110 protein-coding genes, 1 tRNA gene and 3 pseudogenes (2 of these 114 only partly in view) are annotated in these 113689 nt (G+C 60.8%); 73 read left to right on the top strand and 41 right to left on the bottom strand.

All coding sequences use genetic code 11. From position 1 onward, the window contains the following. The 4 genes from MESOP_RS27485 to MESOP_RS27470 form a co-directional block, all read left to right on the top strand. A protein-coding gene (locus tag MESOP_RS27485) for a CBS domain-containing protein (protein WP_013896609.1) crosses the window boundary here: on the top strand, positions 1-371 show its 3' portion. The gene continues 67 nt to the left of window position 1, outside the view; 371 of the gene's 438 nt are visible here — the last part of the coding sequence; its start codon lies off the left edge, out of view; it ends in the stop codon at positions 369-371. Between the two features lie 206 nt (positions 372-577). Continuing rightward, positions 578-1312, top strand: a complete 735-nt coding sequence (locus MESOP_RS27480) for a sensor histidine kinase (protein ID WP_013896608.1) — start codon at positions 578-580, stop codon at positions 1310-1312. Between the two features lie 51 nt (positions 1313-1363). Beyond that, positions 1364-1645, top strand: a complete 282-nt coding sequence (locus MESOP_RS27475) for a GNAT family N-acetyltransferase (RefSeq protein WP_013896607.1) — start codon at positions 1364-1366, stop codon at positions 1643-1645. Positions 1646-1688: 43 nt separating this feature from the next. Then, positions 1689-2120 (top strand): DUF1810 domain-containing protein, encoded by a 432-nt coding sequence (locus MESOP_RS27470; protein WP_013896606.1) that lies wholly within the window; start codon positions 1689-1691, stop codon positions 2118-2120. Positions 2121-2161: 41 nt separating this feature from the next. Here MESOP_RS27470 and MESOP_RS27465 read toward each other — a convergent pair whose 3' ends face one another. From MESOP_RS27465 to petA, 4 genes are all read right to left on the bottom strand, one after another. Further along, positions 2162-3079 (bottom strand): pirin family protein, encoded by a 918-nt coding sequence (locus tag MESOP_RS27465; RefSeq protein ID WP_013896605.1) that lies wholly within the window; start codon positions 3077-3079, stop codon positions 2162-2164. Next, the gene (locus MESOP_RS27460; RefSeq protein ID WP_013896604.1) at positions 3076-4644 is read right to left on the bottom strand and encodes a mechanosensitive ion channel family protein; all 1569 of its coding nucleotides are present in this window, start codon (positions 4642-4644) and stop codon (positions 3076-3078) included. The genes MESOP_RS27465 and MESOP_RS27460 overlap by 4 nt, the downstream gene beginning before the upstream one ends. Positions 4645-4748: 104 nt before the next feature. Further along, positions 4749-6098 carry a cytochrome b gene (locus tag MESOP_RS27455; RefSeq protein ID WP_013896603.1) on the bottom strand — a complete coding sequence of 450 codons (1350 nt, stop codon included), beginning with the start codon at positions 6096-6098 and terminating at the stop codon, positions 4749-4751. A 15-nt stretch (positions 6099-6113) separates the two neighbouring features. Beyond that, positions 6114-6590: a ubiquinol-cytochrome c reductase iron-sulfur subunit gene (gene petA / locus MESOP_RS27450; protein ID WP_013896602.1), complete on the bottom strand. Its 477-nt coding sequence runs from the start codon at positions 6588-6590 to the stop codon at positions 6114-6116. A gap of 462 nt (positions 6591-7052) precedes the next feature. Here petA and MESOP_RS27445 point away from each other — a divergent pair, with 462 nt between their 5' ends. The 4 genes and pseudogenes from MESOP_RS27445 to MESOP_RS27435 all read left to right on the top strand — a co-directional run bounded on the left by MESOP_RS27445 (position 7053) and on the right by MESOP_RS27435 (position 10197). Then, on the top strand, positions 7053-7637 hold the full coding sequence (locus MESOP_RS27445; RefSeq protein ID WP_013896601.1) for a glutathione binding-like protein: 585 nt from the start codon (positions 7053-7055) through the stop codon (positions 7635-7637). Positions 7638-7700: 63 nt separating this feature from the next. Continuing rightward, entirely contained in the window at positions 7701-7961 is a 261-nt protein-coding gene (locus MESOP_RS35315) for a hypothetical protein (protein WP_013896600.1), read from the top strand. A gap of 64 nt (positions 7962-8025) precedes the next feature. Continuing rightward, positions 8026-9087: an alpha/beta fold hydrolase gene (locus tag MESOP_RS27440; RefSeq protein WP_013896599.1), complete on the top strand. Its 1062-nt coding sequence runs from the start codon at positions 8026-8028 to the stop codon at positions 9085-9087. A 142-nt stretch (positions 9088-9229) separates the two neighbouring features. Beyond that, positions 9230-10197: pseudogene (locus tag MESOP_RS27435) on the top strand (Dyp-type peroxidase). A gap of 400 nt (positions 10198-10597) precedes the next feature. On the opposite strand, the gene MESOP_RS27430 reads toward MESOP_RS27435, so the two are convergent. Then, positions 10598-11371, bottom strand: a complete 774-nt coding sequence (locus tag MESOP_RS27430) for an oxidoreductase (protein ID WP_245265135.1) — start codon at positions 11369-11371, stop codon at positions 10598-10600. Here MESOP_RS27430 and MESOP_RS36310 point away from each other — a divergent pair. Together MESOP_RS36310 and MESOP_RS27425 are read left to right on the top strand one after the other, a co-directional pair. Beyond that, the gene (locus MESOP_RS36310) at positions 11334-11504 is read left to right on the top strand and encodes a hypothetical protein (RefSeq protein WP_245265140.1); all 171 of its coding nucleotides are present in this window, start codon (positions 11334-11336) and stop codon (positions 11502-11504) included. The genes MESOP_RS27430 and MESOP_RS36310 overlap by 38 nt on opposite strands. A gap of 31 nt (positions 11505-11535) precedes the next feature. Beyond that, entirely contained in the window at positions 11536-12435 is a 900-nt protein-coding gene (locus tag MESOP_RS27425) for an AraC family transcriptional regulator (RefSeq protein ID WP_013896597.1), read from the top strand. On the opposite strand, the pseudogene MESOP_RS34135 reads toward MESOP_RS27425, so the two are convergent. From MESOP_RS34135 to MESOP_RS27360, 13 genes and pseudogenes are all read right to left on the bottom strand, one after another. Continuing rightward, a pseudogene (locus tag MESOP_RS34135) lies at positions 12330-12756 on the bottom strand (SRPBCC family protein); the annotation flags it as partial. The gene MESOP_RS27425 and the pseudogene MESOP_RS34135 overlap by 106 nt on opposite strands. 20 nt (positions 12757-12776) lie before the next feature. After that, the gene (locus MESOP_RS27415) at positions 12777-13532 is read right to left on the bottom strand and encodes an HAD-IA family hydrolase (protein WP_013896596.1); all 756 of its coding nucleotides are present in this window, start codon (positions 13530-13532) and stop codon (positions 12777-12779) included. A 14-nt stretch (positions 13533-13546) separates the two neighbouring features. Continuing rightward, a complete protein-coding gene (gene gph / locus MESOP_RS27410; protein ID WP_013896595.1) occupies positions 13547-14233 on the bottom strand; it encodes a phosphoglycolate phosphatase in 687 nt (228 codons plus the stop codon). A 10-nt stretch (positions 14234-14243) separates the two neighbouring features. Beyond that, positions 14244-14915 carry a ribulose-phosphate 3-epimerase gene (gene rpe, locus MESOP_RS27405; RefSeq protein WP_013896594.1) on the bottom strand — a complete coding sequence of 224 codons (672 nt, stop codon included), beginning with the start codon at positions 14913-14915 and terminating at the stop codon, positions 14244-14246. Further along, positions 14912-15835 (bottom strand): CbbX protein, encoded by a 924-nt coding sequence (gene cbbX / locus MESOP_RS27400; RefSeq protein WP_013896593.1) that lies wholly within the window; start codon positions 15833-15835, stop codon positions 14912-14914. Before cbbX ends, rpe begins: the two co-directional genes overlap by 4 nt. Positions 15836-15854: 19 nt before the next feature. Then, complete coding sequence (locus MESOP_RS27395; protein ID WP_013896592.1) at positions 15855-16244, bottom strand: ribulose bisphosphate carboxylase small subunit; 390 nt, start codon at positions 16242-16244, stop codon at positions 15855-15857. Positions 16245-16256: 12 nt separating this feature from the next. Next, positions 16257-17720 carry a form I ribulose bisphosphate carboxylase large subunit gene (locus MESOP_RS27390; RefSeq protein ID WP_013896591.1) on the bottom strand — a complete coding sequence of 488 codons (1464 nt, stop codon included), beginning with the start codon at positions 17718-17720 and terminating at the stop codon, positions 16257-16259. 28 nt (positions 17721-17748) lie between these two features. Continuing rightward, entirely contained in the window at positions 17749-18828 is a 1080-nt protein-coding gene (fba, locus tag MESOP_RS27385; protein WP_013896590.1) for a class II fructose-bisphosphate aldolase, read from the bottom strand. A 1-nt stretch (position 18829) separates the two neighbouring features. Beyond that, on the bottom strand, positions 18830-20047 hold the full coding sequence (locus MESOP_RS27380; RefSeq protein ID WP_013896589.1) for a phosphoglycerate kinase: 1218 nt from the start codon (positions 20045-20047) through the stop codon (positions 18830-18832). Further along, positions 20044-21051 carry a type I glyceraldehyde-3-phosphate dehydrogenase gene (gene gap / locus MESOP_RS27375; RefSeq protein ID WP_041165047.1) on the bottom strand — a complete coding sequence of 336 codons (1008 nt, stop codon included), beginning with the start codon at positions 21049-21051 and terminating at the stop codon, positions 20044-20046. The genes MESOP_RS27380 and gap overlap by 4 nt, the downstream gene beginning before the upstream one ends. 4 nt (positions 21052-21055) lie before the next feature. Further along, the gene (gene tkt / locus MESOP_RS27370) at positions 21056-23068 is read right to left on the bottom strand and encodes a transketolase (RefSeq protein WP_013896587.1); all 2013 of its coding nucleotides are present in this window, start codon (positions 23066-23068) and stop codon (positions 21056-21058) included. Between the two features lie 10 nt (positions 23069-23078). Then, positions 23079-23951 carry a phosphoribulokinase gene (locus tag MESOP_RS27365; RefSeq protein WP_013896586.1) on the bottom strand — a complete coding sequence of 291 codons (873 nt, stop codon included), beginning with the start codon at positions 23949-23951 and terminating at the stop codon, positions 23079-23081. A gap of 15 nt (positions 23952-23966) precedes the next feature. Further along, the gene (locus MESOP_RS27360; RefSeq protein ID WP_013896585.1) at positions 23967-25010 is read right to left on the bottom strand and encodes a class 1 fructose-bisphosphatase; all 1044 of its coding nucleotides are present in this window, start codon (positions 25008-25010) and stop codon (positions 23967-23969) included. A 117-nt stretch (positions 25011-25127) separates the two neighbouring features. On the opposite strand from MESOP_RS27360, the gene MESOP_RS27355 reads away from it, so the two are divergent. The 22 genes from MESOP_RS27355 to MESOP_RS27255 all read left to right on the top strand — a co-directional run bounded on the left by MESOP_RS27355 (position 25128) and on the right by MESOP_RS27255 (position 44303). After that, entirely contained in the window at positions 25128-26063 is a 936-nt protein-coding gene (locus tag MESOP_RS27355; protein ID WP_013896584.1) for a LysR family transcriptional regulator, read from the top strand. Positions 26064-26177: 114 nt separating this feature from the next. Beyond that, positions 26178-27635 (top strand): sigma-54 dependent transcriptional regulator, encoded by a 1458-nt coding sequence (locus tag MESOP_RS27350; RefSeq protein ID WP_013896583.1) that lies wholly within the window; start codon positions 26178-26180, stop codon positions 27633-27635. A gap of 163 nt (positions 27636-27798) precedes the next feature. After that, entirely contained in the window at positions 27799-28041 is a 243-nt protein-coding gene (locus MESOP_RS34130; protein WP_013896582.1) for a hypothetical protein, read from the top strand. A 229-nt stretch (positions 28042-28270) separates the two neighbouring features. Then, positions 28271-29233 carry an NADH-quinone oxidoreductase subunit B family protein gene (locus MESOP_RS27345; RefSeq protein ID WP_013896581.1) on the top strand — a complete coding sequence of 321 codons (963 nt, stop codon included), beginning with the start codon at positions 28271-28273 and terminating at the stop codon, positions 29231-29233. 46 nt (positions 29234-29279) lie between these two features. After that, entirely contained in the window at positions 29280-30878 is a 1599-nt protein-coding gene (locus MESOP_RS27340; protein ID WP_013896580.1) for a nickel-dependent hydrogenase large subunit, read from the top strand. 93 nt (positions 30879-30971) lie between these two features. Next, positions 30972-31286, top strand: coding sequence for a hypothetical protein (locus MESOP_RS27335; RefSeq protein ID WP_013896579.1), 315 nt, complete (start codon positions 30972-30974; stop codon positions 31284-31286). A gap of 41 nt (positions 31287-31327) precedes the next feature. Continuing rightward, a complete protein-coding gene (locus MESOP_RS27330; protein WP_013896578.1) occupies positions 31328-31648 on the top strand; it encodes a hypothetical protein in 321 nt (106 codons plus the stop codon). A gap of 10 nt (positions 31649-31658) precedes the next feature. After that, complete coding sequence (locus MESOP_RS27325) at positions 31659-32135, top strand: hydrogenase maturation protease (protein WP_013896577.1); 477 nt, start codon at positions 31659-31661, stop codon at positions 32133-32135. Then, the gene (locus MESOP_RS27320; protein WP_013896576.1) at positions 32132-32452 is read left to right on the top strand and encodes a hypothetical protein; all 321 of its coding nucleotides are present in this window, start codon (positions 32132-32134) and stop codon (positions 32450-32452) included. The genes MESOP_RS27325 and MESOP_RS27320 overlap by 4 nt, the downstream gene beginning before the upstream one ends. Before the next feature lie 99 nt (positions 32453-32551). Next, positions 32552-33574: a hypothetical protein gene (locus MESOP_RS27315; RefSeq protein ID WP_013896575.1), complete on the top strand. Its 1023-nt coding sequence runs from the start codon at positions 32552-32554 to the stop codon at positions 33572-33574. Between the two features lie 23 nt (positions 33575-33597). Next, complete coding sequence (locus tag MESOP_RS27310) at positions 33598-33810, top strand: hypothetical protein (RefSeq protein ID WP_013896574.1); 213 nt, start codon at positions 33598-33600, stop codon at positions 33808-33810. Between the two features lie 10 nt (positions 33811-33820). Further along, positions 33821-34045 carry a hypothetical protein gene (locus MESOP_RS27305; RefSeq protein WP_013896573.1) on the top strand — a complete coding sequence of 75 codons (225 nt, stop codon included), beginning with the start codon at positions 33821-33823 and terminating at the stop codon, positions 34043-34045. Next, positions 34002-34919 (top strand): NifU family protein, encoded by a 918-nt coding sequence (locus tag MESOP_RS27300; RefSeq protein ID WP_245265134.1) that lies wholly within the window; start codon positions 34002-34004, stop codon positions 34917-34919. The genes MESOP_RS27305 and MESOP_RS27300 overlap by 44 nt, the downstream gene beginning before the upstream one ends. Next, complete coding sequence (locus MESOP_RS27295) at positions 34916-36106, top strand: NHL repeat-containing protein (RefSeq protein ID WP_013896571.1); 1191 nt, start codon at positions 34916-34918, stop codon at positions 36104-36106. Before MESOP_RS27300 ends, MESOP_RS27295 begins: the two co-directional genes overlap by 4 nt. Then, on the top strand, positions 36103-38526 hold the full coding sequence (gene hypF / locus MESOP_RS27290) for a carbamoyltransferase HypF (protein ID WP_013896570.1): 2424 nt from the start codon (positions 36103-36105) through the stop codon (positions 38524-38526). The genes MESOP_RS27295 and hypF overlap by 4 nt, the downstream gene beginning before the upstream one ends. 2 nt (positions 38527-38528) lie before the next feature. Then, on the top strand, positions 38529-38810 hold the full coding sequence (locus MESOP_RS27285) for a HypC/HybG/HupF family hydrogenase formation chaperone (RefSeq protein ID WP_013896569.1): 282 nt from the start codon (positions 38529-38531) through the stop codon (positions 38808-38810). A 12-nt stretch (positions 38811-38822) separates the two neighbouring features. Next, on the top strand, positions 38823-39515 hold the full coding sequence (locus tag MESOP_RS27280; RefSeq protein WP_013896568.1) for a D-sedoheptulose-7-phosphate isomerase: 693 nt from the start codon (positions 38823-38825) through the stop codon (positions 39513-39515). Then, complete coding sequence (gene hypD, locus MESOP_RS27275) at positions 39512-40669, top strand: hydrogenase formation protein HypD (protein ID WP_013896567.1); 1158 nt, start codon at positions 39512-39514, stop codon at positions 40667-40669. The genes MESOP_RS27280 and hypD overlap by 4 nt, the downstream gene beginning before the upstream one ends. Further along, positions 40666-41733 (top strand): hydrogenase expression/formation protein HypE, encoded by a 1068-nt coding sequence (hypE, locus tag MESOP_RS27270; protein ID WP_013896566.1) that lies wholly within the window; start codon positions 40666-40668, stop codon positions 41731-41733. The genes hypD and hypE overlap by 4 nt, the downstream gene beginning before the upstream one ends. 9 nt (positions 41734-41742) lie before the next feature. Further along, entirely contained in the window at positions 41743-42081 is a 339-nt protein-coding gene (locus MESOP_RS27265) for a hydrogenase maturation nickel metallochaperone HypA/HybF (protein ID WP_013896565.1), read from the top strand. Further along, positions 42081-43130, top strand: a complete 1050-nt coding sequence (gene hypB / locus MESOP_RS36815) for a hydrogenase nickel incorporation protein HypB (protein WP_013896564.1) — start codon at positions 42081-42083, stop codon at positions 43128-43130. Before MESOP_RS27265 ends, hypB begins: the two co-directional genes overlap by 1 nt. A 99-nt stretch (positions 43131-43229) precedes the next feature. Beyond that, the gene (locus MESOP_RS27255; protein ID WP_041165038.1) at positions 43230-44303 is read left to right on the top strand and encodes a HoxN/HupN/NixA family nickel/cobalt transporter; all 1074 of its coding nucleotides are present in this window, start codon (positions 43230-43232) and stop codon (positions 44301-44303) included. A 265-nt stretch (positions 44304-44568) separates the two neighbouring features. On the opposite strand, the gene MESOP_RS27250 is transcribed toward MESOP_RS27255, so the two are convergent. Genes MESOP_RS27250 through MESOP_RS27240 form a run of 3 tightly spaced genes read right to left on the bottom strand, consistent with a single transcriptional unit; the run spans position 44569 to position 45719 of the window. Then, the gene (locus MESOP_RS27250; RefSeq protein ID WP_013896562.1) at positions 44569-45183 is read right to left on the bottom strand and encodes an FMN-binding negative transcriptional regulator; all 615 of its coding nucleotides are present in this window, start codon (positions 45181-45183) and stop codon (positions 44569-44571) included. Next, positions 45143-45391 (bottom strand): conjugal transfer protein TraD, encoded by a 249-nt coding sequence (locus tag MESOP_RS27245; protein WP_013896561.1) that lies wholly within the window; start codon positions 45389-45391, stop codon positions 45143-45145. The genes MESOP_RS27250 and MESOP_RS27245 overlap by 41 nt, the downstream gene beginning before the upstream one ends. 1 nt (position 45392) lies before the next feature. Further along, positions 45393-45719, bottom strand: a complete 327-nt coding sequence (locus tag MESOP_RS27240; RefSeq protein ID WP_013896560.1) for a conjugal transfer protein TraD — start codon at positions 45717-45719, stop codon at positions 45393-45395. Positions 45720-45891: 172 nt separating this feature from the next. Here MESOP_RS27240 and traA point away from each other — a divergent pair, with 172 nt between their 5' ends. Both traA and MESOP_RS27230 read left to right on the top strand, forming a co-directional pair. Further along, positions 45892-48939, top strand: coding sequence for a Ti-type conjugative transfer relaxase TraA (gene traA, locus MESOP_RS27235; protein WP_013896559.1), 3048 nt, complete (start codon positions 45892-45894; stop codon positions 48937-48939). A gap of 129 nt (positions 48940-49068) precedes the next feature. Continuing rightward, complete coding sequence (locus MESOP_RS27230) at positions 49069-49284, top strand: helix-turn-helix transcriptional regulator (protein WP_013896558.1); 216 nt, start codon at positions 49069-49071, stop codon at positions 49282-49284. A 1556-nt stretch (positions 49285-50840) separates the two neighbouring features. Here the strand turns inward: MESOP_RS27230 and MESOP_RS27220 are convergent. After that, complete coding sequence (locus MESOP_RS27220) at positions 50841-52523, bottom strand: cytochrome P450 (RefSeq protein WP_013896556.1); 1683 nt, start codon at positions 52521-52523, stop codon at positions 50841-50843. A 1052-nt stretch (positions 52524-53575) separates the two neighbouring features. On the opposite strand from MESOP_RS27220, the gene MESOP_RS27215 reads away from it, so the two are divergent. From MESOP_RS27215 to MESOP_RS27200, 4 genes are all read left to right on the top strand, one after another. Continuing rightward, positions 53576-54844 (top strand): molybdopterin molybdotransferase MoeA, encoded by a 1269-nt coding sequence (locus tag MESOP_RS27215; protein ID WP_013896555.1) that lies wholly within the window; start codon positions 53576-53578, stop codon positions 54842-54844. 409 nt (positions 54845-55253) lie between these two features. After that, the gene (locus MESOP_RS36620; RefSeq protein ID WP_013896554.1) at positions 55254-55853 is read left to right on the top strand and encodes a cold-shock protein; all 600 of its coding nucleotides are present in this window, start codon (positions 55254-55256) and stop codon (positions 55851-55853) included. A gap of 75 nt (positions 55854-55928) precedes the next feature. After that, positions 55929-57299, top strand: coding sequence for an AAA family ATPase (locus MESOP_RS27205; protein WP_013896553.1), 1371 nt, complete (start codon positions 55929-55931; stop codon positions 57297-57299). Further along, positions 57296-58081: an HNH endonuclease family protein gene (locus tag MESOP_RS27200; protein ID WP_013896552.1), complete on the top strand. Its 786-nt coding sequence runs from the start codon at positions 57296-57298 to the stop codon at positions 58079-58081. Before MESOP_RS27205 ends, MESOP_RS27200 begins: the two co-directional genes overlap by 4 nt. Positions 58082-58095: 14 nt before the next feature. On the opposite strand, the gene MESOP_RS27195 is transcribed toward MESOP_RS27200, so the two are convergent. The 7 genes from MESOP_RS27195 to MESOP_RS27170 form a co-directional block, all read right to left on the bottom strand. After that, positions 58096-58743 (bottom strand): aKG-HExxH-type peptide beta-hydroxylase, encoded by a 648-nt coding sequence (locus tag MESOP_RS27195; RefSeq protein WP_150111233.1) that lies wholly within the window; start codon positions 58741-58743, stop codon positions 58096-58098. 184 nt (positions 58744-58927) lie between these two features. Beyond that, positions 58928-59533 carry a cyclophane-containing peptide 2OG-Fe(II) oxygenase YhhC gene (gene yhhC / locus MESOP_RS27190; protein ID WP_013896550.1) on the bottom strand — a complete coding sequence of 202 codons (606 nt, stop codon included), beginning with the start codon at positions 59531-59533 and terminating at the stop codon, positions 58928-58930. Positions 59534-59540: 7 nt separating this feature from the next. Beyond that, on the bottom strand, positions 59541-59711 hold the full coding sequence (gene yhhA / locus MESOP_RS35855; protein WP_013896549.1) for a YhhA family cyclophane-containing RiPP: 171 nt from the start codon (positions 59709-59711) through the stop codon (positions 59541-59543). An 11-nt stretch (positions 59712-59722) separates the two neighbouring features. Beyond that, positions 59723-60871 carry a cyclophane-forming radical SAM/SPASM peptide maturase YhhB gene (gene yhhB / locus MESOP_RS27185; RefSeq protein WP_013896548.1) on the bottom strand — a complete coding sequence of 383 codons (1149 nt, stop codon included), beginning with the start codon at positions 60869-60871 and terminating at the stop codon, positions 59723-59725. Beyond that, positions 60868-61044, bottom strand: a complete 177-nt coding sequence (gene yhhA / locus MESOP_RS35850) for a YhhA family cyclophane-containing RiPP (RefSeq protein WP_013896547.1) — start codon at positions 61042-61044, stop codon at positions 60868-60870. Before yhhA (MESOP_RS35850) ends, yhhB begins: the two co-directional genes overlap by 4 nt. 631 nt (positions 61045-61675) lie before the next feature. Continuing rightward, entirely contained in the window at positions 61676-61867 is a 192-nt protein-coding gene (locus tag MESOP_RS27175; protein WP_041164362.1) for a hypothetical protein, read from the bottom strand. Further along, positions 61867-62052, bottom strand: coding sequence for an H-NS family nucleoid-associated regulatory protein (locus MESOP_RS27170; protein ID WP_041164361.1), 186 nt, complete (start codon positions 62050-62052; stop codon positions 61867-61869). Before MESOP_RS27170 ends, MESOP_RS27175 begins: the two co-directional genes overlap by 1 nt. A 622-nt stretch (positions 62053-62674) precedes the next feature. Here MESOP_RS27170 and MESOP_RS35305 point away from each other — a divergent pair. The 8 genes from MESOP_RS35305 (at position 62675) to MESOP_RS27135 (ending at position 70767) form a co-directional block, all read left to right on the top strand. Further along, positions 62675-62974, top strand: coding sequence for a hypothetical protein (locus MESOP_RS35305; protein ID WP_013896546.1), 300 nt, complete (start codon positions 62675-62677; stop codon positions 62972-62974). A 32-nt stretch (positions 62975-63006) separates the two neighbouring features. Then, the gene (locus MESOP_RS27165) at positions 63007-63780 is read left to right on the top strand and encodes a hypothetical protein (protein WP_013896545.1); all 774 of its coding nucleotides are present in this window, start codon (positions 63007-63009) and stop codon (positions 63778-63780) included. 288 nt (positions 63781-64068) lie between these two features. Continuing rightward, entirely contained in the window at positions 64069-65244 is a 1176-nt protein-coding gene (locus MESOP_RS27160; protein WP_013896544.1) for a DUF2235 domain-containing protein, read from the top strand. 375 nt (positions 65245-65619) lie between these two features. After that, positions 65620-66948, top strand: coding sequence for an AAA family ATPase (locus MESOP_RS27155; protein WP_013896543.1), 1329 nt, complete (start codon positions 65620-65622; stop codon positions 66946-66948). Beyond that, positions 66949-67848, top strand: coding sequence for a hypothetical protein (locus MESOP_RS27150; RefSeq protein ID WP_013896542.1), 900 nt, complete (start codon positions 66949-66951; stop codon positions 67846-67848). A 611-nt stretch (positions 67849-68459) separates the two neighbouring features. Next, positions 68460-69365: an abortive infection family protein gene (locus tag MESOP_RS36050; protein WP_013896541.1), complete on the top strand. Its 906-nt coding sequence runs from the start codon at positions 68460-68462 to the stop codon at positions 69363-69365. Next, complete coding sequence (locus MESOP_RS27140) at positions 69362-70198, top strand: hypothetical protein (RefSeq protein WP_041164358.1); 837 nt, start codon at positions 69362-69364, stop codon at positions 70196-70198. The genes MESOP_RS36050 and MESOP_RS27140 overlap by 4 nt, the downstream gene beginning before the upstream one ends. Beyond that, positions 70180-70767, top strand: coding sequence for a Shedu immune nuclease family protein (locus MESOP_RS27135; protein WP_049802399.1), 588 nt, complete (start codon positions 70180-70182; stop codon positions 70765-70767). The genes MESOP_RS27140 and MESOP_RS27135 overlap by 19 nt, the downstream gene beginning before the upstream one ends. A gap of 332 nt (positions 70768-71099) precedes the next feature. Here the strand turns inward: MESOP_RS27135 and MESOP_RS34120 are convergent, their stop codons facing one another. After that, positions 71100-71336, bottom strand: coding sequence for a helix-turn-helix transcriptional regulator (locus MESOP_RS34120; protein ID WP_041164356.1), 237 nt, complete (start codon positions 71334-71336; stop codon positions 71100-71102). A 136-nt stretch (positions 71337-71472) separates the two neighbouring features. Between MESOP_RS34120 and MESOP_RS34115 the strand changes: the two genes are divergently transcribed. The 3 genes and pseudogenes from MESOP_RS34115 to MESOP_RS36810 form a co-directional block, all read left to right on the top strand. Continuing rightward, entirely contained in the window at positions 71473-72063 is a 591-nt protein-coding gene (locus tag MESOP_RS34115; RefSeq protein ID WP_013896539.1) for a hypothetical protein, read from the top strand. A 92-nt stretch (positions 72064-72155) separates the two neighbouring features. Then, positions 72156-72386, top strand: coding sequence for a hypothetical protein (locus MESOP_RS27120; protein ID WP_167313576.1), 231 nt, complete (start codon positions 72156-72158; stop codon positions 72384-72386). 44 nt (positions 72387-72430) lie between these two features. Next, positions 72431-73429: pseudogene (locus tag MESOP_RS36810) on the top strand (recombinase family protein); the annotation flags it as partial. A gap of 576 nt (positions 73430-74005) precedes the next feature. Here MESOP_RS36810 and MESOP_RS27095 read toward each other — a convergent pair. After that, positions 74006-74080 (bottom strand) — tRNA-Gln (locus tag MESOP_RS27095). A gap of 117 nt (positions 74081-74197) precedes the next feature. Next, entirely contained in the window at positions 74198-74542 is a 345-nt protein-coding gene (locus tag MESOP_RS27090; RefSeq protein WP_013896537.1) for a VOC family protein, read from the bottom strand. Positions 74543-74767: 225 nt separating this feature from the next. Between MESOP_RS27090 and ppdK the strand changes: the two genes are divergently transcribed. From ppdK to MESOP_RS27075, 4 genes are all read left to right on the top strand, one after another. Further along, entirely contained in the window at positions 74768-77446 is a 2679-nt protein-coding gene (gene ppdK / locus MESOP_RS27085) for a pyruvate, phosphate dikinase (protein WP_013896536.1), read from the top strand. A gap of 128 nt (positions 77447-77574) precedes the next feature. Further along, a complete protein-coding gene (locus tag MESOP_RS27080) occupies positions 77575-78678 on the top strand; it encodes a glycosyltransferase family 9 protein (protein ID WP_013896535.1) in 1104 nt (367 codons plus the stop codon). Continuing rightward, entirely contained in the window at positions 78678-78821 is a 144-nt protein-coding gene (locus tag MESOP_RS35845; protein ID WP_013896534.1) for a hypothetical protein, read from the top strand. The genes MESOP_RS27080 and MESOP_RS35845 overlap by 1 nt, the downstream gene beginning before the upstream one ends. Positions 78822-78853: 32 nt before the next feature. Further along, a complete protein-coding gene (locus MESOP_RS27075) occupies positions 78854-79594 on the top strand; it encodes a polysaccharide deacetylase family protein (RefSeq protein WP_013896533.1) in 741 nt (246 codons plus the stop codon). 76 nt (positions 79595-79670) lie between these two features. Here the strand turns inward: MESOP_RS27075 and MESOP_RS27070 are convergent, their stop codons facing one another. Continuing rightward, positions 79671-80060, bottom strand: a complete 390-nt coding sequence (locus tag MESOP_RS27070; RefSeq protein ID WP_013896532.1) for a DUF427 domain-containing protein — start codon at positions 80058-80060, stop codon at positions 79671-79673. A 131-nt stretch (positions 80061-80191) separates the two neighbouring features. Beyond that, positions 80192-80548, bottom strand: a complete 357-nt coding sequence (locus tag MESOP_RS27065; protein ID WP_013896531.1) for a hypothetical protein — start codon at positions 80546-80548, stop codon at positions 80192-80194. 322 nt (positions 80549-80870) lie between these two features. Here MESOP_RS27065 and MESOP_RS27060 point away from each other — a divergent pair, with 322 nt between their 5' ends. Continuing rightward, positions 80871-82499, top strand: coding sequence for a fatty-acid--CoA ligase (locus MESOP_RS27060; protein WP_013896530.1), 1629 nt, complete (start codon positions 80871-80873; stop codon positions 82497-82499). 81 nt (positions 82500-82580) lie between these two features. After that, the gene (locus tag MESOP_RS27055) at positions 82581-83366 is read left to right on the top strand and encodes a DUF1499 domain-containing protein (protein WP_013896529.1); all 786 of its coding nucleotides are present in this window, start codon (positions 82581-82583) and stop codon (positions 83364-83366) included. A 42-nt stretch (positions 83367-83408) separates the two neighbouring features. On the opposite strand, the gene MESOP_RS27050 is transcribed toward MESOP_RS27055, so the two are convergent. Then, positions 83409-84314 (bottom strand): MBL fold metallo-hydrolase, encoded by a 906-nt coding sequence (locus MESOP_RS27050; protein WP_013896528.1) that lies wholly within the window; start codon positions 84312-84314, stop codon positions 83409-83411. A 186-nt stretch (positions 84315-84500) separates the two neighbouring features. Between MESOP_RS27050 and MESOP_RS27045 the strand changes: the two genes are divergently transcribed. The 8 genes from MESOP_RS27045 to MESOP_RS27010 all read left to right on the top strand — a co-directional run bounded on the left by MESOP_RS27045 (position 84501) and on the right by MESOP_RS27010 (position 93069). After that, complete coding sequence (locus MESOP_RS27045; protein WP_013896527.1) at positions 84501-85091, top strand: biotin transporter BioY; 591 nt, start codon at positions 84501-84503, stop codon at positions 85089-85091. A 63-nt stretch (positions 85092-85154) separates the two neighbouring features. Further along, positions 85155-86189 carry an NAD-dependent epimerase gene (locus tag MESOP_RS27040; RefSeq protein ID WP_013896526.1) on the top strand — a complete coding sequence of 345 codons (1035 nt, stop codon included), beginning with the start codon at positions 85155-85157 and terminating at the stop codon, positions 86187-86189. Between the two features lie 82 nt (positions 86190-86271). Then, entirely contained in the window at positions 86272-87153 is an 882-nt protein-coding gene (gene rfbA / locus MESOP_RS27035; RefSeq protein WP_013896525.1) for a glucose-1-phosphate thymidylyltransferase RfbA, read from the top strand. After that, positions 87154-87708 (top strand): dTDP-4-dehydrorhamnose 3,5-epimerase, encoded by a 555-nt coding sequence (rfbC, locus tag MESOP_RS27030; RefSeq protein ID WP_013896524.1) that lies wholly within the window; start codon positions 87154-87156, stop codon positions 87706-87708. Positions 87709-87737: 29 nt separating this feature from the next. Continuing rightward, the gene (gene rfbB, locus MESOP_RS27025; protein ID WP_041165032.1) at positions 87738-88808 is read left to right on the top strand and encodes a dTDP-glucose 4,6-dehydratase; all 1071 of its coding nucleotides are present in this window, start codon (positions 87738-87740) and stop codon (positions 88806-88808) included. Continuing rightward, the gene (gene rfbD, locus MESOP_RS27020; protein ID WP_013896522.1) at positions 88805-89728 is read left to right on the top strand and encodes a dTDP-4-dehydrorhamnose reductase; all 924 of its coding nucleotides are present in this window, start codon (positions 88805-88807) and stop codon (positions 89726-89728) included. Before rfbB ends, rfbD begins: the two co-directional genes overlap by 4 nt. A 589-nt stretch (positions 89729-90317) precedes the next feature. Further along, positions 90318-92264 (top strand): UDP-N-acetylglucosamine 4,6-dehydratase, encoded by a 1947-nt coding sequence (locus tag MESOP_RS27015; protein WP_013896521.1) that lies wholly within the window; start codon positions 90318-90320, stop codon positions 92262-92264. A gap of 256 nt (positions 92265-92520) precedes the next feature. Beyond that, the gene (locus tag MESOP_RS27010; protein WP_013896520.1) at positions 92521-93069 is read left to right on the top strand and encodes a sugar transferase; all 549 of its coding nucleotides are present in this window, start codon (positions 92521-92523) and stop codon (positions 93067-93069) included. Here the strand turns inward: MESOP_RS27010 and MESOP_RS27005 are convergent. After that, positions 93048-94001 (bottom strand): NAD-dependent epimerase/dehydratase family protein, encoded by a 954-nt coding sequence (locus MESOP_RS27005; RefSeq protein WP_013896519.1) that lies wholly within the window; start codon positions 93999-94001, stop codon positions 93048-93050. The genes MESOP_RS27010 and MESOP_RS27005 overlap by 22 nt on opposite strands. Before the next feature lie 18 nt (positions 94002-94019). After that, on the bottom strand, positions 94020-95300 hold the full coding sequence (locus MESOP_RS27000; protein WP_245264985.1) for an O-antigen ligase family protein: 1281 nt from the start codon (positions 95298-95300) through the stop codon (positions 94020-94022). Positions 95301-95885: 585 nt separating this feature from the next. Here MESOP_RS27000 and cysD point away from each other — a divergent pair. From cysD to cysQ, 3 genes are read left to right on the top strand one after another with little or no spacing between them, the layout of a single operon-like run. Further along, the gene (gene cysD, locus MESOP_RS26995; protein ID WP_013896517.1) at positions 95886-96791 is read left to right on the top strand and encodes a sulfate adenylyltransferase subunit CysD; all 906 of its coding nucleotides are present in this window, start codon (positions 95886-95888) and stop codon (positions 96789-96791) included. 2 nt (positions 96792-96793) lie between these two features. Next, positions 96794-98731 carry a sulfate adenylyltransferase subunit CysN gene (cysN, locus tag MESOP_RS26990; RefSeq protein WP_013896516.1) on the top strand — a complete coding sequence of 646 codons (1938 nt, stop codon included), beginning with the start codon at positions 96794-96796 and terminating at the stop codon, positions 98729-98731. A 10-nt stretch (positions 98732-98741) separates the two neighbouring features. Further along, positions 98742-99533, top strand: coding sequence for a 3'(2'),5'-bisphosphate nucleotidase CysQ (gene cysQ / locus MESOP_RS26985; protein ID WP_041165030.1), 792 nt, complete (start codon positions 98742-98744; stop codon positions 99531-99533). A 28-nt stretch (positions 99534-99561) separates the two neighbouring features. On the opposite strand, the gene MESOP_RS26980 is transcribed toward cysQ, so the two are convergent. The 4 genes from MESOP_RS26980 to MESOP_RS26965 all read right to left on the bottom strand — a co-directional run bounded on the left by MESOP_RS26980 (position 99562) and on the right by MESOP_RS26965 (position 103553). Next, positions 99562-100704 (bottom strand): DegT/DnrJ/EryC1/StrS family aminotransferase, encoded by a 1143-nt coding sequence (locus MESOP_RS26980; protein WP_013896514.1) that lies wholly within the window; start codon positions 100702-100704, stop codon positions 99562-99564. A gap of 255 nt (positions 100705-100959) precedes the next feature. Beyond that, entirely contained in the window at positions 100960-101883 is a 924-nt protein-coding gene (locus MESOP_RS26975; protein ID WP_013896513.1) for a carbohydrate kinase family protein, read from the bottom strand. Further along, on the bottom strand, positions 101880-102326 hold the full coding sequence (locus MESOP_RS26970) for an RbsD/FucU family protein (protein WP_013896512.1): 447 nt from the start codon (positions 102324-102326) through the stop codon (positions 101880-101882). Before MESOP_RS26970 ends, MESOP_RS26975 begins: the two co-directional genes overlap by 4 nt. Then, on the bottom strand, positions 102327-103553 hold the full coding sequence (locus MESOP_RS26965; protein ID WP_013896511.1) for an ROK family transcriptional regulator: 1227 nt from the start codon (positions 103551-103553) through the stop codon (positions 102327-102329). A gap of 211 nt (positions 103554-103764) precedes the next feature. Here MESOP_RS26965 and MESOP_RS26960 point away from each other — a divergent pair, with 211 nt between their 5' ends. The 7 genes from MESOP_RS26960 to glgA form a co-directional block, all read left to right on the top strand. Next, positions 103765-104793: a sugar ABC transporter substrate-binding protein gene (locus MESOP_RS26960; protein WP_041165029.1), complete on the top strand. Its 1029-nt coding sequence runs from the start codon at positions 103765-103767 to the stop codon at positions 104791-104793. A 99-nt stretch (positions 104794-104892) separates the two neighbouring features. Next, a complete protein-coding gene (locus MESOP_RS26955) occupies positions 104893-105969 on the top strand; it encodes an ABC transporter permease (RefSeq protein WP_013896509.1) in 1077 nt (358 codons plus the stop codon). Further along, complete coding sequence (locus tag MESOP_RS26950; protein ID WP_013896508.1) at positions 105966-106763, top strand: ATP-binding cassette domain-containing protein; 798 nt, start codon at positions 105966-105968, stop codon at positions 106761-106763. Before MESOP_RS26955 ends, MESOP_RS26950 begins: the two co-directional genes overlap by 4 nt. A 131-nt stretch (positions 106764-106894) precedes the next feature. Beyond that, on the top strand, positions 106895-109363 hold the full coding sequence (locus MESOP_RS26945) for a glycogen/starch/alpha-glucan phosphorylase (RefSeq protein ID WP_013896507.1): 2469 nt from the start codon (positions 106895-106897) through the stop codon (positions 109361-109363). Between the two features lie 107 nt (positions 109364-109470). Then, positions 109471-111684, top strand: a complete 2214-nt coding sequence (glgB, locus tag MESOP_RS26940; protein WP_013896506.1) for a 1,4-alpha-glucan branching protein GlgB — start codon at positions 109471-109473, stop codon at positions 111682-111684. A gap of 52 nt (positions 111685-111736) precedes the next feature. Beyond that, positions 111737-113002 (top strand): glucose-1-phosphate adenylyltransferase, encoded by a 1266-nt coding sequence (glgC, locus tag MESOP_RS26935; RefSeq protein ID WP_013896505.1) that lies wholly within the window; start codon positions 111737-111739, stop codon positions 113000-113002. Positions 113003-113025: 23 nt separating this feature from the next. Further along, on the top strand, positions 113026-113689 hold the 5' portion of the coding sequence (gene glgA, locus MESOP_RS26930; protein WP_013896504.1) for a glycogen synthase GlgA. Its footprint extends 782 nt past the window's final position; 664 of the gene's 1446 nt are visible here — the first part of the coding sequence; it begins with the start codon at positions 113026-113028; its stop codon lies off the right edge, out of view.

Raw genomic sequence — 113689 nt, 5'->3', positions numbered from 1 at the left:
TGCGGGCAGCTGCGCTATGGCTGTCCAAGCCGGCCATAGGCCTGGTTGTCGTATGCCATGGCAGTGGCGAGGCGGCAGGCGTGCTGAGCAAGTCCGACCTTGTTCGTCATCTGGCGAATTCGGGACCGGCGGAAGCGCCGGTATCCACGCTGATGAGCCGGTCTTTCGTATCCTGTGGGCCTGATGACGACCTGCATTCGGTCTGGCAGACCATGACAACACAGCGGCTCCAGAACCTACCGGTGCTCGGCGCCGGCGCTAAGCCGATAGGCGTCCTTGATATCCGCGACGCGATGAAGGCGCTCTTCCAACAGGAAGAACTCCAGGAGCGGCTGCTCGCCAACTATATCGGGGGCATTGGCTACCAATAGAGGAGAATCTCGCGACGGTGCGATGAGCACGAAAGAGGGAGATCCGTCTCGCGAGATGTTGGTCCCGCACTGGCGATGGTCCGCAGATCGCGGGACATATACTGCAGTATGGTTCGGCTTCTTACTCAATCTAATCGACCACTCCCGTCCTCTATTGTACTATATTCAAGCAACTGAATTCTGCCTGAGCAAACATGAGGGTTATAATGTCTCGTCCGGAAGTGAAAGTGGATGTCTTCGACATCGCGCCCGAGATTCCCCGAGATGGCCTGCCCATCCAGATGGCGACCGCCGGCATCGTTCATGACCTTGGCAATCTCATCCAGGTCGCGTCGTCGGCGTTAAATCACCTGGCCCGTGACCCGAGCGTCTCAGCGGCTCCAACGCTTGGGCTTGCAATTTCGGGCGCCAGAACGGCCTTGGAACGAGCTGGCGCGCTTGTCCGCCAGAGTATCAGTTCCGCCCGAGAGAGCCGCAGAGAAAGCGAATATGCAAATGTCGGCGCCTGCCTGGCTGAAATCGAGACCCTCATTCGAAGCGCGTGGGACCCCAAGATTCGTCTCGAGGTTCGAGTGAGGCCGGACTTGCCGTCAGTGAGGTGCAACCGCCTGGGTTTGCAGAACGCGATTCTGAACCTGGTATTCAACGCGCGCGATGCATCCCCCAATGGGGGCCTGATCTCGATAGATACCGCAGTGGTCTTTGATGGCACCTCAGCCGCTCAGGTGGATATCACCACCGCCGACAACGGTGTGGGGATGACCGCCGAGACGATTGCCTTCGCATTCGATCCCTTCTTCACCACAAAAACGGAGGGCCTCGGCGGCGTCGGCCTGCCGATGGTGAAGCGCTTTGCCGAAGAGTCAGGCGGAAGCATCGACATTCAGAGCGCGCCCGGGACAGGCACCACCGTCAGGCTACGTTTGCCCGCGATGCGATAGCGATCGGGCAAGCTACGTCCAGCCTCACGCAACGAACATCGAGAGATAGAGATGGATGCAAAGGTCACAGAGAACATTCGGCAGCATAGGTTCGAGCTCCCGATCACCGGTCATGCCTTCGCAGTGGCCTACTATACGCTCCAAGACGGCAAGGTTGCGCTGATACATACCGAAGTGCCTTCGGAATTTTCCGGACAGGGGATCGCGTCGCGGTTGGCGCAAGGTACCTTCGAATTGCTCCGCAAAACCGGCCGCAAAGCTGTCTTGAAGTGTCCCTTCATGAGCGGCTTCGTCGCCAGGCATCCGGAATATACCGATGTCGTTGCAGGGTGATCAGGCACGAATACAGCTGTTTGCAAAAAAGGTCTGAGTCGAGATGGACGACCAATATAATTTGCAGAGGTTCGTCAGCGCTCAGGATCCGGTTTACGGCGACGCGCTGGCTATGCTGCGTCGAGGCATGATGTGTACTCCATACACGGAGTTGATCTTCCCGACGTTGGCTACCGGGCGAAGCGACACTGGAGCCGATCCGTACGCGATCACATCACTCGACGAGGCAGGCGCTTACCTCCAATCGCCGATACTGGGCGGTCGTTATCGGGAATGCGTCGGCACACTGCAACGACTTTCCGATCTAAGTGCTCGCGCGGTCTTCGGTGATGAGGATACAATGAAATTGCACGCGTCCCTCACGCTGTTTTCCGAAGCAAGTAACGACGAGTTCCTGCTCGAGACCATCTTCGACGTCTGGTTCGATGGTCAAATCGACGAGGGCACGATGCGCAAACTCTACTCGGTGTCATGACGCCGCCCGGCGACCCGCGGATGTGGCCGCCGCCGAAACCGTCACCACTTTGATTCTTCCTGCGGCAGAGGCATCAACCCGTGTTCCCCCGGCACGGCCGGGAAGCGGCCTTCGCGCCAGTCCGCCTTTGCCTGCTCAATCCGTTCAACTGAGGAGGAGACGAAGTTCCAATGGATATAACGTGGTTCGCAAAGAGGCTCGCCGCCGATCAGCATCAGCCGCGCGGCATGGAAGGCAGGCGCCTGGAGCACGATCTCAGCCCCGGGCGCCAGCATGATCAATTCGCCTTCACCGAAACTGCCAAGTTGGCCCATGACTTCGATCTCGCCGGCGACAACATAGATCGCACGCTCGCGATATCCAGGTTTCACCTGATATCGCGCACTGCCCGTGAGCACGATTTCGGCAAAGACCAGGTCGGAGTACGTCCTTGCCGGAGAGACCAACCCGTCGGACACTCCGGCGATCAAAGTGAACTCGACCCCATCGGCACAGATCCGTGGGATTTCGGGAGCGCCATAATGTGCAAAGTGGGCGGCAACTTCTTCGTGCCGGGAGGGGAGCGCCACCCATGCCTGAACGCCGAAGAGATTGCTTCCTCGCGCTCGGGCTTGCGGCGACGTACGTTCGGAATGGACGATGCCCGACCCGGCCGTCGTCCAATTGATTTCGCCGGGGCGGATGGCCTGCACTTCACCGAGATTGTCGCGATGGATGATCTCTCCGTCGAACAGGTAGATTACGGTCGCGATCCCGATATGCGGATGCGGGTCCATGTCGAAACCACGACCCGCGTCGAATACCGCGGGGCCGAAATGGTCGAATAGGATGAAGGGGCCGATCATCAGGCAGTTCGAGGAGGGCAATACGCGCCGTACCTTCAAACCGTCGGCAAAATCACGCATAGCAGGCTGCCTGAGTGGATCGATGCCGACGATGTCGCTTTGGCGGATGGTCATGAATCTCTGTCCTTTCGAATGCCTGGTCGACCACGTCCTCGAACGTGCTCCGATGGGGCGGTGTGGAAGACAGCCTGAATGGCTTTCAGGAGCGCGAATTTGGAGCTATCGTGCTGCTGGCCGGGGATGCCGGTTTCGCCGTAAGCCGAAGTCCCCCTCGACAGGGTTGCCGCAAGATCATCGGCCATCTCGGGCCTGTCGAGTAGGAGCGGCGCGAAGCTCTGCTGGTCTATCTCGTAGACCACGACGTGGGTCATTGCCCGCAATGTCGACGTCTCGCCAATACCTGCGAGCAGGCCGGTCTCGCCGAAGAAGTCGCCAGGTGCAAGCCGGCCAATCTCCTGCACGTTAGCATTGCTTTGGCCATGTTGCCGGACGATGATGCCCTTCCGGACAATCATGAGGGATGGCAGCATCTCTCCTTGTTCTGCAACGACGTCGCCCTTGCGATAACTGCGAACCGAGGTCGTCGCGGCAAGCACCTCCTGCTCGGCATCCGTTAGCGTCGAGAAGATTGGTATGGCCTTGATCAGGTCGATCGCGGCGAAGCCTTGGGAGGTCGGCGTCCCGTCGATTGGCGGGGAGGTCACTGCAATCGAAGCCGAAAGTGGCGCTGCCAGCAGCACCCCGACCGACCTTGAATGGCGATAGACGAGATCGAAAATTTCGTTCCGAGCTGTAATCCGCTGATCAAGGCTGGCGACGCGAAATGACAGCTCGATCTCGATTGCCGCCGCATCCAGGCTTGTGATGGCTACCACGGGCGAGGGGTCCTGGAGGATCGAGTTGCAGCTCAGCAGGACCATGCGCATCGTGTCTACGATGACAGCCGGCGTCTTCGTCAGAGACATCTTTACCGTCACGGCAAGTCCATGGCTCTCGTCTGGGCCGCTAAGGTTTGTTACCCCGATTTTGGCGACAAGGCTGTTCGGAAGCGCGATGATGTTGTGGGCCGGGGTGAGGAGTTGGGTCGAGCGCCAATTGGTCTCGACGACGCGGCCCTCGGTTCCGTCGTTCAGAATGATCCAGTTTCCAAGCACATAAGGGCGGCCGAGGTTAAGCGCGATTCCCGAAAATACGTCGCCAAGCGTATTCTGGAGCGCCAGACCCAGCATGACGGCAAAAACGCCCGACGTGGCGATGAGCGTTCCGACCGGCACGGCAAAGACGAATGCGAGGATCGAAAGGAGCATTCCCGTGTAAACGACGCCGACCACGACATCCTGCAAGAGGCGTGCCTCGTGCGGCTTTCGCTCGAACACGACATAGATGCGGACAAACCCGATTAGCGCCCAAGCAAGATGTACCCACCACAGCAGCTTGACCAATCCGATGAGGATCGCTCCGCTGGTTGTCTCATCGCCTCGTGCGGGCTCGTACGGGACGACCCGCAGTTCAAGAACCAGGATCGACATTGCAAGGAAAAAGACCAGTTGGACGACCAACTTCGCATTGGCGAAGCGTGCCGGAACGAGGTTCCAAACGACAATTCCGGCGAGGCCGAGCGACACGATGTACATTAGCGGTGAGTTCCACAAATTCATCGCCGGACCCAGATCGACCATGATCGCAATCCCTGGTTTTCAGCTTCGGAAGCAGCGTGGTTCCTAGCGCGCGACATGAAGTTGTCTCGTCACCTAGACGCATCGGCTCCGTCCAACGCGTGTTGCTATCGGCGACTTTCGAGGCGGGCTGGCGAGACACGATCATCGCCTCTTCTCATCAACGTTTGGTCTCCGGCGGCCGCGATCGCGCCTTTGCCGCCGGCCCCCTTGTTCTTCTCGAGCACCGCTTCGGTGATCGAGTTGGGCAGCCGCCGCGGCTTCTCGATCAAGCCCAGCACCGGCAGTGCGATCAGGAAGAAGGCGAAGTAGTAAAGCGTCGCCAACTGAGACATGACGACGTAGTTCCCTTCGGCCGGCCGCGAACCAAGCCAGCCGAGAAACAGGCCGTTGGCGACGAAGAGCCAAAAGAACACTCTGTACCAGGGCCTGTAAACGGCCGAGCGAACCTTGGACCTGTCGAGCCACGGCACGACGAAAAGCACCACGATCGAGCCGAACATGGCGAGCACACCACCAAGTTTGGAATCGATCGGCCCGACATTGAAGGTGATGGCGCGCAGGATCGCGTAGAAGGGCAGGAAGTACCATTCCGGCACGATATGGGCCGGCGTCTTGAGCGGATTGGCGATTGTGTTGTTGTCAGGATGGCCGAGATAGTTCGGCAGGTAGAAGACGAAATAGGCGAAGAAGAACAGGAACACGACGATGCCGAACGCGTCCTTGACGGTGGCATAGGGTGTGAAATCCACGACATCGGTTTTTGATTTCACATCAATGCCGGCTGGATTGTTCTGCCCGACGACGTGAAGCGCCCAGACATGCAAGGTCACCACGCCTGCAAGCACGAACGGCAGCAGGTAATGCAGCGCAAAGAAGCGGTTCAGCGTCGGATTGCCGACCGCGAACCCGCCGAGAAGGAGCTGCTGGAACCAGCCGCCGACCAATGGGATGGCCGTGAAAAAGTTGGTAATGACGGTGGCTCCCCAGAACGACATCTGTCCCCAAGGCAGCACATAGCCCATGAAGGCGATCGCCATCATCAGCAAGAGGTTGGTGCAACCGAGCACCCACAGCAGCTCACGCGGCGCCTTGTAAGAGCCGTAGTAGAGCCCGCGGCAGATATGGATGTAGGCGGCAATGAAGAAGAAGGAGGCGCCGTTCGCATGGAGAGAGCGCAGCAGCCATCCCGAATTCACGTCACGCATGATCTTCTCGACTGAATCGAAGGCCAGCCCGGTATCCGGAGCATAATGCATGGCCAGCACGATCCCGGTCAGGATCTGCGAAACCAGCATGACCGTGAGAATGCCGCCGAACGTATAGGCATAGTTCAAATTGCGCGGGACGGGATAGACGATGAAGCTATCGTGCACCAACCTCGGCAGCGGCAGGCGGGCGTCGAACCAGCGTTCGATACCGGTCTTGGGCGTATAGGTCGAATGTTTGTCGCTCATCGAAATGCCCCCCTCTCAGCTGATACGGATCCTGGTGTCGGAAATGAACTGGAACACGGGTATCGCCATGTTCTCGGGCGCTGGGCCTTTGCGGATGCGGCCGGCAGTATCGTATTGCGAGCCGTGGCACGGGCAGAGCCAGCCCCCGAACTCGCCTTGCTGACCAACCGGGATGCAGCCGCTATGCGTGCAGACCTGGACCATCACGATCCAGGCTTCCTTGCCCGGAGCAGTACGGTTGGCGTCGATTCCCGGCGCATCGGCCGGCAGATTGGCGTTACGGGCGATCGGGTCCTTGAGCTCGGCCAAGCTTACAGCTTTGCCGTCCTCAATTTCCTTCTCGGTGCGGTTGCGAACGACGACGGGTTTGCCGCGCCATTGCACGACCAGCGACATTCCCGGCATCAGCGAGGAGACGTCGACTTCGACCGTGGCCAGTGCCTCGGCGGGCAATGCGGCGGTGCCTGTTTCGGTTTGGGAAAGCTCGGTCATGATGATGACGACTCCTCTAATTGGAAAGCTGCTTCAGTGCGTCGGCGTGCAGTTGGGAAACCCGGCTGCGGCCTCTCGCCTTTCGCGTTTGCTCATTTCGAGTTGAACTATGCAGGCCATGGCGGGATGTGAGCCATCGTGCCAAGGGCACGTGCGTCCAATACGTTCGTTTATGGTTCCTGAGCGAATGATTACCGGAGTGTCGAGGACGCCAGGCGTGGTGGTTCTGAATTCTTGGCTGTCGCCGTTCCCCACCTGAGCGGGATTCCGGCATTGCATGCGGCAATCGCAGGACGATTGCTTAGCTTGATCATACCTCGGCATAGGCACGCCTACCTGTCGGTGTCGTAGCCTTCCTCCCCGGCAAGTGGGAGTTTCTAAGGATAATCGGTGCGCAGAGCTAGGCGGGCTTCCGCCCGACGAATTTGCGAACTGCGTCCGGATTCAGACAAGGGAAAAACCGTGAAACTGTATTATAGCCCGCTCGCCTGCAGCCTGGCCGACCACATCGCACTGGAGGAGGCGGGTGCAGCCTTCGAGCGCGAAACGGTCAATCTCAAGACCAAGCGAACGGGCTCCGGCGATGATTTCACCACTGTCACGCGCAAGGGGTATGTTCCCGCCCTCGTGCTGGATAGCGGGGAAACGCTGACAGAAAATGTCGCCGTCCTCGATTGGATAGCGGCGCAATACCCGGCACTCGGCGTGGAAGGGCCGATGGGTCGTACGCGCGTTCTCGAAGCGCTGACCTATGTCTCAACTGAAATACACCGAAGCTTCAAACCCATGTGGCACCAAGGCAGCGATGCTGAAAAGGCCAAGGCGCGCAGGACGATTACGTCGCAACTCGATCTCTTCGCGAACGGTCTCAAGACTGATTATCTGTTCGGCGAGAAACCCAGCGTCGCGGACTTCTACCTTTTCGTGATGCTGCTTTGGGCAGCCCGCTTCCAAGTCCCTGTTCCGGCTCCTCTAGAAGCGCTGCGCGCCCGAATTGCGGCCCGTCCGGCCGTTCGCGTCGCAATGAAGCGTGAGGGCCTTGTCTAAGTGCGAGACCGGCCGCGTGTCGTGTCACCCTTGAGCCACGACACATTACGAAGGAGTTTGTCCATGCTTCCGTTGCTGCAGATCCTCCACCTGATCGCTGCCAAGCGTGGCGACGGGTTACGCCCCGAATTTCTAAGGATGCAAAGCGAGGCGGCACAAAGCGTGACCTTCCCGCGTGTTCAAACGCAACTTTCTACACTGCCCGGCAATCGCGTCATTCCAGCTCAATGTATTTATGAACTTCAGTCGGTGGAGCCACCGACCTCTCGCCGTCCAAGGGGGTTGTCGAGGCACACAGGCTGGGAACGCCAAGCCGATGAATGAAGGTGATGCCAGTGCTGTGCCAAAAACAGGTGCATCCGATGGTGCCGCGAAAGAGGTTGCAAGAATGGAAAATACAAGACCGCCGGGAGAAATTGATCGCTATCGCAGGGCCTTTGTCGGCGTTGCCGCAATGGGTCTGGCTGCTACCCAGTTCACGACAGTTCGCACTGCTAAAGCACAATGCGTTTCAGAGCTGGGCGGAGCAACGACAGAACGATCGACGGCTGCCTCGTTCGCTGCGCTCAGGCAAATCGACGCCGGCTTGCTGAACGTTGGCTACGCTGAAGCTGGTCCATCCAACGGTCCCGTCGTTATCCTCCTTCACGGCTGGCCTTACGACATCCACAGCTTTGTCGATGTCGCTCCCTTGTTGGCGATGGCGGGCTATCGCGTGATCGTTCCGTACTCGCGCGGTCATGGCACGACGCACTTTCTCTCCAGTCAGACGGTCCGCAACGGCCAGCAGTCGGTGCTGGCTGTCGATGTCATCAAATTGATGGATGCGCTGAAGATCGGCGACGCGATCGTCGCCGGCTATGACTGGGGCGCACGCACAGCCTGCATCATCGCGGCGCTCTGGCCGGAGCGCTGCAATGCGCTCGTTTCGGTCAGCGGTTATCTGATCGGCAGTCTCGAAGCAAACAGAATGCCGCTGCCGCCGAAGGCCGAACTCCAATGGTGGTATCAGTACTATTTCACGACGGAGCGCGGCCGGGCCGGGTATCAACAGTACCGGCGCGATTTCGCAAACCTTATCTGGCGGATCGCCTCGCCGAAGTGGGACTTTGACGACGCCACGTTCGATCGCAGTGCTGCGTGCCTCGACAACCCGGATCACGTCAGCATCGTCATCCACAATTACCGTTGGAGGCTCGGCCTGGTTCGAGGCGAGCCGGAATATGAAGGCCTGGAAAAACGGCTGGCCGAAAGCCCGGTGATCACGGTGCCCACCATCACCCTTGAGGGCGATGCCAATGGCGCACCCCACCCTGACAGCAGGTCCTACGCCAAGAAATTTTCAGGCAGATACGCGCATCGGATCATCACGGGCGGAATTGGCCACAACTTGCCGCAAGAAGCCCCACAGGCTTTCGCCCAGGCAGTCATCGACGTCGGCGAATACTGATCGGGCAAACTGGTGACCGGCTGATGCCGAGATGATCCTGAGACTACCTCGAATTGGGTGAACCGCAACTCCGCCGTTCCCCGATGCCCATCGACCAGGTGCGTTACGAACAAGATAAGGAGGATCTATTGTGGACTTGACTTTGCCATCCCGTGTTTCCCAACCCGTCGTCGCGCAACTGACGCGGGCCGCGATATTTCTCGTCGTGACGGTCAATTCCGGAGCAGAACACGAAGCGACCGTGCGCGCCTTATGTGGCGATCTTTCCGCGCTTCTGCGCGCAGTCGGCTCCCGTGACCTGGACGGCCGGCTCTCGTGTGTCATGGCGTTTGGCTCCGATGCATGGGGCCGTTTGTTTGGAGCCTCCAGACCGAAAGACCTGCATCCATTTCGCGAGATCCAAGGCCAGCATCATGCCGTCTCGACGCCGGGCGACATCCTCTTTCACATCCGTGCCACGCGTATGGATTTTGCTTCGAACTGGCGACACAGATCATGTCGCAACTCGATGGTGCAGTCTCCACAGCGGATGAGGTGCACGGCTTCAACTATTTCGATGGCCGCGACCTGATCGGCTTCGTCGATGGCACTGAAAACCCGGTGGATGATCGCGCCGTCAAGGCCGCGATCATTGGCGAGGAGGACACCTCATTCGCCGGAGGCAGCTATGTAATCGTGCAGAAGTACCTGCATGATCTGAAAGCATGGAACGCGCTCCCGATCGAGAAGCAAGAGGGAATTGTTGGCAGAAAAAAACTCTCAGACATCGAGCTGGACGTTGATGTAAAACCAACCTCCGCGCACAATGCGCTGACCACGATCGTAGAAGACGGAGAGCAGTTGGAAATCGTACGCGACAACATGCCGTTCGGCGACGTCGGCAAGGGTGAGTTCGGTACCTATTTCATCGGCTACGCCCGTTCTCCGCGCAGAATCGAGCAGATGCTGGAAAACATGTTCATCGGCCGGCCGCCAGGCAACTACGATCGGTTACTGGACTTCAGCCGCGCAGTCACCGGCACATTGTTCTTCGTCCCGTCAACGACATTCCTGGAGAACCTTGCAACGGGGGAAGTCATCTCGACCACTGGTCCCGGCCTGTCGGGTTGACCTGTTCGGAGTAACCGTCAACAGGTTCCCCACCGAATATGAAACGCACGAACGACACCCCCACTTTGGCTTTCCAACACTACACTGGCCTTGGGCGATGAACGGAAACGGTCGATGTTCCCGGTCTGTTCTCGAAAGTCGCAAAAATGGCAGACTGGAACGGCAACACCGACGTTGCTGTCTTGTAGTTTTGTCGGGCAGCATGGTAATTCGAAAGCTTCCACACTGTCTATCAAGGCGACGGTTTCGCGTCCCGCCGAGTGAGATCGCGGCGAATACATTGGGCTTGACATCCACCTTTGCGTTATCCTGCATCTCCTCGCAGTAGCCTCGATGGACATTCGCTGCGTAACCCATCAGCTCGGCGTAGGCACGGGTGATTGCGTCGTCTACGCTTGCTTCAACCGTCGGTCGAAACGGTGACCGATTTCCATAGCTCGATTTCTTGCTTCAGGCGCTCAATCCGATCCGACACGAATCGGAGGGCGTCGCTACCTAGCAGCAGTTGCGGCGGAGGGCTGTCCGATTCGACCAGACGCAGAACCGTCGCCGCGAGCTTGTTGGGATCGCCCAGTTGCCTGCCGCTCTTGGCCTGCCGGGCCTGCCGTATGGGATCGAACAGCGCGTCGTAGTCCGCAATCGACCGTCCGGTCCTGACCATCGATCGCCCGGCCCAGTCCGTCCGAAACGAGCCGGGGCACAAGGCCGTCACATGAACGCCGAACGGCGCCATCTCCGCGCGCATGACCTCAGAAATCCCCTGAAGGGCGAATTTGCTTCCGCAATAATAGGCGATGCCGGGCATGGTGATCATGCCCCCTATCGATGTCACGTTGACGATGAAGCCGCCACGTCTTTCACGGAAGCGCGGCAGGAAAGCCTTGGCGACCGCGACCGCGCCGAAGACGTTCACGTCGAACTGGCGCCGCATCTCCTCGATAGGCGACTCCTCCAATATGCCCTCATGGCCGTAGCCGGCATTGTTGATGAGGACGTCGACGGGGCCATGATCGTCTTCGGCCTGCCGGACGATACCGGCGATGCGGTCGAATTCGGTCACGTCGCAGAGGACGGCGCGCATCCCCGGCAAGCGTTGCGCCATGTCTGCGCGCGCCTGCTCCGAGCGGACCGTGCCCATGACCTTGTGGCCCTCGCGGCTGGCGGCGGCCGCGATTGCGAAACCGAAACCGGAATTTGCACCGGTGATGAAGAAAGTTTTGCGCTGCATGCTGGCCTGTCCTGTTGATCGATCGATGTCCTTGACCGATAATATTCAAGCAGGCGGGCATCCATCGCTGAAGCTCTGAATCTCTTGCCAAATCCTATGAGAGGGGAGAAATGCCGTCGAAGCGTCGCGACCTCGTGGAACTGGCCGGCCATCTTGCTCCCCGTCAGGGATACAACGCGACGCCGCTTCATGGCGTCCGCATTCTCAGGAGCGAGGCGGTCCTTCAAGACGTTCCCGTGCTCTACAAGCCGGGCGCGGCGTTCGTTCTGCAGGGCCGCAAGCAGGGCGTGCTCGACGGCGAGATCTATCTCTACGACGAAGAGCACTACCTGGCGGTGTCGGTGCCGGTGCCGTTCCGGATGGAATCGGTGGCAAGTCCCGAGCGGCCGCTGCTCGCGGTGTATGTCGAGTTCGACATGCACATGGCCGCCGAGATCGCCTCGGACGTCGATACGAGGCGCTCGGACACGCCCGCCAGCAGGATGAGAGGCCTGGTATCGAGCCGGATGGCCCCTGACATCGAGGATGTCGTGCTGCGCATGCTGCGGGCTTTATGCGATCCCGTCGAGCTTGCGATTCTGGGAGCCGGCATCCTGCGCGAGCTGCATTATCGGGTGCTCGTCGGCCCGCAGGGCGGTGCGATGATCTCGGCCCTGCAGCAGCGGGGCAGGTCCGGCAGGATCGTGCAAAGCCTCGTCCGCCTGCGCGAGAGCTACGGCTCCGGTATCTCGGTCGGCGCGCTGGCAACCGAAGCGGGCATGAGCGTTCCTTCCTACCACGTCCATTTCAAAACCCTGACCGGAAGCACGCCGATACAATATCTGAAGGCGATGCGGCTCCACGAGGCGCGGCTGATGATCGCGCGCCAGGACAGGACGATTGCGGAAGTCGCGGCATCGGTCGGCTACGCCAGCCCTGCCCAGTTCAGCCGCGATTTCCGCCGGCACTTCCGGCGCACGGCATCCGAGGAGGCCGAGTGGGTTCGCCGGCATCTCGGCGAGCTTGCCTGATCGTCCTGGCCGGCGGTGGCGGCGCGTCCGGCTTGCGGGCGCGCTGCCGGTCGTTCGTTTCCGCGCCGGCGAGATGGATCAGCCACTTTCGCCGACAATCCTGCCGAGATTCGCGAGAACCGGCCGGCCAGTTTCTTCGAGGTCGACAGCATCAGGCGGCTGCCGAGCTGTGCGATCTTGCCGCCTATGTCGGTGTTGACGGAATAGGTCAAGATCGTCGTGTCGCTTCCGTCCTCCCGCAAACTGACATCCGCCGCCCCCTTGGCAAATCCGGCGATGCCGCCCTTGCCAATGGGGCGGGTTCAGGTTCTTCAATTCGACGGTGACAATGTTGGCGATGTTCAAGCGTCCGTTCGCCGCCCGCCGGACCTCCCGGCACGCCGCAGTAAGCGACTCACCTCGAGCGGCTGGTTCATCATCGAGGTATAAGGGTTGAACTCAGCCGATGACCATGGCGTTGCCAGATTGCGTAGGATGAGATCGGCGCCGCTGAAATCCTCGTGAGACGTAAACAGGCTGGCCGTGATGACCGTGCGCATGCCCGCCGCACGAGCAGCCATAAGTCCGTTCCTGGAATCCTCGATGCAAAGACACTCGCAACCCTCCAGACCAAGGTCCGATAGCACCAACCGATAGACTTCAGGATCGGGTTTTTTGGCGCGCACATCCTCGCCCGTACGGATGCTGGAAAACAGGCCCAAGGACCTTGGGCCGAGCGTCTCATGGAGGAGCGACACCACATTCGCCTTACTGGTGGTGGTCCCGATCGCAAGCATCAGCCCCTCATTCGTGGCATGCTCGATCAGCTCCACCACGCCAGGCCTCAAGCTGATCAGACCCTGCTTGATCTTGAGGTTATAGATTTCTGTCTTTCGTGCGTGCAGGAGATCTGCGTCGACGTTTTGCCCCACCATCTGTGCATACGAAACAATGCGCTCGCGCCCACCCGTGGTGCCGAGCAACTCGGTGTACAGACTATGGTCCCAGACCCAATTAAGCCCGTGCTCGGCAAAAGTCTCGTTGAAAGACTGACGGTGCAGTTCCTCGGTCTCCGCGAGCGTGCCGTCAACGTCGAAGACAAGCGCTCGAAGAGCCATTGCACAGCCTTTTCTTACCTCAGGAAAACCGATTCCAGTTGGTCGAGCACGTCGATAACGCGATCAGCGCCCAGATCTTCGGCCGCCAGTTCGGTATATCCGCCGCGCACTATGATGCAGCGCATGCCCGCGGCCCTGGCGGCTCCGACGTCTGCCATACTATCTCCCACCATAACTGCCTGAGCGCTGCTGCAACCGCATGCGTGACAGGCAGCCAGAAGCATGTCGGGAGCAGGTTTTTTCAGATGGCCGGCATCGCCGCCGATGACGACATCGAGCTCATCCGACAAGCCGAAGTGCGCCAGGACAATGCGTGAGAACCCTTCCGGCTTGTTGGTGACGACGCCGGTCCGCATCCCAGCCTTGCGAGCTGCGGTCAGCGCGCTGCCTGCGCCGGGGCGCAACGTCGTCAATTGGGTGAGGTGACCCCCATAGATTTCATTCATCTGCTCGCGGCTTGCGCTCTGATCTTCCAAGCCAAGCGCGAGCGAATGCGCCGCGAAGGCTCGTTCGATCAGTTTCTCGACCCCATGGCCAATCATGCCACGCACTGCCTCGAGTGAGTGCGGCGCCAGGCCGTAGCGCGCCATCAGCTCATTGACGGCTGCGGCCATATCAGGGGCCGAATCGACAAGCGTTCCATCAAGGTCGAAGAAGACCGCCCGCGGGGGCAGGTCCGCGAATGCTGGGTTCGCGTTCATGGCGCCCGTCTCACGAAGCCGCATCGGCTGATTGGCGAATGGCCGCGATGTTGGCGCTGTATGCCGCTGCCGTCCCGCCTTTGAAAATGGCCGAGCCCGCAACCAACACATTGGCACCGGCCGATGCGAGGAGGGGTGCGGTTTGCGAAGTCACCCCGCCGTCGATTTCGATATCGATCGGTCGATCACCGATCATCGCCTTCACGCGCTTCACCTTCTCGACCACCGAGGGAATGAAGGCCTGGCCGCCGAACCCTGGATTGACCGTCATCAGGAGGACGAGATCCAGACGATCCAGTACGTATTCGATAACGGTCTCCGGCGTCGACGGATTGAGCGAAACGCCGGCTTTCTTGCCAAGGTCGCGGATGGTCTGGAGCGATCGGTCGAGGTGCACTCCAGCTTCTGCGTGGACCGTTATGATGTCGCAACCTACATCGGCGAAGGCGGCGAGATAGGGATCGGCTGGCGTGATCATCAGGTGACAGTCGAACACCTTGTCCGTTCGGTTGCGGATTGCCTTGATCACGGCAGGACCGAAGGTAATGTTGGGCACGAAGTGCCCATCCATCACGTCGAGGTGGATCCAGTCCGCACCTGCTGCGGCGACGGCCTCGACTTCTTCGCCGAGACGCGAGAAGTCGGCCGAGAGGACCGATGGGGCAATGATCGTCTGCTTCACGTCGTGGGACCTTCCGCGGCTGTTGGCGTCAAGAACACTCGGCTGGCCCTGATGTCATCGGCACGGATGGTCGACATCTCCTGCATTGTGACGGGGCCGACCGATGTTTCGAAAAGACGATTGGCGTGACGCAGGCGGGCGCGGTCCAACGCATTGCGGATCGAGCGCGCATTGGCGAAGTGGGGCTGCGTGCGCCTCATGCGAATGTAAGCGGCCATCATCTGCGTCGCTTCATCGTCGAGCACATAATTCTGCTTGGCCAGCATCGTCTCGGCTATGGAGAGCAGCTCTGCGTCCTCGTAATCCGGGAAGTCGATGTGATGTGCGATGCGCGATCGAAATCCCGGGTTGGACTGATAGAAGCGCTCCATCCGATCCCCATAGCCGGCGAGGATTACGACGAGGTCGTCCCGCTGGTTCTCCATCACCTGCAGGAGGATTTCTATGGCTTCCTGGCCATAGTCGCGCTCGTTGTCGGGACGGTAGAGATAGTAGGCTTCGTCGATGAACAAGACGCCCCCCATCGCCTTCTTCAGCACCTCCTTCGTCTTCGGCGCGGTATGGCCGATATACTGGCCGACGAGATCGTCGCGCGTTACCGAGACGAGGTGGCCCTTGCGCACATACCCAAGTCGATGCAGCAGATTTGCCATCCTGAGCGCCACCGTCGTCTTGCCGGTGCCCGGATTGCCCGTAAAGCTCATATGCAGCGTCGGCGTATGGGTCGACAGGCCCAGGCGGCTGCGCGCACGCTCGACCAGCAGGAGCGCCGCCGTCTCGCGGATACGCTGCTTGACCGGCTTGAGACCGGCCAGGTCGCGATCAAGCTCCGCCAAGATCTCTGCCACCCCCGATTCACGGAAATCGGCGGCCAGGTCCACGGTCGGCGTTGCCGCTTCGAATGTCTGCACGGCAGTCATGTATACGGTCTCCAGGGCGTTAAAGTGCAGCCTTCATCGAATAGCGCTGAACACGGCTGTCCGTCTCGGTGCGGGTGAGGACGAACTTGGGCTCGACCTTCGGCCGATTGACGATGAAGGACAGCATCACCGTCTCGAAACCACGCGAGGAATCGAAGGCGTTGAGGCGGATATAGCTGTCCGGTTGCGCAACGCGGCAGGCACGGACCTCCATCATCACGCCGGCCGCGTCCTTGAGGTCGAACATTGGGTTGCCCCACATCTCCCAGAATATGTTCCGGGGATGCGGGTCGTCAGTGTATTCAACGCCGATCGACCATTCTTTGCGCAGGCAATATTCGACCTGCGCGGAAATCTGCTCGTCCGAGAGGTCCGGCAGAAAGGAAAAAGTGCCCTGTGTGATGCGCATGGATCAAGCTCCTTAAACGGCGACGGCAGGGGTGGGGACGAAGTCCGAGGTGTCCGTAGACTGATAGTTGAAGCTGATATTGCCCCATACATCGAGGGCCGCTTCAAGGGGTTTGCACCATCTGGCGGCAGCGCGAAGTATCTCCGGGCCCTCAGCGGCAATATCGCGGCCCTCGTTGCGGGCAAGCACCATGGCTTCCAGCGCAACGCGGTTTGCGGTTGCGCCCGCCTGAATCCCCATCGGATGGCCGATGGTGCCGCCGCCGAACTGCAGCACGACGTCGTCACCGAACAAGTCAAGCAGCTGATGCATCTGCCCGGCATGGATACCGCCAGAGGCCACGGGCATGACTTTCAACGTGTCGGCCCAGTCCTGCTCGAAGAAGATGCCGCGCGGAAAGTCCACCTCGTTCTTGAGTTCGCGGCAGACATTGTAATAGCCCTGGACCGTCATAGGATCGCCTTCGAGCTTGCCGACGGCCGTGCCGGCATGGATGTGGTCGACGCCGGCAAGCCGCATCCACTTGGCGATGACGCGAAACGAGATGCCGTGGTTCTTCTGGCGGGTGTAAGTCCCATGTCCAGCGCGATGCAGATGCAGGATCATGTCGTTGCGCCGGCACCATTCCGAGATCGACTGGATTGCGGTGTAGCCGATGATCAGGTCGATCATCACGATGCATGAGCCCAGTTCCTTGGCGAATTCGGCACGCCGGTAGATCTCCTCCATCGTGCCGGCCGTGATGTTGAGGTAGTGCCCCTTGATCTCGCCGGTTTCGGCGGCGGCGCGATTGACGGCCTCCATGCAGTAGAGGAACCGGTCGCGCCAGTGCATGAAGGGTTGCGAGTTGATGTTCTCGTCATCCTTCATGAAGTCGAGGCCACCTTTCAGACCCTCGTAAACCACGCGGCCGTAATTCTTGCCTGAAAGCCCGAGTTTCGGCTTGGTGGTCGCCCCCAGCAGCGGTCGCCCGAACTTGTCGAGCCGCTCGCGCTCGGCCACGATGCCGGTCGGCGGTCCCTTGAAGGTCTTCACATAGGCGACGGGCAACCGCATGTCTTCCAGCCGCGCCGCCATGAGCGGCTTGAACGAAAACACGTTGCCAATGATGGAGGCCGTCAGGTTGGCGATCGAGCCCGGCTCGAACAGGATCAGGTCGTAGGCGACATAGCAGAAATATTCGCCGGGCCGCCCCGGCACCGGATCGACCCGATAGGCCTTTGCACGGTACTGGTCAGCCGCCGTCAGCCTGTCGGTCCAGACCACCGTCCAGGTTGCCGTCGAGGATTCGCCGGCGACGGCGGCCGCGGCCTCGATCGGATCGACGCCATCCTGGGGCGTGATGCGAAAAAGCGCGATCAGATCGGTGTCCTTGGGCACGTAGTCGCCGTTCCAGTACCCCATCTGCGCGTATTTGAGCACGCCGGCGCGATAGCGTTCCTTGCCTTTGAGCTCTGTCGGTTGCACGGTCATCATCCAGATCCTTCCGTCAAAAATTGGTACTTCAGGCAGCCCTGCTGGCCGCCACTTGTGTGTCGAGCAGGCCCGTTGCGTAGCGCCTGGCCATCTCATCCAAGGGCATCACCTTGATCCGGCTGGCATTGCCCGCGCAGCCAAAGGCCTCGAAACGTTCGCGGCACAGGTCGCGCATGGCATCCATGGCAGGCTTGAGGAATTTGCGAGGGTCAAACTCAGCGCGATTGCTGACCGCGACCTTGCGGAATTGGGCGGCCATGGCCATGCGACAATCGGTGTCGATGTTGATCTTGCGCACGCCGTGGTGGATGCCGCGCACGATCTCTTCCACCGGCACGCCGAAGGTCTGCGGCATCTCTCCGCCATGGCTGTTAATGATGTCCTGCAGTTCCTGCGGCACCGAGGAAGAGCCGTGCATCACCAGATGCGTGTTTGGCAGTTTCTGGTGGATAGCCTCGATGACATGCATGGCGAGGATGTCGCCGTCAGGGCGGCGCGAAAACTTGTAGGCGCCGTGGCTTGTGCCACAGGCGATCGCCAGCGCGTCGACCTTCGTCTGCGTGACGAAATCGACCGCCTGGTCAGGATCGGTCAAGAGTTGATCGTGGGAAAGCGCGCCCTCCGCGCCGTGCCCGTCCTCGGCCTCGCCGTGGCCGCTTTCCAGCGACCCAAGCACACCGAGCTCGCCTTCCACCGAGGCGCCGACCGCATGCGCCATCTCGGCCACACTTGCCGTCATCTCCACATTGTAGTCATAGCTCGCCGGCGTCTTGCCGTCGGCCAGGAGCGAGCCGTCCATCATGACCGACGTGAAGCCATGGCGGATCGCGGTCAGGCAGGTGGCTTCGTTATTGCCGTGGTCCTGATGGACGCAAAGCGGAATGTCAGGATAGATTTCAGCCAGGGCATCCATCATCTTCGAGAGCATGATGTCATGGGCGTAAGCGCGGGCGCCGCGCGAGGCCTGGATGATAACCGGTGCGTCGCAAGCCTTTGCCGCCTGCATGATGGCGAGACCTTGCTCCATGTTGTTGATGTTGAAGGCTGGAACGCCGTAGTCACGTTCAGCGGCGTGGTCGAGCAGCTGTCGAAGTGTAATCTTGGCCATGTCAGACGGTCTCCGAATGTTCGACTCTTTTGCGCAGCACTTCGATGCCAGGTAAGCGGCAGCCTTCGAGCCATTCGAGGAAGGCGCCACCGGCGGTCGAAAGGTAGGTGATCTGGTCGGCAACGCCTGCCAAAGACAGTGCGGCAGCCGTGTCGCCGCCGCCTGCGATGGTGGCGAGTTGTCCGGCCTTTGACAGTGCCGCTGCATGGCGCGCCACAGTGAACGTGGCGTCTCCAAATGGCCTCATCTCGAATGCGCCCAGCGGCCCATTCCACAACAGGGTGCGGCAGGCGTTCAGGACATGCTTGATCTCCGCAACGGTCCTGGGACCAACGTCGAGCGCCATTGCCTCGTCAGGGATAGCTGCCACCGGGACGGTTGTGGCCAAAGCCTCTGCCTCGAACATCCTGGCCACGGTAACGTCGCTGGGCAGAAGGATACGACAACCGTTGGCGGCGGCAGCCTCCATGATATCGCGAGCGATCGAAACACAGTCCGGCTCGTGGACTGACCGCCCCACACGGTATCCGCTTGCAGCCAGAAATGTGTTGGCCATGCCGCCGCCGATGATCAGGTGATCCATCCTGCCGATCAGGTTCTTCAACACCCTTATCTTGGACGAGACCTTGGAACCTCCCACCAGAGCTGCCACCGGCTTTTCCGGCGCGTCGAGGGCGGCAGTCAATGCGGCGACTTCGGCAAGCAGGGACGGGCCGGCGTAAGCGGGCATGATATGCGCGATAGCATGGGTCGAAGCATGCGCGCGATGAGCGCAGGAAAAGGCGTCGTTGACAAAGAGATCGCCGTTGACCGAGAGCCGCAATGCAAAATTGCGGCTGTTGGCCTCCTCGCCCTTATGAAAACGAAGGTTTTCGAGCAGGAGAACCTTGCCGTCCTGATGATGCTTGGCAGCCTTCTCCGCAGTGGGACCGACACAATCTGGGACGAACACAACTTCGCGGCCGACTTCGCTGGACAGCGTGCCTGTTACCGGCCTCACCGAATAGATGGGATTTGCATCACCGTCTGGTCTGCCAAGATGCGTCATGACGACAACCTTGGCACCTCGCGCCAGGAGATCCCTCACTGTTGGAGCAAAGCGTACTATCCTGGTGGCATCGGCCACCATGCCGTTCTTTAGAGGCACGTTGAGGTCGGCGCGAACGAGCACGGTCTTGCCGGCAATTTCAGCGGTGCGGATGTCGGGGAGGGGTTTCAAAGCACGCCCCCAACAGCGACCGAGGTGTCGGCCATGCGGTTGGAAAAGCCCCACTCATTGTCGTACCAGGACAGTACCGAAACGAAGTTGCCGTCCATCACCTTGGTCTGGTCGAGCGCCAGGATCGACGAGCGCGGATCATGGTTGAAGTCGATCGAGACGTTCGGGTGATGGGTGACGCCGAGAATGCCCTTCAGCTTACCGTTGGAAGCGGCGATGACCGCTTCGTTGATCTCCTGGACGGTGGTCGGCCGCTTGGCGATGAACTTGAAGTCGACCACCGAGACGTTGGGGGTCGGCACGCGGATCGAGATGCCGTCGAGCTTGCCCTTGAGATCGGGCAGCACGAGCCCGATCGCCTTGGCTGCACCGGTCGAGGTCGGGATCTGCGACAGGGCAGCCGCACGGCCGCGGTAGAGATCCTTGTGCATGGTGTCCAGCGTCGGCTGGTCGCCCGTGTAGGAGTGGATCGTCGTCATCATGCCCTTTTCGATGCCGACGGTCTCGTGCAGCGCGGCGGCCAGCGGCGCCAGGCAGTTGGTGGTGCAGGACGCATTCGAGATGACGATGTGGTCCTTGGTCAGCTTGTCGTGGTTGATGCCGAAGACGACGGTGAGGTCGGCGCCTTCGGCGGGCGCCGAGACGACGACGCGCTTGGCGCCGGCGGTCAGATGCGCGGCGGCCTTGTCACGGGCAGTGAAGATGCCGGTGCATTCGAGCGCGATGTCGACGCCGAGCTCCTTCCATGGCAGCTGCGCCGGGTCCCTGATCGCGGTGACCTTGAAGGTCTCCTTGCCGACGGTGATCTGGTCGCCGGAAAACGACACTTCATGCGGGAAGCGGCCGTGCACGCTGTCATAGCGCAGGAGATGCGCATTGGTCTCGACCGGGCCGAGATCGTTGACGGCGACGACGTCGATGTCCTTGCGGCCGGACTCATGGATGGCGCGCAGGATGTTGCGGCCGATGCGGCCAAATCCGTTGATGGCAACTCTGACGGTCAAGGCTTCAATCCTTCTGAACAACTGCACAGGCGGCATCGGCAATAGCCTCGGCCGTGATCCCGAAATGCCTGTAAAGCTCTGCCGCCGGTGCGCTGGCGCCAAAGCCGGTCATTCCCACGAAGGAGCCGCCGTCACCAATCCAGCGGTCCCAACCAAGGCGCGCGGCGGCCTCGACGGCTATGCGCGGAGCTGTGCCCAGAACCTCGGCGCGATAGGCTTCGTCTTGTTCTTCAAAGAGTTCCCAGCAGGGCATGGAGACCAAGGCAACCCGCATATGATGGCGCTCCAGGAGCAAGTCGGCGGCCGCGCGGGCGATCTCGACTTCCGAACCCGTGGCAATCAGCGTCACATCACGCCGGCCGACGGGCTTGCGCATGAGGTAAGCCCCTTTGGCCGAGCGACTGGCTTCGGGAGCCTTCGTGCGCAACATCGGCAGGGTCTGTCTCGACAAGACCAGCACGCTCGGCCGGTGCTTTGACCTCAGCGCCAGCTCCCAGCATTCGGCTGTCTCGATGATGTCGGCTGGACGGAAGACATTGAGGTTCGGCGTGGCACGCAGCATCGCCAGATGTTCGACAGGCTGGTGCGTGGGCCCATCCTCGCCAAGTCCGATGGAATCGTGGGTCATCACATAGATGACGCGCTGGCCCATCAGTGCCGAGAGCCGCATTGCGCCGCGCGCATAATCGGCAAAGCACAGGAATGTCCCGCCATAAGGGACAAGCCCGCCATGCAGCGCCATGCCGTTCATAGCCGCCGCCATGCCGTGCTCGCGGATGCCATAGTGGATGTATCGTCCGGAAAAGTCGCCCGGTGAGACGCGAGCCATGCCCTTGGTGATGGTCAAGTTGGAATGAGTGAGATCCGCCGATCCACCGACAGTCTGCTCCGTCGCCTCGTTGATCACGGCGAGAGCCATTTCCGAGGCCTTGCGGGTTGCGACGTTGGTCGCACTCTCGAAGTGTTGCTGGCGAAATGTCGACAGTGCCTCAAACACGCCTTCGGGAAGGTCGCCAGCCACAGCACTTTCGAATTCCTGGCGGCGCGGCGACGCGGCAAGTCTAGCCTCCCACGCCGCGCGCGCGGTTCGGGCGCGTGCTGGCGCGGTGCGCCAGGCGCGCAAAATTTCGCCGGGGATCTCGAAGGGTGGATGATCCCAACCGAGGTTTGTTCGCGTCGCGGCGATTTCGGCCGCGCCGAGCGGCGCGCCATGGGTTTTTTCCGAGCCGCCCAGGTTCGGCGCGCCCTTTCCGATTGTGGTCCGGCATGCGATCAACGTCGGCCGGTCCGACGTCCGCGCCTGCTCCAGCGCCGCCGCGATTGCCTCCAGGTCGTGGCCGTCGATCGAAAGAACGCTCCAGCCGGCGGCCCGGAACCGCATCGGTTGGTCCATCGAGGTCGCCAGCGAGGTCGGCCCGTCGATCGAGATGCGATTGTCGTCCCACAGCACGATCAATTTCGAAAGGCCAAGATGGCCGGCAAGATCAATCGCCTCGTGGCTCATCCCCTCCTGCAGGCAGCCATCGCCGGCGATTGCATATGTGTAGTGGTCGACGAGGCCGGCACCAAAACGGGCGGCAAGCATGCGCTCGGCCAATGCCATGCCGACCGCCGTCGCAATGCCCTGGCCAAGCGGACCCGTCGTGGTTTCGATGCCAAGGGCATGGCCATATTCGGGATGCCCGGCAGTGCGGCTGCCAAGCTGTCGGAAGCGCTGCAACTCCTCGATCGGCATGTCTTCGTAGCCGAGCAGATAGTGCAGCGCGTATTGCAACATCGAGCCATGGCCCGCCGATAAAACGAAACGGTCACGGTCGGGCCAGTCGGGACGCGACGGGTCGATTTGCAGGAAGCGATTGAACAGTATGGTGGCAACATCGGCCATGCCCATCGGCATGCCGGGATGGCCGGAGTTTGCCTTTTGAACCGCATCCATGGCGAGCGCCCTGATGGCGTTTGCCATCAGCTGTTCATCGGCCCTGGCGGGGACGGGCGTGTCGATCGCGATCTGGTTCATCTCAGCTTCCTCAGTTGGCGCGGCGCTTGCGTTCGATCAGTTGCATGATCAGCGGTGTCAGGATCAGCTGCATGGCCAGGTCGAGCTTGTTGCCCGGCACGACGATCGAGTTGGCGCGCGACATGAACGAGTTGTGGATCATCGAAAGCAGGTAGGGGAAATCGATGCCGCGGGGGTTGGCGAAGCGGATGATCAGCATCGATTCGTCAGGTGTCGGGATCCAGCGAGCGACGAATGGATTTGACGTATCGACGATCGGCACGCGCTGGAAATTGATGTCTGTCTTCGAGAACTGCGGCACGATGTGGCGCACATAATCGGGCATGCGCCGAAGGATCACGTCCACGACGGCTTCCGTCGAGTAGCCGCGCGTGGAGCGGTCGCGGTGGATCTTCTGGATCCATTCAAGGTTGATGACCGGCACGACGCCAATCTTGAGATCAGCGTGTTTGGCCAGATCGACCCTGTCGGTGACGGCACAACCATGCAGGCCCTCATAGAACAGCAGGTCACTTGGGGCGAACTCGCGCCACGGGGTGAAGGTGCCGAGATCGCAGCCATAAAGGCTGGCCTCCGCCTCATCGTGAACATAGGTCCGGGTGCGGCCGGTACCCCTGAGCCCATAGTCTTCAAAGACCTCCTGGAGCGCGTCGAGTTCGTTGGCCTCGGCGTTGAAATGGGTGAAGTAGGGATTGCCACCCTTTTCGTCCTCGGCAACCTTCACCTTCATCGCCGCACGATCGTAGCGGTGGAATGCATCGCCCTCGATATATGCGGCATCGACGTTTTCGCGCCGGAAGATCTGCTCAAAGATGCGCTTGACCGAGGTGGTGCCTGCACCTGAGGAGCCGGTGATCGAAATGATGGGGTGCTTGGCCGACATCTTGTGCTTCCCTGATCAGGCCCGAAACAGGCCACGATTGCCAAACAGCGGTGAACGCTCGGCTATTGCACTTGGCTCGGTGTGATAGCGGGCGACGCGCTCGACCTCCCTGGCGGAGCCGAAGACAAACGGGACGCGTTGGTGAAGGCCGGTCGGAACGATGTCGAGGATGCTGCAAAGCGCATTGGTTGCGCGTCCACCGGCCTGCTCCACCAGCATCGCAATGGGATTGGCCTCGTAGACGAGCCGCAGCCGGCCGCTCGCATAACCGGCACGGCTATCGCCGGGATAAAGAAAGACGCCACCGCGCATGAGGATGCGATAGACATCGGCGACCAGCGAGGCGATCCAGCGCATGTTGAAGTTCTTGCCGCGCGGACCTTCCTCACCTTTCAGGCAATCATCCACATAGAGCCGCACGGCTTCTTCCCAATGGCGATAATTGGAAGCGTTGATGGCGAACTCCTGAGTGCGTTCGGCCACAGCCACGCTCTCATGGGTCTGCACGAAGGTGCCAAGTTCTGGCGACAAGACGAAGGCGTGCGTGCCGTGGCCAAGCGTCAAAACCAGAACCAGCTGCGGTCCGTAGACGAAAAAGCCTGCCGCGAGCTGGCTGCTGCCTGGCTGGAGAAAAAAGGCGGCCGGGTCGATGCCGGGCGCGCCAGTCGCTGGGAGAAGCGAGAATATGGTACCGATCGATACGTTGACGTCGATGTTGGACGAGCCGTCCAAAGGGTCGATGGCCACCGCAATGCGGCTCTCGGGGTCGAGTGCGACCGGCGCGATCCGCTCTTCGGAGGCGACACACCGCACCGGCGCACGACGCATGGCGTCCAGGAAGATCTGATCGGCATAAAGGTCGAGGTGCCTTTGGGTATCGCCGTCCGCATTGACCGTTGCGTTGGTGCCGCCAAAGGCGGACCCCAGAGAGCCAGAGCGGATGGCCTTGTTGATCGCAAGCGCCGCACTCGTCAGCGCCGCCACCGTTGCGAGAACGTCGCCATCATGCCCTTGCCGTTCGTGCGACGCCAAAAAGGCCTCGAGTGTCGGATTGTTCATTTTCCCCTCCCGATCCCGCGATAGCGCCGCAGATCTGATGACGGTTGGAACAGCCCGGTGCGGGTTAGTAAACTTTAATCTATTTACGGCGGCGATAAGTTCTGCTTACTGCGACAGATGCGCAACATCACGCTCCGTCATTTCCGCGTCATCTCGGCCATCCATAGCGAGGGTAAAATCATCAATGCTGCCAGGGCGTTGGGACTTACCGGACCGGCGGTGACGTTACAGCTTCAACAGGTTGAAGAAGAGGCCGGAATTCAGCTTTTCGAGCGCGCTCCGCAAGGCATGCGTCCGACTGACGCAGGTTTGGCCTTCATCGAAGCGGCACACGCCATCGATGAGAGATTGCGCCTGCTGCAGGAGGAGATTGATGCGGTCAAGGGCATCAGGAAGGGGCATTTGATCGTCGGCGCGGTGTCCACGGCGAAGTATTTCGCCCCGCAGATCATTGCTGGCTTCAAGAAGGAGTTTCCCGATATCGACCTGAAGCTGGTGATCGGCAACCGGGCGGAAACCATTGCAAAACTGAAGGACCATGTCCTTGATATTGCGCTGATGGGGCGACCGCCGCCGGACCTGCCGGTGGAGGCCAGAGTGTTCGGGGACCACCCCTTGATCATCGCGGCGGCCCCCGATCATCCGCTGGCACAGGCGCGCGACATCACCAAAGCCAGGATCGCCCGGGAGCATTTCATCGTGCGCGAACCAGGTTCGGGCACGCGCATGTCGTTCGAACGGTTTCTTGGCGACATCCCCGGGCGATTGGAGCAGCCGGGAACGGAGATGGATTCCAACGAAACGATCAAGCAGGCCGTGATGGCTGGACTGGGCGTTGCCTTCATCTCCGCCCATACCATAGCCTTCGAGGTCCAGGCCGGACGGCTGTCGGTGCTCGATGTCGTGGGGATGCCAATTCGGCGTCAATGGTTTTCGGTGGTGCGCAGCGACCGCGTCGTGACGCCAGCCATAGGCGCCTTCTGCGCCTTCCTCGCGCGCAAGGGAGCCGCTTTCCTGCCGGTCTCGGCAAAACTCTATCCTGAGGTGCGCTAGGACCGATGTCGGCGCGTAACCTGGTCAGTGTTTGGTCGGAAAGCAGCCATTCATGGCAATTGAAGCCGTCACGCCCTTTTGCTAACAAGGTGCGCAAAATGGAAACCTACTTATATGGATGAACCGGGCACCGTCGTTATCGTATCGCGCCAGGGCAGCGACTGGACGTGGCCGCTTCATGTCCTGGCCGAGCGTTACGCATACCGCGTTATCCTGGCGCACTCCTTTTCTGAAGCACTGACCACGATGGCCACCATTCACGTCGATCTGGCCATAGCGGAGGATCACGAGGGGGAAGATGCTGGTCTCACCTTCCTCACCGGCCTTCGGGTGTCTCATCCCGACATCACCCGCATATATGTGACTTCGAAATCGGACTGCATCTCGGAACCGGCATTGTCCCGGGCGGCAATCTACCAGTTTCTGCTGAAGCCCGTTGATTCGTCGCAATTGGGCCTGGTGGTCGAAAGAGCGCTGGAGACCCGCGAACTTGCACGCCGCCATCGCATCCTGTCTCGAGAGTTCAAGATATCGGGCGACGGGCTGATCTTCGGCGAGCGTAAGAATGCCGTCTTCAGGACGGAAAGCCAGCGTTTCGAAAAGCTCGTCTATGTCAGCGAGAAAATGGCTGAATTGTGCGAACTGGCGCGGCAAGCAGCCAGGACCGAGCTGCCGATTCTCATCGAAGGCGAGACGGGCACGGGCAAGGAACTGCTTGCCCGGGCCATCCACTACAACTCAACGCGCCGGGCAAGTCCTCTTCTCGTGCAGAATTGTGGCGGCGTGCCCGACGAATTGCTGCAGTCGGAATTGTTTGGACACAAGCGTGGGTCCTTTACCGGAGCGATCTCGGATCGGCTGGGTCTGTTTCGCGCTGCCGACGGCGGTACGGTTTTCCTGGATGAGATTTCGGAAGTGTCGCCGTCCTTTCAGGTGAGCTTGTTGCGATTTCTCCAGGAGGGCGAGGTCAAGCCCCTTGGCTCGGACAGGGTCACACACTGTGATGTCCGCATCATCGTGGCATCCAACCGGCGCCTGAAAAATCTGGTCGCGCGTGGCGAGTTCCGGCAGGATCTCTATTTCCGGCTGAAAGGCTTTGAGTTCGAAGTCCCTGCGCTGAGAGAACGCCCCGAAGACATTGGACCGCTGGCGGAGTTCTTTGCGGCAAAACATGCCGATGCCATTGGCCGCAAGATTCTGGGAATCACGGCCAACACCATCGAAAAGCTTTCGGGCGGCGAGTTTCCCGGCAATGTCCGCGAACTGGAAAATGAAATCCGCCGTATGGTGGCTCTCGCCAAGGATGGTGAGTATCTGACGACCCGCAACATGTCAGCGACGCTGTTGGCTGCGCCGCCGCGGCGCAGTTCGGAGGCGGTTGCCTTTCTCCCGGAGGGCGTGACGCTGAAGGACCAGGTGGAAAGCCTCGAAAGGCAGATCGTCAGCAGGGCGCTTGTTCGCAATCACTGGAACCAAAGCCGCACGGCAAACGAACTTGGGCTGTCGCGGGTTGGTCTGGCAAACAAGATCAAACGCTACAGCTTGAACGAACACGGCCAGCAACACCAATGACGGCGAAGCTGTAGCGAAACCGCTCCTGTCTTTGGCAATCGGTGATGCGCGATGTTGCCAGCCAGGCTTGGCATGGCGGGCAGGTGGCTCTTCGAACGCGGATGGCAAATCGGTCATGTCAGCCCTATGTTGAGTTTTGAGCGCGCACGTTTAGGAGAGCGCCATGAGCAAAGCCGATGAACCCTCATCACCGCCGCAAACGGAGATAATCCCGTTTCCGCAGTCCCGGGTCCCGACTTCAAGCCGTCACAAGCCGACCAAATATCTTGGGTTGGGGGCAATGGCAAAAACGATCGGCGCGCCTGAACGGCAGACGACGGGCCACTGGTGCAGTCGCTGCGAAGGTATCTGGTATGGCTATCTGCTCGAAGTCACCTGTCCGGCCTGTGGCAATCGTCACGGCTAAAAACGGGTCGTGACGACCCTTGTCTTCGTTCACAACCTAGTTTCCAACAGCAAAGTTACTTTGCAGCCTGTGCGCGGGCCGATACGGCGGCCCAATCCGCGCAAAGACACGCCAAGTTATTGATAATAAGGGGTTTCTTGGACAACGTTCCCGGCTGGCACGGCGCTTGCTTCACATTAGTCGGAGGCGTGCATACGGCAATGCTTCGTTACAGGCTGTGGAGGAGAGAATGGCCAATCTTTTGTGGCTCCAGGGTGGAGCATGCTCCGGCAACACGATGTCGTTTCTCAATGCCGAGGAACCGAGCGCGTGCGATCTGGTTACCGACTTTGGCATCAATGTGCTGTGGCATCCCTCGCTCGGGCTCGAGCTCGGCGAGAACCTGCAAAAGATGCTGAAGGCGCTGACCGCAGGCACGCTGGCGCTGGACATTTTCGTGTTCGAAGGCACCGTGGTGAACGCCCCCAACGGGACCGGCGAATGGAACCGCTTTGCAGGCCGTCCCATGCGCGACTGGGTGAGGGACCTGTGCAAGGTCGCCAACTTTGTCGTCGCCGTTGGCGATTGTGCGACGTGGGGCGGCATCCCCGCGACCGCGCCGAACCCGTCCGAAAGCGAAGGCCTGCAATTCCTCAAGCGTGGCCATGGCGGCTTCCTGGGCAAGGATTTCAAATCCAAGGCCGGTCTGCCAGTGATCAACATTCCGGGTTGCCCGGCTCACCCCGACTGGATCACGCAAATCGTGGTCGCGGTCGCCACCGGCCGCGGCGGTGATCTCACCTTGGACGAATTCCAGCGTCCGAAGACGTTTTTCACGTCCTTCACGCAAACGGGCTGCACCCGCAACATGCACTTCGCCTACAAGGTTTCTGCGACCGAGTTCGGTCAGCGCAAAGGTTGCCTGTTCTATGATCTGGGCTGCCGCGGGCCGATGACGCATTCGCCGTGCAACCGCATTTTGTGGAACCGGCAATCATCCAAGACCCGAGCGGGCATGCCTTGCATGGGCTGCACCGAGCCCGAATTCCCGTTCTTCGATCTGGCTCCGGGAACCGTATTCAAGACCCAGACCGTCATGGGTGTCCCAAAGGACATGCCGAGCGGGGTCGACAAGACCGGTTACATCAAGCTGACGGCTGCAGCCAAGGCTGCTTCGCCGCGCTGGGCTGAAGAAGACATTTTCGTCGTCTGAAGTCGCCGATTGCTAGTTTCCAATTTTCAGGGAGGTCCGGAAGACCATGTCAGCCGCTGTTCAAACACTTGATATTTCTCCTGTTGGCCGCGTCGAGGGCGACCTCGACGTGCGCGTCGACATCCAAAATGGCGTTGTCGTCAATGCCTGGACGCAAGCCGAACTGTTCCGCGGGTTCGAAATTATCTTGCGCGACAAGGATCCCCAGGCGGGCCTGGTCGTCACGCCGCGCGCTTGCGGCATCTGTGGCGCTTCGCACCTGACCTGCGCGGCCTGGGCGCTCGACACCGCCTGGAAAGCCGAGGTTCCCCGCAACGCCATCCTTGCGCGCAATCTCGGGCAGATCGTCGAGAGCCTGCAGAGCTTGCCAAGACACCACTACGGTCTGTTCATGATCGACTACACTCACAAGAACTATTCGCATTCGAAATACTACGAAGAGGCGGTCAAGCGCTGGTCGCCATACACTGGCACCAACTATGAGCTTGGCGTGACGATCTCTGGACGACCCGTCGAGATCTATGCCCTGCTGGGCGGCCAGTGGCCGCACTCCAGCTACATGGTGCCAGGCGGCGTGATGTGTGCGCCCACGCTTACTGACGTTACCCGGGCCTGGTCCATCCTTGAGCATTTCCGCCGCAACTGGATGGAGCCGGTTTGGCTAGGCTGCTCCTTCGAACGCTACGAGCAAATTCGCTCCTATGACGATTTCATGGCCTGGCTTGACGAGCGCCCGGAGCACGCGAATTCGGATCTGGGCATGTTTTGGCGCATGAGCGTGGACGTCGGTGTCGACAAATATGGCAAAGGTCATGGAAAGTACGTGTCCTGGGGCTACTTGCCGCATGAGGACAAGTACAATCGGCCGACCATCGAAAACCGCAACGCCTCGCTGCTGATGAAAAGCGGCGTCTACGATGGCGCGGCCGACACCCACAAACTGATGGACCAGGTCCACACAAGAGAAGACGTCTTGCATGCCTGGTACGACGAGCCGAGCGGAAAACATCCGTTCGAGCGCACGACAAAGGCCGTCGGCAAGAACCCGGTCGAATACGAAAACCAGTACTCATGGTCGACCGCGGTGCGCCACGACAACAACGGTCGGCTCGAAGCTGGACCCCTGGCCCGCCAGCTGATCGCAGGCGGTAGCCACGGTGAAAGCTGGCAGCATCACGACCCACTTGTTCTTGACATGTACAAGAAGCTTGGCGGGGCCAGTGTCATGCTGCGTCACTTCGCCCGCATGCACGAGGGCGTCAAGCTCTATCGCCAGGCCGAGCATGCGCTGCGCGAGTTTCGCCTCAATGACCCGTGGTACGTCAAGCCGACGGAGAAGGACGGCCGCGGCTGGGGCGCCACTGAAGCCATCCGCGGCGCGCTTTGTCATTGGATCGAGGTGCAAAACGGCAAGATCAAGAACTACCAGATCATCGCGCCGACCACTTGGAATGTCGGGCCGAGATCGGACGGTGGCGAGCTTGGCCCGATCGAGCAGGCGCTGATCGGCACGCCGATCGCGGATCCAAGCGATCCCGTCGAGGTCGGCCATGTCTGCCGCTCGTATGATTCCTGTCTTGTCTGTACCGTGCATGCCCATGATGCCAGCACCGGGACAGAACTCGCACGCTTCCGTACGGCTTGATCCGACGCAACGCGTCGAGCGCGCTCAGCCTCGATCGTCCGGCCGCGCGCTGGACGATCGGATCTGCTGCACACGAACCCGGGAGCGCAGGCAATGAATAGCGAGCAACAGCATGCTTTGCTGCGCAAAATGGCGCAATTGATGCAAGGCGGGCTAAAGACGCAGACCGAACCTTTTCCCGAAACGGAAAAGGAGTTTGCTGCGATTTTGACCGAACTGCGTCAGCTCAAGGCCGACGACATCGAGGGCAAGATGGTCATCAGCGGCTTCGTGGATCAACCCTATGGCCCTGACAAGCAGCGCTGCATGGAATGCATGTATTACCTCGTCCACCGAGAATGGTGCGACCTGCCGGAGCTGGCCGTGCCGGTCGATGCCGATTGGTGGTGCAGGCTTTGGCGCATCTAGGCCCTTGCAGTGACTTTAGGCCCGCGCGGTAGGAGGAGCCGGTGGCGAACGAAACCAACGACGAGAATGTGGCGGGCCAAATCCGCTCTTTGCTTGTCGGCGGCTTGAAGACCGAAGTTTTTCCCCGTGCCGACGACCAGGACAGCGTGGCCGAGATCCTTGGCCGGTTGCGCGAGGCTGGCGGCGACATTACGGCTGGATTGGTGATTGCGGGCTTCACCCTCCAGCCCGTGGAGCACGGCGGCATTGAACAGGCCTGCGAGACCTGCATGTACTATCTGGTCCACCGGCGTTTCTGCGAACTTCCCGAACTCGCCGTTCCCGTTGAACCGCAGTGGTCCTGCCGGCTCTGGCGCATATGAGTGCACAGCTATGATCATCGTCATCGGCTGCGGAAATTTGAACCGACAAGACGATGGGGTGGGCGTAGAGGTCATACGTATATTGCGGCAACGCGACCTCGAAGGGCCGGATGTCAAATTGCTTGACGCCGGGACGGACGGCATGTCGGTCATGTTTGCCGCGCGGGGTTGCACGTCCTTGATCGTGGTCGATGCGTCAAAAACCGGGGTGACGCCAGGCGCCATTCACGAGGTGCCCGGCACTGTCCTTGAGCGCCCCTATGTCCCCGGTCTCAACCTACATGATTTCCGCTGGGAAGCGGCCCTTTATGCCGGACGGCAGATTTTCCGCGAGGAGTTCCCCAAGGACGTGACGGTCTTTTTGATCGAGGCCGCCGAACTTGGCTTCGGCATAGGGCTGTCGCACGATGTCTCTTCGTCGGCAGTGCAGGTTTCACGGCGCGTCGAGGTACTCATCAGCGAAAGGTTGGCCAAGGTGCCCGCATGAACGCGCCCCCCGCCAGTGTGCAGGTCCGGCGCGGCGGGCTCTATCTGTCTTCGGCAACATGCGACCGATACTTCACGGGCCTGGAAAGCGTCATTCTGCTGCGGCGCAACGACGACCTGGTCATCCTGCCGGTTCGTCACGCCGCATCTGGCGGCTATCTGTTGAAGCGTCGCAACGGAGCAGGCGACCGCGTGGTCTTTGCGCCGGATTTCTTCCGGGAGCAGGGAATGGATGATGAATCGGCGTGCGAATTTTTCGCGCAGTGGGACTCGGAGCAGGCCGCGCTCGTGGCCAAAGACATGTTTTGTGTAAACTAAGTTATCAGTTGGTAATTTAAGTAGACAGCTTTGGAAAACTAGGCTAGCTTTTTGCCAAGATAATAAGCTGCGCCAAAAGCAGCCGTGGAGGAAGCCCAGTTGCAAAGCACTCGCGCCGAAGACGAGGTGCGCGCAGCAATTGCTGCGGCAGAAGACGAATCGGCGAGCCCCGCCGAGCGGGCCGAGATGCTCATGGAAATCGCCATGGGACTCCAGCAGCGCCCCAAGAGCGCTGAGCAGATTCTGGCGGCAGTCGACCTCTACGATCGCGCGCTCAGTGTCTGCCCGCAGGATGAACGCCTGCTCGCCGCCCGTATCTTTGCCCGCAAGGGCACGGCTCTTTTGATTCTTCCCGACGAAGGAACGGCAGCGTTGCAACAAGCGCGCGCTGCCTTCGAGGCCGCCATGCCATCCCTGGTCGATTTCGGTCGGCCAGAAGAACTGGCAGAGGCGGAAATGAACCTCGGTCTTGCGATCCAGAATCTGGCCGGCCAGCACAAGGCCCGCATCACCGACGCGATTTCGGCCTATCAGCGGGCGCTGCGCACGTTCGACAAGGCACACTTCCCAAAGGAATTCGCCATCCTGCAGAACAATCTGGCGACAGCGTTTCTCTCCATTCCGTTCACCGATGCCAGATCCAAGATGCGCGAGGCGCTGGCCGTGCAAGCCTTCGAAGAAGGATTGAAGATCGTCAATCTGATCGATCATCCCACCGAATACGCCATGTTGCAGAACAACCTCGGCAATGCCCTGCAATACGCGTCCTCAAGCCATACGCTGGAGAACAACCTGCGCGCGCTCGACGCCTATGACGAAGCTCTGAAAGTTCGTCTGCGAGCCACGATGCCGCTCGAATATGCCAACACAGTCGCCAACAAGGCGAATTGCCTGTGGAATCTTCCCGACGACCCGGAACGGCCCGAGAACGGCAACCGCGCCAATGTGCGCGCCGCTAGGGAGTATTATCGCGAGAGCCGGGAAATTTTTAGCGCCAGCGGGCAGGCCGAGAAGGCGCGTACCGTTGCCGAGGCCCTCGAGCAGATCGAACGTGAACTGCTCTCGGCAGCCCCTGGCGATAGCGATCAACAAGGTGGCGGGGAACACCGACATCTCAACTGAACCGAACTCAAGGAGTCTATGACGTGGCAGGAGTTGAACTGACGGCAGCTGGCGCGGTGCTTGCGCTCATCATCGGACTGGTCTGCTCCGGCATCGGCGGAGCGATCGGTGGCATCGCGATTGGTGGAAAATCATTGGGCAACGAACTTGCCGCCATGATGGGCAGTTTTTACGGACCGATCGCTGGTGTGCCGGGACTGGTCGCCGGATTGATCATTCTGACGCTGATCGGCTGAGGGGCAAATCATGTTGGAAATGGCAAAAAGCTCGATCACGCTCTTCTTTCGGGGAAAGCTCTTCTCCGAACCCGGCAAAGTCTATCGCCAGACAGCGATAGGGGCGACCATAACCGCCCTGCTTGTCATTGCCCTTGCCAAGGCCGGCCTGCCGTTGGCGGCCGCAGCCGGGCTCGCCTGCCTGATTGGCGGTGCCTTGCAGCCGTACCTGTTCAAAAACCTCAAGTACCGTTGATATGAACGCCATCGATCAGATCCCGACCAAACGTGAGGATCTCGCCGGTCTTGCCGGCGACATCGAGCGTGTCGAGGCGATCTTTTCGAGTTGGGACGAGACGCAACGCAACGCGGTGGAGGCATACCGCCGCGCCATAGAGGACCTGCATGGTGAGGCTTTGCGACGCCTTGTGCGGGGGTTGAAAGATGAGCCGGCCGCGCTCGCGGCGATGAAGCAGGCGGTTACCGACGAGGTCGTCTACGCGGTGCTGCGCCGTCACAACATCCTCAAGCCCAGCCTCAGCGAGCGGGTAGAGGCGGCGCTGGACGGGGTGCGCCCGATGCTTGCCTCGCATGGCGGCAATGTCGAGTTGGTCAACGTCAGGCCGCCGGCGATCGAGGTCCGGTTCGTCGGTGCCTGCGACGGCTGTCCGGCCTCGGCCCTCACGTTCCACGCGGGCGTAAAAAAAGCAATCGAGGAGGCCTGTCCCGAGATCACCGATATCGTTCAGATCAAGGGCATGAGCAACGCTGCCGACAATGACAGTGTCCGCTTCGTCAGCCCGTTCGCGCTCGGTGCCGTCGGCGGCTGGCATCTGGTGTGCCGCCTCGATGAGATCCCGCAGGGCGGCATCAGTGCCGTCGTGGTCGGTGGGCAAAATGTGATCCTGTCACGTCAGGAGGGGGTGGTTTCGTGCTTCCAGAATGCCTGCGCGCACCTTGGCATGGAGCTGGACGGCGGCAGCATCGATGAAGGCATCATCACCTGTCCGTATCATGGCTTTCGGTATGATCTTTCCAGCGGCGAGTGCCTGACCGCGCCCGAAGTGGCGCTTCAGCCGCATGCCGTGCGCGTCATCGGCAATCGTGTCGAGGTGAGGCTGTCGTCATGATGCGCATCTCCCTGGCCCCCGATTACCGCCGTCCTCTACCAGGCAGCGTGACACAACAGCTCCTCGATCCTCGCGGTGCGCGAACCGTTCTCGGCGACCAGATCGCTGCCAACGGAGTTCCAGATCCCATCAGGCCTCAACCGAATTCGCTGTTTGGGCCGCGTGGCGTCTGCTTTGCACCGCACGGCGGGCCGTTCTTCGTTGCCGATACCGGCCATCATCGGCTGATGATCTGGAACAAGGTGCCTCAAGCAGACAATGCCGAGGCGGATCTGCTGATCGGCCAGCCTGATTTTTACGCCGAAGGTCGCAACGCGCATGGGCCGGTCGGTCCCGCCACGTTGAACATGCCCACGGGAGTATCGACCGATGGCAAGGTGCTCGCCATTGCCGACGCATGGAACCACCGTGTGCTGATCTGGCGCACACTGCCCGAGCATTCCAACCAGCCGGCGGACCTGGTGCTCGGGCAGGCGGATTTTTCGAGAGGCGCTGCCAACCGCGGCGCGGCAACCGCCGCGGCCGATACGCTGAACTGGTGCTATGGGGTCACAATCGCCGATGGCAGGGTGTTTGTTGCCGACACCGGAAACCGTCGGGTGCTGGTCTGGAACTCCATGCCTCGGCGTAACGGCCAGCCTGCCGATCTGGTGCTCGGCCAGGTTGACGCAACGACCCGCGATGACAATGCCTCCGGGGTCGGCGGCGCTGTCGGCATGCGCTGGCCGCACAGCGTGGTCGTCGAAAACAACAAGATTCTGGTGGCGGACGCCGGCAACAACCGCATCATGGTGTGGAATTCGATGCCCAATGCCGATGGCGCGCCCTGCAGCTTCGTGCTGGGTCAATCCAGCTTCGACGGCAATGACCACAACAGGGCCTCCTATCACCCAAACAATCGTGCACTCAACATGCCCTATGGCATGGCGATCCACGACGGCACCCTCCTTTGCGCCGACACCGCCAATTCCCGGTTGATGGGCTACCCCCTCGACGATCTGCGCATGGATAGTGCCGCGTGCGGTCTCGCCGCCCAGTCGGGCTTTGCCGACAAGGGCGACAATCGCTGGCGCTTTGCTGCCCGCGACAGCGTCTGCTGGCCGTTCGCATTGGCCGCGTCGGGAAAAACGTTGGCGATCGCCGATACGGGCAACAATCGCGTCCTGCTGTGGGAGGCGGCGTCATGAACACGCCGCTGCGGATGGCCGACGCGACGAGCAGTGTCGAGATCAGGGTTCGCGGCCGTGTGCAAGGGGTTGGTTTCCGGCCGACGGTCTGGCGGATCGCCAGCCGGCTGGGCCTCGACGGCGACGTGCTCAACGACAGCCAGGGCGTGTTGATCCGCGTGCGTGGCGTCTCCTCGACCATTGCAGCCCTTGTCGAGGAGTTGCGGGCGTCGCCGCCGCCGCTGGCCGAAATCACGGCGATCGAGACCCGCCCTTGTGAGGGCGACTTGGCGTCCGGCTTCGTCATCGTCGACAGCGAGGCCGGTGCTCATGCCCGCACCGAAATATCGCCCGATGCTGCCATGTGTAGCGTCTGTGCCGCCGAAGTGCTCGATCCGTTCCTGCGGCGTTTCCGCTATCCCTTCACCAACTGCACCCATTGCGGGCCAAGACTGAGCATCGTTGTCGGCGTTCCTTACGACCGCGCCACCACGACCATGGCGCCGTTTCCGCTCTGCCAGGCTTGCGGCGCCGAATATCGTGATCCTGCCGATCGCCGCTTTCATGCCGAGGCGACGGCCTGCCATGTCTGCGGACCGACAGCAAGATTGATTCGCTTCGATGGCCGCGCCTTCTCCTTCGAACAGCATTCGATGCTCGACGATGTGGACGCGGCATTGAGCCTGATCCAGAAGGGCGAGATCGTCGCCATCAAGGCACTTGGCGGCTATCAGCTTGCTTGCGATGCCACCCGGCCGGAGGCGGTGGCTTTGCTTCGTCAACGCAAGCGCCGCGATGCAAAACCCTTCGCGCTGATGGCGCGTGACGTCGATGTTGTTCGCCGCCACGCGACGGTCAGTGACGCGGAAGCGGCAGCCCTTGCAAGCCGCGAGGCGCCAATTGTCCTGCTTGCCGCCACCGGACCCGAAAAACTGCCCGCCGAGATCGCGCCCGGTCTGCAGACCCTGGGCTTCATGCTGCCTTCAACCCCTTTGCATCTGCTTTTGCTCAGGCGCATGGGCCGGCCAGTGGTCATGACCAGCGGCAACCTGTCCGATGAACCGCAGCTTATCGATGACGCGGAGGCGGCAGCAAAACTGTCCTCGATCGCACCATACGCTTTGACCCACAATCGCGATATCGCCAACCGCATCGACGATTCCGTTGTGCGCCACATGGGCGCAAAACTGCGCGTGCTGCGCCGCGCGCGCGGCTATGCGCCGGCGTCGATCGAGCTTCCGCCAGGCTTCGAGGCGGCGCCAGAAATCCTGGCTTACGGCGCTGAACTGAAAGCGACCTTCTGTCTGATCAAGGACGGCCGTGCGGTGCTGTCGCAGCACCAGGGCGATCTCGAAGACGCACTGACCTATGACGACTATCGCAAGAACCTCGTCCTTTATCGCGGTCTGTTCGATCACCGTCCGGTAGCCCTGGCCGCGGATATGCATCCTGAATATCTGTCGGCGAAACTGGCACGCGCCACCGCCAGGTCTGAAAACCTGCCGCTCGTGGAGGTTCAACACCATCATGCCCATGCCGCTGCCTGCCTGGCTGAAAACGGACGCTCGTTGAACGCGGATCCTGTCCTGGCCATCGTGCTCGACGGGCTCGGATACGGGTCCGATGGTGCGATCTGGGGTGGCGAGTTCCTGCTCGCGGACTATCGCCGCTTCGAACGGCTTGGCACCTTCAAGCCGGTCGCCATGCCAGGGGGGGCACAAGCCATACGCGAGCCGTGGCGCAACCTCCATGCGCATGTGACGGCCGAGATGGGATGGCCGGCCTTCGCCATGAATTTCGGCGAACTGGACCTGTTTGCCGCGATCACCGCCAAGCCGCTGGCGAGTGTCGAGGCCATGATCAAGGCGTCCCTCAATTCGCCCAACGCATCATCTTGCGGTCGCCTGTTCGACGCAGTCGCTGCCGCTCTCGGAATCTGTTTCGACCGTCAGGCCCACGAGGGCGAGGCGGCCGCGCGGCTGGAAGCGACGGTCTCGGTCCGCTCGCTTGACGAGGAGAGCGATGCTCTCGCCTATCCGTTACCGATCCCCAACCTGAAAGGTTCAGGCCTGCCATACATTGAGCCGCTGGGCATGTGGAACGCGGTCTTTGGCGACCTGATCCTGAAAACGCCGGCGTCCCTCATCGCGGCGCGCTTCCACAAGGGTCTGGCGAAATCCATCGCTGCCATGGCTTTGAAGCTGGCGCGCCGCGACGAAGACGGCGCCCTGCCGCGTTTCGACACGGTGGCCCTGTCGGGCGGCTGCTTCCAGAACAAGGTGCTGTTCGAGCAGGTCCTCGGCCGGCTTGAAGACATGAATTTCAACGTCCTGACGCACTCCCGCGTACCTTCCAATGATGGCGGCGTCGCGTTCGGCCAGGCCGTGATCGCGGCAGCCCATCTCATCGACGCCGGCGGTGTCCGACAGAAAGCGAGCTGACAATGTGCCTTGGCATTCCTGGAAAGATCCTCAAGATCGACGATCATGAAAAGAAGCTGGCAACCGTCGATGTCAGCGGCGTCAGGCGACAAATCAACATCGCCTGCATTGTCAACGAACACCATTCGGTCGAGGACTGCGTCGGCGACTGGGTGCTGATCCATGTCGGCTTCGCCATGAGCCGCATCGACGAGCGTGAAGCAGCCGAAACACTGAAAATCCTCACCGAACTCGGCGAAGCGCAAGCCGAGATGGAGTCCATGCGGCTGTCGGCGGCCCATTAGGAGGACGTGAAAATGTCCAGCGAAAGCGAACTGAAAGGGCTCTACCCATTCCTGCACGGCAAGGCCCAGGATCCGGAAAAGATGAATGCGGCGCTGCTGCATTCCGTTGCCGAGAAGGCCCGCGACACACGCGAAACCAATGAGCGCTTCTTTGGAGATCAGGCTGGCATCCTTGTCGCCGCCGCGCATGCGCTTGCGGATGTCTACCGCAACAACGGTCAGCTGTTCTCCATGGGCAATGGCGGCTCGAGCTGCGATGCGTCCCATGTCGCAGTCGAGTTCGTCCATCCCGTGACCGCCGGCCGGCCGGCGCTGGCCGCCACCAATCTCGTCGCCGATCTGGCGATGATTTCAGCCGTCGGCAACGATCTCGGCTTCGACCATGTCTTCGTGCGCCAACTGCTGGCGCACGGCCGCAAGGGCGATGCGCTGATCGGCATCTCGACCAGTGGCAATTCGCAGAACCTGGTCGCGGCCTTCGCCAAGGCCAAGGAGATGGGGGTCCACACCATCGGGCTCGCCGGCGGCGACGGGGGGCGCATGAAATCATCAGGCACCGTCGAGCATCTGCTTGTCGTGCCGTCCACCTCTATCCACCGCATCCAGGAGTGCCACGTCGCCGCCTATCATATCCTGTGGGACCTCGTGCACACGCTGCTCGCCGACGAACGCGGCTCTGCCGCCGCAAAAGGAAGCGTCCAATGAAATACACCGACGAATTCCGCGATGCGGAAAAGGCGAAAGTCTTGATCAAGGAAATCGACAAGCTTGTCGCGACCATCGAGATCGCAAGAAGCCGCCCGATCAACATCATGGAGGTCTGCGGCGGGCATACGCATTCGATCTTCCGCTATGGGCTGGAAGGCATGCTGCCCGACGCCATCGAGCTGGTGCATGGGCCGGGCTGTCCGGTCTGCGTGCTGCCGATGGGCAGGGTTGACGACTGCGTGTCGATCGCCGAGCGGCCGGAAGTGATCTTTACCACCTTCGGTGACGCCATGCGCGTGCCCGGCTCGAAAAAGAGCCTGCAACAGGCAAAGGCTGATGGCGCGGATGTGCGCATGGTCTATTCGCCGATGGACGCGCTGTCGCTGGCGCGCAAGAACCCAGATCGAGAAGTGGTCTTCTTCGGCCTCGGCTTCGAGACCACGATGCCGTCCACGGCACTGACGGTGTTGCAGGCCGAAGCCGACGGCATCGAAAACTTCTCGGTGTTTTGCAACCACATCACCATCGTGCCGACGATCAAGGCGATCCTCGACAGCCCGGATCTGCATCTCGACGGCTTCCTGGGACCAGGCCATGTCTCGATGGTCATCGGGACCGCCCCTTACGAATTCATCGCCGACTTCTACAAGCGGCCCATGGTCGTCGCCGGCTTCGAACCCCTCGATGTCCTGCAATCGATCTGGATGGTGCTGAAGCAGATCAAGGACGGCCGTGCCGAGATCGAAAACCAGTATGCCCGCATCGTTCCCGAGGCCGGGAACAACGCCGCACTCACCGCCGTGGGCAAGGTCTACGAGCTGCGTGAATTCTTCGAATGGCGGGGGCTCGGCTCCATCGACCATTCCGGCGTCAAGGTGCGCGACGACTATGCCCGCTTTGATGCCGAGCGCAAGTTCGCCATCCCTGGCGTCAAGATAGCCGACCCCAAATCCTGCCAGTGCGGTGAGGTGCTGAAGGGCGTCATCAAGCCCTGGCAGTGCAAAGTGTTCGGCACCGCCTGCACCCCGGAGGTGCCGCTCGGGGCGCTGATGGTTTCATCCGAGGGCGCTTGCGCTGCCTACTACCAGTATGGCGGCGTCAAGAAGCATACCACGGCCCGGTCCGGTAGCCAGCCGGTGACCGTGTCATGAACATGCGGCCACCCCCACCCAAACGCGTGCTGGGACGGGTTTTCATCCCGACCGTGACGCTTGCCCATGGCGGCGGCGGCAAGGCCATGAAAGACCTGATCGACGATGTCTTCATCAGCGCGTTCGCCGGCGCGGCTCCCGAGGTGCTGGAAGACCAGGCGCGCTTCGATCTCGCAATGCTGGCAACGCATGGCGACCGGCTTGCCTTCACTACCGATGCTTTCGTTGTCGACCCGCTGTTCTTTCCCGGCGGCGATATCGGCAAGCTTGCCGTCTACGGCACTGTCAACGACCTGGCGGTCGGCGGCGCCAAGCCGCTCTATCTGTCCTGCGCCGTCGTCATCGAAGAAGGCATGCAGGTCGAGGTGCTGCGCCGCATCGCGCTCTCGATGGCGCAAGCGGCGCGCGAAGCCGGCGTCACCATCGTGACAGGTGACACCAAAGTCGTTCAGCGCGGCGCATGCGACAAGATCTTTATAACGACCACCGGACTTGGGGTGATCCGGCCTGGACTTGAACTCGGCATCGATCACGTAAGGCCCGGTGACGCTATCCTGGTCAACGGCCTGCTGGGTGATCATGGCGCCGCGATCCTGTGCGCGCGTGGCGACATGGCCCTGGAAGCCTCGATCGAGAGCGATTGTGCGCCTCTGCATGAGCTGATCGAGTTGCTGCTGGCCGCAGCGCCCGGCACGCGCTGTATCCGCGATGCGACGCGCGGCGGCATCGCCACGGTGCTCAATGAGATCGCCGACGCCTCCGCAGTGTCGATCGAGATCAACGAGGTGGCAACGCCGCTGCGCGATGAAGTGCGCGGCTTTTGCGAGATCCTCGGTCTCGACCCGCTCTATCTCGCTAATGAAGGCAAGATTGTCATTGCGGTGCCGGTGCAAGAAAGTGAAGCCGCACTTGCCGCATTGCGCGCGCATCCGCACGGCCAGGGGGCTGCAGTCATCGGCCATGCCGGCGTCGGCGAGCCGGGGCGCGTTACCATGCAGACCCTGTTTGGCGGCCGGCGCATCGTCGACATGCTGGTCGGCGAACAATTGCCGCGCATTTGTTGAGGAAAGCCCGTGCACGAACTCGGCATCACGCGCAACATCGTCTCCATCGTCGAGGAAGCGGCGAAGGGGCGCCGCGTGAGGCGCGTGACACTTGATGTGGGACAGTTTTCCGGGGTTATTCCCGACGCCATCCTGTTTTGCTTCGACATTGTCGCCAAGGGCACGTTGCTCGATGGCGCGCGGCTGGACATCCGCAAGATTGCCGGGCGCGCAAGCTGCCGGACTTGCAGCGCAACGTTCGAGACGGCCACCCTCTATCAGGCTTGCGCCTGCGGCTCGCTTGCCATCGACCGGCTGGCCGGCGAGGAACTGAAAATCCGGGAAATGGAAATCGAGGAGGCTGCCTGATGTGCGGAACCTGTGGCTGCGGCTCCAAGGCCGAAACGCGAATCCTCAACCTGCAAACCGGCAAGGAAACGGCTCTCGGCGATGCGCACGGTGATATCCATGCCCATAATTGCGGCACGGCGCATGGGCATGGCCACGACCACAGCCACGCCCATCCGCACGACCATGGCGACGGACATAGCCACGATCACCAGCATCCGCACACTCATGGCCACGAGCACGCGCACGACCATGCGATGAAGCATGCGCGCGAGCATCGCCACCATAACGATCATGGCCATGGCGACGCTGAGTTGCATGGTGACGATCATTCGCATGCCCATGCTCACCACGGTCATGATCGTGCGGACGGCCATCATCACCATGGGCACGAGCATCGCCACGGCCAAACCGCGGTGGTCGAACTCGAAATGCAGATCCTGGCCAAGAACGACGCGCTTGCCGCCAGCAATCGCGGCTGGTTCGCCGGTCGCGAGATCCTGGCGCTGAACCTTGTTTCTTCGCCCGGCTCCGGCAAGACGACGCTGCTCGAGCGCACCATCCGCGATCTGAAGGACCGGATGGTGATCTCGGTCATCGAAGGTGACCAGGCAACCGCCAATGACGGCGAGCGCATCCGCGCCGCCGGAGCTGCCGCTATCCAGGTCAACACCGGCGCCGGCTGCCATCTTGAAGCCGATATGTTGGCCAAGGGGCTGGTCGAACTGAAGCCGGCCTTCGGTTCGGTGGTCATGATCGAGAATGTCGGCAATCTTGTCTGTCCGGCGATGTTTGATCTCGGCGAACACGCCAAGGTGGTCATACTCTCGGTCACCGAGGGCGACGACAAACCGTTGAAATATCCGCACATGTTCCGAGCCGCCAAGGTCATGGTCATCAACAAGATCGATCTTCTGGCGCATGTCGATTTCGAGGTCGACACCGCCATCGCCAACGCGCGGCGGATCAATCCCGAGATTGCCACGCTTAGTGTGTCGGCAAAGACGGGGGAGGGGCTCGGGGGCTGGTACGAATGGCTTGACCATGAAGCGGCGCAGGTGCGGCTTTAAGCTCTGTGTCGGAACGGTCGTTGTGCAGACTTTGCCGGGCCATCGACGGATCGGGGAGGAGAGAAAATGACGGAAGCAGCCGCGCTCACGGCCTCGGCGATGCACCAGGAACCGACTGCTCGGCGTCTCCCCAATCCTTTCGACGACCGGCCGGTCCGTGTCAGAACCAAGACGGTGATGATCTACGTCTTGCTGGTTGGCGCCAATATGGGCGCGTGGGCATGGGCTTGGGTGGCTTTCTGCGACCGTCCGGCCCTGCTTGGCACCGCATTGCTCGCCTACATGCTTGGTCTCAGGCACGCATTCGACGCCGACCATATCGCGGCGATCGACAATGTCGTGCGCAAGCTCATGCAGGAAGGCAAGGCGCCCTACGCGACCGGCTTTTTCTTTTCGCTTGGTCACTCAAGCATCGTCATCATGGCCTCGATTGCCATCGCCGCGTCGGCCACGCTGATGCAAGGCAGACTGGAGGCGTTTCATAAATGGGGCGATTTGGTCGGGACCAGCGTCTCGGCCCTGTTCCTGCTGGTGGTCGGCATGGCCAATCTGTTCATCCTCAAGGGCATATGGGCGGCTTTCATCCGGGCGCGCCGCGGCGAAAAGATCGTCGACGAAGATCTCGACGCCCTTCTTGCCGGGCGTGGCTTGATCGCCCGCATTTTCCGGCCGCTGTTCGGCATCGTCACTCGGTCCTGGCACATGTATCCGATCGGCTTCCTCTTCGGTCTCGGCTTCGACACCGCCACCGAGATCGGCCTGCTTGGCATTTCGGCAACCCAGGCGACGCAGGGCATTTCATTCTGGTCGATTCTTGTCTTTCCAGCTCTCTTCACTGCCGGGATGTCCATCATGGACACAACCGATAGTGTGCTGATGACCGGCGCCTACCGCTGGGCGTTCGTCAATCCGATGCGAAAGCTCTGGTATAATCTTACCATCACCATTGTCTCAGCAGCGATAGCGATCTTCATTGGCGGCATTGAGGCGCTCGGGATCCTTGCAGACAAGCTTGGTTTGCAAGGCGGCCTTTGGGGCGTGGTTGAAGGAATCGATGGGAGCCTTGCCACTTTCGGCTATGTGATTGTCGCCATCTTCCTGGTGAGTTGGGTGGTTTCCGTGATCGTCTACAGAGCGAAAGGCTATGGAAGATTGAGCATGGAGAACAGTTAGGCCCTGATGCGCTGCATACGGCTTCGCCACAAGTGAGATGCTCTGGTCGAAAGACGGCGGTCACTTGGTGACGAGAAAAACGGCTTGCTGGAATCGCACGTTCAGCGACACCTCCTCGCCGCCTATTCATCGATCCGGGGTGGCCCCGTCACGACATCGTATCCGGGCGGATACTCTGAAAGGCTCAACTTCTGCCGCTTCCGTTTGCGTGGCCGGGCGGTATTGCGCCTGCCGGATGCCAGCCTCGGAACTGCGGCGGGGCACTTCAACCCTGTTCGACCTTCCGGGCGGCGGCTGCCAGCATCGCCTGACCGACGCCCAGGTTGCCATGGGCGACAAGCACTTCGCCGACCTTGCGAATATCTCGCGGCTCTTTGGTCTGGCTCAGCTTGGCCTTGCCGATCAGGCGCGTAATCTCGATCTCCAGTCCCACGATGTCCTTGACCAGGGTGTCAATGAATTCTCTTGGCGCATCCCCCATCTTCCATGGGACGGGCTGGGATGACTCATGCCGATGGGTCAGTTTGGCCACGTTGCGACGCACAAAGCGCTCATCGTCGTGAACGGTGAGGCGTCCGTGTGCATGTGCGACCAGGTAGTTCCAGGTCGGAACCTGCTTGTGGAATTCGTGCTTGCTCGGATACCACTGCGGAGAAATGTAGGCGTCGGCGGCCCGGAACACGACGAGCATCTCATCACCGCTCGACACCTGCCAGACCGGGTTGCTGCGCGCGACGTGACATCGAAGCGTGCCAAGTGCTCCTGCCAGGCTGTCGAGTTCGCACCGGCGGACGTCTGCTGTTGGGCTTCGTGCCGGCCGCTGCTTGCGCCAACTTTGGCTAGGTTCGCCGGCCCATCCGGTCTTCACGCCGTTCAGCATCGAACGCCTGCCTTCCCTTTGAGGCCCACAGGTCTCGCGCATGCTCGCCTTCATCGCTCTGCAGCTTGGCAGCGATCCAAAGCAGCGCGCCGTAGATCGTAGCGCGATCGTCGTTGGTCAGCTCAACAATGCCTGCCTTGACGACGAGACCGCCGAGTTCGATCAGATGCCGGGTACGCTGGCGTCGCTCGACCTGCCAGGCGCGCATGTCATTGCGAGCCTGTGCCGCTTGCCGGCGATTGTGCGCTGCCCGGTTGTGCTGGAGCGCTACGCCGGTTGCGTTCAGGCGTCGGAGCAGCTCGCCGGGACCGGCTGTCGAAAAACATTACTCCACGCTTGGCCCATGCCTCACGGTTTGAGGTGTCCTTCGTTTCTGCGATCGCGACGAGCGCGCCGGCCAGTTCGTCGGTGCTCAGTTGATCGGCGCCGGTGGCGATCACCAGTTCGCCTAGCTGCTGCACCTTTCGGTTTTTGAGCTCTCGCGCTTTGTCTTCCAGCTCCTTCAGTTCGGCGTCGAAGTCGCGTGGTTTGCGCATGGCTATCTCCATCGATTGTCGATGCGGCAATGATAGGTGAGCTTCTCCCGGAAGGCTTCAGGGTTGCCGAGACAGCCCGGGACGGGTTGGTCCACCCCGAGATTTTTTCGAGGGAGGGCGCGCTTATACGTCGTGCCGACGTACGCTTTGACGTGCAAATGATCCTGTCGCGATGGCGATCTATCATCTTCACGTCAAGGTCATTAGCCGCAAGACAGGCTCAAGCGCAGTCGCGTCGGCCGCCTACCGCTCGGCCTCGCGGCTGCGGGACGAGCGGATCGAACGCACGCATGATTTCTCGGCCAAGCCCGGTGTCGTCCATTCCGAGGTGATGTTGCCTGCGAATGCGCCGGAGGCCTGGCGCGACCGCGAACGGCTGTGGAACGATGTCGAGGCGTTCGAGGTCAGGAAGGATGCGCAGCTTGCCCGCGAGGTCGAGTTTGCGCTGCCGCGTGAACTCAGCCAGGCGCAAGGCATCGAGTTGGCGCGCGACTTTGTACAAGTCGAGTTTGTCAGCCGAGGTATGGTCGCGGATCTGAATGTGCACTGGGACAGGGCGGAGGATAGCAGCCCCAAGCCGCACGCTCATGTCATGCTCACCATGCGGGCCGTGGACGAGAACGGTTTTGGTGCCAAGGTTCGAGACTGGAATGCTACCGAGCTGGTCGAGCGCTGGCGCGAGCGGTGGGCGGAACTGGCCAATGAACGCCTGGCAGAACTCGACATCGACGCCCGCATCGATCATCGCAGTCTGGAAGCGCAGGGCATTGCCCTGGAGCCGCAAACGCAGATCGGTGCGCCAGCGCAACGCATCGAGGGCAGTGGCCTTGCTGCTGGCGACATTGAAGCAGATCGCGCCGAACTGCATCGCGAGATCGCGCGCAACAATGGCGCGCGCATCATTGCCGATCCATCCGTGGCGCTCGATGCCATCACCCATCAGCAATCGACCTTCACCCGAAAAGACATTGCGAAGTTTGCGCATCGACACAGCGACGGAATAGAGCAGTTCAACGCGGTGATGGCAGCCATCAGCAACGCACCCGATCTGGTCGAACTCGGCAAGGACGGACGCGGCGAAGATCGCTTCACCACCCGGCAGATGATCGAGACCGAACAGCGCCTTCACCGCGCGGCGGAGCGTATCGATTTGGACGAGCGACATGCGGTGAGTGACGCCCATCGAGAGGCAGCGCTGGCGAATGCGAAGCAGCGCGGCCTTGTTCTGTCAGGCGAGCAGACCGATGCGCTTGCGCATATCACCGAGGGCCGCGGTCTTGGTGTCGTCGTCGGCTTTGCCGGAACGGGCAAGAGCGCCATGCTGGGCGTTGCGCGCCAGGCATGGGCAGCGGCGGGCTATGAGGTTCGAGGCGCGGCACTCTCCGGCATTGCCGCCGAGAATCTCGAGAGCGGATCAGGCATCCCGTCACGCACCATCGCCAGTATGGAGCATAGCTGGGGGCAGGGCAGGGATCTGCTCACCACGCGCGATGTCCTGGTGATCGATGAGGCCGGCATGGTCGGCACGCGCCAGTTGGAGCGCGTGCTCTCTCATGCGGCCGAAGTTAGCGCAAAGGTTGTGCTGGTTGGCGATCCGCAGCAGTTGCAGGCGATCGAAGCGGGCGCTGCATTCCGCTCGATGCATGAGCGTCATGGCGGCGTCGAAATCGGCCAGGTGCGCCGGCAGCGCGAGGACTGGCAGCGCGATGCAACGCGCGATCTGGCAACCGGCAGGATCGGCGCCGCTATCAGCGTCTACGACGCGCAAGGCATGGTGCATCAGGCTGCAACGCGCAATGAGGCGCGAGGTGAACTCGTCGAGCGCTGGGATCGCGACAGGCAGGCGCATCCAGAGGCAAGCCGGATCATTCTCACCCACACCAACGACGAGGTGCGGGCACTGAACCAGGCAGCGCGCGAGCGCATGCGCGCTGCCGGAGAACTCGGCGACGATGTTCAGGTGAATGTCGAACACGGTGCAAGGAGCTTCGCCAGCGGCGACCGGGTCATGTTCCTGCGCAATGAGCGCGGCCTCGGCGTCAAGAACGGCACGCTCGGCATCGTGGAGGAGGTCAGCACACAGAGCATGACAGTGCGCACCGATGACGACAGGTCGGTGCAGTTCGACCTGAAAGACTATGCGCACATAGACCACGGTTATGCCGCGACCATTCACAAGGCGCAGGGCATGACCGTCGACCGGACCCATGTGCTCGCCACGCCGGGCATGGACGCGCATGGCAGCTACGTCGCCCTGTCGCGGCATCGAGACGGCATGGACTTGCATTACGGCGGCGATGACTTTGCCACTAGAGACCGGCTGGACCGAACGCTGTCACGGGACCGCGCCAAGGACATGGCGTCGGACTACGAGCAAATCGATCCGGCGCAGAGCTATGCCGAGCGCCGCGGCATCACCTTTCGCGAGCGTGTCGCAGAGATCGTGCGCCGGATCCTTCCGGAGAAGCTTCGCGACAGGATCGGCGGATTGCTGGACGGGTTGCGCTCGCCCGGAGACGCCGAGCCCATGCAGGAACGTGGACCTGGGCCGGGAAGGGAAAATGTTGGGGCGCAAATCGGAGATGCAGGTCCGACGCCTGGCAGAGGAAATCTCGCTACCGGCGTGCCGCGCGACACGAATGTGCCGGTGGATGCGGAAACAGAAATGCGGCGAGCCCGCACCCAGGCGCTTGTGCGTCACGCGCGCGCGATCGACGCGATCCTGAGAAGCGGAAATGCGGATGGCCAGGGCAGTCCCGACCAGATGCGGGAATTGAGGGATGCCCGTAGCGCTTTCGAGAAGGTGCGACCGTATGGCTGGCGCGATGCCGAAGCGGCTTATGTGAAAAACCCCGAACTTGTCCGCGAGGCGAGCGTCGGCCGCGTCAGCCGCGTCGTGCTTGCTCTCCAGCTGGAGACGGAGATCCGCACTGGGATGGACATCGATCCCGGTCGCCGCGCCGACCGTTTCGTGGAGCGTTGGCAAAAGCTCGATCGTACGGGACAGCAGCAATATCAGGCCGGCGACATGTCCGCCTACAAGTCAACGCGCTTGGCCATGTCCGATATGGCCAAGAGCCTTGGACGCGATCCGCAGCTTGAATCCCTGCTTGCCAACCGGAAGCGCGACCTTGGGATCAACGTGGAGACGGGCCGTCGCCTGGGCGCGGAACTCGCCTTCAGCCATGGCATCGGTAAGGGGCGGGGGATTGGAATCTAAGGCCTGCCGATTTGCCGCCGTTTCCACTCCGCAGTCGGCTGAGGCGACAAACCTGATTGCCTCCGGCATGGGGTTCGTCCTGTCTGTCCCAGCAGAAATCAGCAACAACCAGTGACGTGCAGGTAAGCTATGCCCGAGCCGGATCGTATCATACGCCTCAAAACCGTCCTTGCCCGGACCGGGCTGTCCCGTTCAACCATCTATCGCAAGATCGCCGAAGGCACGTTCCCAGCCCAGATCAAGATCAGCATCAAAGGTGCGGGCTGGCGGGAATCCGATGTCAGTCGGTGGATTGCTGATCCCGTTGCATGGCACACCGGCGCATCACGAAAAAACAGCGAGTAGACGCGGCGGAGTGGTACGTTGCTGTCGACGTTGAACACTCCTCTCTGAGACAAGTTCAATGACTGGGAAGGGGCCGGAAGGGGACTGGCCGCTTCTGGAGAGCGAACCCAATAAAGCGGACTTACCAATACGGTTTGAATACCGTCCGGCGGGACGTGCGGGATACCGATGAGCAATATGTCTACTCGATAGTCATCCAAAACCCTTCTAAATCATTGCTTGGATACCGGCACCGATAGGCCGAGTTGACGTTTGCACGTCTCGGGAACCTACGTCCTGCTGCGGAAATCGATGATAGGACTCGGTGGATCACCGGCGTCATTCTCAAACCGCTCGATCAAGCCATCTCCTCTCTGAAGACGGATAGTGCGCTCTCAGGAGAAGACGCCATATCGCTCGTCGGCCGAGCGCTTTTCATGCGTTTCCTTGCTGATCGTGCTCTGTTGCTGTCGACCAGAGACATTGTTGCCGTTGATACGGGGTGGGAGTGGCACTGATCCCGAGGATTATGAACTTTTCGATCAACCCGATTTGGTACGTCTTTCCTGCTCGTGGCGCTATAAGACCTTCAGTGGTGACCTGCTACCGCTCTCGGACGAGGTATTTCAGAAACTTACGCTGGTAGCATGTCATGTGCTTGGCAATATCTTCGCGTCGGGCAGAAGGTGGCCAGTTATCGTTAGGCTGGCAGGAGCGGTGGGATAATCTTGATTTCTCGCACATCCCTGGTGCGACGACCTCAGCGCATCAGCAGCTTACTCGCACCTGACATGCCAATCGATTGAGTTAGGAGCAACGATAAGGAAACAAATTTTTTCGAGTGGCGCATTGAGCCCAGCAAAGGGGCTGATTAGGGCCGCGCGGATATCAGAATTTGACGCTCAGCGGCCGATAAGTTCATATCTTAGTGTCGGTCCTGTGGATCAAAATGCAGCGAGATCGCCACATGTCTTACGACGAACGGACGGCCTGTTCGCTGGTGACGATGAGAACTGGCAAACCAAGACGGATCAGATACCGCTTGAGTAATGTGTGTCGCCGGTTGCATCTTTCCGACGTATTGGCGCCATTTCTGCATCGCCCTATCAATTCGACTGTTGAAGCAATAAACAATGATGCCTCCCGTGTTCTGGCCTGGTGCGCCTGTAGAGTATCGAGTGAGAAGTTGCTTTAAACCCGCGTACAAATATCCACAGCCTCGATTTATTTTTGCCTCTCCAATCCAAAGAAAATCATCTCGACCTTCTATTGCAATATCACAATGCCCTCCAATAGCGGAGTCATGAGTTGCCGACATCCCCATCGATCTTAACAGTGATACAATCTCTACTGTGAGTGCGTCTTCGGAGTGACGCTGCTTATATTGAACCCACCTCGCTAACTCTTTGCCTGCATACTCTATGGCACAATTGACACATTCCGTCCGTTGATCATTATTGATCGAAAAGCAGTAATTAAATCGAATTCTACTTGCCGTATCGGGCATCAGCGTCAGAAGATCCTGAAGTGAATATCGAAGATGCTCAATATCATCTGCTTGAGCTCTAGTTTTCGTATTACGTTCTTTTAACACCGATATTTACCTTTCTGAATTCATCCGAGGCATAAAAAATTGGGAAAGTATCCTTAAACATCAATGGTTGTTTATCGATATCATCTATAAAAGATTCTGTATTTATATCTTTTCTATTTACTTTTTCGAACCTTCCATATTTGTCTATCGAGTAGTACGCCACTGATAGGACAGGTTGCCTGGATTGCGTAAGTATAGTTATGGCTGTCATTAAATCTACGTCGGGCGCTCGCTTCCCTGTTATACCACAAAGTCGGCTTAGGCTTATTCGATCAGAATGCGTAGATGATCTGGCGATGAGAAAGCGGATAATCAATTCACATAGGGAAGAAATACTAGGATCGTACTGACTGAGATCAAGAGACGTCTTCCAGGCGTCAGCCACGTCGAACTCAACGCAGAGCCTCTCGGGATAGGTGCCACGCCGTGTCAGCCGACCAATTGAGCCTGCGGCGCGTTGAAGGCCGGCCTTGGCAAAGAGCGCGCGAAAACTCTCCGCGATTTGCACCCGCGCGACCTCCGCGCCTATGCAAAGGTGCAAGCCGTGGCCGTAAAGTAGGTAATCTCTGCCGGGACGGCTGGTGTCGAATCGCTCGGGATCGATCACAGCGTCTTTGTCAAACATCGCCGATAGGATAGAGGGTATGACGATCGTTCCCGCGCGCAGAGTTTTTTCCCGCCGCGTGCCACTGGCGATGACGGCGTCGCGCGCGACATAGCGTAATGGCCCGAGATAGATTGGCTTAAAGCGCATGGCCTCGAGGATGGCCTTGTCGAGCGCGGCATCGTTGCCTGAGTCGATTGCGTCCTGCACGGCCTTACGCGCGTCGGTGCGGTTAAGCACAACGTCGAGCGCGTTGCCCCCGGCAAGCAGATTGGTCGGCGCGAAGCTCGACACCATGCCCATCATGATGGAACGTATGTCATCAAGGGACAGCCTCCCAGCTTCGTGGATCGCCACCAGGCGGGCGAGCGGCTTGTCGGTCTTGCTGCCGGCAAGCACCGTTTCGATCGACTGGTTGATGACGTCGCGCATCCTGTACGCGGCGACGCTCGCTAATTCGCGCGTCGCGGCCTTTTCAAACGGGTTAAAAAATAATTGGGAGCTCAGCGCGATCGACCAGTCGGCGAACTCCTCGTCGTTATCGAAGGCGAGGCCGAAATAATCCCGGCAGATGCGGACCGGGACGATCTTCAGGAGTTCGATGGCGTTGAACCCCGGCATAGCGGTCCGCGCGAGCGCTCGCGAGTGTAATCGAGCGATAGGACGTACTCGCGCCTCTACCTCGACGGGCGGGAAAGCGGAGAGGATAACGGATTTCATGCGGCGATAGTCCGAGCCGTCCTGCATGCCCAGAATGAAATTCACGCCTCCGGCCATTTCGGCCATGTCGCGACCGAACGGCGTCTCGAATTCCTGCCGCTCAAGGATGTCCCGCACATCGGCCGCCTTGGTGACAAGAGCGATGCGTCCGATGACCACCGTGGGCCAGAACCGCCGCAGGAGGGCGAGCCAGCCGCGCGGGTTCTCAAGTACTCGGGAAAGGAGGCCCGCCAGCAGCCCCTTACTTCGCAGCCGCTCCGGATCGAAAGGCGGTAGCTCAGCGACGGGTTTCTGCGCTTCCCGGGCATTCTTGACACCGTCGGAATATTTCGTACGGAACATCAATCGCTACTTGACTTCTTTACGTCGACAATCTGCGTCCTGATACTGCATGGCCGCTCCTCTCGCGGCTAGAGCATCTTCAACGACAACTGTCGAATACCACGAGGAGCCACGTTGTGTGTTGTGGTTCACGCTAGTGAAGCCCGAATTGTGACGCAGCACCAGCCCCTATGCGATCTTTAATAGGCCGGAACCGTCACCGTCCGAAGCCCGTGCCGTTGGCCAGCATTGCCCAATACCTTCATCGAGCCAAGAGTACCGAGCGTTCGAACGCAGGCTTGGCGACAACCAATCGCTCGGTACCTCCTCCATCGTCCGCTAATAGGTTAGCGTAACGGCTGCTTGGACGGCCGAATTTGAGGCGCAAAGCCGCCACTGGTGAGATGCGTAGTATTTGGCGATTGATTCCGGTCGAAAACGATCGATCGCGTGATCACGCTGGATCGGTCGAGATATTGCAGGCGGACAGCGCGTGACCAAAGTTCCCTGATCGGATCCTACCTTGCCCCATGCGTCGCAAAGTGGCTCTTCAACCACCTCAATCGGAGCGGGACCACTTCCTTGGGTAACGCTGGCGATCCAGTCAGTCGCGCAGGCGGCCATACCTGCCGTTAACGGTCTGCGGATACTTGCATTAGATTAGCCTTGAACGAAGATTCGAACTCGTGCTTGGTGACGTCATCGTCATCCTCACTGCTGATCGAGCCTTCATAGACCTCCAGCCGGTTGAGTGGCGCACGACCCGTCGTTTTTTCCTTACGACAACGAATCGAACGGAATAGAGGTCGACAGTCCGGCGCTTTAGACGCGGCTAACGGTGGCAGCCGAGACGCCGATCTCATGGGAACGGCCTTGTACGGCTGTAGGCCTGCGTGACGACGTTATGTCGGCCAAAGACGGGCATCGGTCGCGGGCAAACTGCTGCGGCAATCTAGTCGGCCTTCAAACAGAATGTCCTCATGACATCGACCACGTCATTGCTTACGTAGGAGTGTCTCGAACTGGCGACCAGGCCAACGTGTCTGGGACAGGCGTAGACGGGAGCGATCATAGTGTTTCACACCACACCATCTTTCCTGGATGCCGACTCGGGAGAGCGAGGTAAAGAAGCTATTCCCTTCGACGTTGCGGTCGCGAAGGCGGCAGCCCTCGCTCAGCCTACGCAGTTCTGGGAACGTCTCTCGCTGGCCGACGCGTTGGGCCGTCTTTGTGCGGTCGCCATCGGCTCAACGATCGCTCTGCCGCAGTTCGATAATTCCGCCATGGATGGGTTTGCTGTACGCACCTCGGATCTTGTCGGGGACGGACCGTGGGCGTTGCGGGTGGCCGAGCGAGTTGTCGCCGGCGACGTGCGCTTTCACGTCCACCCGGATACGGGAATGGCGATCAGGATCTTTTCTGGCGCCCCCGTGCCACGTGGCTTTGACGCCGTGGTCATGCAGGAGCAATGCGAACGCTTCGGGGACACGGTTACGGTGTTCGAGCAACCGTTACCGGGGCGGCACGTGCGTCTCGCTGGCGAGGACGTCATCCCAGGATCGGTGCTTGTCGAGCAAGGCAAGGCGCTATCAAGCAGGGACCTGACGCTGCTGGCCGCCGTAGACGCTGTCGATGTCGTGGTGCTGAAAAAGCTTCGGGTCGGCTTGCTCTGCACGGGTTCGGAATTGACGGAGCCGGGACAGTCTCTTGAACACGGCAAGATCTACAACTCGAACCGGGTCATGCTGCAATCACTGCTCGCTGCCTGCCCCTGGGCGGATATCATCGATTTCGGCACGGTGCCAGACAATCAGGACCTGATTGCCGACGTCGTCGCGCGCGCCGTTTCATCCTGTGACGCGCTGGTGACCACGGGGGGCGTCTCGGCTGGTGAAGAAGATCATATAGCAGCTGCGGTCTTGCGTCAGGGCGCCAGTCTCGATGTCGTTGAGGTCGCGATGCGCCCGGGCAAGCCGTTAAAGGTTGGGAAGATCGATGACATGCTCTTTGCTGGGTTGCCGGGTACGCCCAATGCGGCCCTGATCACATTCCGTCAGATCGTCCTGCCCGCATTACGCAGGCTGGCCGGTATTGCCGAGATCCAGTCACAATGGTTTTCGGCTGTGGCTGGTTTCAGCTGCAAAAAGAGACAGGGCCGGGCCGAGTTTGTTCCCGTTCGGATCTCTGGTCGAACCGTTACAGGCGAACCTGTAATCAAACTCCTCGAGCGCGGATCCTCCGCCAACCTAATGGCGATTGCGCTGGCCGACGGTATCGCCGTCTTACCTGCGGTCGCGGCTGAAATCACTCTCAATATGCCGCTGCGCTACGAGCCGTTCTAGGGTTCGTCGCAAGGAGTCCTGAACCCGTTAAGTCTGATCTGGATGGTGAAGCAAGCGCTCCTCGCTATCGCATCGCTCGTATTTTTCTGTCGCCACGGCAGCGATCGCGGAAATGTCGCGGACGATATCGTTTCCGGGATTGATACCGCCCGAACACGATGCGGGCGCATATGAGGGTTCGCGACCATGCCATCCTGGTTCTATTTCCAGCGGTCATGGCCATTATCAACAACAAGAGTTTGCGTTTTGGCGGCTGACATTCTGCTGAAATCCATTTACGGTCGCCAGCCTCGAGGATGTGCGTACCTCGCAGAGACTTCAGCTGGGTGGTCCTCGCCTTGCCGGCGTCCCCCGATGGAGATTATCGTCGTGGAAGCGCAGCGCTTCCTCCATACTGGTCGAGACAATCATGGGCAAATATAGAGACCATCGCGAGCCGCGCCGGCGGCGTCATGACGATGGCCCGGTTTCATTTCCGGAGCATACTTCCGAGCCGAGCTACTTTCAGCGGCCTTCAGCGGTAACCGCGGACGCGGTCAATGCCGAGGTGATGTGGTTCAACGCCGGCAAGGGTTTTGGCTTCGTGAAACTGCTGGACGGCACTGAGGCTTATCTGCCCGTTCGGGTGCTGGAGGCAAGCGGCACTCGCGATGTTTGCGAGGGGACTCGCCTCAAGGTCACGATTGAGGAAAGACCGAGAGGACACCAGGTGACGAAAGTCCGGGAGATCAGCAGCCAGATCGCAAAAACTCCCTCGCAGGTGCGCCTCGCTGAAGGGGTCATTGCCGGAACGGACGCGCGGGTGGAGTGCGAGGGCACGGTCAAGTGGTATGATCCCCAAAAGGGCTTCGGCTTTATCGCCCCCAACAAAGGTGAGAAGGATGCCTTCGTCCACGCCACTGCCCTTACACGCTCAGGGATCAGCGAGCTATTGGAGGGGCAAATGGTGTTGGTGGAATGCGGGCAGGGCAAGAAAGGCCTGGAAGTGCTGAGCATCCGCCTCGTCTAAATGCCTCTTTTTCAAAAGGGCCACGAATCGGTGCCGCTGCATGCTATGGCATCGTTTAAAAAAGGGCGAGGGCAAATGAGCGCCAACGACGCAAATTTCGTCTACTACTGCGAGCTGCGGCTTTCCAACGTCAAGGCCTTCACCCCAGGAACGGTGCTCGATCTGCGCCTCGACGGAAGGCCGGCGCCCTGGACGCTGATCCTAGGTGAGAACGGGCTGGGCAAGACCACCTTGCTACAGTGCCTTGCATTGATGCGGCCGATTTTGAATGTGGAACAGAGCGGAAAGACCGACGCACGTCCTCCGGATCGCGTCGAACCGGCTCTGCCAATTTACGATGACAATCTGCTGGTCGAGCTGGCGCGAATTGGTGACGAGCTGCAGGTGGAACTTGAGGCCGAGTTCTCGGTTGGTCGGGAGTTGCGTTCCAGTGAGCTGCCGAAAAATCACAGCAAGCCGGTTACGACAGGCGCCACGTTTCGAACCAAGCAGAGAGACTTGAGTGAATTCGAATTCACGAATGTCAAGCGGCGTGACGTTGTAGCCCCGTTGCTGGTTGCATATAGCGCGGCTCGCCATCCGCCTTACCGGCGCAGCGAGGTGGTTGCGGATCATGATGATCCCGCAGCCTCGCTGTTCAATCCCGAGATCGAACTTGCGGATGCAGTGCAAGTTTTGGAGAATCTCGACCATCTCACCTTGCGCAAGGACAAGCAGTCGAAGGCCCTCTACGTCAACATCAAGTCTGCGCTTGCGGAAATCCTGCCCGAGATTGGGGATCCCAAGCGCATTCACGTTTACGGCCCGCCATCGCCGAGCCAGCCCGACAAACCATCGGGTGTATGGATCGAAACCTACTCCGGTGAAGTTCCGCTTCAGTCACTCAGTGTCGGGTATCAGACTATGTTTGCCTGGACCGTTGATCTGGCGTGGCGCATGGCTCAACACCACACCACCTCTGAAGATCCGTTACGCGAGCCAGCTATCGTATTGATCGACGAGCTCGATCTGCACCTTCATCCGAAATGGCAACGGCGCATTCGCCGCGATCTGTCAAAGGTGTTTCCGCGAGTCCAGTTCATTGTCACCACACACAGTCCTGTGCTCGCCCAAACATACCTCGACACCAATATAGCCGTGGTTAAGCGCGATGGTGATCATGCGAGCATCGACAATGATCCAAAAACAGTAAGCAGTTGGCGGCTCGATCAGGTCAGCGTCAGCCTGCTTCACGACCTCGATCCCTATTCGCCAGAGATCGTCGAAGCGTTCCAGACACGGCGCGCATTGCTCGGCAAGAAACGGCTTAACGCAACTGAGAAGGCGCGGCTCAATGAGGCGAATATCCTGGTCGCGGCTATCCCAAGTGAACTCGATCCAGATGACCTGAAGGCGGCCGAACTGATCCGTGAAGCGGCCCATCTGCTTGCGACACGGCCGAAATGATTGGTTACACAAAGTCCACGACCGTGCCCTCGTCGCTCAAACGCGGCGTTCGTGCCAATACCGATAATTGTGACGCCTATGACGCCGACCCGACAGCCTACACCAAAGGCGTCGCGAAATTCGATATCTCGAACGGAATCTATGGCACCGACGTCGTAAAGCGGCGCCTGAAGGCTGATCAGCACGACAAGTGCGGCTTCTGCGAAGCAATCTTTGACGCTAATGTAGCCGGTGACGTCGAGCACTACCGGCCCAAGGGAGCAATTGATACTGGTGGTGGAAAAATCTACCCCGGTTATTATTGGGTTGGATATGCATGGAACAACCTTTCCTACGCATGTCCCGACTGCAACGAATATCGGAAGCGAGATCGTTTTCCCCTTGCAGTTGAGGGAGCTCGGGCGCGAAGTCACCACGACGACCTCACCAAAGAGGAGCCGCTGCTGATTGATCCCTATGGCGAAGCCGATCCACGCCAGCACATCGTCTTCCGCGGCGAAGCACCCATTGGACTGACACCACAAGGGACCATCACCATTGAATTGCTGGCGCTCGACCGAACCACGCTGGGGCGCGATCGTCTGTTGTATCTGGAAACATTGAGTGTTCTGTATGAGAGTGTGGTGCTTCTTGAGAACGACGTGCGGCCCGACGCCGTCGATTTCGTGGCGAGAGTTCGGGCACAGCTTGCCGCAGCGGTCCTGCCGAATGCGAAATTCAGCGCAGCTGCCGCTGATCACCTAACCGCATGCGCTGCGGGCAAGACGTATTTGCCTACCTAGACCCAACTCGCTGCCTAACTCACCAGAACAGAGCGCTGTGGGTCAGGCCCTGACCGATCGAGCAGGGAGCGGACGAGCCTACGTCCAAAATCAGTGAGCCCGGGGGAGGCAGCAAGTTCAGAAACTTGGTCGATCTCCTCGCCAATCTCGCGCAAGCGCCTGTCTGCATACGCTCGATCTTCGCTGGACTGCTCGGGGTTGGCGCCTATGATCGACAGCCACTCACTTATAGCCGTGAACACATAGAGACCGTGAACGAGGCCTTGTACCGGGCGCTGGCGTTGCTGCCAGGGCGAATAGCCATGGGCGGCCTGTTCGGCAACAATCGGCTCGCATTGCTCGATAAGAGTAAGTTGAAGATGCATTGCTTCATGCAGGAGCGATTCCGCGAGACGCAACATGGTGTGGCGCTCTCCCAGGGGTACTGAAACGAACACCGAAAATGGGACCGTTGGTTCGGAGTGACTGCAGTCATATCCCGGCGCGCAGGGCAGGATGGTGTGGACCGATCGGATCAGACTGGTTACGGCATCGGAGGCCTGCCCGAAAGCCAAGCACTTAAGGGCCCCGGAAATTGCACGCGCCGCCTCAGGCGCAGTCGCGGAGAAATCCCCGTCGTCGAATTTCTCGGTGAATGGTGCGGGCAACTGTTCAACGACCATTTGCGGTTGGGCAGGCACGGGCACCAGCGCGAGACTGACTGCACCGATCCACCTCGCCGTGGTGTAGCCAGACCTATTTTGGCCAGGCATGTCTGCCCAAAACCTGGCGACCAGTGTTTCTGCAAGGCCCGGAAACCAACAGGGCTCGTTGCTATGCAGGCGACGGACGAGGTCCACTGCAATGTCAGTTTTTAGCGGCATAGAAAGAGTAAACGAGCGTGAAACGCACCCCACCGTGGACGCGCGATACGGCATGGTGCGAGTTTGACGAGATGGCGAACCCGATCGCAGTGCCAGAGATGGGCCGCAGTATACGGTGAACGTCGTTGGCATCGTCACTGTTGAAAAGCATGAAAAAGCCACCGTCTTCATCGGAAAGACCACGATTGAGTTGGACCGTGAACCGATGCGTCTCGCCCCCCTCGCGTAAGTCATTGTGAATGGCGATACGCTGTCCAGGATCCAGCCTATGCGCAACCAGTTGGACGTCGGGACTGAGCCTTGTGTCAAGCGCGTCTTCTATCTTTTGACGCAGCGTGTCGAGCGTCGCAGGGGCGATAAGGACGGCGATTGCCGCAGGAATGTCGGCATCACGCATGTCAAATTCGAACTGCTCATAAAAGTCGGTTTCGACCAACTTCCATGGCGCGGTGGTTTCGAACCAGTCCAGCAGCGCCGCCTCGATGTCCGGCGTGCAGCAGCGCTCGGCCACGAAATAGCGAAAGGGCTTCTCCACAGGCTGACCTGGGGTCATAGGCGCATGCGGATCGGCCCAGCGAAAAGTTGTCATGATCAGCTCAGCGGTTATGCCTGTGATAGGTGCGGTTGTAGAGCGTCACATCCAGCGGACCTTCGAGATCTTTCTGGCGAACTTCGGCGATAAGACGCTGGAGTGCAACACTATCGACCAGTGCGAGGTCAATCTCCGGCGGCTTTTGTTCAGGTGGCGCGATCGGGTCACGGCGCATTGTTCAGTTCCTCAAAGTTCTTGACGTTCGGCGGCTTCGACCACGCGGCGCATGCGCGCAATAAGATGCCGTTGATCGGCGCAGAAAATTGAGGGGTTGTCATAACCGCGCTCCGCGCTCCAACGATGCGCTACCATTCCGCCTCCGCACACTGCAAGATCGGGGCAACTTGCGCAGATCGCTGATATAGGTCGCTGCTGGTGATAATAGGCACTGAACTCGTCGCTCCCAAAGACATCGTTGAAGCTATGATCGAAAACTGACCAGCGCTGATCGAAGCGGTCGGCGCCTGCGCCGGCAACCTTCAGAGTATCGTTCTTTTCAATCGTGCCATCTGGTTCGATCACCAAGATGCCGTAATCCGCGGTTCCCACACCCTCCTTCATCGATCGCCCACCGAGCAGGAGGCGAAGGATATCATCGAGCAGACGGATGGTGGGAGGATGGGGGTCGGCCAGATAAACGTCCAAGAGACCCTCCAGCCAAATGCCATACTCTATCGTCTTGGCGGAACGCTTGCCGAATGGGAGTTTGTCCCAATTGCCGTCGCGCGGCAGTACGTCGAAGCTCATTGCGCCCGTTTGTTTTAGAGCGGCGTAGACCTCGGCCGGATTGCTATCGGGATCGATGACGGCAAGCACTCCTGCCAACAACGCTCTGGAGTCCTCCCTTGCCATGAGACGCTCGACACCGGCTCGCACGCGAGCGAACGACCCTTTACCGCGATGGTCGAGACGGAACCGGTCATGCACAGCCTGGGGTCCGTCGATACTGACCGATACGCCAACATCGTAACGCACAAGCACATCGATTATCCGATCGCTGATCAGAGCGCCGTTGGTCTGGATGTGAATGCCGCACGGATGTGGCAGAACACCTCGTAGAGTTGCGCAGAAGTGCTCGAGCCGGGTGGCACCGAGCAACAGCGGCTCGCCGCCATGAAGCACGACACTGAAAGGAACGGCCTGCAACGCTAACTGATCCGAAAGCCGCTGTGCGACCATCTGGATAACGGCATCCGACATCTGCTTGGGCTGGGAACGCCAAGCCTCGTCGCCCATGTGATAAATGTAGCAATAGCTGCAATCGAGATTGCACCTGCTGGCTACCTTAAGAAGAACCGTATCCAGCTGGCGGCTGCCAACGTGCTGCGACGTCACCGATTGTGCCGATTGTAGGTTCGGTTGTACGAGCCGGCGAGCGTCACAGGCGAGCTCTCGCCAGATCGCACTTCGGCAATCACCCGGGCAAGCGCAATGCTCCCAAGCGCCACATCGGCTCCGGAAACGCTTTCGCTGCTTGCTTTCTGTTCAATCCTGATTTCCGCGCCCATCGCCGCCTCCTGGTTCATTCCCTACGATAGCAGATACCCTGGCGGATTTCCAGCCCTATTTTTACATTTATCTTTTTAGTATATATCTTCTCATGCGACTTCTATACAATATTGATTTCTGTTATATCGCCCTGTACATTATCTTTTAAAACTACTCATCATATAACGTAGAGAAATACTTTCGAACCCGTGGAAGATCGGAGACAGCCGCTGAGGCTGCCGCAGACCTGCGGGACACTGGACGAGAGGAGAGCAAAGCGAACGATGCGCTTGCTGTCATTTCCCCGCAGTACGATGGCCGGTCACCGAATGGGTGCCGTGAGGTCACGGGACAGCCAGAACCCTGTCACGCCATGATTGTCCCGAAAAAAAGAACGATTGCTTTGAGTTGATGCCAGCAGGGTGGGTGTCAGACTGCCGCTGCCTTCACAAGAAACCCGAACGTGTTGATAACGGGCGGCCACCAACGCAACACCAGTCGGCGATGGAGGCGTCCGAAAAGAATATTGCGCGGGCGCCCGCAATCCTCTGCGGCAAGGCGGTTGATGGATGACGCCATGAAATTGATCATGCAACTGGTGACGCTACTGACAACCGCCACCGTGGTTCACGGCATTACAGAACGACAGCCTCAACCAATTTGGATTCTGATGTCGAGGCTAAAGTGCATGCCGATCGTAATCAGACCGTTCGACAGGGTTTGAACGCTTATCTCGGCCTTCTTGTCACACTGCTCTGCCACAAGGCTGGAGATTGCGGCTTTTAACTGGTCGCGCGTGGTAGGATCAATCTCCGTCAGCACCGGTACATCTGCATCAGCCACTAGCCTGAGACCTTGAAATCGTCGGCGCTTTTACCTTCAGCGATCAAGGCCACGAGCCACCGAGGCTTGGCGCCACGAGACGTCCAGGTCTCGCCATTCGGGCCGCGGTGCGTGACCTTCGACTTGGCGGGGGACTTACCGACATCGAGGGCGAGTTTGCCATTGCCGACACGATTGCCGTTCAAGACAGTCTTTCCGTTGCGGACGCGCGGTGCGTCCGTTTGATACCCACAGTGTCAATTCCACCCTTCGCTTTCCTCCGGCTATTTCCGGCCCCGTGGCTTCCGTCACTGCTGGCAGTCAGTTGGTCAAGCTCCGCCTGCAATTCCTGAATGCGGGCTTCCTTCCGGTCGACCAGCTGTTTGCCGACGTGGTCGTGAAGTTCAGTCAGCTCGTTCAGCGAAAGAGCAGATGAATCGGGGGGTGGTTTTCTTGGAGAAAGGCAGCCTCGCCATGAGAAGTACCCCACCAAGAGAATTATAGCTGGAGGCTAAACTCTTTTACGGGGAGCCAAGGGGAGGGTGCCGGTTGTCGGCGCACGCTGCACTGACCCAGAAACAGTTCCGGTTCAAAGGAGCCGCTTCAGGCGTGAAAGGATAGCTCAGGAGTTTTTGCGACGGGCGGTACTATTCACTCGATCGAGGCAATAGGGACCGGGGGAGGAGGCGGAAGAAAAGATCAACGGCACGATAAAATAAACTTGTGCACTCTTTTTGCAGCCCAAGAAAATCCAGGAAGAATCAGCCCAACAATGGAGCCCTGACAGACCAGAGGATCTTTAACCTCGGACCAAAGGGGGACGGTACAATGGCTCCAGTTCTCAGTAGGCGTAAGGCTAAAGCACTCATCAGCAAATTTGCCAAAGAAGCGCTTGCCGTCATTCCCAGTGAAAATATCTCGAACGTTACCGCAGCTCTTAGCGAACTTGCCGGAACCGGGAAACACGCCTGTACCATCCACCGTGAACCAGGCACGAAGACGGTCTGCTGCGCCATGCCAGCCTTGGATTGCGAGAAGCTCGACCGGTACCTGAAGACGCATGTCGATGCGTCCTATTACGCCAAAGTCGGCGTAAACGAGACCTGCATTCACGATGCCTGCACGTGAGCCGGGGCGACAACATGAGACAGGCTGCGAGAATGCTTCTTGCAATTCCGATTGTTCTTTCTGGCTGTGCCACCCCTAAATTCGATGTGGGAACGGACTACGGCTATCCAAAAATCACCGATGTCATCAAGCGCCTCAGCTGCGAGCTGACCGAACTTGTGAAAGACGGCGCCGATTCTCAGGAAGACCTTCTCGACAGCAACTATGATGTCGGTATCCAGCTGGAACTGGACGTCAGCGATAGCGGCGAATTGAACCCACAAATGAATTTTCCGGTCGATCCGACATTTGCGTTTCACGCGGGGTTTAAGGTTGGCAATTCGCGGACACAGCATTTTACAGAAAACCTCTATTTCGATCTCCACGAGCAGTACGAACTGTGGCAAGAGGCCGAAAAAGTTAAAGCAACCACCGGCAAGAACACGATGGAAGATTGCCCGAACGACGTGGGAACGCTCGCCGGCGACCTAGGCATAAAGCAGTCTGTCGCCCTCGCCCTGGCGTCATCCAATCGTCAACCATCCGAGCTTAAAGGCGCTGCCGGTGAGTTTGGAGGGTTCGTCAACTTCGTCATCACCAAGAATGTCAACGCGACCGGTCCGAGCTGGAAGCTCACCCATTTTGAAGGCCCGGGGTCTCTCGCGATGCTCCAACGCATCAACACGGACAAGATAACCTTTGGCTTTGCGCCAGGAAAACCGCCCAAGAAAGGAGGGAAAGCTTCACCGGCCGATAATCAGCGGCTCAAGGATATCCTAAACCAGCTGAACCTCGGGCAAATTCAATCGGCCATCATCATCCGCTGAAGGCTTCTTTTCAGCATGTCCCCACCTCGTAAGACAGTTCTGGAATTCGTCCGAAGCCTTTTGCAATCCGAAGGACTCCGACCGCGCCAGGAACAACCGTAAATGACGCAAGCGCGGACGGGGTTTGAACCTCCGATAACTGCCTGGTCATGCAGCGAAGGGCAATCCCCCTCCACTGGACGCTCGTAAAAGCCAGGGCTTTTCGGCGGCCGTGGCCGGTGCTGTTTATTGAAATTTGTTTGGCTGACGCCTTGCCCAAATTCGGCATGAAGCAATCGAGGTCTTTGGATGAAAAAGAACATCGTCATTTGCTGCGACGGCACCGGCAACGAGGTCGAAGGTGACCTGTCCAATGTTCTCAAGCTGTTTCGGATTGCGCAAAAAAACGAGGAGCAGATCGTCTACTACAATCCAGGTGTCGGCACGATTGGCCTCAGCAGCGAATGGAACAACGTCCTCCAGAACGCCAAAGGGATTTTCGGCCTGGCGACGGGCTATGGTCTGGACGACAACATCATGGATGCGTACCGGTTTGTGTGTCAGCGCTATGAGGACGGTGACAAGCTTTTCCTGTTCGGGTTCAGCCGCGGCTCCTACACGGTGCGTGCTCTGGCAGGATTGATCCACATGGCGGGTCTCCTCAGACCCGAGCAGCTCAACGTCGCAACCTATGCCTTAACCGCATACAAGCGGGCCAGCGAACAGAACAATCTTCACCTTGCATGGGACTTCGGACGGATCATGGGCACGCGGCGCGCCACGATCCATTTCCTCGGCGTGTGGGACACTGTGGCCTCGATGATTGTGCCGCGCAGGGACCGTTTCTATCTGCCCAGTCTGCGCACACTGCCGTTCACGCGCAAGAACCCGAGCGTGCGGTGCTTCCGGCAGGCCGTCGCGATCGACGAGCGGCGACGCATGTTCCGGCTGAACCGGTGGGAACCAGGACAAAACTACGTGCCGGTCCCCTTCGCCAATCCACCGAGCGACGTTCCACAGGACACTATGCAGATGGCATTTGCGGGCGTGCATTCCGACATCGGGGGAGGCTACCCCGAGTCCGAAAGCGGGCTTTCCAAATTCCCGTTGGCCTGGCTTACCAGCGAGGCAGCCGCCCAAGGCTTGCAGATAGATGTTGCAATGTATGACCACCTTGTCGACGGCAAGGTCTTGGCTGGCGGCAAACATGCCTATGTCGCGCCCGACGCCACAGCCGAGCTGCACAATTCGCTGACTTGGGGGTGGTGGATTCTTGAACTCCTGCCCAAAAGCGTGAAATGGCGGGAATGGAAACGGCGCTCCCTCTTCTGTTTGTATTTGCCATGGGCCGAGCCTCGCAGATTGCCCGACGACCTCCATATCCACCCTTCGGTAGAGGACCGGCACAATCGCTTGGCCAGCTACCGGCCAGTAAATGTCTGTTTTCCAGGCAACGGCGCGCCGCCTAGACCCGCTGCGCCCTGACAGTGCCCGTGCTCGCCCAACGCGTTCAAGCAGGACGGAAACGACAGCACATGGTTGTTCCCCAAGTGACGAGGCCGTTCTTGAACGAAAGGCGACACGGCGATTTAGACCAGCTCCGAAATCCGCTGCGACTGCCTGCATCAGCTGCTCCTTCGTCGAGCGACTTGAGTACGAACTTAAACGACCTTTTCGATGCGCGCAGCGGAGCTAGGTTCGCCTAAGGCGCAGGCGGCTTCGTTGAGGCACTCATGATAGACTACGGTTTGGAGAATTGGTCCGGGGAGCGATCGCTCCGCCCTCGAGCATGCAGACAGCGAACCCACTCCCTTCCGCCTTTCCGTGATATGGTCCCATCCACGTTGGAGATGTCGCGAGATGTATGTCAGAAGCTTGAAAGTGTCGAACTTACGATCGGTCGCCAAAGGGAGACTCGATCTCGTTTATCCTGGTCGAGCGTGCGACGGTCCGTTTCAAAAGGGCTTTCCCAACTGGCCGCCCAAGCTGCCAAACGTGAACGTGCTGCTGGGGATCAACGGCGCAGGCAAGAGCACCATGCTCGACGCGATCGCGTTGGCGGCAATGTCTCCAGTCGTATCCGAATCCTCGGGCTTCCGACCCTATGCCTTGATACGTCGCGTAGCGTCGGGTGATGCGCCCAAGACTGCCTCTATTGATGCGGAGATCGTGGTGCATCCGCAGGATATTGTGGACGCTCCCAAGAAGCGGACGGAGGTCATCCGGGAAATTGGGGCGACCGTTGAGCGCCGGGGCGACCTTGAGGTCCTGAAAGCGGTTCAGCATCCGGACCCATTGTGGGAAGGCATGTTCAAGGACCAGTCGCCAGCCTTCCTGATGGTGGGATATGGAGCCACTCGCAGAGTGGAGACTAACGCTCAAGTCGATGAGGCGCTTCGATCGCGCACTCGAGTGCTCCGATACGAGCGCATAGCCTCGCTCTTCGAGGACCACTTCACGTTGCGCCCCCTCTCGAGCTGGCTCCCGGAATGGCAATCAAAGAACCCGGGGCGCTATAAGCAGGTCGTGACGCTCATCAACAAGCTCTCGTTGAAGCACATCAAGTTCACGGGCCGAATCGAGCGCGGCGAGTATCTGTTCAAGGTTGGACGGAACCTCGTTCCCTTCAGCGCCATGTCGGACGGGTTCAAGGCCTTCATCGGGTGGATTGGCGACCTTTTGTATCACGTGTGCATGGGTTGCCCGAGCGGCAAACGGCTGGTGGACAATCAGGGCGTCGTGCTGGTCGACGAGATCGATCTGCACATTCACCCGGAATGGCAGCAGACGATGATTCCGGTGCTCGCTCTCGCTCTCCCAAATCTGCAGTTCATTTTCACATCGCATAGCCCATTGGTGGTTGGATCCCTCGAGCGCGCCAACATCATCCATGTTGAGACGGGCGCCAACGGAACGGCGAGGATGGCGCGACCGGATGAGGAGATCTACGGGAAGACCGCGGATCAGATCCTAAGGTCCGACATATTCGGCCTCAACTCGACTCGCGCCCCGGAATTTCGAGCTCAGCTGGACAAGCTCGCGGAGGCGGCGACGGATGGCGACAGGGAGGCTGCGCTCGACTTCATGCGCAAGGCGGCGCGAGGCAGCGGCGCGACGGAGGCAGCTCGATCTGACGAACAGCGCGAGATGCCGAGTTGGCTGAAGCCCTCTTCAATGGCGGGGGAGTGAATGATCCGCTACGCCGATGCGACACTGGAGAAAGTCAGCGCCATGGTCGACGCCGAAAAGCCCACCTGGCGCTCGAATGCCGAGACTCGAACCGCCGCGATCGTCGCAGCCGGCGCCTTTAGTAAGGGCGCGCCTTCCTGGAGCGACATCAAGGCAATCTTCATGCGCTTCCAGTCCAACAAGTGCGCTTTCTGCGAGTTCCCGCTCGGGGGAGAGTTCGCTGGCAAGGCAACTCAGGACGTCGAACATTTCAGGCCCAAGAATAAAGTAAAGGCTTGGCCCAATAAGGCCAAGAAACCCTCCTACGCGTTTAGTACCGGAGGTACCGGTAGCGGCTACTATTGGCTCGCGTACGATCTTTCTAACTACGCTGCTGCCTGCAAGGCCTGCAACACGGCAAGGAAGTCAAACTACTTCCCTATCGCTGGCGCAAGAGGCGCAGCAGCCAGCACTGCGGCCGAACTCAACGCTATCGAGCGGCCCTACCTCGTTTTCCCTTTAGGGGAAACGGATGAAGATCCCGAGTCGCTGATCACCTTCGCAGGCCTGGTCGCGTTGCCCAAGCAAGACGCGGATAGCCATGCACATCGTCGCGGCAGGATCACCATCGATTTCTTCGCGCTCAATCAGCGCGAGGAGCTATGGGAGGATCGCTTTCGAACAATCTATGCCCTCTTCGATGCCGTGGAGATAATGAAGACGAGCGCCAATGGGGAACGTCTCGAAATCGCGAGAAGAAGAATTGAAGACATGACCTCGACCGCAGGCGCTCAGGCATCATGCGCAAGGTCTTTCCTGCGACTGCTCGAGACCGATCCGCAGAAGGCCTGGGACTACTATGTGGCGGCCGAGGAATTCATCACCGACAATCGAAAGAAGAGGGCGCCCAAACTGGGCTGAAGCGGTCGGGCCATACGCCGCCGCGGCTTTCGATGGCCGGTGTCGCTTCGGTTCCTGCCTCGTTATGACCATGACCTACCAAGATGGCGGAGCACATTTCTAAGACGTCAATAACTTTCTCGATACGAAGCGTCGCCCCACGTGACGCGACAAAGCGGCGTCACCATGATGCCAGCCGTGACTAAGTCACTACGCATACCTGAAGCTGCGTCGTTTCGCTGACGCCGAGCAGGTTTTCCGCGCCGCCGCTGGAACCGGGGGCCACGAAGGCCCTGAAGGGCTTAAATGATGTTAAGACTGCGAGAGAGACAAAAAACCAGTAGGCGCTGCAAGACCGAGGGATACATCTTCCTCCCTCTGTAACTATGCCGGTTTGTTTCATCCATCGTGGTGTCGCCCAAGACAGGAAAGACGACCTATCTTATGGTTTGTGCATCTGCGTGTGAAAATCCGAAACAGAGCCCTTTTCAGGCAGGCAGCTTTGGGCGGAAGCGGTCCGGCAGCTAACAGTTGACGCAAGGGAGAAAGCCGCCGCCTGCCGGAGAGTCTCAAGCTCCTGAAAAACCCATCCTCAGGAAGTTACGCTGATTAATCTACTGTAACATTGGCGCATGCGAATCGATTTGTCAGATCAGTCGGTCGATGCCTTAGCCGAGATTATCTCGGGCGGCTCGGCCGGCGGCTACGAGCCGGCAATTGGCCTTTACCGGCAGGGGTGGCGGTTGGAGGCTTGGTTCAAGGGCTTTGGGGTACCCTTCGACATCAAAGGTGAGAGCCGTTTACCTGCCACCAAGACGGCCATCCATGGCGCAGTGTTCATCGACACAGGCAACGGCGAACTGCTCAAACGGATCATCGAGAGCGCGGCAGACCCGCGCGACTTCATCAAGGAGCCTGAGCGACACACCGCTGTTATCGAGTACCTCAACAAGCACTTGTTCTACGACGGACTCAAGTTAGAGCCGGCCGGGCGCACAATGCGCCTGGTCGAAATTGTGGAAACTGCCCCGGTTACCAATGAGCTTTCCGCAATGGCCGTCGGCATCGACTTCGATACGGTCAGCCGGGACCTAGATCGTGCGCTTCGAGCGGCCGCCGCAGACCCCGAGTTGGCAGTTACATCGGCTTGCGCAGTCGTCGAGAGCGTCTGCCGCTCTATCCTTGTCGAGCTGGAGCTCGACTTCCCTGCCAAACAGGACATCAGCTCGCTCTATCGCGCAGTACGCGATCCGCTTGGTCTAGATCCGATGAAAGAAGGTTTGGCGCCCGAAATCGTCAACGACGTGAAGGCGGTGCTCTCCGGTTTGGTTACTTCGGTGCAAAGCATCGGCTCACTCCGCACTCACGTCGGCGGCGCCCATGGCAAAGAGAAAGGCTTCCGACGTATCGATGCCCGCATAGCCAAGCTTGCTATCCATTCCGCGTCCGCGATCGCGCTCTTCATCATCGAGACGTGGCAAATGCGCCATCCTGGGCGTGCGCTGCCACTGCGCGACAAGCCGAAAGAAGCGTCATGAGTGAGAAGCCGATAATCCTGAAGTTGATGCCCGATCGCGCGGACGAAGGCCTTCGTGTCGCCTATCATCGGAAAAAGTTCGGTGATTATGAGATCGAGCTCCAAATCAAACCGGAAGCACTGAAAGCGGCGGCGAAAGCCACCCCCGACTTCGAGGCGCCGACAGAGCCGATCATTCTTGCTCGATACAAGGCCTCGACCCGCACCCTCACCACCTATCCGATCAGCACAACCTTCGGGGCCTACTTCCTCGAACCCAAATACCTCCATCTAGAGACCATCATTCTCGAAGACGTCGACTCACCGGGCGCGATCAAGGACGATGACTACCTTTACTTTGAGGAGTTGCCAGCAGGCATTATCAGGGAGCCCTTGGCCGGCTTCGGCTTGGCTTACGACATGCGATTCATCGCGGAGGCGGCAGAGCGCCAGAGCGGCGTTACTACGCTGCGAATCTCGGACGACAAAGGGGTATCCCGCAAGGGCGACGTGCTTACGATGTCGTACTCGATGTTCGACAAATTTCGTCGCGATATCAACCGTACGCACAAGCGATCCATCGACCTGGCAAACAGCGCGAAGCGCGAGTACCTCGACGCCAATCTCAACATGATGCTTGATCCAGACTTCGAGCTTCCGATCGGCGACGGTACCCGTCGGCCAGTCGCCGACATCCTTGCTGAGACGCTCATCGGCAGTCTCGATCGCCGGAGGCCGAAGCCAAGGCCGCAGCTCGCACGGTCAAGAAGTCGGTCAGGACGTTGGCAGAGAAAGGGGCGGGGGAGCTGTTCGAGCTACGTCGTGAAATCGAGCTCGTGTCGCTCGAGGAGCTGATTGAGATTTTCGATAAGAAGCTCAGCCAGACCGGTCTGCAAGAGCGTCACTGGCAGGAGTTCTTCAACGCAAACGCTTTCATTCTGCAGCTCGCTTTCAACCTGCCAGCGCTGGCCTTCGGCGACCAGGTCGCGGTCGGTGGCACGAAATTCGATGGTAGCGGCGGCAAGCTGGCTGATTACGCCATCAGGCTCGGACTGTTCGGCAACCTTGCACTGATCGAGATCAAGACGCCCAAGACGGCTTTGCTTGTGAAACGTCCCTACCGCGGTGGCGTATACGCGCCTTCCGAGGAACTGAGCGGTGCGGTTACGCAAGTGCTTGACCAGCGGCACCAGCTGCAGAACCACATCAACAGCAAGAAGATCGCCTCGAAGGCGTACGACGTCTTCACCTATGCGGTGCCCTGCATCGTGATCGCAGGTCAGTCGCCCGCCGCAGACGAAGAAAAGAAGAGCCTCGAGCTTTACCGCAATAACCTACGCGACGTGATTGTCATCACGTTCGACGAACTGTTCGCCAAGCTGAAAGCGCTCCATGAATTTCTGGCGAAGAAGCCCGAACCATGAAGCCTGAGCCACTGAGGCGAAAGCCGGTCGAGTCTAGTGACGATGACCTGTTCTAGTAACGCGGTCCGATATTGCCGCGCACTAACTAGCTACAGGGGAGAGCCCGCATTGGGTAACGTGGTGTTCTTATCACGCGACTGGGCTTGGCAGCCGTTGGCCACTGACTATCAGCGCGACCACTTTCCATCCCGTTTCGGACACGCCCTCATCGAAAAGCAGACTGGCCGCTTCTGTAGCTTGCGTGCCACATGCGAACGGCCGTGATGAGGCGCATTGCTGACATTGATCTGGAACAGATAATCCGTAATGCCGCCCGCAGGTGCCGCCTTCGGCTAGGTGTTTGCAATACCGCGTGCCAAGCGCACACCAGGGCCACCGCCATTCTCTGCAATGAACTCTATTCCGGCTGCTTCGAACGTTGCTTTAAGCTGAACTGTTGTGGACTGTTTCAACGTCTCGCCTCGTTCGAATCGCACAACCGTTTGAGTTGAGACTCCGGCCTCCTTAGCAAGCTCTAAAACGCCCCAGCCCAATGCAGCTCGTGCCATGCGACACTGCACCGGGTTCATAAAATCACCATAATATAGTGATTTCGATTGATCATATGCTGCACTTTGTGTAGTCTCGATTTCAATTGGGCGGCCGGATAGGTGATGCAACACCGATCCGGCCTGGCCACGTGCAAGCTGTTGTGGAGCTCGGATCATGGCTGATTCCGACAATAGCATGACTTTGTCTTCCGTCACGCTCGGGGGAGGTGGCGAGCAGGCTACAAAAAGATATGCTCGTTCCGAGGAAGCAGATCCGGCGCTTGCGCTGCTAAGAGATTGGTTGCGGGCGCAGCATGTCTCGCAAGTCCTCTGCCGAGTTCAGCAACGCCTGGAAACGCGCGTTCTCGGCGCAGCCTGTCCGGCGGCGACGGATGCGAAGGTTGGCTACTCGATCGCCTGCCAAGCGGAAGTCGAGGCTGCGACAGTGGCTTTGAAGATTCAGGATAGACTTCCGCGTACGCCCGCACACTCACTTCTCGGCGTTGTCGCCAAGCTGGAGATAATCGTGGGCGCAGATCGCGACATCGACGACCCAACAGATTTTCCCTGGCCACATATCGAGTCGATCCTGCATGACTTGAAGGAAATCACCGGGAGTGTGCCGCTTGAGCGACCTGATCGATCCATCGTTCAGGCGGACTGTCGGCGATATCAAGCAATCGCGGCCGATTTGATCGGTCTCGAAAAGCGCACCGCTGATCTCCATTTTGGTCAGCAACCGGCCGCTGGGATTGAAACAAAGTAGAAAAGGATACACAAGCGCACACAACGGCCATTCGGCGCTGAGGCGATCTAGGCCATCCTTGTCCCGATGGAGATATGCTCGGGACACAAACGGTGAAGGCGGCACGGCGTGCTGCAAAACGCGGCGCTAGACGCGACGCCGAGACCGATCTATTTTCATTCCATCGCGCCGTCGACGAAGCATTCCTGGAACGAACAGCCCGCTTGTTCGAGGCTCGCATGGGACGACCCCTGTCAGCGGAAAGTGCCCGGGAAATCGTTGACAATCTCGGCGAATTCTTCCGCGTCCTCGCCGAATGGGAGCGGATTGACCGGGCCAAATAGTTGACGCTTCGTGCTCACCTAAAGGCCTTCGGTGCGATCGAGCGATGAACGAGGGCCCCAAGATGAACCAACGACATGTACGGACCGCCGAGCGAGCAGGCCTTCTAAAGGCGCTGCTTTACGCGCGCGTCTCCTCCAAGGAGCAGGAGAAGGAAGGGTTTTCCATCCCGGCGCAATGCAAGCTCCTGCGCGACTACGCCCTGCAACAGCGGTTCGACATCGTGCAGGAGTTTATCGACGTCGAGACGGCCAAGACCTCTGGCCGGACCAACTTCACCGAAATGGTCAAGTATCTGCGAAAGCATCCCGGCATTCGAAGCGTGCTGGTCGAGAAGACTGACCGCCTTTATCGCAACCTGAAGGACTGGGTAACTCTCGATGAATTGGATGTGGAAATCCACCTTGCGAAAGAAGGTGTGACCCTATCACGAGACTCGCGCTCGTCTGAAAAGTTCATGCACGGCATCAAGGTCTTGATGGCCAAGAACTATATCGACAACCTGTCGGAAGAAGCTCGCAAGGGGCAGATGGAGAAGGCGGAGCAGGGTATATGGCCGACAAAGGCTCCGATGGGCTATGTCAATACTACGGGAAAGGATGGCAGAAAGGTTATTGAGCCGCATCCTGAACTGGCTCCAGTCGTCACACAGCTGTTCGAGCGCTACGCAACCGGCCGGTATTCGCTGAAGGCCTTGACTAAGGCAGCCCACGGCGATGGGCTGATCTATCCTAAGAGCGGCAATCCGGTTCCAGTCAGCACCGTGCATACGATCCTGCGCAACCGCCTGTATACCGGGCTGTTCCAGTGGAACGGCAAATTGCACCAGGGAAAGCACGAACCTCTCGTATCGATCGAATTATGGGAGCGGGTTCAGGGCGTCCTGACGGGCCGCAATTCGGTGCCGACCCACCCGATAGGAAACGAGTTCGCCTTCACTGGCCTGATGACCTGCACCGAATGCGGCTGCGCCGTCGTGGCGGAGATCAAGAAGGGTAAATACGTCTACTATCACTGCACCGGGCACGCCAACAAAGGTCGGGGTGGATATGGTGATTGCCGCCGCGAATACGTCCGCGAGGAAGTGCTCGACCAGAAATTCGCTAGCTTGCTTGACCGGTTGCATTTCGACGAAGAGATACTGGAATGGGTAAAGGCAGCCCTCTTGGCCAGCCATGCCGACGAGCGCCGCGAGCATGAACAGGCGATCCATCGATGCCAGGTCGAGTACAAGCGGCTCGAGGATCGGCTGCATGCCATGTATCTCGACAAGCTTGATGGCCGCATCGACAACGCCTTCTACGATCGGATGTCAGCACAGTGGCGGACCGAACAGACGCGGCTGCTTCGCGAGATAGAGCGTCATGGTAGCGCCGAGGAATCGTACATGGGGGACGGCATCCGGCTGTTGGAACTGGCACGCAAAGCCAGCCGACTGTTTGCGAAACAGCCTGCGCACGAGAAAAATCGACTCCTGAATCTGGTGCTCTCGAACTGCGAATGGGACAAAGGCGAAGTTCACGCCGTGTTTAGGCAACCGTTTGATCTACTTGCGAAAACGGTCGTGGCCGGTGCAGCAATGGGTGCACAGCAAGCAGCCTTATCGACAGGGAGTCCAGTTTGGCTGGGGCGCCAGGATTCGAACCTGGGAATGTCGGTACCAAAAACCGATGCCTTACCACTTGGCGACGCCCCAATAGCCGTCAGAGTCGCTTGTGCGGCGCGTTATTAGCAGAGCAGCCGAAAAGCACAATGCTTATAAGCGATGCCGAGAACGCCCTGCACGGCATGGTGCTGCCGACCATGTGAAGCGCTATTCGCTCCACACTGCCAACTCGTTGCCGGCCGGATCGACAAAGTGGAAACGCCGGCCGCCGGGGAATGAGAAGATCGGCTTGACGATCGTGCCGCCGGCACTTTCCACGGCGCGCAGGGTTTTCTCCAGATCCCTGCTGTAGAGCACGGGCAGGGGCTTGGCCGGTGCTTCCTCGGCCTCGGCCTGAAAACCTCCGTCCCACCCTTCAGCAAAGGCCGAATAGGTCGGCCCGTAGTCGGTGAACGACCAGGCGAAGGCGGAACTGTAGAAACCCTTCAGCCGGTCCAGCGTCCCGCCGGTCGCCGGCATTTCCAGATAGTCGAGTTTTCCATCCTGTTTCATGGGATACCCCTTTGTTCCCTTTATGTTCTAGTGGGGGCGTAGTGAGGTGGCAAGTCTTTTTTGCCGCACCCTTGGACATCGCTTTTTCTTAATCGATTGTAGGGGCCGGACGACTTTGCCGGCACCTTGCCTTTCGCACTGCAGCATCATATCGCTCCAAGGTCGGACGCGGCGGAACCATTGGTTTCGTCAATCTTTCCAATCTCCCGCAACCGGAGAGCAAGCATGACCAAATGGGTTTTCACCTTTGGCGATGGTGCGGCGGAAGGCCGTGCCGCCGACAAGAATCTGCTGGGCGGCAAGGGCGCCAATCTGGCCGAAATGTGCAGCCTTGGCTTGCCGGTGCCGCCGGGCTTCACCATCACCACCGAGGTCTGCAACGCCTACTATGCGAACGCCCGCGCCTACCCGGCGGGCCTGGAAGCCGATGTCGCGGTCGCGCTCGACCACATTGGCCAGCTGACCGGCCGCCGGTTCGGCGATCCGTCGAAGCTGCTCTTGGTGTCGGTGCGCTCCGGGGCGCGCGCCTCGATGCCTGGCATGATGGATACCGTGCTCAATCTCGGCTTGAACGACGAGACCGTCGAGGCGCTGGCCGGCGATTCCGGCGATGCGCGCTTTGCCTATGACAGCTATCGCCGCTTCATCCAGATGTATTCCGATGTGGTCATGGGTCTCGATCACGAAGTGTTCGAGGAAATCCTGGAAGACCAGAAGGCGAGCCTCGGCCACGAACTCGACACCGAACTGACGGCCATCGAATGGCAAGGCGTGATCGCACTCTACAAGGCCAAGGTCGAGGAGGAGCTCGGCAAACCCTTCCCGCAGGATCCGCATGAGCAGCTCTGGGGAGCCATTGGCGCCGTGTTTTCGAGCTGGATGAACAACCGCGCCATCACCTACCGGCGCCTGCACGACATCCCCGAAAGCTGGGGTACGGCGGTCAATGTCCAGGCCATGGTGTTCGGCAACATGGGCGAGACCTCGGCCACCGGCGTCGCCTTCACCCGCAATCCGTCGACCGGCGAAAAGCAGCTCTATGGCGAGTTCCTGGTCAATGCGCAGGGCGAGGATGTCGTCGCCGGCATCCGCACGCCGCAGAACATCACCGAGGCGGCGCGCATCGCCGCCGGCTCCGACAAGCCGTCCTTGCAGAAGCTGATGCCCGACGCCTTCCAGTCCTTCGTGACGATCTCCGACAGCCTGGAAAAGCACTACCGCGACATGCAGGACCTCGAATTCACCATAGAGCGCGGCAAGTTGTGGATGCTGCAGACCCGGTCCGGCAAGCGCACCGCCAAGGCGGCGCTGAAGATTGCCGTCGAAATGGCCAGGGACGGCCTGATCACGAAGGAGGAAGCAGTCGCCCGCATCGATCCGGCCTCGCTCGATCAGTTGCTGCACCCGACCATCGACCCGAAGGCCGCGCGAGACGTCATCGGCGTCGGCCTGCCGGCATCTCCCGGCGCCGCCACCGGCGAGATCGTCTTTTCCTCCGGCGATGCCGAGGATCTGAAGGCGCAAGGGCGCAAGGCGATCCTTGTGCGCATCGAGACCAGCCCCGAGGACATCCATGGCATGCATGCGGCGGAAGGCATCCTGACCACGCGCGGCGGCATGACCAGCCATGCCGCCGTCGTCGCGCGCGGCATGGGCAAGCCCTGCGTCTCCGGCGCCGGCTCGCTGCGCGTCGACTACAAGGCCGGCACGCTGCTCTCGATGGGGCAGACCTTCCGCAAGGGCGACATCATCACCATCGATGGCGGCAACGGCCATGTGCTGAAGGGCGCCGTGGCGATGCTGCAGCCCGAACTCTCAGGCGATTTCGCCGCCATCATGGAATGGGCGGACGCGGTGCGGCGCATGAAGGTGCGCACCAATGCCGAAACGCCGCTCGATGCCCGCATGGCGCGCTCCTTCGGCGCGGAGGGCATCGGACTTTGCCGCACCGAGCACATGTTCTTCGACGGCGCTCGCATCGTCGCCATGCGCGAGATGATCCTGGCCGACACCGAGAAGGACCGCCGCACCGCGCTTGCCAAGCTTCTGCCGATGCAGCGCTCGGATTTTCTGGAACTCTTCGAGATCATGGCCGGCCTGCCGGTGACGATCCGCCTGCTCGACCCGCCGCTGCACGAATTCCTGCCCAAGACCGAGGAGGAGGTGGCCGAAGTCGCCGCCGCCATGAACGTGTCGCCGGACAAGCTCCGGCAGCGCACCGACGCCCTGCATGAATTCAACCCGATGCTCGGCCATCGCGGCTGCCGGCTGGCCGTCTCCTATCCCGAGATCGCCGAGATGCAGGCGCGGGCCATCTTCGAGGCCGCCGTCGAGGCCGGCAAGAAGGCCGGCGCGCTGGTGGTTCCCGAGATCATGGTGCCGCTGGTCGGCCTGGTGAAGGAACTCGATTACGTGAAGGCGCGCATCGATGCGGTCGCCAAGAGCGTCATGGACGAGACCGGCGTCAAGATCGACTATCTGACTGGGACCATGATTGAGCTCCCCCGCGCGGCGATCCGGGCCCATGTCATCGCCGCTACAGCCGAGTTCTTCTCCTTCGGCACCAACGACCTTACCCAGACCACTTTCGGCATTTCGCGTGACGATGCTGCCTCTTTCCTGGAGACCTATCGCCAGAAGGGCATCATCGAGCAGGATCCGTTCGTCTCGCTCGACATCGATGGTGTCGGCGAACTGGTGCGCATGGCTGCGCAAAAAGGCAGGGCGACGCGGCCCGACATCAAGCTCGGCATCTGCGGCGAACATGGCGGCGACCCGGCATCGATCCGGTTTTGCGAGGAGGTCGGGCTCGACTATGTGTCGTGCTCGCCCTATCGCGTGCCGATCGCCAGGCTGGCGGCCGCGCAGGCGGCGGTACAGGTGGCAAAGATCGGGCGCGGATAGGACGCCAGCCCGGATCGAAGCTTACGGTTTTGTATGAAAGCTCACGCGAACGTGCTGATGGCATTGCGTAATCTCGACATTGTTCCTGCCCAATTTGCGGATGGCCCGCCAATTGTCTCCGGAATCAAATGTTGCAGATATCACCCGCGCCGTTCCGCTCGATCCTGGTCATTCAGACGAAGTTCATCGGCGACATCGTTCTCGCCTCGACGCTCGCCAGGAACCTGCAACTCGAATTTCCCGGCGCCAGGATCGTGTTCCTCTGCGAGGCTCAGTTCGAGAGCTTCGTGATTGGGCATGGCATCGCCGCCGAGGTGGTCACGTTCAGGCGGGCCCGCATGCGGGGCACCCCGCTGGAGCGTGGAAAAGAGCTCTATGCGATGGTGCGGGCGCTGCGTCGGTTCCGCTTCGACCTGACGATCGACCTGACCGATTCAAAGACCTCGCGCATCGTGAGCGGGTTCGTCAACGCAAAGACGCGCGTCGGCTACAATCCTCCCGAAAGGCCCCTGAAGCTGCTGGAGCGGCAGCCCGCCAATCTGTATGCCAAGCCGTACGGGTTTGGCGGCCATCATTTCGTCTATCGCTATCTCTCGCCCCTTGAAGCGCTTGGCGTCGATCTGCGCGTCACCGTGCCAAGCTTTCAGCCGTCGCTGTTCGAGACGGCGAAAGCCCTGGCGCTTCTGGGCAAGCATCGTCTGCGACCGAACGCCTTCGTCGCCGTGCATGCGGGCGCGAGTTTCAAGGGCCGGCAATGGCAGCCGGAACGGTTTGCCGAGGCGATCGACGAAATTGCAATGGGTACCAGACTGGGCGTCGTCCTGGTGGGAGGGCCGAGCGAACGCCAGGCGACCGCACCGATCCTCGCCAGGACGGCGACGCCGGTCGTCGACCTAGTCGGTAGGCTGTCGCTCGAGACCTTGCTGGCTGTCCTGAAACAGGCCCGGCTGTTTCTCGGCAACGAGAGCGGCCCGATGCACATGGCCGCCGCCGCGGGTACGCCGGTTGTCGGGCTGTTCGGCCTGACGCATCCGTCGCGCTGGGGGCCTGTTGGCGTGCCCAGCATCGCGCTTCGGCCGCCGATGCCATGCGACTGCGTGGCCAAGGATCTGTGCCGCTGGCCCGACCCCAGCAAGGCGTGCTGCGTGTGGCGCCTGGAGGTGAAACCCGTCGTCGATGCGGTGCGCGAGGTGCTCGCGCGCACCGAGATGAAGCGCGAGCGCGCTGTCTGATGCATGTCGGGCTGACGGGCTTTAACGGCGGCAAGGCCGCCGTCGAAGGGTTCGTTCACCAACTGGTCGGTCAAATTGCCGCGTCAGGCATCTTTCTGCTATTCATCGTCCCGATTTCCGCCTTGATGCGGGCCTTGGGATAGCGGCTTGAAATCGCCTATCAGGAATTGGTTTGATGCATCTGCCGCAAAAACATCTCTGCATGATCGCCATGTCGCTGGCGGTAGTGTCCAGCGCTCACGCCGTGCCGCTGGTCGAGCCCACGCTGCATATAAAGCCTGCCGAAAGCGGGGCCGGCCGGGTCGCGCTGACGCTCGATGCCTGCGGCGGACAAACCGACACACGGATCCTTTCGGCGCTGGTGGAAAACAAGATCCCCGCCACCATTTTCGTCACCGGCATCTGGCTGAAGCGCAATGCCGCGGCCGTCGCGATCATGCACGCGCATCCCGACCTGTTCGAACTGGAAAATCACGGCGGCCATCATATTCCGGCGGTCGACACGCCGCAGAAGATTTATGGCATACGCAGCGCCGGCAGCCCCGAAGCGGTGCTGGCCGAGGTCGAATCGGGTGCCGCCGCATTGGCCAAGACGGGTGAACCGGCTCCGAAATGGTTCCGGGGCGCAACGGCCGAGTACAGTCCCTCGGCCATCGCGATGATCCGCAAGCTTGGCTTCAAGATCGCCGGCTTCTCGATCAATGGCGATGGCGGCTCATTGCTGGGTGCCAAGGAAACCGCCAGGCGCATCGCCGCGGCCAAAGATGGCGACGTCATCATCTCGCACATCAATCAGCCGACCCATGCCGCCGGCGAAGGCGTGGTGCAGGGCCTGTTGGCGCTCAAGGGCAAAGGCATGACCTTCGTACGTCTCGACGATGCCGATGGCATGGGCAACAACGGCACCACCGACTGAGGGTGCGTCGATATTGGGTGGTGATCGGCCCGCCCTCAAATCTCAACCCACCCTGAGTGCCTTCAAGTCGAAGAACTCAGCTAGGCTTGGCTTCGATGGTGACCTTGCTGGCGTAGAACGCCCCGTGATCGCGGATGTCGGTCATTTCGTCGAACGGATGCCGATAGGCCCACATCGCGTCCTTGCCCGCCTCGCCGGCCGGCAGCACGCTCCAATAACTGGCATCGCCCTTGTAGGGACAATGGGTGGAGTGCTCCGTGCCGGTGAGCTTGTCGAAATCGATGTCGGCGAACGGAATGTAGAAGGCTGCGGGGTAGGGGGCCTCGGTCAGCACCTTGGCCCTCGTGGACGATGCGATGACCGTATCGCCGGCGCGGACGGTAACGGTGCCGGCATAGGGCTCGATGGTGATGATCTTGTCGGGATTGCGCTGGAAGCCGGGGGCAGGGTTGGCGATCTTGTCCATGCTGGTTCTCCTTACCTGGCTCCCTAAAATGTGGCGGGCACAGCCATTGCGCAAGGTCCGTTCGCATCACGAAAACCGGCGCCAATCGCCGAGGCGTGGCGCTATAGCGCTTTCGAGTGTCAGCCGAGGATTCAGGCGGCGGTTCTGAATGCGTCCATCAGTCCGGCATAGGCGGCTGCGATGCCCGCCACCGGGTTGCTGCTTCTCGAAACGGTCTCGACCTTCAGCGAGCCGCCGCCGGTCGGCAGGGTGAGCAGCAGGAACTGGCGATTGCCGCCGTCGCCGACGGATGCCGCCGCGACATGCTGGCCTTCGCCTCCGCTTTCGACACACATCTTGAACAGCAGCGTGCCGCCGACCGCTTCGAGCGCGCCGCCGACAACTTCAACAAATTCGTCCTCGGAAACAGTCTTCTCGTCCGGCACCAAATCGGCCAGGCTTTCGGCAAGTGTGCTCTCCAGAGCCTTGTCCTCGAGTTGCGCGTCCATGCGAACCTCTTTCAGTCGCCAATCGCACCCCTTTGCCCGTTAACGAAACTTAACGCCGACGATGGCCGGATTGTGGCGGATTTCCCGGTGATTTCGGAGGTAGGAGACTGCCGTCACGGCGGTGATTTGGACCCTCCTGCCATCTCGGTGGCATGAGGGGTCAGCAGGCCGAAATCCAAAACATGCCGGAATTCAACCGCTTGCCGTTACGGCACGGACACCGAAATTCGTTAGCCGCGCAAGCGGGTGACTGGACAATCCGCCGGTTCGCTTCACAATGCGCCAAAGCTACGACGCAAAATGCGCGAGGGAGGAGGAACGGATGCTGGGGCTGATGCAGGAATGGCCGCTGCTGTGCCACAAGCTGATCGACAACGCCGAACGGCAACATGGGGTGCGCGAGATCGTGTCGCGCTCGATCGAGGGACCGATCGTGCGCACCACCTATGCCGATATCCACCGTCGTTCCCTCAAGGTTGCCCAGCGGCTGGAACGCGACGGGTACGGGATGGGCGACCGCATCGCCACGCTGGCCTGGAACACCGCGCGCCACATCGAGGCCTGGTATGGCATCATGGGCGTTGGCGCGATCTATCATACACTCAATCCGCGCCTGTTTCCCGAGCAGATCGTCTGGATCATGAACCATGCCGAGGACAAGGCTGTCTTCGTCGATCTCACCTTCGTGCCGTTGCTCGAAAAGATCGCAAGTGCCGTCAAATCGCTGAAACAGGTGATCGTGCTGACCGACAAGGCGCACATGCCGCAAACCACCTTGCCCAATGCCGTCGCCTACGAGGACTGGCTTGACGGGGTCGATGGCGATTTCGGCTGGAAGACCTTCGACGAAGGCACTGCCGCCGGCATGTGCTATACGTCGGGCACGACGGGCGATCCCAAAGGCGTCGTCTACAGCCACCGCTCGAACGTGCTGCACGCCATGATTGCCGCCATGCCCGATGCGATGGGTCTGTCGGCGCGCGACACGATCCTGCCGGTGGTGCCGATGTTCCACGCCAATGCTTGGGGCCTTGGCCAGAGCGCACCGATGATCGGCGCCAAGCTGGTCATGCCCGGCTGCAAGATGGACGGCGCCTCGATCTACGAGTTGCTCGACACCGAGAAGGTGACCTTCAGCGCCGCAGTGCCGACCGTCTGGATGATGCTGCTGCAATATCTGGAGGAGACCGGCAAGACGCTTCCCCATCTGAACAAGGTCGTCATCGGCGGCTCGTCCTGCCCGCGTGCGATCATGACGAAATTCCAGGACAATTACGGTGTCCAGGTCATCCATGCTTGGGGCATGACCGAAATGTCGCCGCTAGGAACCCTATGCACCCTGAAGCCCGAATATGCCGGCCTCGAGGGCGAGGCCCGGCTCGACGTCCAGGGCAAACAGGGCTACCCGCCCTTCGGCGTCGAGATGAAGGTGACCGATGACGACAACAAGGCGCAACCGTGGGACGGCAGGACATTTGGCCGGCTGAAGGTGCGCGGCCCCGCGGTTGCCCGCGCTTACTATGGCGGTGTGGGCGCCGAGCAGTTCGACGAGGACGGCTGGTTCGATACCGGAGACGTCGCCCACATCGATGCCGGCGGCTACATGCAGATCACCGATCGCGCCAAGGACGTCATCAAGTCCGGCGGCGAGTGGATTTCGACCATTGACCTCGAGAATCTGGCTGTCGGTCACCCGGATGTGGCGGAAGCGGCGGCCATCGGCGTCCACCATTCGAAATGGGGCGAGCGGCCGTTGCTGGTCGTCGTCGCCAAGCCCGGCAAGGAGCCGACCAAGGCTGGTATTCTCGACTTCATGGACGGCAAGGTGGCCAAGTGGTGGATGCCCGACGATGTCGCTTTCGTCGGCGAGATACCGCATACCGCCACCGGCAAGATCCAGAAGATCACCTTGCGCCAGCAGTTCAAGGACTACCGCTTGCCGACGGATTGACGGGGATGTTGCATGTTTCGGCTTCAAGCCGCCGCGAAAAGGCACTAGACCTCGGTCCGGGTTGGGGCGTCGCAGAAGACAATGGTTAGTATTCCCGAACGGCAAACGTCGAAGGCGGCCGGCTGGTCGCGGCGCACGGCCGCATTTTCGGCGGTGCTTTTGCTGACCGACTATGTCGGCCATCGCTTCGGCCTTGTCGAAACGCCGGTGTTCCTGTGGGTGCTGGGCATTGTCGCGCTGCTGGCGGCGCTGGCGCTATTGTTCGCCGCCTTTGCCTTTTCGAGGCTGTGGAATTTCGGTGACCGCGGCGGCCGCGACCTGACCGTCGGCGTCGTGCTGGCCCTGTTGGTGCTGGTCCCCTACGGCGTTGCCGTGTACTGGGCCACGATCTATCCGCCGCTCAGGGATATCTCGACCGATTTCGAGGAACCGCCGGCGCTCGACATCAGCGACCGAACGAAGGACATGAACGTGCTCTCCCCGCCGACGCCGGGCGAACAGCGGCTGCAGACCGACAGCTATCCGCTTGTCACCGCGCGCAGCTACGACCTGCCCTTCGAGACCATCGTCAACGCCGTCGAAACCGTGCTCGACAGGCGCGGCTGGGACCTTTCCCAGCCATACCCCGACCTCGCCGGGCAGAGCGAGGTTACCATCACAGCCGTTGCCTCGAGCTTCGTGCTCGGCCTTCCGGCCGACGTGGCGATCCGCGTGGCGGATGATGGGGACACGATCATCGTCGACATGCGGTCGGCGTCGCGTTACGGCCGCTACGACCTTGGCGACAATGCCGCGCGCGTCACCGATTTCCTGGCGGAACTCGATCAGGAAGTCGCCGGCCAGGTCGGCGCGGCTCCGGCCGAATAGTCGGTTTCCCGCGGATAGTGCGTTTGCGTCCGGGGAAGCCTATCAGGCAGGCGCGAAAATACCGTCGATGGCGGGGGCTGCGTCGGTCGACACCATGCCGCGTGCCACCAAGTCCTCGAGATGGGCAAGCACCGATAGCCCGGCAGCGCCGTGCAGCCGTGGATCGGTATCCCTGTAGATTGCCTTGACCATGTCGGGGATCGTCCGGTCACCGGCCCTGACCCGCTCCAGTATGGCTCGTTCGCGCATCTTGCGATGCGTCTTCAGCCCGCGCATGAAATTGCGCGGCGCCGTCACTGGTCCGCCATGGCCAGGCAGCAGCAGGCGATCGCCGCGCTCGATCAGCCGGTCCAGCGACGCCATGTAATCGGCCATTGCCCCGTCCGGCGGCGCGACGATGGACGTCGCCCATGCCATGACATGATCGGCCGAGAACAGGATGCCAGTTCCCTCCAGCGCGAATGCCGCGTGATTGGCGGTGTGGCCGGGGGTCAGAACCGTCCGGATCGCCCAGCCGTCGCCGGCGACCAACGCCCCGTCAGGCAGCGCGATGTCGGGAACGAAAGCAGTGTCGGCGCTGGCATCGAGCGCATTGGTTTCGCCGGTGTGCAACGGCCTTGCCGGCCGATGCGGGCCCTCCGCCAGCACGGCGGCGCCGGTGCGCTCTTTCAGCCGCGTCGCCAGCGGTGAATGGTCACGATGCGTATGGCTGACGAAGATATGGCTGACCGGCCTGCCGGCGATCACGTCGAGCAAGGTCTGCAGATGCGCCTCGTCATCCGGCCCGGGGTCGATGACCGCCAGCGTCTCGCGCCCGACGATGTAGGAGTTTGTGCCGTGAAAGGTAAACGGGCTCGGATTTCGGGCCGTGATGCGCCGCACGTCGGCTGCCACGTCTATCCCGTGACCGTAGCCGGGATCGAAACTGGTATCGAATTTGAGAGCCATGTCTTTTCGAACCATGTCTTTTCGAAGCAAGCCTTTTCGACCATGTCGGGCACATTGTTTCCTGGAACAATGTAGGCACTTTGTTCCAGGAACGGCAAAACCGATTGCCGCATAGCACGCAAGCCAATATAGGAAAACGCTGAGACCGCGATTGCTGGATCGCGACAAATCGGATTGGGGAAGACCATGGCAACTGCAACGACGATGCGCCCGCTTGTTTCTCTGGCTCTGCCGCAAGAAGGCGCGGCGCGACTGGCAACGCAGCTTCTCCTGGCGATTGCCGGAACGCTGCTGCTGACGCTGTCCGCCAAGACCAGGGTGGTCCTGGGTCCTGTCGATATCTCGATGCAGACGCTTGCCGTCTTCCTGATCGCCGCCGCCTTCGGCATGCGTCTCGGCGTTGCCACCCTGCTGCTCTATATGGCGGAGGGCGCGATGGGCTTCCCGGTCTTCCAGGGCACGCCGGAGAAGGGTATCGGCATTGCCTATATGGTCGGGCCGACCGGCGGCTATCTCGCTGGCTTCGTCGTCATGGCCGCTATTGTCGGCTGGGCCGCCGATCGCGGCTGGGATCGCCATCCGATCAAGCTTGTCAATGCGATGTTGGTTGCCGAAGTCGTGATGATGGCAATGGGCTTCGCCTGGCTGGCGATGCTCATCGGTCCGGAGAAGTCCTGGCAGTTCGGCGTCGTGCCGTTTATCGTCGGCGACCTGATCAAGGTTGCGCTCGCGGCGAGCCTGGTGCCGGCCGTCTGGTCGCTGCTGAAGCGCTCCTGAGCCCCGCAGCAAGCCGGTATGCCATAGACGTCAGGGGTCCACTCCCGGAGACGGTCGCTTCTGATGAAGGTTCTGGTCACCGGCGCCGCCGGCTTCATAGGCTATCATGTCGCCAGGCGGCTCCTGGAGCGCGGCGACGAGGTCGTCGGCGTCGACAGCATCAACGACTATTACGATCCGCGCCTCAAGCAGGCGCGGCTGCGGCTTCTGGCCGAGGCGAGCCGAAGCACCAATGCCGGCTATCATTTCATCCACGGCAATCTCGCCGACAGGACCGTGGTTGACGGCTGCTTTGCCGAACACGCCTTCGACCGGGTAATCCATCTCGCCGCCCAGGCCGGGGTGCGCTACAGCCTGGAAAATCCGCGCGCCTACGTCGAAAGCAACATCGTCGCTTTCACCAACATGCTCGAGGCCTGCCGCCACAGCCGTGTCGGGCACCTGACCTATGCCAGCACCTCGAGCGTTTACGGCGCCAACACCGACATGCCGTTTTCCGAGCATCGCCCGGCCGACCACCCGCTGCAGTTCTACGCCGCGACCAAGCGCGCCAACGAGCTGATGGCGCACAGCTACAGCCACCTGTTCGGGCTGCCGACCACTGGTTTGCGCTTTTTCACCGTATACGGTCCCTGGGGCCGTCCCGACATGGCGCTGTTCCTGTTCACCAGGAGCATCCTGGCGGGCGAGCCGGTCAAGCTGTTCAACAACGGCAATCACACGCGCGACTTCACCTATGTCGAGGACATTGCCGAAGGCGTGGTCCGCGCCAGCGACAGCCCCGCCGCGGCCAACCCTGCCTGGGATTCCGGCCATCCGGACCCGGCGACGAGCAGCGCGCCCTGGCGCATCTTCAACATCGGCAACAACAACCCGGTGAAGCTGGCCGCCTATGTCGAAGCGCTGGAAAACGCGCTTGGCCGCAAGGCCATCGTCGAATTCTTGCCGCTGCAGGCAGGCGACGTGCCCGACACTTTTGCCGACACCTCGGCGCTGCAACAGGCCGTCGGCTACCGCCCTGGAACGTCCGTATCGGAAGGCGTAGGGCGGTTCGTGGAATGGTATCTGGCGTATTTTGGTAACGAGTCCAGGATATAAGCCGCGCAGGAGGCAGCTTTCTCAAGGTGTAGTGTGGCTACCGCTGCTGCCGAGGGGAGTAGGCTATGTCAGGGAGAGCTTCTTGAAAGGAATTATCCTTGCGGGAGGTAGTGGAACGCGCCTTTATCCGCTGACTTTGGCAATCTCCAAACAAATTCTTCCGGTATACGACAAACCGATGATCTACTATCCGCTGAGCGTGCTGATGCTCGCGGGAATTCGGGAAATCTTGGTTATTTCAACGCCACGGGACCTCCCTGTTTTCCGGGAATTGCTCGGTGACGGATCGGAGTTTGGGCTGGATATCTCCTATGCGGAGCAGCCGCAACCCAATGGGCTTGCGGAAGCTTTCATCATCGGTCGCGAGTTCATTGGCAAGGACAGCGTCTCGATGATCCTGGGCGACAACATCTATTTTGGCGACGGGCTGTCGCAGCTTTGCCGCGCCGCCGCTTCGCGCGACAAGGGCGCCTCGGTCTTCGCCTATCATGTCGAGGATCCTGAACGGTATGGCGTTGTTTCTTTCGACAAGACCACCGGAACCGCGCTCACGATCGAGGAAAAACCGCAAAAGCCGAAATCCAATTGGGCCGTTACCGGGCTATATTTTTACGACAACACTGTCGTCGATATCGCTTCGACCATCCGCCCTTCGGCCCGAGGCGAGTTGGAAATCACGGCAGTCAACAATGCCTACCTCGATCGCGGCCTGCTGCATGTGCACCGATTGGGCCGTGGCTATGCCTGGCTCGACACTGGGACTCATGACAGTCTGAACGATGCCTCTTCCTTCGTGCGGACGATTGAACATCGACAAGGCATCAAAGTCGCCTGTCCCGAGGAAATCGCTTTCGAACAGGGCTGGCTGACGGCGGACAAGGTGCTGGAGCGCGCGACCCGCCTGGGAAAGAACGAATACGCGGCCTATCTGCGCCGGCGTGTCGCCGATCTTTCGGAGGGGTAGATGCTGGAGGTGAGACCGCTTGGCATCGACGGGGTGCTGGAAATAGTTCCAAAGCGGCATGGCGATGCGCGCGGCTTCTTCGTGGAAACCTACAATGCCGAGCGCTTTGCGCAGGCCGGCATCGACCTCGTTTTCGTGCAGGACAACCATTCCTATTCCGCCGCGGCGGGCGTGCTGCGCGGATTGCACTACCAGCTTGCGCCGCGCGCCCAGGACAAGCTGCTGCGCGTCATCCGTGGCAGCGTCTTAGACGTAGCGGTCGATATTCGCCGCGGTTCGAAGACCTTTGGAAAATGGGTCGCTCTCGAAGTGTCGGCTAAGAAGGGCAACCAGATCCTGGTGCCAAAGGGCTTTGCGCATGGCTTCGTGACGCTCGTGCCCGACACCGAGGTCCTGTATAAGGTGACCGACACCTATTCGCCCGAGCATGACCGCTCGATCTGTTTCGATGACCCGGCCATCGGCATAGAATGGCCGTCGCTGGCCAGCGGGTTCCAGCTTTCGGACAAGGATCTCAAGGCGCCGCTGCTCGCCGCCGCCGAGGTGTTTGCCTGATGTTGCCAAAGGTGCGTGAGGACAGCAGCATGAATTTTCTGGTGACGGGCGGAGCCGGCTTCATCGGTTCGGCGGTGTGCCGGCATCTGTGCGCCAATCCGGCCTACCGGGTGACCAATCTCGACAAGCTGACCTACGCGGGCAATCTGGCCTCGCTGCGGCCGATCGAGAATGCCCACAATTACAGCTTCGCCCATGCCGATATCTGTGACGAGCGGGCGGTGCTGGACATATTGCGCCGCAACGATATCGACATCGTCATGAACCTCGCCGCCGAGAGCCATGTCGACCGCTCGATCGACGGACCTGGCGCCTTCATCGAGACCAACATCGTCGGCACCTACAAGATACTCAATGCCGCGCTGGAATACTGGCGTGGCCTTTCCGACGAAAGGAAAGGCCGCTTCCGCTTCCATCACGTCTCGACCGACGAAGTGTTCGGTGACCTGCCTTTCGATGGCGGCATGTTCGTCGAGGAGACCCCCTACGCGCCGTCGTCGCCCTATTCGGCCTCGAAGGCGGCCTCGGACCATCTCGTGCGTGCCTGGCACGAGACCTATGGCCTGCCGGTGGTTCTTTCCAACTGTTCGAACAATTACGGCCCCTATCATTTCCCCGAGAAGCTGATCCCGCTCGTCATCCTCAACGCGCTCGATGAAAAGCCGCTGCCTGTCTACGGCGCCGGCGCCAATGTGCGCGACTGGCTGTTCGTCGAGGATCACGCGCGGGCCCTGGAGCTCGTTGCCACCAAGGGCACGCCGGGCGAGAGCTACAATGTCGGCGGCAATTCGGAACGCACGAACCTCGCCGTTGTCGAGACGATCTGCGACCTGCTCGACATCAGGCGTCCCCGCGCCGATGGCAAGCGCTATCGCGACCTGATCGCCTTCGTCACCGACCGGCCCGGGCACGACCGCCGCTATGCCATCGACGCCTCCAAGATCGGCCGCGAGCTCGGCTGGACGCCAAGCGAGAATTTCGACAGCGGCCTGGCACGGACGGTGGACTGGTTCCTGGACAACAAATGGTGGTGGGGGCCGATCCGCGAGCAGCGCTATGCCGGCGAAAGGCTGGGCGAAGCACGCAAGGTGAGCGCGTGAGGATCGTCGTCACCGGACGCGACGGCCAGGTCGCGGCGAGTTTGCTGGAGGCTGGCCAGAGCCGCGCCGATGTGGAAGTCGTCGCCATCGGCCGGCCGGAGCTCGACCTGGCAAGACCCGAGACTGTCTTTGACGCCATCTCGGCGGCCAAGCCGGATATCGTCGTGTCGGCTGCCGCCTACACCGCCGTGGATCAGGCCGAGGACGAGCCCGATCCGGCTTTTGCGGTCAACGCGACCGGCGCCGGCAAGGTGGCCGAAGCGGCAGCACGGCTTGGCGTTCCCGTCATCCATCTTTCGACCGACTATGTCTTCGACGGTAGCGCTCCCGGCGCCTATGTCGAGACCGATGCCACGGCGCCGCTCGGCGTTTACGGCGCCTCCAAGCTCGCCGGCGAACAGGCGGTTGCCGCCGCCGGCCCGCGCCACCTGATCCTGCGCACCGCCTGGGTCTACAGCCCGTTCGGCCGGAATTTCGTGAAAACCATGCTGCGGCTGGCCGCCGACCGCGACGAGATCTCGGTGGTGGCCGATCAATGGGGAAACCCGACCTCAGCGCTTGATATCGCCGACGCGATCCTGCATGCGGCGGCCATGCTGCACCGCAACGAGGATCTCGCAGCGTTCGGCACCTATCATCTGGCCGGCACGGGCGAGGCCAACTGGAGCGAATTTGCCCGTCATATACTGGACACAAGCCTGGCGTTTGGTGGTCATTGGGCGCGGGTACGGGACATCGCAACGATGGACTATCCGACCAAGGCGCGCCGCCCCGCCAATTCCCGGCTGTCGAGCGCGAAGTTCGCTTCCGCCTTCGGTTGGAAGGCGCCGGACTGGCGGCAATCGGCGGAAACCGTGGTGCGCCGGCTTCTGGTTGACAAGACGAAACAGGCACCGAGCTTCAATGCGAACCCAAGGTAAAGAAGGTTGATGCCGTCTTCACGCTCTTGAGGTTGCCATACGGCATGTAATCCCATGCAGATCGCGAAAACCAGAGTCGCGTTCTCGTTGAAGTAGTATGCATGGGCATATTATGTAATCGCCCTCGCTTCCATCCAGATCATGCAGTCCAAGGTGCGTGCCAGTCATCCGCTGTGCTCATGCTATGAAATATGGTCAAAGGTTCTTCGGCACTACCAGTGACACGGTGCAAGATCGACGGGTATATCGAAGCCCTGTAGTTGGATGTGGCAGCCATTCTTTCTTGATCCTCCCCTTTTTTGCCACGTTTCGCACTGTCACCGATTGTGCGCAAGTTTCGATCCTCGCAACGCACAACCACAATCCAGCGCCGCACGTGAATTGAGGTCGGACAGGCGAAAAAACATCTGGCTATACCTCCCGCCACGCAGTATGCGATACAAGACGGCGGGGGCCGGGGATGGCACTTTGAAGGAGTGGTCGGCCACGAGTGATCTTCGTGTTCGCACTCTGCGGTGCCCATGCCCGAGAGCCTGGAGTCTAGTGCCGTCCAATGAATTCTTCCCTGGTATTCGGACTCAGGCCCGAAATGCGGCGTGGCTTCATCATGGCCCAGGACGTGGTCATGGTCCTGGTCGCGGTGGCGCTCAGCCTCGTCCTTTCGCGGTCGAATCTCTCGTTCGAGGCGCTGTCCCTTCAGGGCCTTGTCACCTGGGTGAGCATCGTTTTCATCAGCCACCTGCTGTTCAGGTCCTGCGGCCTCTACACCACCGTGTGGCGCTTCGCCTCGACGCCTGACTTCTTCAACATCCTGAAGAGCTGCGCGATTCTGACCTGCGCGCTTTATGCCGTTTCGCTGGTGGTTCGTTTCTTCGAGCCCGTGGCGGGCCTCAATGAGCGCCAGTTCATCGTCTTCTTCCTGGTCTCCTTCACCATCATCTCGGCGCCCCGGCTGTTCTACCGCTTCCTGCGCGATGGCGCGAGCTGGGGGATATTGAACCGCAAGACCGACACGGCGCGGACCAAGCAGGCGTTGTTCGTCGGCCGGCTCGGAGAGGCCGACCTGATCATCCGCTTCACGCGCACGGCCGAGCCCGCCGACCATTCCATCGCCGGTATCATGGCGACCGAGCGTGACGCGCCCTTGGGCACTCGCATTCAAGGTGTGCCCGTGGTGGCGACCCGGCCCCGCCTCATCGATGTGCTGGAGGATTACACGAGCGGCACCCAGAGCCTCGATCTGCTGATCTTCGGCAGCGGCGCCGAGCACGAGATCGAGGAGTATTCCGAGCTTGTTCGCATCGCCCGGCAGGGTGACATAGCGGTCGTCCAGTTCTCGGGGCTTTCGCAACTGGGCCAGGAAGGCAAGCTCGTTCTCGATGCCGTCGAGATGGAAACGATCCTGCGCCGCCCCACGGTCCCCTCCGATATCGAACGCATCGGCGCTTTCGTCGGCGGCAAGCGCGTCCTGGTTACCGGAGGCGCCGGCTCCATTGGCCGCACGTTGGTCAAACGCTCGCTGGAACTGGGGGCCGAGGCGGTTCTGGTCGCCGACAATTCCGAGTTTGGCATCTTTCAGTTGAGCCAGTACGTCAACGAGAAGGACCATGACCGTCTCAAGGTCCGCATCGTCGACGTCGCGGACCGGCGCCAGATGACGCGCGTCGTCACCGAATTCAAGCCGGACATCATCTTCCATGCCGCGGCCCTGAAGCACGTCCCGCTGCTCGAGGAAAACTGGGAATCCGCCATCCAGACCAACGTCTTCGGGACGCTTGTCTGCGCCGAGGTCGCCGCCAAATGCGGCGTGGCGCAATTTGTCCTGGTGTCGAGCGACAAGGCCGTCGATCCGACATCCGTGCTTGGCATGACGAAGCGCGCCGCCGAACAGATCGTCAGCGGCTTGCATGGCATGCCGGCCGGCGAAGCCGGCGGGCGCCGCGCCGCCACCAAGTTCATAGCCGTCCGGTTCGGCAACGTCTTTGGCAGCAATGGTTCGGTGGCGACCATATTCCAGGCCCAGATCGAGGCCGGCGGGCCGGTCACCATAACGGACCGGCGCATGACGCGCTATTTCATGACTGTCGCCGAAGCCGTCGATCTCGTCATCATGTCGGCGGCCGATGCCGCGTCGCGGCCGGCCGGCCAGGACTACGCCGTCTACATGCTCGACATGGGCAAACCCGTGCCCATCCTCGAAGTTGCCGAAACGATGATCCGCATGTCCGGAAAGAGCCCCTACACCGACATTCCAATCCGCTTCACCGGCATCAGGCCGGGGGAAAAGCTCCACGAAACGCTGCACGGTGAAGACGAGGAATTGGTCGAACTCAGCATTTCGAAGATTTTTGGCCTCAGCACCGACGTCGTGCAATGGTCGGATGTCCACGCCGCGCTTGCCGCGCTGCAGCAATCGATGAAGAGCCAGGACAAGGCAGCCTCGCTCGCCGTGCTTGCGGATCTCGACCGTGCGACGAAGGCAAGGACGAACGTATCCCAGGACATGATTCCGAAGGCGGCCGGGCAGGCGAGCTAGCTGTGACCCGGTCGTGGCCGATCGCGTCGCAGCCCTTTTCCAGCGCCTGCGCGCTCTGCGCAAAAGCGGCGTCTATCGACAGATTTTCGCCGGGACACTCGGGCTCTACCTCGCATTCGTCCTGGGTCGCATCTGAACATCGAATGGCTGCGTGGTACGCTTGGTCGAGAGGCGACCTCATGCTACGTCGGCCGGATGACGGGCTGCGCTTGGGCACGCCGAGGATAGCTTTGGCAGAGAGTATGATCGGCCGTTCATGAAGGCAGCCAAGAAAATCCTCGATCTCGCCGGTGCGGCTTTGCTGTCGATTGTCAGCCTTCCTGTGCTGTTGCTCGCTGTCCTTGCCGTCCGGCTATCGTCGCCCGGCCCGGCGATTTTCTCGCAGACACGCGTCGGTCGAGGCGGCGTCCCGTTCCGCTGCCACAAATTGAGGACGATGTACCAGGGAACGCCGTCCTTGCCCTCGCACGAGGCGCCCGAGGGCGCCGTAACATCGGTCGGCAGGGTCCTGCGGAAATTCAAGCTCGATGAGTTGCCGCAGTTCTGGAACGTTCTGCAGGGCGAGATGAGCCTGGTCGGGCCGCGTCCCTGTCTGCCGACCCAGACCGAACTGATCGAGTGCCGCAGGCGGCTGGGCGTTTTGGAGGCGCTTCCAGGCATAACCGGCCTTGCCCAAATCCGGGGCATCGACATGTCCAACCCGCACCTCCTGGCCGAAACCGACGCTGCCTATCTCAGGACCGCGTCGCTCTGGCTCGACCTTCGGATCCTGTTTGGAACACTCTATCGCAACGCAGGCGATTGAGCGTTTCCAAGCCGCGCTGTCGCGGCCAACTGCTCCAGCGTGCCGGTTTCCGGCAGCCAGCCTTCGGATGCGAGCAACGAAGGATCGCATATCTGCGTCGCGGTCATGCTGTCCCAAAACATGCGCTTGCCCAGCAGGATCGCGGCCGCCCTAATCGGCCTAGCCGGCACGGCCATCAGGCGCGCCGGTCTTCCGAACCCTCTGCGAAAGGCGCCGACGATGGCCGCCACCGAAACCGGCGCCATATCGCTCGCACCATAGATCGGGCGAAGCGGTTGCGAATGGCTCAGCAGGTGCCACACCGCTCCCGCCGCCGATGGCAATGACAGCAGCGAGCGGTTTCCCGTCAGGGCGCCTGTCGGCAGCGGCAGGGCGGTATCCGCCAGCCGCATCAGCGTCGCCAGGTTTCCCTTCATGCCTGGGCCGTAGACCGGAGGCAGCCGCAACGCGGCGGCGTCGGAACGGCCGTGCAACGCATAGGCGTCGCGCACCCTGATCTCGGCTTCGCGCTTCGAACGCCCATAGGCGCATTGCGGGTCGGGGATGGTGTCCTCGTCGATCGTTGCGCTGACACGGGCGCCGATCACGGCCCGGATCGAGGAGAGGTGGATGAAGCGTCCGCTTGCCTGTTCGGCGCAGGCTTGCGCCAGCCGTGCGCTCAATTCCGCATTGGCCGCCAGGAAATCGGCCTCGCTGGCGTTGCCCTGATCGTTGTTTAGGCCCGCGCAATGGACGACGTCCGTAACATGCCTGGTCAGCGCCAGAAAAGCCGCGGCCGGCGCATCGAAACTGGGCATCGGCACGGCTTCGGACCCTGGATCAAGGCTCTCCGGGTGGCGGGAGGCGAGGCGAAGCTCGACGCCGGCCTCGCGAAGCCGATGGACCACCTGACGGCCGATGAAGCCTGTCGCGCCTGTGACCAGGACTTTCATTGCCTTTGCCCGGAACGATCAATGATTGGCGGATGGAAGCGCCGGATCTCCCATCCCTGGCGAAAGCACTTCTTTCGCCACTGGCTGAAGGGTTTTTCCCGGCGCGGGTGGAAGCCCTTGGTTCTCCACCATGGGCTCAAATGCCTGGTCTTGCGGCAATGGCGCCTGGCTGCCTGAGGCGAGATATGTTCCCGACACCAGGAAGACCATCAGCACCGAATCCAGAATATCATGGCCGATCAGGATGCCGGTCATTCCGGCGCAGAGATAGGTGATCACCGCGATGACAATCATGGTGGCGCCGAACCGCTCGATCGGATCGCTGCTGTTCCGCAGCACCAGGGCGGCATTCCTGGCGGCAACCACAAAGATCGCCGCCAGCGCCACGGCGCCTAGGATGCCTGCCTGCACCAGGGCGGTCAGGAAGCCGTTGTGGAAATGATTGAAGCCCAGCGACAACGCGAATTGGTTCTGGAAGCCATGGCTTATCAAGAGCTGCGTCGCACCCACCCCATGCCCGAGCAAGGGCATCTCGCGGAATGCCTTGAGGCCGATCTGCCAAAGGGCGACGCGTATTCCCACCGAAGTGTTGTAGTCGCCGTGGCTGCCAAGCGCGCTCAAGTCGGAGCGGAGGAAGTCGAGGCGCCCGGATATTGTCTGGAAGCCGAAAGCGGCGATGACGATGCCGACCGCCACCACCATCAGCAGCAGGCGAACGACATTGCGCCCTCTCACCCTATGCTGGTTGATCAGCAGAACGGCGATGCCGGCGATCAGCAGCGCCACCCAGATGATGCGGGTGCCGGAGTAGACGATGGCGATCGTTCCGCCAAGCGCCGCGCAAATGAGGGCGATCCTGTGCCTCTCGACCCCCGACAGGGCGCCGGCCACACAGACCATAACCGCAAGGCACAGGACCTCTGCAAACACGATTGCATTCCCGGCCCCGCCCTCGGCGCGGATACCAAGCCGATATTGCTGGAAGGCCGCCAGCAGCAGCGCGGCAAAGCAGGCCGCCATGCTGCAGAGCACGATAATGCGGACGAGCGTTGTTTTCTGCGTGATGCTCCAGGTCGAGTAGGAAACGGGAAAAAACAGGAAGGTGATGAGCGGGATCAGATGCGATGCATCCCTGGCGATCGCGTTGTTGACGATGGAAGCCGCGAGATTGGCCGCGCAATAGGCATAGAACGCAGCCGTCAGCGCCATCATCGCCGGGTCGACATTGAAGCGTCTTTTCTTCAGGGCGATCAACAGGACGGACGACAGGCCGCCACCATTGAACACGAAGCTGACCACCGATCCCAGAACGGGTGGAAAAAAGAAACAAAGAATGGAGAAGTAGATATTGATCTGCGAAGGCGTGAATTGCCTTTTTATGGACGAAAGCGCGTTCAATTTTGGGCTCGCTGTTTTCGAGAAGCTTTATGCGGCACATCTTGTCTGGTGGAACCGAATGTGCGCGCCTCGAAATTGCCCATGCTTCAAGACGCATCTTGCCGCTTCCGGTGGTGATATAGCGGCTGGGCGCCTTTTTCGATAGTATGCTTGGTCGATTACCACTGAAAATAGGGCAACCGCCGCGATCGATGGGAGGGGGTCCCGGAGCGTCGACCCGCCAGCTTTCTCCAGGCAATATTTTTCCTGCGTTTCCTCAGCCGGGGAGATGGCAAGCAGAAATTTCCGAATTCTGGCGGAACCATGGAAAATTCATTCTCGAACCGACAGCTGCCCGGCTCGTCTTGCATTGTTCTGGGCCGCGCCGATCTGCTAGAACGCCCGCACGAAACACTTTGTCCAGAAGCGAAGCTTGAACCGGGCGCAAAAACCCGATGATTTGACGCAAGGTCTTCTGTCGGAAGCACGAGAGAACGCTCACAGTCCATGACAATAGCGCTTACGCATCTGCAGCGGCTTGAAGCCGAGTCCATTCACATATTCCGCGAGGTTGCGGCCGCCTTCACCAAGCCGGTCATGCTCTATTCGGTCGGCAAGGATTCATCCGTGCTGATGCACCTGGCGATGAAGGCTTTTTATCCTGCCAAGCCACCATTCCCGTTTCTCCATGTCGACACCACCTGGAAGTTCCGCGAGATGATCGCTTTTCGCGATCAGATGGCGCAGAAGCTCGGCTTCGATCTCCTGGTCCATGTCAACGAAGACGGCGTGCGCGACAACATCAATCCGTTCGATCATGGGTCCAACACCCACACCCATGTGATGAAGACCGTGGCGCTACGTCAGGCACTCGACAAATACGGTTTCGATGCCGCTTTCGGCGGCGCCCGTCGCGACGAGGAGAAGTCACGCGCCAAGGAGCGCATATTCTCCTTCCGCAACGCCCAGCATGTGTGGGATCCGAAGAACCAGCGGCCCGAAATGTGGAAGATATTCAACACCCGCATCGCTTCGGGGGAATCGATCCGCGTCTTTCCGTTGTCGAACTGGACCGAGCTCGACATCTGGCAGTACATCCTGCAGGAGAATATCCCCATCGTGCCGCTCTATTTCGCCAAGCAGCGGCCGGTCGTGGAACGCGACGGCATGCTGATCCTCAAGGACGACGAGCGCATGAAATTGCTCCCCGGCGAGGTCGTGGAGGACCGGCTGGTGCGCTTCCGCACGCTTGGCTGCTATCCGCTGACCGGCGCCATCGAGTCGGATGCCGACACGCTCGAGGCCATCGTCGGCGAGATGCTGACGGCACGCACCTCCGAACGGCAAGGTCGCCTGATCGACCGTGATGAAGCCGGGTCGATGGAAAAGAAGAAGCGCGAGGGGTATTTCTGACCATGCGCCACATCATGGCAAAGAGCCTCGCCCCGACCGACGGTGTCCGCGACTATCTGGCCGCGCAGGAGAAGAAGTCGCTGCTGCGCTTCCTGACCTGCGGTTCGGTCGATGACGGCAAGTCGACGCTGATCGGCCGCCTGCTGTCCGACACCAAGCAGATCTTCGAGGACCAGCTCGCCGCGCTCGAACGCGATTCGCGCAAGCATGGCACGACCGGTGACGACATCGATTTCGCGCTGCTGGTCGATGGGCTGGAGGCCGAGCGCGAGCAAGGCATCACCATCGACGTCGCCTACCGCTTCTTTGCCACGCCGAAGCGCAAATTCATCGTCGCCGACACGCCCGGCCACGAACAATATACCCGCAACATGGCGACTGGCGCCTCGACCGCCGACCTGGCGATCGTGCTGATCGATGCCCGGCAGGGTGTGCTGCGCCAGACCAGGCGCCATTCGATCATCGCCTCGCTGCTCGGCATCCGCCACATCGTGCTGGCGGTCAACAAGATCGATCTTGTCGATTTCGACCACGCGGTCTTCGACCGGATCGTCGAAGACTACCGGCAATTCTCGCGCGATCTCGGCTTTCAGACCATCGAGCCGATCCCGATGTCGGCTCGCTATGGCGACAACGTCAGCCGCCGCTCCGAGAACATGCAATGGTATTCCGGCCCGACGCTGATCGAGCATCTTGAGACCGTCTCGGTCGAAGAGGCGGCCGTCGAATTGCCGTTCCGTTTTCCGGTGCAGTATGTCAATCGCCCCAATCTCGACTTTCGCGGCTTTGCCGGCACGATCGCGTCCGGCTCCATTGCGCAGGGCGACGAAGTCGTCGTCGCCAAATCCGGCAAGTCGTCGCATGTCAAACGCATCGTCGCTTACGGTGGCGATCTCCAACAGGCGGTGGCCGGCCAGGCCGTCACGCTCGTCCTCGACGACGAGGTCGAGGTCTCCAGAGGCAATATGCTGGTTTCACCGGCCACCCGGCCGCAGGTCGCCGATCAGTTCGCCGCCAACATCGTCTGGTTCGACGAGCATGCCCTGCTGCCGGGCCGCTCCTATATCCTGCGCACCGAAACCGACCAGACCAGCGCCACCGTTACCGATCTCAAATACCGCATCAACGTCAACGACTTCGCCCATGAGGCTGCCAAGTCGCTTGAAATGAACGAAGTCGGTATCTGCAACATCTCGACGCGGGCGCCGATCGCCTTCGACCCTTTTGCCGAGAACCGCACTACCGGCGCCTTCATCCTGATCGACCGGATCAGCAATGCGACGGTTGGCGCCGGCATGATCGTGCACTCGCTGCGCCGGGCCGAAAATATCCATTGGCAGTCGCTCGATGTCGGCAAGCGCGTGCGCGCCGACATGAAGAACCAGCGGCCGGCTGTGTTCTGGTTCACCGGGCTTTCGGGTTCCGGCAAGTCGACCATCGCCAACCTGTTCGAGAAGAAGCTGTTCGCCACCGGCCGCCACACTTATATCCTGGACGGCGACAATGTCCGTCACGGTCTCAACCGCGATCTCGGTTTCACCGACGCCGACCGCGTCGAGAACATCCGGCGCGTCGCCGAGGTGGCCAAGCTCATGGCTGACGCCGGTTTGATCGTCATCGTGTCCTTCATTTCGCCGTTTAGCGCCGAGCGGCGCATGGCGAGGGAGCTGATGGCCGACGGTGAGTTCATCGAGGTATTTGTCGACACACCTTTCGAGGAATGCGCCCGGCGTGATCCGAAGGGCCTCTATGCTCGCGCGCTGAATGGCGAGATCAAGAACTTCACCGGCGTCGATTCGCCTTATGAAGCGCCGGAGAAACCGGAAATCCATCTGAAGACGCTCGGCAAATCGGCTGAAGTGATGGTAGATACACTGGAACACTGGCTGAACGAGCGTGACATTGCCGAAGACCAATATGACAGCGGCGGCGGCATCTGACGACAGGCTGATGCTCGAGACCTTCGAGCGGCTGGCCCTGGCGGCCGGGCGCGAGGTCATGCGCGTGTTCCACGCCGGCTGTGCGGTCGACCAGAAATCCGACGCCTCGCCGGTAACCGAGGCGGACCGCGAGAGCGAGAAGATCATTCTCGCCGGCCTGCGCAGCGCATTTCCCGACATTCCCTGTGTGGCCGAGGAGGAAGCAGCGGCTGGCGTCATGCCGGCCGAACTTGGCGATGCCTTCTTCCTTATCGATCCGCTCGACGGCACCAAGGAATTCGTCAACCGCCGCACCGATTTCACCGTCAACATCGCGCTTGTGCGCCATGGCGTGCCGGAAGTCGGCGTCGTCTTCGCGCCTTGCACCGGCCGCTTCTTTTCCGGCTTGCCGGGCAGGGCGGAAGCTCTCGAAGTCGACGGCGATTACCAGATCGTCGCGCGCCGGCCGATCTCGGTGAGGACGGCGGCGGTACCGCTGGCCGTGGTGGCCAGCCGCTCCCACAACACGCCGGAAACCGAGGCCTATATTCGCGACCTCGGCGCCGCCGAGATCGTCTCGGTCGGATCGTCCCTGAAATTCTGCCTTCTCGCCAGCGCCGAGGCGGATGTCTATCCGCGTTTCGGCCGCACCATGGAATGGGACACCGCGGCCGGCGATGCGGTGCTGCGGGCTGCCGGCGGCACGACGCGCACGCTGGACGGAAAGCACTTGGCCTATGGCAAGCGCAATCAAGCCGATGACGCGGATTTCGCCAATCCGCATTTCATCGCCAGCGGCAGGGCAGGGGCGAGCCCCGCCTGAGAACTGCCGATTAGCCGAGACTTGCAGCTTACTCGGCTGCGGCCTGCGCCGAGTTGGAGCCGATATAGTTGCGGATCGTCTCGATGATCCGGTCCTGGTCGGCTTCGCTGAGATAGGGGTGCATCGGCAGGCACAGGATTCGCTTTGGCAGGTCCTCCGAGACGGCAAGACCGGTTGGCGTGCGCGGGTAGTCGCGATAGGCGACCTGGTCGTGCAGCGGCTTGACGTAGTAGATGACCGACGGAATGCCCTTTTCACTCAGATGCGCCCTCAGGCCGTCGCGCTTGGGCGTCTCGATCGCGTATTGCGCCCAGGCCGAACGGCTGCCGTCCAGGTTGCGGGCGGCCGTGACGATATCGCCAAGCCCTTCGGCGTAGCGCTTTGCCACCGCCTGGCGGGCAACCATCTCGTCTTCCAGGATGGCGAGCTTTTCGATCAGGATCGCCGCCTGCAGCGTGTCGAGCCGCGAATTGATGCCGACGCGGATGTTGTCATATTGCGTCTCGCCCTTGCCGTGGAAGGCGAAGGAACGCAGCTTGTCGGCCAGCGCACCGTCGTTGGTGAACATGGCGCCGCCGTCACCGTAGCAGCCAAGCGGCTTGGCCGGATAGAAGCTGGTCGAGCCGACATGGCCGAAGGCACCGCACATCTTGTCGCCAAGCGATCCGCCCATGGACTGGGCGGCGTCCTCGATCACCAACAGCCCTTCGCGGTTGGCGATCGCCATGATGGCATCGTAATCGGCGGCAAGGCCGAACAGGTCGACAGGGATGATCGCCTTCGGCTTCAGCCGACCTTCCTTCTTGACCATGGCGATCGCCGCCTCGAGGCTGGCGATATCGATATTGTAGGTTGCCGGATCGACATCGACGAAGACGGGCTCCGCCTTGGCCAGCGCCACCACTTCGGCGGTGGCGGCGAAAGTGAAGCTCGGCACGAACACCGCGTCACCCGGGCCGATGCCGGCGGCAAACAGCGGCAGCAGCAGCGCGTCGGTGCCGTTAGCGCAGGCCACGACATGCTTGGTGCCGACATAGGCGGCAAGCTTGTTTTCGAATTCGGTGACCTGCGGCCCCAGTATATAGCGGCCCTCGTCGACGACACGGTCGATGGCGACCCTCAGCCGGTCGCGGATTCGTTCGCGCTGCGCGCCAAGATCGATGAACTGCATGTCGGCCTCAAAAACAGTTTAGCCAGGCGATTTAGCCAGATAACGGGCCGCTGGTACCAGAGTTGCGCCTGTCGAGAAAGCCGGGCAGGCGGAGCCGTAAATTGCGGAGTTGTCGCAGTCCGTTACCTGTATTCCCGGCCTATGTCAGCCAGATGCCGGGAATCCGGGCTTTGTCGGGCGCTATTGCGCCTTTATAGCCCCATGGTTCGATCTTGCGAAACATAAAGTGATCGACCGGTTCAATCCGAGCGGTGCTCAGGCGATCTCATGCCGCCAGGGCGGGTTGGCGCCGGCGCGCGACACGGTCACCGCCGCCGCCTTGGCGCCGAGCGCCAGCGCCTTACGGATGGCGTCCTGCGACAGTCCGGCGATTGCCGCCTTCGTCAGCAGGCCCTGTTCGTGCAGGGAGGCGAGGATGCCGGCGTTGAACGTGTCGCCCGCACCGACCGTATCGACCACCTCGACCTTCTCCGGCATCACGGTGACGGCGTGGTCCTTGGTGTAGCCGACGGCGCCTTCGCTGCCATGGGTGACGACGATCAGCTTCGGGCCGCGGTCGAGCCAGTTGCGCACGACATCCTCGTGCGAACCCGCTTCGCCAAACCAGTTCAGGTCCTCGTCCGAGAGTTTCACGATGTCGGCCATCGCCATCATGGCGCGGATGCGCCGGAGATGCTTTGCCTTGTCCGGAATGAAGTTCGGCCGGATGTTGGGATCGAGCATCATGACGCGGCTCTCATGCTCGCGCTTCATGAACGCCTCATAGGCGCTGCCGGCCGGCTCCGAAATCAGGCTGATGGCGCCGAACAGCATGGCCTCGATCTCGCCGCCCAGCGTCGGCAGGTCGTCGATGGTCAGCATGCGCCCAGCGGTGTTCTCGTCGTAGAATGTGTAGGTCGCCTGGCCATTGTCCAGCCGCACGAACGCAAGCGTGGTCGGGCGAGGGGAGGTGTGCGCATAGGTGGAACTAACCTTGCTCGCCCCCAGCGCGTCGCGGAACTGGCCGCCGAAAAGATCCGACGACAGGCCCGAAAAGAAGCCTGCCGGCGCGCCGAGGCGGCCAAGCGCGATCGCGGAATTGAACACGGCGCCGCCGACATAGGGCGCAAAGGCCGGCTCACCCTGCGTCGTGGTGCGCGGCAGCATGTCGATCAGGGCTTCGCCGCAGCAGAGGATCATGGCTTCCTGGTCTCCGGCGGATAGATCACGCCCTTGCGGATGATGATGTTGGCGTAAAGCCGCGGCTCGCTTGTAGCGACGATGGCATGCGCCGATTTGACCCGTGCATAGAAGTCGGCGCCGGCCAGCGCAACCACCTTGCGGCCCGGCGCGCGCCTGGCACAGATCGCCTCGATCTCGTGATGGACGGGGTCGGCAAGCGACGGATCGCCCTTCACGGAGGCGCGAAACAGCGCCTCAGCTACTGCGTTGTCGACCGGAAGGATACTGAGGATGGCATCGAGCACCGGGATGAGCGGATGGCCATCGGCCCGGATGAGGCGTCGTGCGTGCTCTTCGGCCGGATAATTTCCGTCGACAAGGGCGATCTCGTCGCCGTGGCCCATGGCGCGCAATGTCGACAAAAGGTCTGGACCGAGCAGCGCCGGGATCCCGATCAGCATTCAGGCGCTCCTGGAAATCGTCGTCGAGCCGATCAGGAAACGTTCGGAAAGCGGCAGGCTGGCGCCGCCGAGCGCGCGGGCATGGATGCCGACGGTTCCTTCGCGAACGGCGGGAAGTTTCAGGCCTTCGCCATCGATTGCCGCAACGGCGTCGACGACGGCATCGACCAGCCGGCGGCGCACCGCCTTCGGCATCCAGCCGTCGATCACCGCCGCCTCGAAATCGATGACAGAGGATGCAGCCACGATAGCATAGGCAAGCGCCCGCGCGGCGCTGGCGATCCAGTCGTCGAGCTCGCCGCCGATCTCGCCCCAGTCCTCGGGCGAGGTCCACAGATGCGAGGCCTCGACGCCACGATCATTGAGCGCCTTTTCCAGCATGGCGATCGAGGCCACGTCGATCAACTGGGTCGGCATTCCGTCCGGGCCCGGCACAGGCATGGAGCCGAGCGCGCCGGCGTTGCCGGTCGGGCCGCCGAACAGCCGGCCGTTGAGGACGATGCCGCCGCCGGCGAAGGCGCCGATGTAGAAATAGACGAAATCACGCGCTCCGCCCGCCTGGCCGAAAACGAGTTCGGCGCCGCAGGCCGAGGTGGCGTCGTTCTGCAGATAGACCGGAAAATCGCACTGCGCCTGGATGTCGGCCTTGATGTCGCGGTGGCGCCATTCGTCCATGACGTCGCGCGGCGCGCCGGCGGTGTCGGCCCAGTTCCAGAGTTCGAACGGCATGGCGATGCCGAGCCCGGCAATGCGCTTGTCCTGCTCGGGTTTCAATTCGCCGCGCATCTTCTTCATGCCTGATGTGACGAACTCGACCGTCTCGCGCGGTGCCGGATAGCGATAGGAGTGCTGCAGCATCGAGCGCACATGCCCAAGAAAATCGATCAGCACGAGTTCCGCGCTGCGGCGGCCGATCTTGAGGCCGATGAAGAAGGCACCTTCGGGATTGAGTGCCATGGGGATGGAGGGCTGGCCGATCTTGCCGCGCAACGGTGCCTGGCGGACGAGCAGGCCTTCTTCCTCGAGTTCGCGCATGATGACCGAAACCGTCTGCGCCGAAAGTCCGGTCATGCGGGCGATGTCGGACTTCGCCAGGCTGCCATGCTGCCGCACCAGCGAGAGCACCAGCCGCTCGTTGTGGTCGCGCATGCCGCTCTGGTTGGTGCCGCGGTGAATAAGGCTGTCATTCGCATCGGGCGAACCATGCCTCGCAGTGGCGGTCTCCACCCTGTTCCTCCCGTCGTTTCCCCACAATGCTTTTGGGCCAGAATGAGCGAGTGAAGCAAGGCTGTCAATAATAAATAAGAGTGATTTAATTATTGACAGACGCTTCGCTCTGGTATCTGTTTGGGTCGAGCGTCCACGCTGGGAAGAGCTTGTCAGGATGCTCTGCGGATGCCGGTTGGCCGGCTCCGATATGGTCTACTGGGAGGAAGTCATGGGTAAATGGAATATTCTGAAGGCGGCCGTCGCCGGCCTTGCCTTTTACAGCGCGATGGCCACGGCCTCGCATGCGGCCGATATTGTCGGCCTGATCACCAAGACCGAAGGCAATCCGTTCTTCGTCAAGATGCGCGAGGGCGCGCAGGCCAAGGCCAAGGAACTCGGCCTGACGCTGCAGACCTTTGCCGGCAAGTTCGACGGCGACAATGACAGCCAGGTCGCTGCCATCGAGAACCTGATCTCGGCCGGTGCCAAGGGCTTCGCCATCGTGCCGAGCGATTCCAGCGCCATCGTGCCGACCATCAAGAAGGCGCGCGACGCCGGCCTGCTGGTCATCGTGCTCGACACGCCGCTCGATCCGATCGACGCCGCCGACGCGACCTTCGCCACGGACAATTTCAAGGCCGGCGAGCTGATCGGCCAGTGGGCAAAGGGCACGCTCGGCGACAAGGCATCGAGCGCCAAGATCGCGTTCCTCGACCTTGCCACCAACCAGCCGACCGTCGACTATCTGCGCGACCAGGGTTTCATGAAGGGCTTCGGCATCGACATCAAGGACCCGAAGAAATACGGCGACGAGGCCGACGCGCGCATTTGCGGCCATGAAATGACGGGTGGCGCCGAGGACGGCGGACGCACCGCCATGGAGACCTTGCTGCAGAAATGCCCTGACGTGAGCGTTATGTACACGATCAACGAACCGGCGGCGGCGGGCGGCTATCAGGCGCTCAAGGCTGCCGGCAAGGACGACGGCTCCGTGCTGGTGGTGTCGATCGACGGCGGTTGCCCGGGCGTCAAGAACGTCGCGGCTGGCGTGATTGGTGCGACCTCGCAGCAATACCCGCTGAAGATGGCGGCCATGGCCATGGAAGCGATCGAGAAATTCGCCAAGACCGGCGAAAAGCCGAAGCCCACGCCCGGCAAGGAATTCTTCGACACCGGCGCGACCCTGATTACCGACAAACCGGTCACCGGCGTCGAATCGATCGATACCAAGAAGGGCCTCGAACTCTGCTGGGGCTGATGCCTTCCTAAGACCCGCAAGAAGGGTTTAAACTCCAACGGAAAGGGCGGCCGTGGCCGCTCTTTCCCGAAACACGGGATCCTTGGGAGGGGATTGTAGATGAGCGACGACACAACCGGTTCGGCGGTCGCCGAACGCGGCCTCCAGGGCAGCGATCAGTCGGTGGCGAGTTTCGACGAGGATCGCCGCTCCAGCCTGAAGAGCCTGCAGAGGTTCCTGCACGAATATCCGACAGCAATCCCCTTCATTGTGCTCGTCGTCGGCGTCCTGATTTTTTCGGTCGCGGCCGGGGGGCGGTTCTTTGCGCCGTTCAATCTGTCACTCGTTCTCCAGCAGGTCACCATCATCGCCTTCCTGGGCATTGCCCAGACCCTGGTCATCCTGACCGCCGGCATCGATCTGTCGGTTGGCGCGATGATGGTGCTGTCGTCCATCGTCATGGGCCGGTTGACCGTCACTTTCGGCGTCCCGGTCGAAATCGCCTTTGTCCTGGGAATGCTGACAGGGCTGCTCTGCGGTCTTATCAACGGCGTCCTGGTTGCCATCATCAAGCTGCCGCCCTTTATCGTCACGCTCGGAACCTGGAGCGTCTACGGTGCCATGGTCATCTATGTTTCGCACTCCGAGACGGTGAGGGCGCAGGACATCGAGACCATGGGGCCGCTGCTGCAATGGCTCGGCCATACGATCAGGCTGGGCGGCGGAGCCGTGCTGACCTATGGCACCATTGCCATGATCATCACGGCCGCCCTCATCTGGTACGTGCTCAACCGCACCGCATTCGGCCGCCATGTCTATGCAACCGGCGACGATGACGAGGCTGCCCGCCTTGCCGGCATCAACACGCGCGGCGTCTACATTGCCGTCTACACGATTGCCGGCTTCATCTGCGCCATCGCCAGTTGGGCGCTCATAGGCCGCATCGGCGCGGCAAGCCCGCTCGGCAACCAGACCGCAAATCTGGATGCGATCACCGCGGTGGTGATCGGCGGCACGTCGCTGTTCGGCGGCCGCGGCTCGATCGTCGGCACGCTGTTCGGCGCGCTTATCGTCGGCGTCTTCCGCAACGGCCTGGCGCTGGCGGGCGTCGACTCGCTCTGGCAGGAATTCACCGTCGGCATCCTCATCATCCTCGCCGTCACCATCGACCAGTGGATCAGGAAGATTTCGGCATGAGCACCCAACCCGTTCCGCAGGCTCCCATCCTTCAGGCAAAAGCCCTCAACAAGCGCTACGGCAGGGTGGTGGCGCTCGACAATGCCGATTTCGACCTGATGCCGGCCGAAATCCTCGCCGTCATCGGCGACAATGGCGCCGGCAAATCGACACTGGTCAAGGCGCTGTGCGGTGCGGTGATACCCGATTCCGGCACGATCGAACTTGACGGCAAGCCGGTCCATTTCCGCTCGCCGATCGAAGCCCGCATGGCCGGGATCGAAACGGTCTACCAGAACCTCGCGCTGTCGCCGGCGCTCTCCATCGCCGACAACATGTTCCTCGGCCGCGAGATCCGCAAACCCGGCTTTGTCGGGCAATGGCTGCGCAGGCTCGACCGCTCGGCGATGCAGCGGATCGCCCGTGAAAAACTGTCCGACCTTGGGCTGATGACCATCCAGAACATCAACCAGTCGGTCGAAACCCTATCGGGCGGCCAGCGCCAGGGCGTGGCCGTGGCGCGCGCCGCCGCTTTCGGCAGCCGCGTCATCATTATGGACGAACCGACGGCAGCCCTTGGCGTCAAGGAAAGCCGCCGCGTGCTCGAACTGATCCTCGACGTCAAGAAGCGCGGCCTGCCGATCGTGCTGATCTCCCACAACATGCCGCATGTCTTCGAGGTGGCGGACCGCATCCACATCCATCGCCTCGGCCGTCGCCTCGCCGTCATCGATCCCAAGCAATACACTATGTCGGATGCCGTCGCTTTCATGACCGGCGCGAAGGCACCTCCAGAGGCCGCGCTGGCGGCCTGACTGTCAAATTGCCGCAGGGTAAGCCGGCGGCGGCGCATCTAAATCGATTGAATGTATGTTGCAATGCGGTAACATGGGCTGGGATGAATGGTGAAAGCCGGTATGATCGTGGCAACCGCACGAGAGGCAGCATGACGCGCGCGATGACATCCGAACCCCTTCCGCCACTGCTCGAAAATCCTGATCCGAAGACGCTCGCAAGGGAAGTCTTGATGGCCCTCAAATACAGGGTCGGCAAGGACACCACCGTCGCGACGCAATATGATTGGCTGACCGCCTCGATCAAGGTCGTGCGCGACCGCATCGTCGATCATTGGATGCAGGCCACCAAAGAGGCCTACGACCAGCAGGAAAAGCGTGTCTATTACCTGTCACTGGAGTTCCTCATCGGCCGCCTGATGCGCGACGCCTTTTCCAATCTCGGCCTGATGGACAATATGCGTGAAGCGCTGTCGTCGCTCGGCGTCGACCTCGATCTCATCGCGGCGCTCGAACCCGATGCCGCGCTCGGCAATGGCGGCCTTGGCCGGCTCGCCGCCTGCTTCATGGAAAGCATGGCGACAGTCGACATTCCGGCGCACGGCTACGGCATCCGCTATGCCAACGGCATGTTCCGCCAGGAGATCCACGACGGCTGGCAGGTCGAACTGCCCGAGACCTGGCTCGATCACGGCAACCCTTGGGAATTCGAGCGCCGCGAACGCGCCTTCGAGGTCGGCTTCGGCGGCTCGGTGGAATCCATCACCTCGAAGGACGGACGGCTGGAGCGCCATGTCTGGAAGCCGACCGAACATGTCCTGGCGGTCGCCTACGACACGCCGGTGGTTGGCTGGCGGGCAAACCGTGTCAACACGCTGCGGCTCTGGTCGGGCATGCCGATCGACCCGATCCTGCTCAACAAGTTCAATGCCGGCGATCACATCGGCGCGCTGGCCGAAAGCAACAAGGCAGACGCGCTGTCGCGCGTGCTCTATCCGGCCGATTCCCACATGGCCGGGCAGGAGCTCAGGCTGCGCCAGGAATATTTCTTCTCCACCGCCTCGCTGCAAGACATCGTCCAGCGCCATCTCAGCCAGTATGGCGACCTGAAGTCGCTGCCCGACAAGGCGGCGATCCACTTGAACGACACCCATCCGGCAATCGCCGTTCCCGAGCTGATGCGGCTGTTGATGGACGTCCACGGCATGGACTTCGACCTCGCCTGGGACATCACCAAGCGCACCTTCGGCTACACCAACCACACGCTTCTTCCCGAGGCGCTGGAAAGCTGGTCGGTGCCGCTGTTCGAGCGGCTGTTGCCGCGCCACATGCAGATCGTCTACGCCATCAACGCGCAGGTTCTGCTCGAAGCCCGCGCGACCGACCAGTTCTCGGACGAGCAGATCAGCCGTATTTCGCTGATCCAGGAAAATGGCGACCGCCGCGTGCGCATGGGCAACCTTGCCTTTGTCGGCTCGCACTCGATCAACGGCGTCTCCGCGCTGCATACCGAGCTGATGAAGGAAACGGTGTTCGCCGATCTGCACAGGCTCTATCCCGATCGCATCAACAACAAGACCAACGGCATCACGCCGCGGCGCTGGCTGATCCAGTGCAATCCCGGGCTGACATCGCTCGCCCGCGAGGCGATCGGCGACCGTTTTCTCGATGACATCGACGCCATCAAGGGGCTCGATGCCTTCGCCGACGATGCCGCCTTCCGCGACAAGTTCGCCGCCGTCAAGCGACAGAATAAAGCGCGGCTGGCCAATCTCGTCGCCGATCGGCTCGGCATCAAGGTCGACCCGTCGGCGCTGTTCGACATCCAGATCAAGCGCATCCACGAATACAAGCGCCAGCTCCTGAACATCCTCGAGGCGGTCGCGCTTTACGACCAGATCCGCTCGCATCCGGAGCGGGACTGGATGCCGCGCGTGAAATTCTTCGGCGGCAAGGCGGCGCCCAGCTATCACAACGCCAAGCTGATCATCAAACTCGCCAACGACGTCGCCAGGGTCATCAACCGCGATCCGGCCGTTCGCGGCCTGCTGAAAGTGGTGTTCGTGCCGAACTACAATGTCAGCCTGGCCGAAATCATGATGCCCGCCGCCGACCTGTCCGAGCAGATCTCGACCGCCGGCATGGAAGCGTCCGGTACCGGCAACATGAAGTTCGCGCTGAACGGCGCATTGACCATCGGCACGCTCGATGGTGCCAATGTCGAGATCAAGGAGTGCGTCGGCGACGACAACATCTTCATCTTCGGCCTCACCACCGCCGAAGTCGCCGAGCGGCGCAACAATGGCTACAATCCACGCGGCGTCATCGAAGCATCGCCGGAACTGGCGCAGGCCGTGGCCGCTGTCTCGTCGGGCGTCTTCTCGCCCGATGATCCCGACCGCTACCGCGACCTCATCAACGGCCTCTATGACAGCGACTGGTTCATGGTCGCCGCCGATTTCGACGCCTACGCCGCCACCCAGCGTGAGGTCGACGCCGTCTGGCGCAACAGCCCGGACTGGTATGCCAAGGCGATCCGCAACGTCGCGCGCGTCGGCTGGTTCTCGTCCGACCGCACGATCCGTCAATACGCGAAAGAAATCTGGAACGTGCCTGCCTGATGTGATTGCATGAGGCCACGAGCAATGTGGTCCCGGTGATGCGGGTTGAAAGTGGGTTCGCATCACCAGAAACAAAACACCTGGTGCCCTGGGAGGGACACTGCCTGATGAGGAAGCCGCGCGCGACCGCTGCGACAAGCGGGCCGGACGGACTGGCGCCAGCCAGCGATGTTGCGGCGATTGTTGCCGGCACGCACGGAGATCCGTTCGCCGTCCTCGGCGTCCATGAGGTTGGCAAGGGTCTGTTTGCCCGTTGCTTCGTTCCGAATGCTGAATTCGTCACCGCCTACACGCTGACCGGCATCGAGGCCGGTGAGCTGACCAGGCGGGACGATGCCGGTTTCTTCGAAGGCAAGCTGTCGATCAAGAAGCGCCAGCCGCTGCGCTACCACGCGCGCAATGCCGGCGGCGACTGGTGGCTGACCGACCCCTATTCGTTCGGACCGGTGCTCGGCCCGATGGATGATTACTATATCGCTGAGGGTTCGCATCTCCGGCTGTTCGACAAGCTCGGCGCCCATGTCATCGAGCATGAGGGCGCCACCGGCGTGCATTTCGCCGTCTGGGCTCCAAATGCCCGGCGCGTCTCGGTGGTCGGCGATTTCAACGATTGGGACGGCCGCCGCCACTCGATGCGCGATCGCCGCGATACCGGGATCTGGGAGGTGTTCATTCCCGATATCGGCGCTGGCCGGCCCTACAAATACGAGATCATCGGCCCCGACGGCGTCAGGCTGCCGCTGAAGGCCGATCCTTTCGCCTTCAAGTCCGAACTGCGCCCGGCCACCGCTTCGGTCGTCGCCGTGCCGCCCGCCCATCATTGGGGCGACGAGGCGCATCGCACGTTCTGGCGCAACGCTGATCCCCGGCGCGAGGCCATCTCGATCTACGAAGTCCATGCCGGCTCCTGGCAGCTTCGCGACGACGGCACGTTCCTGTCATGGGACGAACTGGCCGACCGGCTGATCCCCTATGCCGTAGAGACCGGCTTCACCCACATCGAGTTCCTGCCGATCTCCGAACATCCCTATGATCCGTCCTGGGGCTACCAGACGACCGGCCTCTACGCGCCATCGGCCCGCTTTGGCGACCCGGACGGCTTTGCCCGCTTTGTCGACGGCGCCCACCGTGCCGGCATCGGCGTCATCCTCGACTGGGTGCCGGCGCATTTCCCGGTCGACGAGCACGGTCTGGTCCATTTTGACGGCACCGCGCTCTATGAGCATGCCGATCCGCGCAAGGGGTTTCACCCCGACTGGAACACCGCGATCTACAATTTCGGCCGCCGCGAGGTGGTGTCGTTTCTGGTCAACAACGCGCTGTTCTGGGCCGAAAAATACCATGTCGACGGGCTGCGCGTCGATGCGGTCGCCTCGATGCTCTACCTCGACTATTCACGCAAGCAGGGCGAGTGGATCCCCAACGAGAAGGGTGGCCGCGAAAACCTGGAAGCGGTCTCCTTCCTGCAGAAGATGAACAAGGAGGTCTACGGCCACCATCCAGGCGTCATGACCATCGCCGAGGAATCGACCTCATGGCCGAAGGTCTCGGCGCCCGTGCATGAAGGCGGGCTTGGCTTCGGCTTCAAGTGGAACATGGGCTTCATGCATGACACGCTGGAGTATTTCGCCAAGGAGCCGATCTTCCGCAAGCATCATCACAACGACCTGACCTTCGGCTTGACCTATGCCTTCTCGGAGAATTTCGTGCTGCCGCTCTCGCATGACGAGGTTGTGCACGGCAAAGGCACGCTGCTCGGCAAGATGGCCGGCGACGACTGGCAGAAATTCGCGACCTTGCGTGCCTATTACGGCTTCATGTGGGGTTATCCCGGCAAGAAGCTCTTGTTCATGGGACAGGAATTCGCGCAGCGCCGCGAATGGAGCGAGGCGCGCGCTCTGGACTGGAACCTGCTCGATTTCCGGCCGCATCGCGGCGTCTGGCAGACGGTGCGCGATCTCAACTATCTCTACCGTTCGCGCCCGGCACTGCACGGCCGTGACTGCGAGCCGGAAGGCTTTTCCTGGCTGATCGTCGATGACAGCCAGAATTCGGTTTTTGCCTGGGTACGCAACGCGCCGGGCGGCAGCCCGGTGGCCGTCATCTCCAATTTCACGCCGGTGCCGCGCGACAATTATCGCGTGCCGTTGCCGAAGGCCGGCAAGTGGCGCGAGATCATCAACACCGACGCGTCCGAATATGGCGGCTCCGGCATGGGCAATGGCGGCCTTGTCGAGGCGAGGGCGGAGGGCAAAAGCATCTCGGCAACGATGCTCTTGCCGCCGCTGTCGACGATCATGCTTGAACTCGTAGCCGACTGAGCCCGTCAAGGCTGGGCAACAGGGCGAGACTGAGTAACTTGGGAGGGTAGAAATGGCAGACTTGAAACGGACCCAGCCGCTGGCGCGCGATGCCATGGCCTACGTATTGGCTGGCGGCCGCGGCAGCCGCCTCAAGGAACTGACCGACCGGCGCGCCAAGCCGGCCGTCTATTTCGGCGGCAAGACGCGCATCATCGATTTCGCGCTCTCCAACGCGCTCAATTCCGGCATCCGTCGCCTTGGCGTCGCCACCCAGTACAAGGCGCATTCGCTGATCCGCCATTTGCAGCGCGGCTGGAACTTCCTGCGGCCCGAACGAAACGAAAGCTTCGACATCCTGCCGGCCAGCCAGCGCGTGTCGGAAACGCAGTGGTATGAAGGCACGGCCGACGCCGTCTACCAAAACATCGACATCATCGAGGCCTATGGCCCCGAATACATGGTCATCCTCGCCGGCGACCACATCTACAAGATGGACTATGAGCTGATGCTGCGCCAGCATGTCGACGCCGGCGCCGATGTCACCGTCGGCTGCCTTGAAGTGCCGCGCATGGAAGCGACCGGGTTCGGCGTCATGCATGTCGATGCCAAGGACAACATCATCGCCTTCGTCGAAAAGCCCGCCGACCCGCCCGGCATTCCCGACAAGCCCGAGTTTGCCCTGGCCTCGATGGGCATCTACGTGTTCAAGACCAAGTTCCTGATGGAACAACTGCGCCGCGACGCCGCCGAGCCCGGCTCGAGCCGCGACTTCGGCAAGGACATCATCCCCTATATCGTCCAGCACGGCAAGGCGATCGCCCACCGCTTCGCCAAGTCCTGCGTGCGCTCGACCGCCGAGAACGAGGCCTACTGGCGCGATGTCGGCACGGTGGATGCCTATTGGGAAGCCAATATCGATCTGACCGACGTGACGCCCGAACTCGACCTCTACGACCGCGACTGGCCGATCTGGACCTATGCCGAGTTGAAGCCGCCGGCAAAGTTCGTGCATGACGAGGACGGCCGCCGCGGCTCGGCCGTGTCCTCGCTGGTCTCGGGCGACTGCATCGTCTCCGGCGCCTCGCTGAAAAGAAGCCTGATCTTCACCGGCGCGCGCATCAATTCCTATTCGACGCTGGAGGAAGTCGTCATGCTGCCCGACGTTCATGTCGGCCGGAACGCAAAGTTGAAGCGCGTGGTCATCGACCATGGTGTTAGGATACCGGAAGGGCTGGTGGTGGGCGAAGACCCAGCTCTCGACGCCAAGCGTTTTCGGGTCTCGGAAAAAGGCATCTGCCTGGTCACGCAGGACATGATCGACAAGCTGAAGCTGTAGACACAAAATCGGACCATAAACGCATGCAGGTTCTGTCGGTCACGCCAGAGATCTTCCCGCTGATCAAGACCGGCGGACTTGCCGACGTGACCGGGGCGCTTCCCATCGCGCTGGCGGCCAAGGGCGTGAGCATGCGCACGCTCATGCCGGGCTTTCCGAGCGTGATGGCCGCCTTCAAGAAAAAGAAGGCTGTCCTGCAATACCCTTTGTTGCAAGGCGGCAAGGCCTCCGTCCATTCCGTCCAGCTTGCCGGCCTCGAACTGTTCGTGCTCGACGCGCCGCATTTGTTCGATCGCCCCGGCGGCCCCTATGGCGATGCCAGCGGTGGCGACTGGCCGGACAATTGGCGGCGCTTCGCGGCATTGAGCCAGGTTGGCGGCGACATCGCTGGTGGCGCCATCTCCGGCTACCAACCCGATATCGTCCACGCCCATGACTGGCAGTCGGCGATGACGCTGGCCTATATGCGCTACGGCAAGGCGGTCGGCGTGCCGTCGATGATGACCGTCCACAACCTCGCCTTCCAGGGCCAGTTCGGCGCCGGCATCTTCGGCGAGCTTGGCTTGCCGGCGGCGGCTATGGCGCTCGATGGCGTCGAATATTATGGCGGCGTCGGCTTCCTCAAGGCCGGCCTGCAGGCCGCCTGGGCGATCACCACGGTCAGCCCGACCTATGCGCAGGAAATCC

It is taken from the genome of Mesorhizobium opportunistum WSM2075, from assembly GCF_000176035.2.
Lineage (GTDB): Bacteria > Pseudomonadota > Alphaproteobacteria > Rhizobiales > Rhizobiaceae > Mesorhizobium > Mesorhizobium opportunistum.
The sequence above is the reverse complement of the archived record's forward strand: the minus strand, read 5'-3'. Positions and strand labels throughout refer to the sequence as shown.

What these genes read in the sequence shown, in the direction of transcription:
- MESOP_RS26975 (WP_013896513.1), bottom strand. Translation starts at nt 101,883, where the DNA reads ATGATCCTCTGCTGCGGCGAAGCCCTGATCGACATGCTGCCGCGCACC.
- MESOP_RS27205 (WP_013896553.1), top strand. Translation starts at nt 55,929, where the DNA reads ATGAGCGCCAACGACGCAAATTTCGTCTACTACTGCGAGCTGCGGCTT.
- MESOP_RS26980 (WP_013896514.1), bottom strand. Translation starts at nt 100,704, where the DNA reads ATGCAGTTCATCGATCTTGGCGCGCAGCGCGAACGAATCCGCGACCGG.
- MESOP_RS35305 (WP_013896546.1), top strand. Translation starts at nt 62,675, where the DNA reads ATGGCTCCAGTTCTCAGTAGGCGTAAGGCTAAAGCACTCATCAGCAAA.
- MESOP_RS36310 (WP_245265140.1), top strand. Translation starts at nt 11,334, where the DNA reads ATGACCTTGTGGCCCTCGCGGCTGGCGGCGGCCGCGATTGCGAAACCG.
- MESOP_RS27295 (WP_013896571.1), top strand. Translation starts at nt 34,916, where the DNA reads ATGATGCGCATCTCCCTGGCCCCCGATTACCGCCGTCCTCTACCAGGC.
- MESOP_RS27345 (WP_013896581.1), top strand. Translation starts at nt 28,271, where the DNA reads ATGGCCAATCTTTTGTGGCTCCAGGGTGGAGCATGCTCCGGCAACACG.
- MESOP_RS27440 (WP_013896599.1), top strand. Translation starts at nt 8,026, where the DNA reads ATGGAAAATACAAGACCGCCGGGAGAAATTGATCGCTATCGCAGGGCC.
- cysN (WP_013896516.1), top strand. Translation starts at nt 96,794, where the DNA reads ATGCGCCACATCATGGCAAAGAGCCTCGCCCCGACCGACGGTGTCCGC.
- hypB (WP_013896564.1), top strand. Translation starts at nt 42,081, where the DNA reads ATGTGCGGAACCTGTGGCTGCGGCTCCAAGGCCGAAACGCGAATCCTC.
- MESOP_RS36050 (WP_013896541.1), top strand. Translation starts at nt 68,460, where the DNA reads ATGCGAATCGATTTGTCAGATCAGTCGGTCGATGCCTTAGCCGAGATT.
- MESOP_RS27355 (WP_013896584.1), top strand. Translation starts at nt 25,128, where the DNA reads ATGCGCAACATCACGCTCCGTCATTTCCGCGTCATCTCGGCCATCCAT.
- yhhA (WP_013896547.1), bottom strand. Translation starts at nt 61,044, where the DNA reads ATGGGCGCGGAAATCAGGATTGAACAGAAAGCAAGCAGCGAAAGCGTT.
- MESOP_RS27475 (WP_013896607.1), top strand. Translation starts at nt 1,364, where the DNA reads ATGGATGCAAAGGTCACAGAGAACATTCGGCAGCATAGGTTCGAGCTC.
- MESOP_RS27220 (WP_013896556.1), bottom strand. Translation starts at nt 52,523, where the DNA reads ATGTTCCGTACGAAATATTCCGACGGTGTCAAGAATGCCCGGGAAGCG.
- yhhC (WP_013896550.1), bottom strand. Translation starts at nt 59,533, where the DNA reads ATGACAACTTTTCGCTGGGCCGATCCGCATGCGCCTATGACCCCAGGT.
- MESOP_RS26955 (WP_013896509.1), top strand. Translation starts at nt 104,893, where the DNA reads ATGAGCGACGACACAACCGGTTCGGCGGTCGCCGAACGCGGCCTCCAG.
- MESOP_RS27195 (WP_150111233.1), bottom strand. Translation starts at nt 58,743, where the DNA reads ATGGTCGTTGAACAGTTGCCCGCACCATTCACCGAGAAATTCGACGAC.
- MESOP_RS27470 (WP_013896606.1), top strand. Translation starts at nt 1,689, where the DNA reads ATGGACGACCAATATAATTTGCAGAGGTTCGTCAGCGCTCAGGATCCG.
- MESOP_RS27065 (WP_013896531.1), bottom strand. Translation starts at nt 80,548, where the DNA reads ATGGACGCGCAACTCGAGGACAAGGCTCTGGAGAGCACACTTGCCGAA.
- glgC (WP_013896505.1), top strand. Translation starts at nt 111,737, where the DNA reads ATGGCAGACTTGAAACGGACCCAGCCGCTGGCGCGCGATGCCATGGCC.
- MESOP_RS34130 (WP_013896582.1), top strand. Translation starts at nt 27,799, where the DNA reads ATGAGCAAAGCCGATGAACCCTCATCACCGCCGCAAACGGAGATAATC.
- MESOP_RS27010 (WP_013896520.1), top strand. Translation starts at nt 92,521, where the DNA reads ATGAAGGCAGCCAAGAAAATCCTCGATCTCGCCGGTGCGGCTTTGCTG.
- MESOP_RS27150 (WP_013896542.1), top strand. Translation starts at nt 66,949, where the DNA reads ATGATCCGCTACGCCGATGCGACACTGGAGAAAGTCAGCGCCATGGTC.
- yhhA (WP_013896549.1), bottom strand. Translation starts at nt 59,711, where the DNA reads ATGCGCCGTGACCCGATCGCGCCACCTGAACAAAAGCCGCCGGAGATT.
- MESOP_RS27075 (WP_013896533.1), top strand. Translation starts at nt 78,854, where the DNA reads ATGCATCTGCCGCAAAAACATCTCTGCATGATCGCCATGTCGCTGGCG.
- MESOP_RS27045 (WP_013896527.1), top strand. Translation starts at nt 84,501, where the DNA reads ATGGCAACTGCAACGACGATGCGCCCGCTTGTTTCTCTGGCTCTGCCG.
- MESOP_RS26970 (WP_013896512.1), bottom strand. Translation starts at nt 102,326, where the DNA reads ATGCTGATCGGGATCCCGGCGCTGCTCGGTCCAGACCTTTTGTCGACA.
- MESOP_RS27160 (WP_013896544.1), top strand. Translation starts at nt 64,069, where the DNA reads ATGAAAAAGAACATCGTCATTTGCTGCGACGGCACCGGCAACGAGGTC.
- MESOP_RS27055 (WP_013896529.1), top strand. Translation starts at nt 82,581, where the DNA reads ATGGTTAGTATTCCCGAACGGCAAACGTCGAAGGCGGCCGGCTGGTCG.
- MESOP_RS27040 (WP_013896526.1), top strand. Translation starts at nt 85,155, where the DNA reads ATGAAGGTTCTGGTCACCGGCGCCGCCGGCTTCATAGGCTATCATGTC.
- MESOP_RS34120 (WP_041164356.1), bottom strand. Translation starts at nt 71,336, where the DNA reads ATGAACCCGGTGCAGTGTCGCATGGCACGAGCTGCATTGGGCTGGGGC.
- rfbC (WP_013896524.1), top strand. Translation starts at nt 87,154, where the DNA reads ATGCTGGAGGTGAGACCGCTTGGCATCGACGGGGTGCTGGAAATAGTT.
- petA (WP_013896602.1), bottom strand. Translation starts at nt 6,590, where the DNA reads ATGACCGAGCTTTCCCAAACCGAAACAGGCACCGCCGCATTGCCCGCC.
- MESOP_RS27460 (WP_013896604.1), bottom strand. Translation starts at nt 4,644, where the DNA reads ATGGTCGATCTGGGTCCGGCGATGAATTTGTGGAACTCACCGCTAATG.
- MESOP_RS26945 (WP_013896507.1), top strand. Translation starts at nt 106,895, where the DNA reads ATGACGCGCGCGATGACATCCGAACCCCTTCCGCCACTGCTCGAAAAT.
- MESOP_RS27335 (WP_013896579.1), top strand. Translation starts at nt 30,972, where the DNA reads ATGAATAGCGAGCAACAGCATGCTTTGCTGCGCAAAATGGCGCAATTG.
- MESOP_RS27365 (WP_013896586.1), bottom strand. Translation starts at nt 23,951, where the DNA reads ATGTCGGCCAAGCACCCCATCATTTCGATCACCGGCTCCTCAGGTGCA.
- MESOP_RS27015 (WP_013896521.1), top strand. Translation starts at nt 90,318, where the DNA reads ATGCGGCGTGGCTTCATCATGGCCCAGGACGTGGTCATGGTCCTGGTC.
- MESOP_RS26950 (WP_013896508.1), top strand. Translation starts at nt 105,966, where the DNA reads ATGAGCACCCAACCCGTTCCGCAGGCTCCCATCCTTCAGGCAAAAGCC.
- MESOP_RS27325 (WP_013896577.1), top strand. Translation starts at nt 31,659, where the DNA reads ATGATCATCGTCATCGGCTGCGGAAATTTGAACCGACAAGACGATGGG.
- MESOP_RS27070 (WP_013896532.1), bottom strand. Translation starts at nt 80,060, where the DNA reads ATGGACAAGATCGCCAACCCTGCCCCCGGCTTCCAGCGCAATCCCGAC.
- MESOP_RS27340 (WP_013896580.1), top strand. Translation starts at nt 29,280, where the DNA reads ATGTCAGCCGCTGTTCAAACACTTGATATTTCTCCTGTTGGCCGCGTC.
- MESOP_RS27165 (WP_013896545.1), top strand. Translation starts at nt 63,007, where the DNA reads ATGCTTCTTGCAATTCCGATTGTTCTTTCTGGCTGTGCCACCCCTAAA.
- MESOP_RS27005 (WP_013896519.1), bottom strand. Translation starts at nt 94,001, where the DNA reads ATGAAAGTCCTGGTCACAGGCGCGACAGGCTTCATCGGCCGTCAGGTG.
- cbbX (WP_013896593.1), bottom strand. Translation starts at nt 15,835, where the DNA reads ATGACTGCCGTGCAGACATTCGAAGCGGCAACGCCGACCGTGGACCTG.
- MESOP_RS27415 (WP_013896596.1), bottom strand. Translation starts at nt 13,532, where the DNA reads ATGGCTCTTCGAGCGCTTGTCTTCGACGTTGACGGCACGCTCGCGGAG.
- rfbB (WP_041165032.1), top strand. Translation starts at nt 87,738, where the DNA reads ATGAATTTTCTGGTGACGGGCGGAGCCGGCTTCATCGGTTCGGCGGTG.
- MESOP_RS27250 (WP_013896562.1), bottom strand. Translation starts at nt 45,183, where the DNA reads ATGCTGAACGGCGTGAAGACCGGATGGGCCGGCGAACCTAGCCAAAGT.
- hypD (WP_013896567.1), top strand. Translation starts at nt 39,512, where the DNA reads ATGAAATACACCGACGAATTCCGCGATGCGGAAAAGGCGAAAGTCTTG.
- MESOP_RS27350 (WP_013896583.1), top strand. Translation starts at nt 26,178, where the DNA reads ATGGATGAACCGGGCACCGTCGTTATCGTATCGCGCCAGGGCAGCGAC.
- gph (WP_013896595.1), bottom strand. Translation starts at nt 14,233, where the DNA reads ATGAACGCGAACCCAGCATTCGCGGACCTGCCCCCGCGGGCGGTCTTC.
- MESOP_RS27140 (WP_041164358.1), top strand. Translation starts at nt 69,362, where the DNA reads ATGAGTGAGAAGCCGATAATCCTGAAGTTGATGCCCGATCGCGCGGAC.
- MESOP_RS34115 (WP_013896539.1), top strand. Translation starts at nt 71,473, where the DNA reads ATGGCTGATTCCGACAATAGCATGACTTTGTCTTCCGTCACGCTCGGG.
- MESOP_RS26960 (WP_041165029.1), top strand. Translation starts at nt 103,765, where the DNA reads ATGGGTAAATGGAATATTCTGAAGGCGGCCGTCGCCGGCCTTGCCTTT.
- cysD (WP_013896517.1), top strand. Translation starts at nt 95,886, where the DNA reads ATGACAATAGCGCTTACGCATCTGCAGCGGCTTGAAGCCGAGTCCATT.
- MESOP_RS27390 (WP_013896591.1), bottom strand. Translation starts at nt 17,720, where the DNA reads ATGATGACCGTGCAACCGACAGAGCTCAAAGGCAAGGAACGCTATCGC.
- MESOP_RS27285 (WP_013896569.1), top strand. Translation starts at nt 38,529, where the DNA reads ATGTGCCTTGGCATTCCTGGAAAGATCCTCAAGATCGACGATCATGAA.
- MESOP_RS27090 (WP_013896537.1), bottom strand. Translation starts at nt 74,542, where the DNA reads ATGAAACAGGATGGAAAACTCGACTATCTGGAAATGCCGGCGACCGGC.
- tkt (WP_013896587.1), bottom strand. Translation starts at nt 23,068, where the DNA reads ATGAACCAGATCGCGATCGACACGCCCGTCCCCGCCAGGGCCGATGAA.
- MESOP_RS27050 (WP_013896528.1), bottom strand. Translation starts at nt 84,314, where the DNA reads ATGGCTCTCAAATTCGATACCAGTTTCGATCCCGGCTACGGTCACGGG.
- MESOP_RS27455 (WP_013896603.1), bottom strand. Translation starts at nt 6,098, where the DNA reads ATGAGCGACAAACATTCGACCTATACGCCCAAGACCGGTATCGAACGC.
- glgB (WP_013896506.1), top strand. Translation starts at nt 109,471, where the DNA reads ATGAGGAAGCCGCGCGCGACCGCTGCGACAAGCGGGCCGGACGGACTG.
- traA (WP_013896559.1), top strand. Translation starts at nt 45,892, where the DNA reads ATGGCGATCTATCATCTTCACGTCAAGGTCATTAGCCGCAAGACAGGC.
- MESOP_RS27425 (WP_013896597.1), top strand. Translation starts at nt 11,536, where the DNA reads ATGCCGTCGAAGCGTCGCGACCTCGTGGAACTGGCCGGCCATCTTGCT.
- MESOP_RS27280 (WP_013896568.1), top strand. Translation starts at nt 38,823, where the DNA reads ATGTCCAGCGAAAGCGAACTGAAAGGGCTCTACCCATTCCTGCACGGC.
- MESOP_RS27320 (WP_013896576.1), top strand. Translation starts at nt 32,132, where the DNA reads ATGAACGCGCCCCCCGCCAGTGTGCAGGTCCGGCGCGGCGGGCTCTAT.
- MESOP_RS27360 (WP_013896585.1), bottom strand. Translation starts at nt 25,010, where the DNA reads ATGAACAATCCGACACTCGAGGCCTTTTTGGCGTCGCACGAACGGCAA.
- MESOP_RS27240 (WP_013896560.1), bottom strand. Translation starts at nt 45,719, where the DNA reads ATGCGCAAACCACGCGACTTCGACGCCGAACTGAAGGAGCTGGAAGAC.
- ppdK (WP_013896536.1), top strand. Translation starts at nt 74,768, where the DNA reads ATGACCAAATGGGTTTTCACCTTTGGCGATGGTGCGGCGGAAGGCCGT.
- MESOP_RS35845 (WP_013896534.1), top strand. Translation starts at nt 78,678, where the DNA reads ATGCATGTCGGGCTGACGGGCTTTAACGGCGGCAAGGCCGCCGTCGAA.
- MESOP_RS27255 (WP_041165038.1), top strand. Translation starts at nt 43,230, where the DNA reads ATGCACCAGGAACCGACTGCTCGGCGTCTCCCCAATCCTTTCGACGAC.
- MESOP_RS27480 (WP_013896608.1), top strand. Translation starts at nt 578, where the DNA reads ATGTCTCGTCCGGAAGTGAAAGTGGATGTCTTCGACATCGCGCCCGAG.
- MESOP_RS35315 (WP_013896600.1), top strand. Translation starts at nt 7,701, where the DNA reads ATGCTTCCGTTGCTGCAGATCCTCCACCTGATCGCTGCCAAGCGTGGC.
- hypF (WP_013896570.1), top strand. Translation starts at nt 36,103, where the DNA reads ATGAACACGCCGCTGCGGATGGCCGACGCGACGAGCAGTGTCGAGATC.
- MESOP_RS27230 (WP_013896558.1), top strand. Translation starts at nt 49,069, where the DNA reads ATGCCCGAGCCGGATCGTATCATACGCCTCAAAACCGTCCTTGCCCGG.
- MESOP_RS36620 (WP_013896554.1), top strand. Translation starts at nt 55,254, where the DNA reads ATGGGCAAATATAGAGACCATCGCGAGCCGCGCCGGCGGCGTCATGAC.
- MESOP_RS27200 (WP_013896552.1), top strand. Translation starts at nt 57,296, where the DNA reads ATGATTGGTTACACAAAGTCCACGACCGTGCCCTCGTCGCTCAAACGC.
- MESOP_RS27395 (WP_013896592.1), bottom strand. Translation starts at nt 16,244, where the DNA reads ATGCGCATCACACAGGGCACTTTTTCCTTTCTGCCGGACCTCTCGGAC.
- MESOP_RS27060 (WP_013896530.1), top strand. Translation starts at nt 80,871, where the DNA reads ATGCTGGGGCTGATGCAGGAATGGCCGCTGCTGTGCCACAAGCTGATC.
- cysQ (WP_041165030.1), top strand. Translation starts at nt 98,742, where the DNA reads ATGCTCGAGACCTTCGAGCGGCTGGCCCTGGCGGCCGGGCGCGAGGTC.
- MESOP_RS27305 (WP_013896573.1), top strand. Translation starts at nt 33,821, where the DNA reads ATGTTGGAAATGGCAAAAAGCTCGATCACGCTCTTCTTTCGGGGAAAG.
- MESOP_RS27245 (WP_013896561.1), bottom strand. Translation starts at nt 45,391, where the DNA reads ATGCGCGCCTGGCAGGTCGAGCGACGCCAGCGTACCCGGCATCTGATC.
- MESOP_RS27155 (WP_013896543.1), top strand. Translation starts at nt 65,620, where the DNA reads ATGTATGTCAGAAGCTTGAAAGTGTCGAACTTACGATCGGTCGCCAAA.
- fba (WP_013896590.1), bottom strand. Translation starts at nt 18,828, where the DNA reads ATGGCCAAGATTACACTTCGACAGCTGCTCGACCACGCCGCTGAACGT.
- MESOP_RS27080 (WP_013896535.1), top strand. Translation starts at nt 77,575, where the DNA reads ATGTTGCAGATATCACCCGCGCCGTTCCGCTCGATCCTGGTCATTCAG.
- MESOP_RS27465 (WP_013896605.1), bottom strand. Translation starts at nt 3,079, where the DNA reads ATGACCATCCGCCAAAGCGACATCGTCGGCATCGATCCACTCAGGCAG.
- hypE (WP_013896566.1), top strand. Translation starts at nt 40,666, where the DNA reads ATGAACATGCGGCCACCCCCACCCAAACGCGTGCTGGGACGGGTTTTC.